Below are 90,472 nucleotides of genomic sequence, written 5' to 3'. Positions count from 1 at the left end.
TGACCGGTCATTTCACTGATCATCATGCGTTCCTGCTGGGCAAGATGATCAAGCGGGTGGAGGCGATCGAGGCTGACATCCGCGAGGTCGATGCCCGGATCGAGGCGCAACTGGCCCCTTTCGCCCCGGCGGTGGTCCGGCTGCTTGAGATCCCCGGGATCGGCTCGGCCGCCGCAGCGACTATCGTCGCCGAGATCGGCGTGGACATGACCCGTTTCCCGACTGCGGCCCACTTGGCCGGTTGGGCGAAGTTCGCGCCCGGGGTCAAGGAATCCGCCGGCCGACGCAAAGGCAACGGATCGAGCGGTCACGGCAACCGTTACCTCGCCCGGGTCTTGGGCCAGATCGCGGTGTCTGCCGCCCGCACCGACACGTTCCTGGGCGAACGCTACCGGCGCATCGCGCGAAGACGCGGCGCTAAACGCGCGATCGTCGCGGTTGGCCGCTCGATCCTGACGATCATCTGGCACCTGTTGTCCGACCCCGGAGCCGGCTTCCACGATCTCGGCGCCGATTTCTACCTTAGCCGCACCGACACCGAACGCCGCAAACGCAACCACATCCGCCAGCTCGAAGCCCTCGGCTACCACGTCACCCTCGACCTCGCCGCATAACCACCGCTTCAACCAAGACCCATCCCACGCCGCTGCGCGACGCGGGATGCTGCCGCGCGTCTGGTCACCGTCGATTTTCGAGTTAGCAGACGTGTCCGGGCGGCCGCCGCGGCGTTGATCATGTGTGAGCCTGGTGGGAACGGATGACGTGACGGCGCCGGCGGTGTCCCCCTGTCCGGCTGCCGCGGTGGCCTCGGTGGCCGCGCTCGCGGCCGGACAGGTGGTCGGCCAGGGGTGGGTCATGGTCCGCGACTGGCCCGGCGCCGAGATCACCGGCGGGGTCGGCCGGTACAGCGTGGCCATGGTGATCATCTCGGTCGCCGTTGTGGTTCTCGCCGGGACGGCCGCGGCGGCAGCGGCCGAGGTCTGGCCGGAACCGGTCGGCGGGTGGCGCGCGGCGCTGCCGGCGCGGCCCGGATACGTCGCGCTCGGGGTGGCCGTGGCGCTGGGGGTGCCGATGGCGTGGGGCGTGGAGGACGGCCAGGGCATCTTCCCCGCCGGGCCGGCCGTCTGGTTGTACGCGCTTTCGTGGGGAGCCGGCCTCGCCGCGGTCGGGTGGCTGCGGGGCCGCGCCGCGGTCGTCGCGGGCGTGACCGTGGTGCTCTCCGCCGTCGTGTGTGCGGTGTTCGTCGTGAGCATCCACGTGGTGGCCTACTACGCGACTCCCCCCGTCGCCGACTGAATCAGGCCGCGGTGACCCCGGCGGCCGGGTGGCAGGTGGCCAGGGTCGCGCCGAGCGGCGCCGGCTCGATCGGCAGGGTCGCCGCGCCCGCGCCCACGATCGGCCGCGGCCGGCGGGGCTGCACGCGGCCGGAGCTGCCGCCGCGACCCGGATAGACCAGCAGGCCGTTGACCGGGTCGGGCACCGCGTCCAGGGCCGCGTGCACGGCCGGCAGCTCCCGGAACACCGTCCACGACTCGTCGCCGCGGAAGGCGATCTCGAACAGCACGCCCCACGAGTGGTGCTGCCAGCGCCATTCGTAGGCGCCGTGGGTGATGGCCGCCTCGGTCAGGGCGGTGCCGTGCGCGTCCTGCCAACGCGCCGCCGACAGCGTCGCGCCGTCCAGTACCTCGATCGACCACCAGCGCAGGTCCATGGTGCGATCGATGCTACGCCGCCGACGCCCGGCCGGCGCCCGCATCGGCGAGGTCGGCACATCGGTCAGCGGCGGCCCGCGGCCGTGCGCGGCGAGCAGGTCGGCGGCGGCCGCGAACGGCTTGAGCGCGCTGATCTCCCGGAACATCCAGGGGTACATCATCTCGCCGGTGAACAGCAGCGGGTCGGCGTCGGGCGCGAACGCCGGGTGGTCGGCGAGCGCGCGTTCGGCGGCCCAGCCCGGCGCCACCGGGCCCTGCGCGAAGGTGAACTCCTGGAGCGCGAAGATCGGCGCGTCGATGAAGCCGGTCGCGCGCATCACCTCGTACCGGATCCGTCGCTCAGATCTCCGCCCTGCCAGGCCTCGTCGAGCAGCCAGTGCAGGGCGGCGAAGCCGTCGCTCATCCCGAAGGTGTTGCCCAGGAAGCGCAGCCGCCGCGCGGTGAGCCGGTCGCCGTCCGGCAGCAGCGCTTCCCCGGCGCGCTCCGGGGCGACCACCTCCCTGGCGAACAGGTTTGATGGTCGCCCCGCACGGGTCGGCATGATCCAGCGGTACGGCGAGCACGTGGTCACGGAAGCGCAGTCCCGGGGCCGGCAGCATCCGGCCACCGTGACCACTACTTCAGGTACGGCCCCGCCACGCCGATCCTGCCCGGGGCCGGGTTGCCGGGCAGGTCCAGCACGTAGACCCGCAGGTTGCCCTTGCCGCTCACCGAGGCGCTCAGCGTCCCGTTCCCGACGACCTTGGTGTCGCCGGTGACCGCGTCCACGTACGTGCCGTTCGGGATGCCGGTGAAGGTGGCCGGGCCGCCCGCCGCGACCAGCACGAAGCTGTCCACCCCGCCCGCGGTGTAGCGCCGCTTGAAGGCCATCGAGCCGGCGACGCCCTCGGTGGAGTACTGCCCCTTCTGCAGCGCCGGGATCGCCCGGCGGATCCGGTTGAGCCGCTGCACGTGCTTGACCAGCGGCTGCTCCAGCGTGCTCGCGACCGCCCCGGACGCGCCGCTCACCACCCCGAAGCCGGACGCGGTGACCGAGCCGGCGATCTTGTCACCGAAGTACGCGCGCCCGGTGGTCGCCAGCGGGCAAGTGGGCCCGCAGTCGATCGGCTTGCCCGCCTGGAACTCGATCTCCGAGCCGTAGTACAGCGTGGGGATGCCGCGGAAGGTCCACATCAGGCTCATGTTCTCGGCCCAGGCGTCGGTGCCGCCGGCGTACCGGGTCGACGACTTGTTCGGGCCGTAGTCGTGGCTGTCGACGTAGACGGTGTTGTAGGTGGCGTCGTTGTAGCTGTCGTCGGAGTCCTTGCCGTTGCCGAAGGCGTTGGACGCCTCGCCGAAGTTCATGTGCATGCGCATGTCGATGACGTTCATGCCGGACGCCTTGCTGTGGTCCGGCTCGTGGTAGGAGTTGCCGTTCAGGAAGGCGTTGGTGCTGGTCGGCTGGTTGCCCGGGCCCATCAGGTTCTCGTATTCGAACTGCTCGGCGGCGGCCCGGATGTCGTCGGGGCTGTACTCCTTGCGTTCCTTCCAGGTGAAGAACTGCGCGGAGTGGTTGACCGAGCCGCGGTTCCACTTGTCGTGCACGAACGCGGCGACCTCGCCGAAGACGTAGAAGTCCTTGCCCTTGTCGCCGTGGGTGGCGACCGCGTGCTGCTGGATGGCCGGCAGGAAGCGCCGGTTCCAGGTGGACCGCGGGATGTGCACGGCGGTGTCGACCCGGAAGCCGTCCACCCCCATGTCGATGTACCTGTTGTAGGCGTTGATCAGGTAGTTCTGGACCGGCGCGCTCTCGGTGTTGAAGTCGGCCAGGTCCTCGTGGATCCAGCAGCTGCGGGCGTCCTCGCCCTCCCAGTTGCCGATCCAGCACCGGTGGTAGAACTCGGCCGGGAACATGCCGGAGGTGGGGCTGGGCCACTGGCAGGTGTAGAGCGTGTAGCCCTCGGCGCTGCGGCCGCCGGTGGGCTTGCCCCAGTTGAGGCAGGTGTTGCCGACGGGCTCGGTGGTCGACCACAGATCACCGTTGTACGGGGTCCGGCCGTCGTACTCCTGGCCGTTGACCTTCTCGTTGTAGTACCAGCTCCACTGGCTGTCGCGGACGCCGTACACGGTGGGGGTGAACAGGCCCTTGGCGCCCCAGCGGGAGCTGTGGTTGTAGACCACGTCCTGATAGATCTTGATGCCCTTGCCGTGCGCCTTGTCGATCAGGTCCTGGTAGGTGCCGCCGGCCGTCTCGAGCCGGCTGTCGATCCGGTAGAAGTCCCAGCCGTGGTAGCCGTGGTAGTCGTAGTCGGAGCGGTTGAGCACCACCGGGGTGATCCAGATGGCGGAGAAGCCGAGCCCCTTGATGTAGTCCAGCTTGTCGATCAGCCCCGCGAAGTCGCCGCGGAACATCGGGTCGTCGTTCGCCGCGTTGCCGGACTTCACGTGCTGGGTGCCGCCGCGGTTGTTGGTGCTGTCGCCGTCGTTGAAGCGGGCGGTCATGACGAAGTAGATCGAGTCCTCGCGCGGGTCGCCGCCGAGCGGGCTGCCGGTGGGTGTGCCCGGCGTGGCCGTGGGAGTGGGAGTGGGTGCGACGGTCGGCGGGGGTGTCGCCGGCGCGCAGGGGTTCCCGGTGCCGGCGCGGCCGGCGGCGACCGTGACGTCGCCGCTGCCCAGGTGGTAGTTGGCGCCGTTGTTGTTGTCCCACACGCCGCTGCCGTTGTTGAACACGACCTGCAGGCCGGACGCGGCGCCGAGGTCGACGGTGCGGGACAGCCAGCCGGTGCAGGCGGATTGCATGGCCACGCCCGGCACGCTCGTCCAGGCGCCGCCGTCCGGGGCGTAGTGGATGTTGACCGTGGTCCAGCCGGACGGCCGCTGGTAGTAGACGGTCACGCTGCTCGCGGCGGACGCGGCCGCCACGAATCCGAACGTCGCGGCCGCCATGGCCAGCACGACGGCCATGCCGAGTCGTTTCCTGGATCTCACCTTCACCGGGGGGCTCCTCAGGGTGCGCCGAGCTCCCGCGGCACGGTGGCGCCGCGGGAGCTCGGGCGAGGTGGGCCTTGAAACGTCTTGCGACTGCCGGCGTGGTTCTGCAAGACCTTGCAAGTTGTTTCAGGAAGTTACCAAGGCATGACAAGAACGTAAAGGGGCAGTTGCATGTGTCGATGCCTGGTGCGTAGACTCAGGAGTCGACCGGCTTCAGCGCGGAGATCTGTGCCGGGTCCGCCAGCACGGTGTGCGCGACGTCGGTCAGCTTGTGGTTGGTGCGGCGGGCGTACCCGCGCAGCACGGCGAAGGCGGCGTCGACGGAGATGCCGTGCGCCTGGGCGATCGCGCCCTTGGCCTGCTCGATCACGATCCGGCTGTTCAGCGCACCCTGCAACTGCTCGGTGAGCAGCTCACCGCGGCGCACCGCGCGTTCCTGCAGCAGCGCGATCGCGGCCACGTCGGTGAGGGCCTGCACGATCTGCACGTCCGCGGCGTCGAAGTTGCCGCCGAGGGTGCTGCCGAAGACGTTGAGCGCGCCGATGACCTCCTTGCGCACCCGCAGCGGGAAGGCGTGCACGGACCGGAATCCGACGGCGAGCGCCTGCTCGGTGAACTGCGGCCAGCGGGTGACCGACTCTCGCAGGTCCGCGTTCAGCACCGGCGCGGCCGTGCGGAACGCGTCGAAGCAGGGCCCCTCGCTGGCCTGCACCTGGAGCAGCTCGAGGAGCTTGGCCCGCTCGTCCGAGGCCGCCATGAAGCGCAGGTGCCCCCGCTGGTCGGCGAGCAGCAGACCGACGGCTGAGGCGCCGACCAGGTCCGCCGTCCGCACGGTGAGCATGTGCAGGAAGTCGAGCAGGTCGAAGTCGTCCACCAGGGTGTCAGCCACCTCGACGAAAATCTTCGACAGACGCTCGGCCGAAACGGTCGTCATGGCTTCCTCCGGTACCTGGACTTCTCTGTCAAGTGTCTACTCATCGCGGGAGAAAAACAGCTCCCGCGCCACTATCGCGCGCGCGACATCAGCCAGCCGGAGGTCCTGCGCGAACGCGTACGCGCGGATCCGGGCCATCGCCTCCGCGAGCGTGCCGCCGATCTGGATCATCACCATGCCCTGGGCCTGGAAGAGCTCCGTCGTCCCGCCCAGCGCCTCGTCCTGGGCCGACACGTCGCCGTCGAGCTGCCGGCGTTCCTGGCCGTCCAGCAGCACCAGGACCGCGTCGTCGGCCAACGCGAAGGCCCGGCTGAGCTCGGCGCCGGTGAGCGGGCCGGGGTGGGACCGGAACAGGTCCAGCACGCCGAGCTGGGCCGCGCCGACCTGCAGCGGGAAGGCGAAGACGGCCTGCACGCCGGCCGCCAGCACGGCCGCGGCGTAGGCCGGCCACCGGGCGGGGCCGTCGGTGGCCAGATCCGGCACCAGCACCGGACGGCGGGCGGCGGCGGCGTCCACGCACGGACCCTCGCCCAGGACGAACTGCAGCTCCTCGAGGCGTTCGCTCTCCGGGTCGGCGGCGGCCAGCAGGCTGAACTGCTGGTCCTGGGCGACCACGGAGAGCCCGGCGCCCGAGGCCGGCAGCGTCCGCACCGCGAGCAGGCAGAGCCGGCGCAGCTGATCGACGAACCCGTCAGCCGGTCCCATGACCACTCCCGTTCTCCGCCGTTGCCGACACGGAAACCAGGGTGATGCGGGACATGGCTGCACCTTTCACCGGAGGCGCTGCCGGGGACCGGGGCAGCCGAGGATCGACTGGGGCCGACCCCTTCATCGTACTCGGGTCCGGCCGATCGGCGCGCGGCGCGGCCGGTGCGTCGCTACTGCAGTTCCTGTCCCCGGACGACGGCGGCGGCCAGATCGGACAGCCGCAGGTTGCGGCTGCGGGCGGCGTTGCGGAGCATCTCGAACGACGCGTCGATGTCCAGCCCGTGCCGGCCCGCAATCAACCCCTTGGCCTGCTCGATCATGATCCGGCTCCGCAGCGCGGTCTGCAGCTGGTCGGCCACCGTCTGCCCGTGCCGGATCGCGCGCTGCTGGAGCAGCCCGATCGAGGCGACATCCGCGAACGCCTGCGCGGTGGCGGCCGTGTCGGCGGCGAGCACCCCGCTGTGGCCGGCGAAGAGGTCGAGGGCGCCGAGACCGTCGGCACGCAGGCGCATCGGGAAGGTGTGCACGGCGGCGAAACCGGCCCGGCGGGCGGCGGCGGTGAACGCCGGCCAGCGACCCGCGATCCCGTTGACCAGGTCCGGGGCCGAGACCGGCAGGCCCAGCCGATGACAGTCGAGGCACGGGCCCTGACCCGACTCCATCTGCAGGGTCTCCACCGCCTGGGTGACGGCCGAGGACGCGGCGACCACCTGCGGCACCCCCCGATGGTCGGCCAGCAGCAGGCCGGCGGCGGCCACCGGCAGCAGCGTCACGCAGCGGTCGACGAGCACCTGGAGGAACTCGGCCTCGTCGAACGTCTCGTGCAGGGTGTCCGCCAGCTCGACGAAGGCAGTGGACATCGCCTGGTGCCGGCTCGGTGCTGAGGACATGAGGTTCCATCAAGGCTGGGAGCGAGGCGCGCTGGCGCCGGGGCCCGGCGACACGGGAATCACCGTACGCCTGGCGGGTGTCATCGGCGGCATCTCAGGGTGCCCCGGCGGCCCGGACGACGTACGTTGGGACGTCGGCAGTTGTCGTCCACCGCCCGAGACCCCGGCGGGCAGCACTCGTTCGCTCCGGGAGTCCCGCCATGACATTCGCCGCCCCGGCCCCTCCTCCCGCCGGGCCGGAAGCCGCGTCGGTGTCTGAGGAGTTCACCATCCTGCACCTGACCTGGCGGCTGCCCCGGATCGCCAACACCGTGTCCACGCCACGCCGGGCCCTGCAGAGCGCCCTGACGGCCCTGGGCGTGACCGCGGACTGCGTCGCCGACCTGGTGCTGGCCCTGACCGAGGCCTGCGCCAACGCCGTCGAGCACGCCCACCTCGCCGCCGAGTACCACGTCACGATCACCGCGGACCGGCACCGGTGCGCGGTGGAGATCGTCGACTGCGGGGTCGGCATCGCCGACCCGGCCCGGGTGCGGCCGAGCAGCGTCGCGCCCGCGGCGCACCGGGGCCGGGGCATCATGATCATGCAGGCCTGCACCGACTCGCTGGACCTGGCCCCGGTCGACCCGCACGGGCTGGCGGTGCGTTTCACCAAGCGGCTGGCCTGGGAGCCGGGCTCCCCGGACCGGCTGCTGGCCCCCGCGGGCTGAAACCCGTCGCGGTACGTGACGAAGCCGTCAGCCGGCACCCGGCCGCCGGCGCGTAGGCTGACAGCGCCCGCCCCCGACGACCTCCACCCTTTCGGTGGCCTCAGCACGGCTCGTCAGCGGGCTTTCACGACCGGCTCCAGCGGCGTCGACGACGCCCGGCCGGAGCGTCGTTCGCCGCGCAGTTCAGCGCCATCGTTCCCGACACACGGCCCCGGACCCCGGCCTGCCCGCCGACGTCGCCGGGCGCGTCTCGACGCATTCCCCCGAACCGGAAGGCAGGGCCCAGTGGCCACCACATACGGCTTTCTCAGCACCCACCCGCCGACCCACTGCGGCCTGGCGACCTTCAACGCGGCGCTGGTCGCGGCCCTCACCGCCGGCGGCGGGAGCGGCGGCGTCGTCAGGGTGACCACGGGCGGTGACGAGGGGCCGCCGGGCCCCGGCGTGGCACACACCTGGCCGGCCCACGACCCCAGCGGCTGGCGCGACGCCGCCGACGCCCTGAACGGCTACGACATCGCGGTCATCCAGCACGAGTACGGCATCTACCCGGGCGCCGACGGCGCGGACGTGCTGCGGCTGATGCGCCGCCTGCGGGTGCCCAGCATCGTGGTGCTGCACACGGTGCTGAGCCGGCCGACACCCCGGCAGAAGTCGGTGCTGGAGCAGGTCGTCGGCGCCGCGGGGGCGGTTGTCACGATGACCGGCACCGCGCACGACCGGCTCGTCGTCGGCTACGACGTGAACCCCGCCAAGATCTCCGCGATCCCGCACGGCGCGGCGGACCACACCGGCACGCCGGTCACCCGCGGGTCCCGGCCGCACCTGCTCACCTGGGGACTGCTCGGTCCCGGCAAGGGCATCGAGTGGGCGATCCGCGCGCTGCCGCACCTGAGCCGCCTCGACCCCGTCTACACGGTCGCCGGGCGTACCCACCCCAAGGTGCTCCAGCGGCACGGCGAGTCGTACCGGGCCGGGCTGCACCAGCTCGGCGCCGAGCTGGGGGTGGCGCACGCCGTCGACTACCGCTCGCACTATCTCGACGACGCGGCGCTGGGCGCGCTGATCCGCTCCGCCGACGTGGTGGTGCTGCCGTACGACTCGGTCGAGCAGGTCACCTCCGGGGTGCTGATCGAGGCCGTGGCCGCCGGCGTGCCGGTGGTGGCCACCGCGTTCCCGCACGCCGTGGAGCTGCTCACCGACGGACCGGGCCTGCTCGTGCCGCACCGCAACCCGCGGGCGCTGGCCACCGCCGTCCGCAAGGTGCTCACCCGCCCGGCGCTCTACCGCAACGACGAGGCCGCGGCGACCCTGCGCTGGCCGGCGGTGGCCGCGCGGTACGAGGCGCTGGCCGAGGGCCTGCTCACGGGCGCGGCACGCCCCGCCCCGGCACCGGCGTGACCGCGGCGCTGGACGTACCGGTACGGCACCCGCCGGCGCCGCCACCCAGCTTCACCCACCTCGCCCGGCTGACCGACGACACCGGGCTGCTGGAACACGCCCGGCACGCCGTGCCCCGGCGTGAGCACGGCTACTGCACCGACGACGTCGCCCGCGGGCTGGTCGTGGTCTGCCGCGAGCCCGACCCGGCGCCGGCGGTGCTGCGGCTGGCCGAGGTCTACCTGAGCTTCCTCACCCACGCCCAGGACGCCGGCGGCGCCTTCCACAACCGGCTCTCCTACGACCGGCGCTGGACCGACGAGCCCGCGCTGGGCGACTGGTGGGGGCGCGCCCTGTGGGGGCTGGGCACCGCGGTGGGGCGCAGCTCCGCGCCGTGGATCGAGCAGGACGCGCTGGTGGCGTTCGAGCTGGGCGCCGCGCGCCGCTCACCGGCGCCGCACGCCATGGCCTTCGCCGGGCTCGGCGCAGCCGAGGTGCTGCGCCGCTACCCGGACCACGCCGGCGCCTCGGACCTGCTCGCCGCGGCCGCGGCGGCGGTGGGCTGGCCCGACTCCGATCCCCGGTGGTCCTGGCCCCGGCCGCACCTCGCCTACGCCAGCGCTGCGCAGGCCGAGGTGGTCATCCTGGCCGGCGAGGCGCACCGCGACGTCGCCCTGCGGGCCGCCGGGCTGCGGATGCTGAGCTGGCTGCGCGACCTGCAGCTGGTCGGCGACCGGCTGTCCGTGCTGCCGGCGGCCGGCTGGCACCGCGGCACGGCCCGCCCGCAGTACGACCAGCAGCCGATCGAGGTGGCGGCCCTGGCCGACGCGTGTGCCACCGCCGCCGCGGTGACCGGCGACAACGGCTGGCAGCAGGGCGTACGGCAGTCGATCGGCTGGTTCCTGGGCGACAACGACACCGGCTCGGTCATGTGGGACCGGGCCACCGGCGGCGGTTACGACGGGCTGACACCGACCGGGCCGAACCTCAACCAGGGCGCGGAGTCCACCCTCGCGCTGATCTCCACCCTGCAGCACGGGCGGGCCGGCGCCGGCCTCAGGACGCGGTGACCGGGCCTTCCTGGATGTCCTCGCCCGGCAGCCACGGCACGACCCGCACCGCGAGCGTGGCGCCGCCGGCACAGCTCGCGGTCAGCAGGCCGGTGGACTGGCCGCAGAAGTAGCCGACGGAGACCGAGCGGCCGGCCACCTCGACGTGATGCGGGCGCCGCGCCCAGCCGGCCGCGCTGAGCCGCACCCGGACGATCGGGCCGCCCAGGTCGTCCAGCGCCAGCACCAGGCCGGGCAGCTCGGCCTCGGGGTCGGTGGACCGGGGCCACCAGCAGCCGTGCACCACCGGGTGGGGCGTGTCGGGGGACTCGAGCCACAGCCGGGGTGCCGCTACGGTCGAGGTCGGATCGGTGGTGCGTGCCATCGGACATCCTGTCGTGATGAGCGTCGTCGGGCACGGGTCCTGAGCAGAGCGCAAGTGCGGCAGGGACGAGGTCCACCGAGGCCGGTGAGGGTTACACCGAGAACAGTACGCCGGTGCCGACCCGGACGAGCCTCCCCGATCACCCGAAAGCGTCAGACGGCGCTCAGGCGGCGGGCCGCTCGGCGGCGACGATGGCCGCGACGCACTCGTAACCGGGCCGGCGCCCGGACCCGCCCGGCTCCACGCAGGCCAGCGAGGCGGCCCGCAGCTCGTCGAAGGCCGGCATCGGCACGTCGGCGACCTCGTCGGCCGGTTCGAGCGGCACCGGCGGGATGACCACCTTCACCCGCCGTCCGGTGCGGCGCCGCCGGGCCCGCACCCGGGCGGCACGGGCCGTCCCGGTCTCGCCGCCGGCCTGGCAGTCGTCGCCGGGCAGGGCCAGCTGGGTCTCGTCGCTGTCCGACGGCAGCGGCCAGCAGTGGCTGCGGACGATCGGCCGGTGCGCGCCGTGCTCCTGGTAGGAAAGTTCCGCTTCGTCGTGAGTCCTGTCGGCGTTCATCACGTCTCCCCTCGGGACTGCGGTCCGCGCGGCGTTGCTGCCGCGTGCTGGACGTGGTCACCATCGCGTCCGTCGGCGAGCGGGGACTCCGGCGGTCCGCGATCCGAGGCGGTGGTCGAAGAGCCATCGCCGCGCCGGGGCATCCGCCAGGTTACGGAGCTCACATCGCCGAGGTCCGGAGCGACACTTCAACCGTACGCCGGATCAGGCCGGGCGAACCCGCCGAGATATGCCGATTTCCGTCAGGCCGTCCAGTCGCCGGGGTCGCCGAGCTCCCAGTCCGCCAGCACCTCGCGGGTGTGCGCGCCGGGCAGCGCGGGGGCGCCCACCGGCCCGGCCGGGGTCACCGAGAACCGGGGCGCCGCGGCCGGCTGGAGCACGCCGTCGCGCCGGGCGAAGGTGCCGCGGTCGGCCAGGTGCGGGTGGTCCGCGGCCTCGGCCAGCGAGAGCACCGGCGCGACGCAGGCCTCGGTGCCCTCGAACACCAGCGCCCACTCGCGCTGGGTGCGGGTGGCGAAGGCGGCGGCGATCCGGGCACGCAGCTGCGGCCAGCTGTCCCGGTCGTACTGGGCCGGCAGGTCGTCGCCGGGCGCCAGCAGGCGGATGAACTCGGCGTAGAACTGCGGCTCCAGGGCGCCGACCGCCAGGTAGCGGCCGTCGGAGGCCGGGTAGACGTCGTAGAACGGCGCGCCGGTGTCGAGCAGGTTCACGCCGCGTTCGTCGCGCCACAGGCCGGCCGCGCTGAGGCCGTACAGCAGGGTGGTGAGGTGGGCCGCGCCGTCGGTGACGGCCGCGTCGACCACCTGGCCGCGGCCGGTCCGCTCGGCCTCGCGCAGCGCGGCCAGCAGGCCGACCACCAGGTAGAGCGACCCGCCGCCGAAGTCGCCGAGCAGGTTGGCGGGCACCTGGGGCGGGCCGCCGGCCCGGCCGATGGCGTGCAGCGCCCCGGTCACCGCCAGGTAGGTGATGTCGTGCCCGGCGCTGCCGGCCAGCGGGCCGTCCTGGCCCCAGCCGGTCATCCGCCCGTAGACCAGCGCCGGGTTACGGGCCAGCGCCGCCTCCGGGCCGACGCCCAGCCGCTCGGCGACCCCGGGGCGGTAACCCTCGATGACCAGGGCGGCCCGGCCGAGAAGCGCCAGCACCAGCTCCCGGCCACGGTCCTGCTTGAGGTCCACCGCGATCGACCGCTTGCCGCGGTTGAGCAGGTCGAAGCGGGGGTCCACGGCCAGCGGCGAGCCGGGGCCGACCCGGTCCACCCGCACCACGTCGGCGCCGAGGTCGGCCAGCAGCATCGCGGCGAACGGGCCCGGCCCGATCCCGGCCAGCTCGACCACCTTGAGACCGTGCAACGGTCCGTCATCGGGCATGCGTACCTCCGGGTGCCGAACTCCCATAGGATGAGCCTCGTCGATCCCGTCGACCGGGAGGCAAGGTTTCATGTATCCACCGCAGCCGTGGGATCTGCGCGGCCAGCTGTATCTCTCGGTGTTCGCGGTGCCCCGCTCCGCGCTGCCCGCCCTGCCCGGACCGCTCGCGGCGGCGGTGCGGCCGGTGCCGTTCGGGCGCCGCGCGCTGGTCGGCGCGGCCTGGGTCCGTTACGAGCCCGGCGGCGTCCTGCACTACCGGGAGCTGCTGGCGGCCGTGCTGGTGCACGAACGGCTGCGGCCGCGGGTCAGCATCACCGACATCTGGGTGGACAGCGTGGAGTCGCGCGACGGCGGCCGGGAGCTGTGGGGCATCCCCAAGGACCTGGCCGACCTGAGCCTGCGCACCGCGCCCGGCGGTGACCTGGTCGCGGCGGCGAGCATCGGGCCGGAGCCGGGCGCGCGGCAGGCGCCGATCGGCTCGGCGTCGTTCCGCGCCGGGCCGCGGCTGCCCGGGCGCTGGCCGACCCCGATGTCGGTGGCCCAGGCGCTCGGCGGCGCCGTCGTGCGCACCCCCGTGCGCGGGCGGGCCGGGCTGCGGCTCGGCAGCGGCACCTGGCGGGTCGAGGCGGGCGGGCCGCTGGGCTACCTGGCCGGTCGGCGGCCGCTGCTGACGGTCGCGCTCACCGACTTCCGGCTCCGCTTCGGCGCGACGGCCCCGGCCGCGGCCACCTGGCCCTGACGCCCGCGGGCCCGTCACCGCCGGCCGGCCGGTGCCGGCTGCTGGAAGTCGGCGAGCCGCAGGCGGGCGGTGCGGCGGCGGTACTCCCCCGCCATCCCGGGCCAGTTGGTGACCACCCGGCCGCTGGGCGTGCGGTACCAGTTGCGGCACGCCGTCCAGACGCTGCCGGCCAGCCGGGACTGCAGCTCGGCGTCGTATCCGGCGGCCACGTCCGGGCGTACGTCCAGCGGGCCGGAACCGGCCGCGAGCGCCCGCACCACCTGCACGATGTAACGGGCCTGGGCCTCGTGGAAGTAGACCACCGAGGTGTTGCCGGTGTTCGTGTTCGGCCCGTAGACCAGGAACATGTTCGGGAAGCCCGGCACGGCCATGCCCAGGTACGCGTGCGCGCCGTCCCGCCACACCTGTTCGAGCTTCTCGCCGTCACGCCCGGTCACCCGGATCGGGGTGAGGAAGTCGGTGGCAGCGAAGCCGGTGCCGTAGACCAGCACGTCGCAGGGGTGCTCGACGCCGTCGGTGGTCCGGACGCCGGCCGCGGTGACGGCCGCGATCGGCGTGGTCACCAGCTCGACGTCGGGCCGGGCCAGGGTGGGCAGCCAGGCGCTGGTGAACAGCACCCGCTTGCAGCCCATCGGGTCGTCCGGGGTGACCCGGGCCCGCAGCCCGGGATCGCGGACCTGCCAGCGCCGCTGGGCCCGCGAGGCGGTGCGCAGGAAGGCGCCGGCGGCACGGTTGCCGAGCAGCGCCGCGCCGGTGAAGACGGTCATCGCCCAGGTGCCGGCCCGCGGCGGGCGCATCAGCGCGGGCATCCTGCGGTACGCGGCCCGGCGCAACCGGCCGTAACGGCGATCCGGCTTGGGCAGCGTCCAGGGCGCGGTGCGCTGGTAGACGTCGATGTGCGCGGCGGTGCCGGCGAGGGCCGGGACGAGCTGGATGGCGCTGGCGCCGGTGCCGACGACCGCGACCCGCTTGCCCTCGATCCGCAGCTCGGGGTCCCAGCGGGCGGTGTGCAGGGCCGGCCCGCGGAACAGCTCCGCGCCGGGCAGCCGGGGCACGACCGGCCGGGACAGCTGCCCGACCGCCGGCACCAGGACGTCGGCCACCAGTTCCTCACCGTCCGCGAGCGTCAGCCGCCAGCAGGATCCCGCCTCGTCCCAGTCCGCGCCGGTGACCTCGGCGCCCAGCCGCAGGTGCGGGGTCAGGCCCAGCTCGGCGACGCACCGGTCCAGGTAGGACAGGATCTCGGTGTGCGGCGGGAAGCGCCGGGACCAGTCCGGGTTCGGGGCGAAGGAGAACGAGTACAGCGGCGCGGGGACGTCACAGGCGCAGCCCGGGTACAGGTTGTCCCGCCACACGCCGCCGATCCGGTCGGCCTTCTCCAGCAGCACGAAGTCGTGGAAGCCGGCCTTGCGGAGCGCCGCGGCCACCGCCACCCCGCCGAAGCCGGCACCGATGATCGCGATCCGGGGCCCCTTGGGCGTCATGGTGCGGAACGTTAGCAAGCTATTGACAGGTTGCCAATAGACCTGTCACGACGGTGTCACGACCGCGGGAAACACCTGCTCCACGATGGCCAGCAGGGTGGTCGCCAGCAGCAGGTGCACCTGCGCGCGGGTCAGGGCGTCCCGGTTGAGCCACTCCTTGGCGGTGGCGGTGGCCAGCCCCACGTACGCCCGGATCATCCCGCGCAGCTCCTCACGGTGCTCGGTGACCTCGGACAGCCCGACCGCGATCAGCACGTAGTCCGCCGCGGTGTCCTCCGCCTCGGTCAGCACCCGCTCCACGTCGACGTCACGGCCCGTGCCGGCGGCGGTCGCGGCCGCCAGCCATGACGTGCTGTGCCGGGAGACCACGTCGAGGAACCAGGACACGCTGGCGTCGACCCGGGTGCGCAGGTCGCCGGCCGGCAGGCTCTGCACGGCCACCTCGGGGATGGTCAGCATCACCCGGATGACCTCCAGGTAGAGGTCCTTCTTGGTGCCGAAGTAGTGGTTGATCAGCCCGCGGGCGACCCCGGCCGCCCGGGCGATGTCGGTGGTCGACACCTCGGCGTACGGCCGCTCGCCGAAGAGCCGGACCGCACAGGCGAGAATCTGCCCACGCCGGACGTCCGGCTCCAGCCGTCTGCGCCCCTGCGCCGCGTCGACAGTCACCGCCCGACCCTATCCGCCACGATCACCCCGGCCACGGGGCCGCCGGGCCCCGGCCTTTCCGCCGCGCATCGCCAGGCCTGACCTTCCCGCCGGCTGATCACTGCGGACGCAGGGCTGCCGGGGCCGAGGACGGCACGACCGGGTGTCGCGGGGCCACCGCGGCCACCCGCGTGTAGGGCGCCCCCGGCGCCGGGCGGGGGTCCGGCTCCCCGGCGTTGGGCCACAGCGCGACCGCCCGCTCGGCGAGCGCGGTGATGGTCAGCGACGGGTTCACGCCCAGGTTCGCGGCGACCACCGAGCCGTCGATGACGTGCAGGCCGGGGTGGCCGTACAGCCGTTGGTAGGCGTCCACCACGCCGGTCTCCGGGCCGGTGCCGACCGCGCAGCCGCCGATGAAGTGACCGGTCACCGGGCGGCCGACCAGCTCGGTGACGGCGCCGAGCGGCACCCCGTCGATCTTGGCGGCGACCCGGCGGGCCACGTCGTGCGCGGCCGGCACCCAGACCGGGTTCGGCGCGCCGATGCCCGCCCGCGAGGTCAGCCGGCGGCGGCCGAACAGCGTCCGGGTGGTGTGCAAGGTGATCGAGTTGTCCAGCGGCTGCATCGCCAGCAGCACCACGGTCTGCTGCGACCAGTGCCGCGGCACGGCCAGCAGCCGCAGGTCACGCCAGCCGCGGGCGAGCTCGCGCAGCCCGGCCACCCAGCGCCGGCGGCCACCGGTGTCGTCCACCAGCACGGTGGAGATCAACGCGAGCAGGTTGCTGCCGGGGCCGTACCGGACCGGCTCGACGTGGGTGACCGGATCGGGGTGGATGGACGAGGTGATCGCGACGCCCCGGCTGACGTCGAGGTCGCGGCGCCGGGTCCGGGCGCCCAGGATGGACTCGGAGTTGGTCCGGCTGAGCTCACCGAGCCGCGGCGACACCTCCGGCAGCACGCCGCGGTCGCGCATCCGGTGCAGCAGCCGCTGGGTGCCCAGCGCGCCCGCGGCGAGCACGACCTGCCCCGCGGTGAAGCGGCGTCGGCGCAGGCCACCGGTGGCGCGGGTGTCGACGTCGTACCCGCCGCCCGGCCGCGGCCGGACCGCGAGCACCGTGGTCAGCGGATGCACCGCCGCGCCGGCCGCCTCGGCGAGGTAGAGATAGTTCTTGACCAGGGTGTTCTTCGCGCCGACCCGGCAGCCGGTCAGGCACGCGCCGCAGGCGGTGCAGCCCCGGCGGGCCGGCCCGGCGCCGCCGAAGAAGGGGTCCGGCACGGCGGCGCCGGCCCGCTCGCCGAAGAAGACCCCGACCGGGGTACGCCGGTACGTGTGCCCCACCCCGAGATCCTCGGCGACCGCGCGCAGGGTCACGTCGGCGAACGTCTCGACCGGGTTGGTGACCACGCCGAGCATCCGTTTCGCCTGGTCGTAGTAGGGCGCGAGCTCGGCCGCCCAGTCGGTGATGCCGGCCCACTGCGGGTCGGCGAAGAACGCGGCGGGCGGCTCGTAGAGCGTGTTGGCGTACCCGAGGGACCCGCCACCGACCCCGGCGCCGGACATGATCAGGGCGTCGCGCAGCAGGGTGAGCCGCAGAATGCCGTAGCAGCCGAGGGCGGGGGCGTAGAGGTAGTCGCGCAACCGCCAGGAGGTCTTGGCGAACTGCTCGTCGGCGAACCGCCGGCCGGCCTCGAGCACACCGACCCGGTAACCCTTCTCGGTCAGTCGCAGCGCGGTGACGCTCCCGCCGAAGCCGGAGCCGATGACCAGGACGTCGTAGTCGTACGTCATGAGTTACCGTGACACCGTTATTGTCGGACTGTCAATAAAGGGGTGCGGCGATGCTGGCCCACGAGCGCCGCGGCAGCGGCCCCCCATTGGTCCTGATCCACGGCCTCGGCAGCCGTCGCCAGGTCTGGGACCCGATCGTGGCAGAGCTGGCCCGGCACCGCGAGGTGATCACGCTGGACCTGCCGGGCTTCGGCGAATCCCCCCTCTGGCCGGCTCCGGGCTCCCCCACCCCGGGCGATCGGGTGACGGACCACGGCGCGGGCAACAGGTCAGACCCCGGCCCTCGCCTGCCGGGCGACCCGGCACCCCCTGGCAGCCCCCGCCCACCAAGCGACCCGACAGCCATCGGCGACCGTCGCCTGCCGGGCGACCCGGCAGCCCTGGGCGGCTCCCTCCCGCCGAGCGGGCCCCGGGGCGCCTCCATCCCGGATGAGCGGGCGGCCCCCGGCGAGGCCGTCGTGCCCGGCTCCGTCGGTCATCTCGCCGATCAGGTCGCCGCGTTCCTCGACCAGCTCGGCCTGGACCGGCCCGAGCTGGCCGGCAGCTCCCTCGGCGGCGGCATCGCGCTGGAACTCGGCCGCCGCGGGCGTGCCCGCGCCGTCACCGCGTTCGCCCCGGTCGGGTTCTGGGGGCCGGTGAGCCGCCGCTGGTGCCAGGCGGTCGTCGGCGGCGCCCGCCTGCTGAGCACCGCGCTCGGCCCCGCGCTCCCCCGGCTGCTCGCCACCCGGGCCGGGCGCGTCGCCCTCTGCGCGATCTTCTACGGCCACCCCGGCCGGTTGTCCCCCGAGGACTGCCTGGCCTCGGCCCGGGCGCTGTCCCGCGCTCCCGGCTTCGCCGCGGCCCGGCGGGCCTTCGGCGTCTGGCGGTTGCCCATCGGCGCCGATCCCGGTGCGCTCGGCGGCATCCCGGTCACGATCGTCTGGGGTACGCGTGACGTCGTCCTGCCGTACCGGCGTCAGGCCGCGCGGGCCGGCGAGGAGCTTCCCGGTGCCCGGCACGTCCTGCTGCAGGAGGCCGGGCATCTGCCGTTCGCCGACGACCCGGTCCGCTGCGCCGAACTATTGACAGTCCGCCAATAACTGGCCAGGGTGGATGGCATGCCGACACCGGGAGCCTCACCGTGGCGCGAGCCGGAGCACGACGAGCTCGCCGACCTGGTCCGTGCCTTCTTCGCCAAGGAGGTCCTGCCGCACGCCGCCCGGGTGCAAGCCCAGGGCCATCCCGACCGCGACCACTACCGCCGGGCCGGTGAGCTGGGCCTGCTCGGCCTGTCCGTGCCGGCCGAGTACGGCGGCGGGGGCGGCGGCTTCACCCACGAGGCCGTCCTGCTCGACGAGCAGACCCGCTCCGGCGACAACAGCCTCGGCATCGCCGTGCACAGTGGCATCGTCACCGGCTACCTGGTCGCCTACGGCACCGAGGAGCAGAAACAGCGCTGGCTGCCCGGGCTCTGCGACGGTTCGCTGATCGGCGCGATCGCGATGACCGAGCCCGACGGCGGCTCGGACCTGCAGGCCATGCGCACCCGTGCGCTGCGCGACGGCGACGACTACCTGGTCAGCGGCGCGAAGACGTTCATCAGCAACGGCGGCCTGGCCGACCTGGTCATCGTGGCCGTCAAGACCGACCCGGCGCAGCGCGCCGCCGGCGTCTCGCTGCTGGTCTGCGAGGTGGGACCGGCCGCCGCAAGCGGGACCACCCCGGCAACCGGCGCCGAGGACACCGGCGAGCCGGGTGGCGCTCCCGGTGGCGACCGGCCGGGCTTCCGCCGCGGCCGGCTGCTCTCCAAGATCGGCCTCAAGGGCAACGACACCGCCGAGCTGTTCTTCGACGACTTCCGGGTGCCCGCGGCCAACCTGCTCGGCGGCGCCGAGGGCCTGGGCTTCGCCCAGCTGATGGGGCAGCTGCCGCAGGAGCGCCTGGTGATCGGCATCGGCGCGGTGGCGGCGATGGAACGCGCGGTCGAGCTGACCGTGGCGTACGTCAAGGAGCGCACCGCCTTCGGCAAGCCGCTGATCGGCCACCAGAACACCCGGATGGTGCTGGCCGAGTGCGCCACCCGCGCCCGGGTCAGCCGGGTCTTCCTGGACGACTGCATCGCCAAGCATGTCCGCGGCGAGCTGGACGTGGCCACCGCCGCGATGGCCAAGTCCTGGCTCACCGAAGGACAGTGCGAAGTGGTCGACCGCTGCCTGCAGCTCTTCGGCGGCTACGGCTACACCACGGAATACCCGATCGCCCAGATGTACGCCGACGCCCGCGCCCAGAAGATCTACGGCGGCACCAACGAGATCATGAAGGAGCTGATCGCCCGTGCGCTCTGACGGTCAGGCGTACGTCTACGACGCCGTGCGCACCCCGCGCGGCCGGGGCCGGGACACCGGCTCGCTGCACGGCGTCAAGCCGATCTCCCTGGTCGTCGGCCTGATCGACGCGCTGCGCGAGCGGCTGCCCGGGCTCGACACCGACCGGCTGGACGACCTGGTGATGGGCATCGTCACGCCGGTCGGCGAGCAGGGCGGCGACCTGCCCCGGGCGGCGGCGCTGCTGGCCGGGCTGCCCGACCACGTCGGCGGCGTGCAGCTCAACCGGTTCTGCGCCTCCGGGCTGGAGGCGGTCAACATCGCCGCGGCCAAGGTCCGGTCCGGCTGGGACCACCTGCTGCTGGCCGGCGGCGTCGAGGCGATGTCACGGGTGCCGATGGGCTCCGACGGCGGCGCCTGGGCGATGGACCCGGAGACCGCGCTCGCCACATCGTTCGTGCCGCAGGGCATCAGCGCGGACCTGATCGCGACGCTGGAGGGCTTCGACCGCGACGACGTCGACGGGTACGCGGTCCGCTCCCAGGAACGAGCCGCCAAGGCACAGGCCGGCGGCCACTTCGCCCGCTCGATCGTGCCGGTGCGCGACCGGACCGGCGGGGTGATCCTGGCCGCCGACGAGCACCTGCGGCCGGACACCACCCGGGCCGGCTTGGGCAAGCTCAGCCCGTCCTTCGCCGGCATCGGCGAGCTGGGCGGCTTCGACGCGGTGGCGCTGCAGAAGTTCCACCGGCTCGAGGAGATCGACCACGTGCACCACGCCGGCAACTCCTCGGGCATCGTGGACGGCGCGGCCCTGGTGCTGATCGGCTCCGGCAGCGTGGGCGAGGACCTGGGGCTGACCCCGCGCGGGCGGATCGTCGCGGCGGCGGTCAGCGGGGCCGACCCGACCCTGATGCTCACCGGGCCGATTCCGGCCACCCGCAAGGCCCTGGCCACCGCGGGGCTCGGCGTCGAGGACATCGACCTCTTCGAGATCAACGAGGCCTTCGCGGCCGTGGTGCTCAAGTACACCCGCGACCTCGGCCTCGACCCGGACCGGGTGAACGTCAACGGCGGCGCGATCGCGCTGGGCCATCCCCTCGGCGCCACCGGCGCGATGCTGCTCGGCACCGCCCTGGACGAACTCGAACGCCGCGACCAGCACCGCGCGCTGGTCACGTTGTGCATCGGCGGCGGCATGGGCGTCGCCACGATCATTGAGAGGCTCGCATGACCGCCTGCACCGAGCGGCGCCCGGCCGCACCGCGCCGCAACCGCACCGGCGAGGGCCAGAAGGGCATGCGAAAGGTGGACACAGCATGACCGCCTGCACCGAGCGGCACCCGGCCGCACCACGCCGCAACCGCACCGGCGAGGGCCAGAAGGGCATGCGAAAGGTGGACACAGCATGACCGCCTGCACCGAGCCACACCCAGCCGCACCACGCCGCGACCGCACCGGCGAGGGCCAGAAGGGCATGCGAAAGGTGGACACAGCATGACCGCCTGCACCGAGCCACACCCAGCCGCACCACGCCGCGACCGCACCGGCGAGGGCCAGAAGGGCATGCGAAAGGTGGGCACAGCATGACCGGCACCATCCGCTACGAGCGGGATTCCGAGGGCGTCGTCACGCTCGTCCTGGACGATCCCGGCCAGTCGGCGAACACGATGAACCGGGCGTACGCGGCGTCGATGACCGCGGCCGTCGACCGGCTCGTCGCCGAGCGCGACACCATCACCGGGGTGATCGTCACCAGCGCCAAGCAGACCTTCTTCGCCGGCGGCGACCTGCCCGAGATGATCAAGGCGACGCCGGCCGACGCGCCCGCGCTGACCGCGCTGCTCACCACGATCAAGGCCGACCTGCGCCGGCTGGAGACGCTGGGCCGGCCGGTGGTGGCGGCCGTCAACGGCTCCGCGCTGGGCGGCGGGCTGGAGATCGCGCTCGCCTGTCATCACCGGATCGCCCTGGACGCGCCCGGTGCGCGCATCGGCTTCCCGGAGGTCACGCTCGGGCTGCTGCCGGGCGCCGGCGGTGTGACCCGGACCGTGCGGATGCTCGGCCTCGCCGACGCGCTGACCAAGATCCTGTTGACCGGGCGGCAGCTGCGCCCGGCCGCCGCTCGGAACGCCGGCCTGGTCGACGAGGTGGCCGGCGACGCGGCGGAGATGCTGGCCGGCGCGCGGGCGTGGATCGCCGCGCACCCGGACGCGGCCCAGCCCTGGGACCGGCCCGGATACCGGATCCCCGGTAGTGGCCGGGCGCTGACCGCGCAGCTGCCCGCGTTCCCGGCGAATCTGCGCAAGCAGCTGAAGGGGAACCGCCTGCCGGCGCCCGAGGCGATCCTGGCCGCGGCGGTCGAGGGCACGCTGGTGGATCTGGACACCGCGCTGACGGTCGAGACGCGCTATCTGGTGTCGCTGCTGACCTCGCAGATCGCCAAGAACATGATCGGCGCGTTCTTCTTCGACCTGAAGGCGGTCAACGGCGGCGCGAGCCGGCCCGCCGTCGAGGTCGCCCCGGTGACCCGGGTGGCGGTGCTGGGCGCCGGGATGATGGGCGCCGGGATCGCGTACGCGTGCGCCCGCGCCGGACTTGACGTCGTTCTCAAGGACGTCACCGCGGAGGCCGCCGCCCGCGGTCGCGCGCACGCCGAGAAGCTGCTCGGCCGCGAGGTCGGCAAGGGCCGGCTGGACGCGGAGCGGGCCGCCGCCGTGCTGGCCCGGATCACCGCCACCGCCGACGTGGCCGCGGTGACCGGCTGCGACGCGGTCATCGAGGCCGTCTTCGAGGACCCCGGCCTCAAGCACGCCGTCTTCGCCGAGGTGGAGCCGGTGCTGGCGGCGGACGCGCTGCTGGCCTCGAACACCTCGACGCTGCCGATCACCGGCCTGGCCACCGGGGTGAGCCGCCCGGCGGACTTCATCGGCATGCACTTCTTCTCCCCCGTCGACCGGATGCCGCTGCTGGAGATCGTGGTCGGCGAGCGGACCGGCGACGCCGCGCTGGCCCGGGCGTTCGACCTGGCCCGGCGGATCGGCAAGACCCCGATCGTGGTCAACGACGGCCGCGGCTTCTTCACCAGCCGGGTCATCGGGCGCTTCCTGGAGGAGGCGATCAGCATGCTGGCCGAGGGCGTGCCGGCGCCGTCGATCGAGCAGGCGGCGCTGCAGGCGGGTTATCCGACCGGCCCGCTGGCGCTGGCCGACGAGGTGTCGCTGAGCCTGATCCAGCGCATCCGGCGGCAGTTCGAGGCGGCCGCGGGCGGCGACTTCCCGGTGCTGCCGGTGCACGCGCTCGTGGACCGGATGCTGGACGAGCACGACCGGCCGGGCCGCGCCGCCGGCCGCGGCTTCTACGACTACGACAACGGCAGCCGGGGCAAGCTGTGGGCCGGCCTGGCCGCGCTGGCGACGCCCGCGGGCGCCGAGATCCCGCTGATCGACCTGCAGGAACGGATGATGTTCGCGGAGTCGCTGGACGCGCTGCGCTGCCGCGACGAGGGCGTGCTGCGCTCGGCGGCGGACGGCGACATCGGCTCGCTGCTCGGCATCGGCTTCCCGGCCTGGACCGGCGGGGTGCTGCGGTACGTCCGGCAGTACGAGGGCGGCCCGGCGGGTTTCGCGGCCCGCGCGGCGGAACTGGCCAAGACCTACGGGGACCGCTTCACCCCGCCGGCGACGCTGGAGGAGACCGCGAACCGCCCCTGACAACAGGCCGGTGTCGTCGCCCAGGATCGCCCAGCTCAGCCGCTCCGGCACCGCGCCCATCGTCAGGCCGCGCGGACGTCGAGGCCGAGGGCCAGTGCGAGGGTCACCGCCTGGTCCGCCGTGATGACCGCGTGGCGCAGCTGGGTCGTCGCCGGGTCCACCGCCGACAGGTCGCTGCCGCGCAGGTCGCTGCGGGTGAAGTCGGCGTGCTGCAGGGCGGCACCGGACAGGTCGACGTCGCGGAAGGTCGCGCCCTGGCACTTGGCGCCGGTCAGGTCGGCCTCGCGCATCCGCGCGCCGGTGAAGGTCGCCGTGCCCAGCGCCGCGCCGCGCAGCCCGGTGAAGGACCAGTCGCCGCCCTCGACGGTCATGATGTCGAAGGCGCACCGCTCGAACACGCTGCCGACCAGCTTGCACCGGGTGAACGTGGCGTCGAAGAACGAGCAGCTCACGAACGTGCAGTTGACGAACGCCACGTCGGTCTGGACCGAGCAGTTGAACCGGGCGTTGCGGAACGTGCAGTCGGTGAACTCGACCGCCTCCAGCGTCTCCTCGCAGAGGTCGAGGTCGGTGAACTCGGCGCGCACGGCGCCCGCTGCCCAGTGCTCGGTGCGTTCAGCCATGCCGGTGACCCTAGAACGAGCCTCCGACACTTTTGCCGTGCCGCAGCGAGCCGATCAGCAGCCGACGATCACCAGGTGAACTCCCGGCCCTCCGCCCGGCCGCCCGGCAGCAGCGACCGTCCGGTGTAGACCCAGGACTCCTCCAGCACGTACCGGTGGCCGCGCGGCGCCGTCAGGTTCACCGGGCCGCAGGTGTGCTTCAGCGCGAAGTCGGTGAACATCACCCCCTCGCAGGTGTACGGCCCGGCCGCCACCTCGCCCGTGCGGGTGTCGCGGACGGCCAGGGAGATGTCCGCCTGGACGCCCGGGCCGGCCTCCATGTGGCCGACGACCCGGATCGCGTCGCCGACGGCGTGACAGGGCTTGGCCAGCACCGGGTGGCCGACGTCCCAGTTCAGCTCGTCGCCGCACTGCCACGGCCCGAACGCCGCCTCGGCGCGGGCGCCCCCGGGCCCGGCGGACGCGCCGACGCGTACCGGGCCACCGGACCGGGCGCCCGTGGGCGCCGAGGCCGCACCGGTGGGCCGTGCTGTCCCGCCGGGTGGCGCACCACCGGCGGCCGCGGGCGCGGCCGACCCGTTCTCGATCGTGGGCGGGACCACCGCGGCGCTGGGGCCGGCGCCCAGGCCCTGGACCGGCGCGGCGCCGGTGCTGGTCCGGGCGGCCCCGGTGTCGCGCCACTTCCAGACGGTGTAGCCGCCGATGCCGGACGCGCTCAGCGCCCCCACGACCAGCGCCACGATCGCCGCCGAGCGGCCCCAGACCCAGCTGCGCGGCCGGTTCGGCGGGCGACGGCGGGCGACGTCAGGCCGGTGGGGTGGGGTGGCCGGCCCGGCCGGGGTCAGCACCGGGGGCGCGGCGGCCGGCAGCGGGGCGGGCAGCGCGGGCTCGTCGGCGGTGGCCCGGGCCAGGTCGCGCAGCAGCGGGGCCAGCTCGTCGCCGGGCGGGCGCCGCTGCGGGTCCTTGTCCAGGCAGGACTCGATCACCGCCCAGGCGGGTTCGGACAGGCCCGGCGGGCGGCCCACCAGGTCGTCGAGGTGGTGCCGGAGCACCGCGAGCGGTTCGCCGGAGTACGGCGGGTGCCCGGTGAGCAGCTCGTAGAGGACCACGCCCACCGCGTACACGTCGGCGGCCGGTCCCGCCTCGCCGCCGGCGATGACCTCCGGGGCCATGTAGTGCGGCGTGCCGATGATGGCGTGCGGGGTGGTCAGGCCGGCCGCGTCGACCACCCGGGCGATGCCGAAGTCGGTGAGCCGCGCGTCGGCGCCGCCGGCCACGGTCTGCAGCAGGATGTTGTCGGGTTTGACGTCGCGGTGCACCACGCCGAGCGCGTGCGCCTCGGCCAGGGCGGAGGCCACCTGGGCAAGCAGCCGGGCCGCCTCGGCGGGCGCGAGCGTGCCGGCCGAACGCAGCCCCTCGCGCAGGCTGCCGCCGGCCACGAAGTCCATCACCAGGCCGAGCGACTCGCCGGCGCTGAACAGGTCCCGCACCCCGACGATGTGCTCGTGGCGCACCATCATCAGGATGGTCCGCTCCTGGACGAACCGGGTGACCAGCTTCGGCTGGCGCAGCAGGCCCTCGTGCAGCAGCTTGACGGCGACCTGCTCGCCGGAGGTCCGTTCGATGCCCCGCCAGACCGTGCCGGTGGCGCCCTGCCCGACCGGGCAGATCAGGATGTACGAGTTACCGACGCACCGGCCACTGAGGTCGACGGTGGCGGGCTCGTCCAGGCCGGCTCCGGGCACGAGGGACTCTGGCTGCACGGGTGGGGGTGTCCTTTTCCTCGGCGGCATCGCTGGCGACGACGATCGTGGTGGTCGATGCCCCGACCGGCAATGGCACAGTGCCCGAGTTGTCAGGAAGAGTCACCTCATCAGGGCTGCCGTCACCGTTGGCCCGGAAGGTCGTTGGAGTCCTCCGAGTCGGCGCCGGCAGCCCCGATGCATTTCTCAGCCGCGCGGTTCGATCCAGATGTTGCGGTACTGGACCTTGTTGCCGTGGTCCTGCAGGCGGATCGCGCCGGTGGACGGGCCCTCGGCGATGTTGCCGCCGGTGCCGCCATCGATCTCGAAGTCCTTGTGCGCCTGCTTGCCGTTCCAGACGACGCTGATCCGGGCGTTCTCCGTCTTCTTCCCCGCGGCGTCGTAGCGCGCCGCACGGAAGTCGATGTCGTACGTCTGCCACTGCTCCGGCGGCTTGGCGGCGTTCACGTCCGCCGCCTTCTTGGTGTAGATCGCGCCGGCCTCGTTGTTGGCCGGCGTGGTGTCACCGTACGAGTCGAGGATCTGCAGCTCGTAGCGTTCCTGCTGGTAGACCCCGCTGTTGCCGCGGTTCTGGCCGGTCACGTCGGCCGGCAGCAGCGGCACCTTGAACTCGACGTGCAGCTTGTAGTCGCCGAACGCCTGCTTGGTGCGCAGGTCGCCGCCCTTCACCTCCATCGCGTTGCCGGCCACCCGCGGCCAGCTCGGGAAGCGGCCGTCGGTGTGCTGCCACTCGGTCAGGTCCGAGCCGTCGAACAGCACGATGCGCTCGCCCGGCTTGCGCACCGTGATGAGGTCGAGGTTGACGTGGCCGCTGTCCGGCGCGTCGACCCGGTACTCGATGGTGTTGTCGCCGCCGGTCAGGCGCAGCTTCTCGGTCTTGGTCGCCCAGTCGTTCCAGGTGACCGTCGTGGGCAGCACGGTCTGGCGTACCTTGCGGCCGTTGACGTGGATGCTGACGGTCTTGTCGCCGGAGAACGGGTCCGGGCCGTTGGAGTAGCGCAGGCCGACCTCGTACTCGCCGGACCGGCTCACCTCGACGTGCGTCGTGGTGCTGGCGTTGAGCTTGCCGAAGCCGGCGACAAAGCCGACGCCCGAGAAGCCGGGGTGGTCGGTGGCAAGGCTGGCGCCACCCTGGCGGCGGCCCTCCTCGGCCTCGTAGAACACCTCGTCGGGCTGGGCGCCCGGGATGGCGTTCAGGGTGTACCAGGCCTCGGTGCTCCACAGCTGCTCGCCGCCGGCGGCCGCGAACGGGCGGGGCGAGCGGAGGTGGACCACCCGGTCCCGCTTCAGGCCGTCGACGGCCAGCGTCACCGTACGGCGGTCACCGGAGACCTTCGCGGCGGTGACGGCCAGCTTCTCCTCGTCCACCTTGGGGCCGCCGTAGGCCGGGGTCGCCGCGTACCGCCACTGCTCCACTTTGTAGGCCGTGGCGATGTTCTTGACGGTCTCGTCGGACAGCGGCTTGGTGTACTCGATGGAGAAGCCGGTGCTGGTGGCCCGCATCTCCTTCATGTCGAACGCGGTGGTGCCGTTCGGCGTGAGCTTCTGCAGGCCGTACCGGAGTTTGCCCTCCTGGCCCCAGTTGCCGTCCGCGCCCAGGCCGCCGATGTAGAGGGACCCGTCCGGGCCGATCGTGGTGCGGTTGACGCCGGATTCGAGGCCCTGGGTGTGCCGGAACACCGCGCCCTGGTATTCGCCGTGCACCTTCTCCAGGTACGCCCGCTGCAGCCCGCCGTAGGTGACGTCACCGATCAGCATCTGCCCCTTGAACGGACCCTGCTTGAGCAGCACCGGGGTGCTGGGCGAGTTGGCGATCTCGTTCTGCGGCAGCCACAGCACCGGCTTGCTGACCTTGTTGCCGTCGTACGGCCCGGCCGGGCTGGTGTAGTGGTTGAAGAACCGCTCCGGCTTGATGTGCAGCAGCTTGGACGAGGGCAGCCAGCCGCCCTGGTTGTCGGCGACGAAGAGGTCACCCTCGGGACCCCAGCCCAGCCCGTTGGGGGTGCGCAGGCCGCCCGCGACGTAGCTGACCTTGCCGGTCCTGCGGTTCACCTTGATGCTGGTGCCCCGGTTCGCGACCGGCTGCGGGTCCGTGGTGGCCCCGCCCAGGTTGATCGACACGGACAGGTTCAGGTAGAAGTCGCCGCCCCGGTAGAGCAGCCCGAACGCGAACTCGTGGAAGTTGCCGCCGTACGGCCACGTGGCGACGGTCCGCATCGCATCGGTGACCTCGTCGCCGTCGGTGTCCCGCAGCTCGGTCAGCTCGTGCTTCTGCGAGACGTAGATCTTGTCGTCGACGACCGCGACCCCCATCGGCTCCCGGAGGCCCTGGGCGATCTTCTTGTACTTCACCTTGCCCGGACCGGTCCGGCCGGTCACGTTGCTGACGATGTACGCCTCGCCCTTGACCTGGTCGCTGCCGCCCCAGGTGGTGACGACCAGACGTCCGTCAGCCAGCCAGTCCATCGCGGACACCTGCGGCTGGAAGCCCTCCGGCCGCAGGTCGGTCAGCGTGTAGCCGGGGTTGACCGCGTCCAGCGGCAGCCCGTCGCCGGGCGCGTCGTTGACGCCCTCGCACTGCTTCTGACCCGGCGCGGTCACCCGGACCACCCCGGCGTCGGTGCTCAGCACGGAGGTGGGCACCACGGTGAAGCCGTCGGCGCCGGGCGGCTGCCACGCCAGCGTGAGCTCCTGGCCGCCACCGCCCTCGAAGTACTCGACGCGCAGCGCGTGCGGCCCGGCGGTCAGGTCGACAGCGCCGTCCTTGGACTCGACGCCGTGCAGCCCGTCGTTGTCGACCACCACGGCGTCGTTGATGGACAGCCGGGAGCCGTCGTCGCTGGAGAGCCGGAACGTGTACCGGCCGGCGGCGGGCACGGTGAGGTTGGCCAGCGCGTGCGAGACGAAGTTGTCCTCGAGGCCGAAGTCGGCGCCGCGGAAGTCGACGGCCGGCATGAGCTTGTCGATGTTGGGGGTCTGCCCGGGCTTGAGCGTGCAGATCTCGGTCAGTGGGACGCGGGTATCGAAGGTGCGCAGGGTGACGCCAGGCTCCTGCGGCGGGAGCTCGGCGGCCGAGGCGGAAGAAGGGCTGACCGCGACGGTCGCGGCGGCGATGACCAGACTGAGGACGACGGTACGGACCATGGTGCTCCTTAACGCGAGCGTTACCGGCGCGGTCCACTATCGACATCTTCCGGCGAACTTTCAATGGATCAAGGGAAACTTTTGCCGCCTGAGACGAAAGTTCGCGCTCATCAGACCGAAACCCTTGACGACCCGGCCCGGCACCAGTAAACAATCCTCATCATTACATCGGGGATCATCGATGGGGGCACCATGCAGACAATCGCCGCGATTCTCGTCGCCCTGCTCGCCGCGCCCGTGCCCCCCGGCTACTCGACCGCGGAGGCGGGCAACCCCTTCGTCGACGGCCGGTACGCGGACCCCGACGTGGCTGTCTACAACGACCGGTACTGGGTCTTCCCCACCAGCTCGCGCAGCTACGCCGAGCAGACCTACCTGGACGCGTTCTCCTCCGCCGATCTGGTCACCTGGACCAAGCACCCGAACGTGCTGACCACCGCGAACGTCTCCTGGGCGAAGTACGCGGTCTGGGCGCCCGCCCCGATCCAGCGCAACGGCCGGTACTACCTCTACTTCGCGGCCAACGACATCCAGAGCAACGCGGCGCTCGGCGGGATCGGCGTCGCGGTCGCGGACCGCCCCGAGGGCCCGTACGTGGACGCCATCGGCCGGCCGCTGATCGACCGGTTCGTCAACGGCGCGCAGCCGATCGACCAGGACGTGTTCATCGACGACGACGGGCAGGCCTACATCTACTACGGCGGCTGGGGGCACGCCAACGTCGCCAAGCTCAACAGCGACATGACCAGCCTGGGCAGCTTCGCCGACGGCAGCGTCTACCGGGAGATCACCCCGGCCGGCTACGTCGAGGGCCCGCAGATGCTCAAGCGCGACGGCAAGTACTACCTGATGTGGTCCGAGGGCGGCTGGACCGGGCCGGACTACTCCGTCGCCTACGCCATGGCCGACTCGCCCACCGGGCCGTTCCGCCGCCTCGACAAGATCCTCGCGCAGGACGCCGCGGTGGCTCGCGGCGCCGGCCACAACTCGGTGCTGACCATCCCGGGCACCGACACCTCGTACATCTTCTACCACCGCCGGCCGCTGAGCGAGACCGACGGCAACGCCCGCTACCTGGCCTACGACCGGATGACCTTCCGCCCGGACGGCACGATCCCGCCGGTGACGATGCTCGTCAAGGACAACTTCGACGACACCAACACGATCGGCTGGAAGACCTACGGCGGCACCTGGACCGCAACCGGCGGGCAGTACCGGGCCGGGCACTCGTACGGCGGCAAGTCCCTGCTGGACGACAACCACAGCAACGCGGTCTACGACGCCGACGTCACCGTCACCTCGGGGGCGGGCGACGCCGGTCTGGTCTTCCGGGCCACCGCGCCGGCCGTCGGCACCGACAGCTACCGCGGCTACTACGCCGGCATCACCCCGGCAGGCCGGGTCGTCCTCGGCCGCGCGAACAACAACTGGACCCAGCTGGCTGCCGTGCCGATGACCGTCACCCCGGGAACCCGGCACCACCTCCGGGTCGAGGCGGTCGGCGCCTCCCTCAAGGTCTTCGTGGACGACCTGACCACCCCCAAGATCAACACCACCGACGGTACGTTCACCGCCGGCGCCTCGGGTGTCCGCGTCTACAACGCCGCGGCGGCCTTCGACAACCTGGCCGTCACGAGCCGCTGATCCGTCATCCGCCCGCGGCCACCACGCGACGGTCGTCCGGCAGGTGCCGGGTCACCCCGGTGCTGTCCAGCAGCTCCAGCAGCGGCACCGCGACCCGGCGGCTGGTGTCCAGGGCCTGCCGGGCCTCGCTGACGGTGAACGGGTGCGGCAGCCCGGCCAGCACCTGCGCGGCCTGCTGCGGCGCTCCGGCGCGCAGGATGACGCCGTCGGCCAGCCGGACCACCAGGCCGGCACGCACGGCGGCGCCCAGCTGACGGGGGCCGAGGCCGAGCTCGCTCAGCCGGTGCGCGTCCGGCGCCGCGAACGGCCGGTCGCCGAGCCCGTCGAAGGCCTTGCCGACCGCGGCCACCAGCTCGTCCGGCACGTCGGTGGCGCCGGCCGAGATCCGGCCTCGGAGGGTGACCAGCGGCGGCCGCACCAGCGCCTCGACCAGGGACCGGTCCGGCAGCCCGAGCCGGTGCCGCAGGGCCTCGACCGGGGCGCCCGGCTCCAGCGGGTGCTCGCGGGCGTGCCGGGCCACCTCCCGCGCCAGCCGGTCCCGCAGCTCCGCCCAGTGCGCCGGGTCCGCCAGCCAGTCGCCGGCCACCGGTTCGCCCGGTTCGCCGACGCCCATCCGGAGCAGGTCGGCACGGCGTACCAGGAGGCGGCGGCGCAGCTCATCGGCCAGGTCGGGCTTTCCCGCCAGGCCGGCCAGCGTGCCGGCCCGGGCCGCGGCCGCGCCGCGCCGCTGCAGACCCGGCGGTACGACGTCGAGCACCGTCACACCCCCGGCCACGTGGTGCCGGCCGGGATCACGCAGCAGCGCCCGGTCGCCGATCCGCAGCGGCAGCGGGGTGTGCAGCCGCAGCCGGGCGGTGTCGGCGCCGAGCGGACGCACCCGCGCGGACACGGCGGCGGAGCCGGTGTGCAGGGTGACCGTGGCCGGCAGGCCGGCGACGGGATCACCGTGCACCCGGACGTCGATCAGGTCGGTGAGCCGGAACCGGCCGGGGGTCAGCAGCGCCCGGCCCCGCCCGGCCGCTTCCTTGTCGACCCCGCGCAGGTTGACCGCGACCCGGGCCACCGCGCCGACCTCGGCGGCGGCGACGCCGAGACTCTGCAGCCCGCGGACCCGCACGGGCCGGTCGGCGCCGGTCAGCTCCAGCTCGTCGCCGACGCGCAGCCGGCCCGCGCCGAGCGTGCCGGTGACCACGGTGCCGGCGCCCTTGACGGTGAACGACCGGTCGATCCAGAGCCGCACCGCGGCGGCCGGGTCGGGCGCGGGCAGCCGCGCGACCAGCCGGTCCAGCGCGGCCCGCAGCTCGTCGAGCCCGGCGCCGGTGACCCCGCTGACCGCGACCGCCTCGACGCCGCCGAGCGAGCTCGCGGCGATCTCGGCGCGGGCCTGCGCGACGGCCGGCCCCGGGTCGGCCAGGTCGCTGCGGGTGACCACGAGCAGCCCGTGCCGCACGGCCAGGGCGTCCAGCGCGGCCAGGTGCTCGGCGGACTGGGCGCGCCAGCCCTCGTCGGCGGCGACCACGATCACCGCCGCGGGCACCGGGCCGACGCCGGCCAGCATGGTCGCGACGAACCGCTCGTGGCCGGGCACGTCGACAAACGCGACGGTGGCGCCGGAGGGCAGCGCGGTCCAGGCGAACCCCAGGTCGATGGTCATGCCGCGGCGGCGTTCCTCGGCCCACCGGTCGGGTTCCGTCCCGGTCAGCGCGCGCACCAGCGTGGACTTGCCGTGATCCACGTGCCCGGCGGTGGCCAGCACGTGCATCAGCGGCCCCCGGCGCGGTGCACGGCGGCGATCAGATCGGCGTCGCGGTCCTCCGGCACGCAGCGCAGGTCCAGCAGCAGCCGGCCGCGCTCGACCCGCCCGACGACCGGGACGACGCTGCTGGTGCGCAGCGGCTCCGCGTACCGGTCGGGCAGCGAGAGCGCCCACGACGGGAGCTCGAGCTCGGGCGCGCCACCGCCACCGACGACCGCGACCGACTCGACCAGCTCGGCCTCGCCGTCCCGCACCTGCTCCCGGACGCGCTCGGTGCGGGCCCGCAGGGCGTCCGGGTCGCAGCGCAGCGCCTGCCAGGTCGGCGTCGCCGGCCCGGTCAGGGTCGCTTGCAGGGCCGCGAGGGTGAGCTTGTCCACCCGCAGCGCCCGGGCGAGCGGATGCCGGCGCAGCCGCTCGATCAGCGCGGCGTCGCCGAGCAGCAGCCCGGCCTGCGGGCCGCCGAGCAGCTTGTCCCCGCTGGCGATGACCAGGTCGGCGCCGGCCCGCAGGGTGGTCGCGGCGTCGGGCTCGTCGGGCAGCAGCGGGTCGGGGGCGAGCAGGCCGGACCCGATGTCGGCGACCACCGGCGGGCCCAGCCCGGTCAGCTCGGCGACGTCGACCGACCGGGTGAAGCCCCGCACGACGAAGTTCGACGGGTGCACCTTGAGGATGAAGCCGGTCTCCGGGCCGGCCGCGGCGGCGTAGTCGGCGAGCGCGGTGCGGTTGGTGGTGCCCACCTCGCGCAGCCGGGCGCCGGTGGATTCCAGCAGGTCGGGCAGGCGGAAGCCGTCGCCGATCTCGACCAGCTCGCCGCGGCTGACGATGATCTCCCGGCCGGCGGCGAGCGCGGTGGCGGCGAGCACCAGCGCGGCCGCGCCGTTGTTGACCACGTGCACGGCGCCGGCCGCGGGGACCGCGGCGGCGAGCGCGGCCAGGGCGGTGCGCCCGCGCCGGGCCCGGCGGCCGGTGCCGAGGTCCAGCTCGACGTCGGTGTGCCCGCCGGCCGCGGCGACCGCGGCGAGCGCGGCCGGGGAGAGCGCGGCCCGGCCCAGGTTGGTGTGCAGCACGACGCCGGTGGCGTTCAGCACGGTCCGCAGCCCGCCGGCGGTGCCGGGCAGGGCCGCGACGGCCGCGTCGGCCACGCCGGCGGGCTCGAGCTCACCGGCGCGGGCGCGCTGCTGGGCGGCGGCGACCGCGGCCTTGACCGGCCCGCGCCCGAGCCGGGCGGCGGCATCCACCAGCCGCGGATCGGCCAGCACCGCATCGGTACGCGGAACGAGCCGGCGCCGGTCCACCACGGCCTCAGCCACCCGTGCCCCCTCCGTCGACTCCCACCATCCTATGGCGGTCCCGATCCCCGCCGCCGGGTGAGCAGCCGGGCGAAGACGACCAGCGGGCTACCGGTTTGTGATCATATGGCGGCATGACGATCGACCGCAGGACGCTGCTCCGCGCCACCGCCGCCGGGGTGCTCGTGGGCTGGCCGGGGATCGCCACGCCGGCCCGCGCGGCGCAGGCCCGGCCGCGGATCCACGTGGTCGGCGACTCCACCGCCGCGTCGTACGCCGTCACGGAGATCCCCCGGGCCGGCTGGGGACAGGCGCTGCCGTTGTTCCTGGCGCCCGGCACGGAGGTGGTGAACGCGGCGGTCTCCGCCTCCAGCACCAAGAGCTTCGCCGACCTGGGCCGGCTCGACGGCACGCTGGCCGCGCTCCGCCCCGGCGACGTGCTGCTCATCTCGTTCGGCCACGCCGACGAGTCGGAGCTGCCCAGCCGGCACACCGAGCCGTGGACGACCTTCCAGGAGTACCTGTTCCGCTACGTCGAGAGCGCCTGCGCCGCACAGGCCCTGCCGGTCCTGGTCACCCCGGTGGAACGGCGCCGCTTCACCCCCGACGGCAGGGCGTTCCCGTCGCACGGCGACTATCCGGCCGCGATGCGCGAGGTGGCCCGGGTCAGCCGTACGCCGCTGATCGACCTGACCGCGTTGTCGTTCGCGCTGTTCGAGGCCCTGGGGCCCGAGGCCACCAAGGACCTGTTCCTGTGGCTGAACCCCGGCGACTCCGCGAAGTTCCCCGACGGCGTGGCCGACGACACCCACCTGCAGGCCCGCGGCGCGATCGAGGTGGCCCGGCTGGTGGTGACGGCGGGCTGGATGCTGCCGGGCCGCGACCGCTGGGCGCTGATGGAGCCGGACCTCCCGGCGGACCAGCTCGTCTGGCTCCCCACCAGGCCCGGCCCCGACCCGCTCTGACGGGCGCCGTCGTTTTTGTCCAAGACGACCGCGGTGCGAGCTCCCTAGTCTGGCCGCATGCGTAACCTGATCTACACCGGTTTCCTGTCGCTCGACGGCGTGGTTGACTCCCCGGGCGGCGGACCGAGCGAGGACCACCGCAGCGGCGGCTGGGTGGTCAAGGACATCGAGTTCCGGCCCGAGGCGTTCGCCCTCAAGGGCGAGGAGCTCGAGGAGACCACCGCGCTGATGTTCGGCCGCCGCAGCTACGAGGCGTTCGCGACGACCTGGCCCGGGTCGGAGGACCACGCGGCCTACCGGGAACTGCCCAAGTACGTGGTGTCGAGCACGCTGCCCGAGGACGCCCTGGTCGCGGGCTGGGGCCCGACCCGGATCCTGCGCTCGACCGACGACATCGTCGAGCTCAAGAAGAGCGAGGGCGGCGCGATCTTCATCCACGGCAGCGCGGAACTCGCCCGCCGGCTGTCCGACGCCGGCCTGATCGACCGCTACCACCTGCTGGTCTTCCCGGTGCTGCTCGGCGCCGGGAAGAGCCTGTTCAGCAGGGCCGACCGGGACAAGCAGACGCTGCGGCTCCGGTCGTCGGCCGCCTACCCGAACGGCGTCGTGAAGCTCATCTACGACGTGGCCGGCTGAGCGAGGTCCAGCCCGATCGCGCCGCCGGTGCCCGCGCGCAGGTGCCGGGCCGACCGTCCGACGTACCGGCGCAGCGCCCGGGCCAGGTGCGGCTCGTCGTAGTAGCCGAGCCCGGCCACGACGTCGGCCACCTCGGTGCCGCCGGCCAGGAGGGTGGCGGCGCGGCGGACGCGCTCGATCTGCCGTACGGCGCCCCGGGTGAGCCCGGTCGCCGCGCGGAAGCGGCGCTCGACGGTGCGTCCGGAGACGGCCGGGCGGTGTCCCCGGCACAGCTCGGTGACAAACGGATCCCGGACCAGCGCACCGGCGCGGACAAGCCGGCTCACCAGGGCCTCGGCGTCGTCGGCGCCGGGCGTCTGAAAGCGCAGGCCGTCCAGCCGGAAGGTCCGGCGGGTCACGTCCGGCAGCGCGAGGCCGCCGTCGACCAGGGTGGGGGTGGGCGCGACCCGCAGCGAGGTGCCCAGGGCGAACTCGACGCCGACGAAGGACGCACCCTCGGGAACCGGCGCGACGCCGGTTCTGGTCTCGGGGCCGGTAACGGCGGCGTACGCCTGGCCGTTTTGCTGCCAGAAGACCAGGCCCCAGGAAGCCGTGGCCACGGAGGTCATCCGGGTGACGTGCTCGCTCGTACAGGTCCAGACCGTGTCGACCCACGGCGAGTCAGACGCGCGCGTCCCGAACCGCATTGCCACGAGGAAAGGATGCCACGCCGCGTCCGGAAGAGCATGGACGCGCGGAGGGCCGTGTGCTCGGATTGTCGAATGCGCTTCGACGTCGTCACGCAGGCCTCGCCCGAGCAGGTGCGCCGCGCCCTCACCGACTTCACCGACCGCAGGCCGCAGATCTGGAGCCGCACCCTCGACGCGAAGAAGTACGTCCGCGCGGATTGTGGCGGACGACAGCGGCGGCAGCCGGCTGCACGTCGAATGGACCAACACCGGAGCCCGCGTCTCGCAACGGCCGCTGCTGTTCCTGCTGCATCGTGGCCCGGCGGGCCGGCTGATCTCGCGAATGTGGGCCGCCGCGCTGGACAGCTACGCCCACCACGAGCCGAGCTGACCACCGTGCTGGTTGGCGGAGGCGGACGGGAATCGAACCCGCCCGGCCCGGATACCGGGCCACACCGGTTTTGAAGACCGGGAGGGGCACCAGCCACCTGAACGCCTCCGTCGATCACCCTAAGCCGCCCCCGCGCGGCCCGTGCGGCGGGATGCCGGTGATCGTGCGAGAGTGCCCGGGTGACCACGACACACCGGCGCCGCCTGACCGAGTACGCGCACGGCGGCGGTTGCGCCTGCAAGATTCCGCCCGGTGAGCTGGAGACCGTGGTCGCCGGGCTGCTCGGTGAGTCCGCGCCGCGCGGGCCCGGTGAGCTGCTCGTCGGGCTGGACGACGGCGACGACGCGGCCGTGGTGCGGATCGCCGCCGGGGTCGCCATCGTCGCCACCGCTGATTTTTTCACCCCGGTGGTCGACGACGCCTACGACTGGGGGCGGATCGCCGTCGCCAACGCGCTCTCCGACGTGTACGCCATGGGCGGCGCCCCCGTCGTCGGGGTCAACCTGCTGGCCTGGCCGCGGGATCTGCTGCCGATGGAGCTGGCCGCCGAGGTGTTGCGCGGTGGCCTGGCGGTCGCGCGGGACGCCGGTTGTCACGTCGCCGGCGGGCACAGCGTCGACGACCCGGAGCCCAAGTACGGCATGGCCGTCACCGGCATCGCCGACCCGGACCGGCTGATGCGCAACGACGCCGGCGTGGCCGGTGTGCCGCTCACCCTCACCAAGCCGCTCGGCATCGGCGTGCTCAACAGCCGGCACAAGCAGACCGGTGCCGCCTTCCCGCAGGCGGTCGCCGCGATGACCGAGCTCAACCGGGCCGCTTCTGAGGCCGCGCTGGCCGTCGGCGCGGTCTGCGCGACCGACGTCACCGGGTTCGGCCTGCTCGGGCATCTGCACAAGCTGGCCCGGGCGAGCGGCGTGACCGCGCGGGTGGACCCGGCCGCGGTGCCCTACCTGGACGGTGCCCGGGACGCGCTGGCCGCCGGGTACGTCAGCGGCGGCACCCGGCGCAACCTCGACTGGGTGCGCCCGCACCTGGCCGCGGCCGGCGTCGGCGAGGACGAGTTGCTGCTGCTGGCCGACGCGCAGACCTCCGGCGGGCTGCTGGTGGCCGGCGAGGTCCCCGGCTACCCGGTCATCGGCGAGCTGCTGCCCGCCCGCGGCGACGGCACGACGCTGCTCGTCGGCTAGCTGGGTGTCTCGTCCTGGGCCGCCCGCTGCGCCAGGCGCTCCCGTTGCGGCAGCACCGTGTACTTCGGATCGCGGGCCGACGCCAGCCCGCCCTCGAAGATGCCGAACCGGGTGATCAGCGACGCCGTCAGCAGCGACGCCCCGGACAGCACGGAGGCCACCCGGCTGCGCCGGCCCAGCACCGCCCCGGCGACGCCCAGCGCGGTCAGCGCCCGCCCGGCGCGCAGCAGCTTGCCGGCCCGGCCGTCCCGGTACGGCTCGCTCAGGATGCCCTTGGTCGTCTCCACCCGGTGCGCGCCGTAGAGCTCCAGCGCCGCGCCGCAGATCGCCATCCGCCGGGCCGGGCCGGCCTGCCCCGGCGGGGCCCCGATCAGGCCCACGCCGGCCCCGCTGGCCAGCGCGCTGCCGGCGAAGACAAACGGCAGTTCCGGGTACGCCGCGTGCCAGCTCGGTGTCGCGGTGTCGGCCAGCAGCACCGCCGTGTACGTGGCCAGCGCGGGCGCGAGCACCGCGGCGCCGTACTGTCCCGCGGTGCCGGCCGCCGGCAGCAGCTTGCGGGCCACCCCCGGCAGTCCCCGGTCGGGCAGCAGCGGGGCGGCCTCGGCGACCGCCGCGGTGCCGGCCGCCGCACTGAAGGCGCTGAAGATCCAGGTGCCCATCGACATCGGCGACGTCGGCTTGGCCACCCGCAGCATGTGCAGGAAACGGGCCGGCCGGCCCAGGTCGTTGACCAGGAAGTAGGTGCTGGCCGCGACCGCGCCCAGCGCGGTGACCCGGCCGGCGCGACGCAGCGCGGGCCGGCCGGTGGCGTCGCCGCCGGCGGCGAGCAGCGCGGAGCCCGCGGCGAGGCCGCCGGTGAACAGGTACGCGGCGATGTCGTGCCGCCAGACCGCGGCCTTGACGATCGGCCGCCCGTAGTAGGACCGGAACTCGGCCGGCGGCACCATCGGCCGGTCACCACCGCGCCCGCCACCGCGCCCGCCGCCGCGCCCGACGCCGCGCCCGACGCCCTTCCGGCCGCCGGCGGCCCCGCCCCGGCCACCCCGACCGCCGAACCCGCCCGGCGAGCGGCCGCCGCCGGGCCCGCCCGGCGCGTCACCCGACGAGCTACCGCCGCCGGGGGTCATCCGCGCCGTCCCAGGAACGAGGCGACCACGGTGGCGGCCATCGCCAGCGCCGCCCAGCCGGCCCGCTTGTACATGTCCGGCAGGTCGCGGGTGGTCACGATCGGGTCCGGTGGCAGGCCGTACACCTCGGGCTCGTCGAGGAGCAGGAAGAACGCGCCGTCGCCGCCCACGCCGTCGTTCGGGTCCTCGCCGTACAGGCGGGCCGAGTCGACGCCCTGCTCGTGCAGCTTCGCCACCCGGTGCTGGGCGCGGGCGCGCAGCTCGTCCAGCTCGCCGTACTGGATGGACTCGGTCGGGCAGGCCTTGGCGCACGCCGGGGTCAGGCCGTCGCCGATCCGGTCGTAGCACATCGTGCACTTCCAGGCCCGGCCGTCGTCCTTGCGCTGGTCGATCACGCCGTACGGACAGGCCGGGATGCAGTAGCCGCAGCCGTTGCAGATGTCCTCCTGCACCACCACCGTGCCGAACTCGGTGCGGAACAGCGACCCGGTCGGGCACACGTCCAGGCAGGCGGCGTGGGTGCAGTGCTTGCACACGTTGGACATCATCAGCCAGCGGAAGTCGCTGCGCGGCGCGTCCATGGTCCGGCCCGGCAGGTCGCTCCTCGGCATGCCGAGGAACTGCGGGGTGGCCGCGGCGGCCGGCGCGTCCACGGCCGGCGGCAGGCCCGGGTCGGTGCCGGTGTCCGCGCCGGTCCCGGCCGCCGCCACCGCGCTCGGCGCGCTCGCCGACGGGCCGGTCGGCAGGCCCGCGAGGGCGCCGCGGTGCGCCGCCGGCTGCTCGATGAACGCCACGTGCCGCCAGGAGTTCGCGGTCAGCCCGCCGGTGTTGTCGTACGACTGGCCGAGCAGGTCGAACCCGCCGTCCGGGATCAGGTTCCACTCCTTGCACGCCACCTCGCAGGCCTTGCAGCCGATGCAGACGCTGGTGTCGGTGAAGAAGCCCATCCGCGGCGGCGCGTCGACGTATCCCGCGTCGGCCGCGGGGTCGATCGGGCCGTAGAAGCTGTTCGGTCCGGCCATCGTCAATCGTCCCCGGTCAGCATCGGAGGGTGGCGGTCCGGCACCAGCCCGGCACGGACTCGGTAGTCGTGCACGTACGCCAGCAGCTCCGGGCCGGTCGGCCGGCGGCCGGGCCGGATGTCGCAGGTGCCGACCTTACTTTCCTGGATGAGCACGTTCGGGTCCAGCGTGATGCCGATCAGGTCGTTGGCCGAGTCGCCGGTGACCAGCCCCGCGCCGCCCCAGTGGTAGGGCAGCCAGAGCTGGTGCACGATCCGGCCGTCGACGCGCAGCGGGGCGAGCCGGTCGGTCACCATCACCCGGGCCTCGATCGCCGCCCGGGCAGTCACGATGTGCGCCCAGCCCAGGTGTGCCAGGCCGCGTTCCGCGGCCAGCTCCGGCGAGACCTCGACGAACATCTCCGGCTGCAGCTCCGACAGGTACGCGAGCTGCCGGCTCATCCCGCCGGCGGTGTGGTGCTCGGTGAGCCGGCTGGTGCTGAAGACGTACGGGAACACCGCCGAGTGCACGTCGGGCGCGCTCGGGTTGGTCAGGTTGTCGGGGCGCTCGTAGACCTTGCGGGTCGGGTTGGCCTGCTGGGTGTAGAGCGGGTTGCGCACCGTCGACTCGACCGGCTCGTAGTGGGTGGGCAGCGGGCCGTCGATGAGCCCGCTGGGCGCGTAGAGCCAGCCCTTCCCGTCGCCCTGCATGATGAACGGGTCGTCGCCGGAGATCGCCTCGACGCCGCTCGCGCCCTCGGGCGGCCGGTAGCCCGGTGGCTTGGTCTTCTCGAAGTCGGGCACGTCGTAGCCGGTCCACTCGCCGGCCTCGGCGTCCCACCAGACGTATTTCTTCCGCTCGGACCACGGGTTGCCGTCGGGGTCGGCGGAGGCGCGGTTGTAGAGCGTGCGCCGGTCGGCCGGCCACGCCCAGCCCCACTCGCGGGCCACCCAGTCCTGTTCGGACCCGGGCTTGCGGCGCGCCGCCTGGTTGACGCCGTCCTTGTAGACGCCGGAGTAGATCCAGCAGCCGCAGGCGGTGGAGCCGTCGGCCTTGAGCGCGGTGAAGCCGGGCAGCGGCGCGCCGGTGGCGAGGTCATAGCCGTTGATCTCCCGGAGCACGTCCTCGCCGCTGGGCTCGTCGCCGCGCTCGCCGGTCAGCTCGTAGTCCCAGGTCAGGTTGCGGATGCCCTGGTCGCGGGTCAGGGTCGAGCCGGCCAGCCGGTCCCGCACGATGCGGCCGAGGTGGTAGAAGAACCACAGCTCGGAGCGGCAGTCGCCCGGCGGGTCGAGGGCCTTCTCGCGCCACTGGAGCATCCGCTGGGTCTGGGTGAAGGTGCCTTCCTTCTCCGCGTGCGACGCCGCCGGCAGGAAGAAGACCTCGGTGCGGCACTCCGCCGGCACGATCTCGCCGGTGGCCACCTCCGGGCTGTCCTTCCAGAACGTGGCGCTCTCGATCATGAACAGGTCGCGGACCACCAGCCAGTCCAGGTTGGCCATGCCCAGCCGCTGGGCCTTGCCGTGCGCCGAGCCGACCGCCGGGTTCTGCCCGAGCAGGAAGTACCCCTTGATCTTGCCGTCGATCATGTCGAGGACCTGCTGGTACGTGCCGTGGTCGCCGGTGAGCCGGGGCAGCCAGCCGTAGCCCCAGTCGTTGTCGGCGGTGGCCGCGTCGCCCCAGTAGGCCTTGAGCAGGCTGACCGCGTACGACTCCGCGTTGGCCCAGAAGCCCTGCTGGTCCGGGTGCCGGATCTCGTCGACCCACTGCCGGAACGTCTCGTGCTGGGACACGTGCGGCATCGGCAGGTAGCCGGGCAGCAGGTTGAACAGGGTGGGGATGTCGGTGGAGCCCTGGATGCTGGCGTGCCCGCGCAGCGCCAGCACGCCGCCGCCGGGCCGGCCCATGTTGCCCAGCAGCAGCTGGATGATCGCGCCGGTGCGGATGTACTGCACGCCGACGCTGTGCTGGGTCCAGCCCACCGAGTAGACCAGCGCGGTGGTGCGCTCGCGGCCCGAGTTCGCCGTCCAGGCCTCGCAGACCTCCAGGAACTTGTCCTGCGGCACGCCGCAGACGCGTTCGACGAGTTCGGGGGTGTAGCGGGCGTAGTGCCGCTTGAGCACCTGGTAGACGCAGCGCGGGTGCTGCAGCGTCGGGTCGCGGGGCACGTCGGCGGGCACCGGCGGGCCGTGCGACTCCTGCTCCAGGCCCGCGGCGGTCTCCCGGTCGACGTGCGACTCGCCCTCGTCCTGGGTGGCGGCCTCGTCCTCCTGCTGACCTTCGTACGCCCAGCTCTTCTGGTCGTAGGTGTGGTGCTCGGTGTCGTAGCCGGAGAACAGCCCGTCCAGGTCCTCGGTGTCCTGGAACTCCGCACTGACGATCATGGACGCGTTGGTGTACGCGACCACGTACTCCCGGAAGTCCTTGTTGTTGCTGAGGATGTAGTTGACGATCCCGCCCAGGAACGCGATGTCGGCGCCGGCCCGCACCGGCACGTAGGTGTGCGCCAGCGCGCTGGTCCGGGTGAACCGGGGATCGACGTGAATGATCTTCGCGCCGCGCTTCTTCGCGTCCAGCACGTACTGGAAGCCCACCGGGTGGGCCTCCGCCATGTTGGAACCCTGGATGACGATGCAGTCGGCGTTAGCCAGATCCTGGAGGAATCCGGTGGCCCCGCCACGGCCGAAGCTGGTTCCCAGACCGGGAACGGTGGCGGAGTGTCAAATCCGCGCCTGGTTCTCGATCTGCAAGGCGCCCATGGCGGTGAAGAGCTTCTTGATCAGGTAGTTCTCTTCGTTGTCCAGCGTGGCGCCGCCGAGGCTCGCGAAACCCATCGTGCGATTCAGCGGGCGGCCGTCGGGGTCCCTGTCCTGCCAGGTCTGCTCCCGGGCGGCGAGCACCCGGTCCGCGATCATCTCCATCGCGGTGTCCAGGTCCAGCTCTTCCCAGTCGGTGCCGTACGGCCGGCGGTAGAGCACCTTCTGCTGGCGCCGGTCGCTGGTGACCAGGCTCTTGCTGGCCGAACCCTTGGGGCAGAGCCGGCCCTTGGAGATCGGGCTGTCCGGGTCGCCCTCGATCTGGACGACCTGGTTGTCCTTGACGAAGATCCGCTGCCCGCAGCCGACCGCGCAGTACGGGCACACCGAACGGGCCACGGAGTCGGCGGTCTCGGTGCGGGCGGTCAGCGACCGGGACCGGTCCGACTGCGCGGCGGCGCCCCGGCCCAGCGGGTCGGTGCCGGTCAGCTGCCGGTAGACCGGCCAGTCGCGGATCCAGGTGCGGACGCCCATGATGATCGACCCTAGCCGACCGCCCGGCGCACCGCACGGCTCACGGCGCCGAGCCGCCCGCGACCCGGTCCACCAGGGCCGCCGCGACGTCGCGGACCTTGCGGTTGGAATCCTGGGAGATCCTGGTCAGGATCGCGAAGGCCGCGTCGGCGGAGCACCGGCGCTCGCCCATGATGATGCCCTTGGCCTGCTCGATCACGGCCCGGCTCGCCATCGCCGCCTGCATGTGCTGGGCCAGGTCGGCGGTGCTGGCGTGCAGATGGGCGTTGGCCAGGGCCACCGTCGCGTAGCCGGCGAACCGCTGGGCGAGCCGGATCGCGTCGTCGTCGAAGGCCCGGGCCGGGCGGCCGTAGCTGTTCACCGCGCCGCTGACGCTCTCGACGATCGGCAGCCCGACGGAGAGCACGCTGCCCACTCCGGCCGCCGCGGCCTGCGCCGCCCAGCCGTCCCAGCGGGTGTCGGAGGCGGTGTCCGGGACCGACACGGTGGTCTTCTCCGCGGCTGCCTGCAGGCACGGGCCCGCGTTGCCCGCGTACTGCTGTTCGTCGAGGTGCAGGGCGATCTCGCCGGTGGACGCGGCGGTCCACGGCCGGCCGTCGCGCACCAGGGTGATGGAGACCTCGTCGGCGCCGGGCAGCGTGCCCCGGGCGAGCTCGGCGACGCGGGTGAGCACGCCGTCGACGCCGGTCTCGCCGAGCTTGATCCGCCCGAACTCGGCGAACGCGGAGGAGGGATCGATGGGGTGGTGAGCCATGGACGGCCGCCCACGCCCGGGGGCGCCGGTGGCTCGCAGCGATGATAGCCGAGCCCGCCCCGGCGGCCCGGCCCGGCGTTCGGCCGGACGCGCCGGCCTGCCGCGGAGCGGGGCCCCGGCTACCCTGGATGTCCGTGGCAGGCTCGTCGAACTCTCCGGGACGCGCAGCTCATGACCGACACACCACCGCTGGATCCGACCGACGCCTTCGCCGAGCTCGGCCGGATCAAGCTCAGCGAGACCGACATCGACGGCGTGCTCACCACGATCGCCGGGCTGGCGCGGCGCACCGTTCCCGGCGCCGACGAGGTCTCGGTGACGCTGATCCGGGGCACCGGGGCGTACACCGCCGCGTTCACCGGCGACCTGGCCCTCACCCTGGACGACTGCCAGTACGAGCAGGGTGAGGGCCCCTGCCTGGAGGCGTCGGTGTCCGGTGCGAGCCTCTCCCTGCCGGACATGACCAGCGAGACCCGCTGGCCCCGGTGGACCACGTGCGCGGTGGACGCCGGGGTGCACAGCTCCCTGTCGATCGGGCTGCCGATCCACGAGACGGTCAGCGGGGCGATGAACATCTACGCCACCAAGCCCGGCTCGTTCGACCAGGACGCGATCATCCTCGCCCAGACCTTCGCCGGGTATGCGGCCGTGGCCCTGGCCAACGCCCACCTCTACGACGTCACCGCCACCCTGGCCCAGCACCTGCAGGCCGCGATGGCGAGCCGGGCCGTGATCGAGCAGGCCAAGGGCATCGTCATGGGCGAGCGCCGGTGCACCGCCGAGGAGGCGTTCCGGATCCTCAGCCGGCTCTCCCAGGACACCAACCGCAAGCTCCGCGACGTCGCGGAGCTCCTGGTGGACCGCGCCCAGCAGACGCCGCGTTCCTGACCCCGCTTGGGGACGGCCGGTGCGCGGTGCTCAGCAGGCGTCGGGGCCGAGCCGGGTACGCAGCTTGACCAGCGCCGCCGACAACAGCCGGGACACGTGCATCTGGGACACCCCGATCTGCGCCGCGATCTGGGTCTGCGTCTGGTTGCCGAAGAACCGCAGCGTCACGATCGTCCGCTCGCGCTCGGTGAGGCACTCCAGCGCCGGTCCGAGGCTCAGGTGCAGCTCGGTGCGGGCGTAGTCGTCGTCCTCCGCGCCCAGCGTGTCGCCGAGTTCCAGCGCGCCGCCCTCGGCACCCACCGGCGTGGACAGCGAGGTCGCGCTGTACGCCCGGGCCCCCTCCAGCCCTTCGAGCACGTCCTCCTCGCTGACCTTCAGGTAGCCGGCGAGGTCCGCGACCGTGGGCGCCCGGCCCAGCCGGTGGGCGAGCACCGTACCGGCGTCGCTGATCGCCATCCGCATCTCCTGGAGCCGCCGCGGCACCCGGATGGCCCAGGCCCGGTCGCGGAAGTGCCGCTTGATCTCGCCGAGCACGGTGGGGATCGCGAAGCCGGTGAAGTCGACGCCGACCTCGGCGTCGAACCGGTCGACCGCCTTGATCAGGCCGACGGTCGCGGCCTGGATCAGGTCGTCGAGCGGTTCGCCGCGGCCGGCGTAGCGCCGGGCGAGCCGGCGGGTCAGCGGCAGCCATGCCTCGATGGTCTCGTCCCGCAGCCGCGGCCGGGCCGGGTCGTCCGGCGCGAGCCGGGACAGCCGGGCGATGAGGTCGGCGCCGCGCTCGTCCGCCAGCGGCGGCTCGGCGGGGCGCGGGACGCGGATCGGCCTCGTGACAGATGCTTGCATGCTGATTCCTCTCGAACACTGCGTCGTGGGTATCCGTTTCCGGACCACCCGCGCGGCGACCGCGGTGCAGGAGGAACGCATCAGGGCAGCAGGAGGCGTCGAGTCCGCACCGCGATGGCGACATCGCAGGGTGGTGCTCTCGGCGCCTTCTTGACCGATGGAGTGACCCTAGCCGAAAATATGATCGCTGACTAGCCGAAAGTATGAGCCCTTTCTCGGTAGTTCGTGGGAGAACGCCGGAACCGGGTCAGACGGTCACCGACACGGCCGGGCGGTGCGCCGCCGCCAGGACCTCCGCCGCCTCGGCTGCCCCGGCCGGCCGGCCGAAGTGGTAGCCCTGCACCTTGTCGCAGCCGAGCTCGCGCAGCACCGCGACCTGGGCCGGGGTCTCGACGCCCTCGGCCACCGCGGCCAGCCCCAGGTTGTGCGCCAGGTCGACGATGGTGCGGACGAACGACACCTGCCGGGGCGCCGAGCCGGGATCGCCGTCGGGCAGGAACGACCGGTCGATCTTGAGAATGTCGATCGGCAGGTCCCGCAGGTAGGCCAGCGACGAGTAGCCGGTGCCGAAGTCGTCGACGGCGACCCGGACCCCCTCCCGGCGCAGCGCGCCCAGGTGCGCGATGGTGCGGTCGTCCTCGTTCGCCGCGCCCACCAGGACACCCTCGGTGATCTCCAGGATCAGCGCCGCCGGTGGCAGCCCGGAGTCACGCAGCGCCCGCCGCACCGTCTCGGCGTAGTCGGGCTCCATGAGCTGGCGGGGTGACACGTTGACGGTCACCGCCGTGCCGTACCGCCGGTGCCAGACCGCCGCGTCCCGGCACGCCTGCCGCAGCACCCACTCGCCGAGGGCGACGATGAGGCCGCTGTCCTCCGCGGCCGGGATGAACCGGTCCGGGCCGATGAACTCCCCGGGCGCCGGGGACCAGCGCACCAGCGCCTCGAACGCGTCGAAGCCGCCGGTGCCGAGCGTGACGATCGGCTGGTAGTGCACCAGGAACTGCTCGGCGGCCAGGGCGTCGCGCAGGCGTTCGATCAGCTCGGTGCGTTCCAGCTGCCGCTCGCGCAGGCCGGCGTCGTAGGTCACCGCCCGGTCCCGGCCCGTCGCCTTGGCCTCGTACAGGGCCAGGTCGGCGTCGCTGAGCACGTCGGCGCTCTCGGCCGGGCCGGCCAGCCGGCGTACCCCGATGCTGATGGTCACGTGCAGCCGGTGGCCCTGGACATCGGCCGGGCGGCGCACCGCGGCGAGGATGTCCGCGCACCGGTCCGCCACCGCGGCGGTGTCCCCGTACGGCAGCAGCACCCCGAACTCGTCCCCACCCAGCCGGGCGAGCACCGCGCCGGGCCCCACGCTGCCGCGCAGCCGTTCGGCGATCTCCACCAGCAGCGCGTCACCGACCGGGTGGCCCAGGCTCTCGTTGATGTGCTTGAAGCCGTCGACGTCCAGCAGCAACAGGCAGCCCGGGTCCGGCCGGCCCGGGGCGGCCCGCAGCTCCCGGTCCAGGTACCGGCGGTTGGGCAGCTCGGTCAGCGGGTCGTGCAGGACCAGGTGACCCATCTGCAGCTGGAGCGTGGCCTGGTGGTCCAGGGCCCGCTGCAGGTCGGCGGCGCGCCGCTGGGCCAGGCCGCCGGCCCGGATCAGGCGGGTGACCAGCAGCGCCGCGGTGATCGAGGTGGCGCTCAGCGGCAGCACCACGTCGAGCGCGTCGAGGTCGCCCTCGCGGATGTCCTTGAGCAGCGCGTAGCAGGTGGCCGCCGGGCCGATCAGCACCACGGCCAGCATGGCGGCGGCGGTCCACCGGCCGGTGCCCGCGGGGCCGCGGCCCGCTCCCGCGCCGGGCTCGTGCGCCATCGACGGGTGCAGCGCGGCCGCGCCGAGCAGCAGCGGGAACAGCAGCCAGCCGACGGCGCTGAAGGTCGAGCCGGCCCACTGCCCGCCGGTCATCGCGGTGATGAAGTACGCCAGGTCGGCGACCACGAGCACGCCGACGGCCGCCAGCAGGAACTGCTGGGACCGGCTGAGCACCCGGGCGGTGAGGAGCAGCCGGACCGCCATGGTGAGGACGAGCAGGTCCAGGACCGGGTACGCGAGCACCCCGACGCCGGCCGCGCCGCTGGTGTCGTACATGAAGGGGTCGAGCAGGAAGACCCAGAGCAGCACGGCGGCCGTGCACGCCACGACGCCCGCCTCGGTCATCCCGGCCAGCGCGGCGCCGGGCAGCCGGGACGCGGCCAGCACCGCCACGGCCGCGGCGACCAGCAGGTACATCGTGAAGTAGACGAAGTCGGCCCAGGACAGCCCGGGGCTCCGGTCGCTCGCCCACAGGTCGACGGCCCACCGGCTGTGGGCGACGGCGCCGCAGCCCGCCCCGGCGGCCAGCAGCCACCACCCGACGGGCTTGGCCGGCCGGTGCATCCCGACGCCGGCGATCACGGCGCCGATCACCCCCAGGCACAGCAGGGCGTAACCGACCTCCCGGCCGGCCGGGCCCACGCCCACCGCACCGGCGGCCACGGCGACGCCACCCAGCAGGAAACCCGGCCAGGCCCGCAGCCGGCGAACGGGCGCGGCGCTCCGCCTGCGGTGGCTGCCCGCCGCGCCCCGCGCAGCTCCCATGTCGGCCGCCTCATCTCGCCAGTGGTCTCCGGAAGGCCATCCTCCGCTGTCCGGGGTGCAGCCGGGTTGCGATCGCCAGGTTCGCCCGGGTGCGCCGGCGCCGAGGCCCGCAGCGGCGCCGCACGATGATCCGCGACAATGGGTACCGGCCCAGCGGTCGTCCGAGCAGAAGGCAGAGCTGACATGGCATTCGAGTGCACCGTGGAACGGCAGGGCGACACCGTCGTCGTCACCCCCGAGGGCGACATCGACCTCGAAACGGCGACCTACGTGCGTGAGGTGCTGCGGCGGGTGGTGACGGACAAGACCGGCGGGCGCATCGAGGTGGACATGCACGCCGTGACCTTCCTCGACTCGTCCGGCATCGGCATGCTGGTCGCCGCCCGGCGGGCCGCCGAGGCCAAGGGCATCACGCTGCGCCTGCGCGAGCCCGGGCCGATGGTCCGCATGGTGCTCGAGGTGGCGAACCTGGACGGGCTGCTCATCGGTGCCTGAGCGGCCCGCCACCGCCCCGGACCTGCTGTTCGTGGGCGGTCCGATCTTCACCGGCGCCCCCGGCACGGGCCGGCCGGCCGCGCTGGCGGTGCGGGACGGCCGGATCCTGGCCGTGGGCGGCGCGCCGGTCGCCGAGCTCGCCGGGCCCGGCACCGAGATCGTCGACCTGCGCGGACGGCTGCTGCTGCCGGGCTTCCAGGACGCCCACGTGCACGCGGTCATGGGCGGCGTGGAGCTGGGCCAGTGCGACCTGACCGGCACCACCGACCTCGCGGAGTACCTGGCCCGGATCGACGCGTACGCGCGGGCCCGGCCGGGATCCGGCTGGATCGTCGGCGGCGGCTGGTCGATGGAGAGCTTCCCCGGCGGCGTGCCCGGCCGGGAGCTGCTCGACGCGGTGGTCGGCGACCGGCCGGTCTACCTGGTCAACCGGGACCACCACGGCGCCTGGGTGAACAGCGCGGCGCTCGCCCGCGCCGGGATCACCGCCGGCACCCCGGACCCGGCGGACGGCCGGATCGACCGGGAGCCCGGCGGCGCGCCCAGCGGCGGGCTCCAGGAGGGGGCGATGGCGCTGGTCGAGGCGCTGATCCCGGAGGTGACCCCGGCGGACCGGCTGGCCGGGCTGCTGCGTGCCCAGCGGCTGCTGCACCGGCTGGGCGTGACCGCCTGGCAGGACGCGATGATCTGCGCGAGCAACGGCTACCCGGACATCTCCGACGCGTACCTCACCGCTTCCGCCGACGGCTCGCTGGTCTCCACGGTCGTCGGCGCGCTGTGGTGGGACCGCGACCGCGACGCCGAGCAGCTCCCCGAGCTGGTGGAGAACCGCCGGGTGCTCAGCGCCGGGCGGCTGCGCTGCGACTCGGTGAAGTTCATGCTCGACGGGGTCGCCGAGAACTTCACCGCCGCGATGACCGCGCCCTACCGGGACGGCCACGGCTGCGCGACGGCGAACAGCGGCCTGTCGTTCATCGACCCGGTCGCGCTGCGCGAGTACGTCACCGCGGTGGACGCGCTCGGTTTCCAGGCGCACTTCCACGCGCTCGGCGACCGGGCGGTGCGCGAGGCGCTGGACGCCGTCGCGGCCGCCCGCGCCGCCAACGGCCCGCGCGACACCCGGCCGCACCTGGCGCACCTGCAGGTCGTGCACCCGGACGACGTGCCCCGCTTCGCCCGGCTGGGGGCGACCGCGACGATCCAGGCGCTGTGGGCCACCCACGAGCCGCAGATGGACGTGCTCACGCTGCCGTTCCTGGACCCGGTGCTGGCCGGGCGGCAATACCCGTTCGGTGACCTGGAGCGCGCCGGGGCCACCCTCGCCGCCGGCAGCGACTGGCCGGTGAGCAGCCCGGATCCGCTGCAGGGCATCCACGTCGCGGTCAACCGGGCGCTGCCGGGCAGCGGGGCCGGGCCGCTGCTGCCCGCGCAGCGCCTCAGCCTGGTCAGCGCGCTGACCGCGTACACGTCGGGCTCGGCCTTCGTGAACCACCTCGACGACACCGGCACGCTGCGGGCCGGCCACCGGGCCGACCTGGTCGTGCTGGACCGCGACCTGTTCGCCGGCGAGGCCTCGGCGATCGCCGAGGCCTCGGTGGCGCTCACCTACATCGGGGGCGAGCGGGTGTACGCCGCCCCGGACGCGTGACTCCTAACGCCCGGCCGGCGCCGGCTCGTCCTGGGTCTCGTCCTCCTCGGCCGCCTCGCGCGGGCCCTCGACACCGTCCTCCAGCGGCTGGCGCTGCGCCGGGACGACAGCCTCCGCGTCGGTGGAGCCGTGCCGGCCGGCCGAGTCGTCGACGGCCGGCAGCTCACCGACGACCTGCGGCTGGTCCACCCAGAGCGCGCGCAGCTGACCCTGCATGAAGGTCATGAGCCGGCCGCGGTACTCACGGTCGAACTGCTCCAGCGCCTCGATCTGCTCCTGCAGCGCCTCGCGCTTGATCCCGAGGCTGCCGACCACGTCGTCGTAGCGCTGCTTGGCCTGCAGGTTGAGCTGCTCGGCGTTGGCCTTGGCCTCGGCCGCGATCGCGTCGGCGCGGGCCTGGGCGTCCAGCACGATCTTCTCGGCGGTGCGCCGGGCGTCCTCGGCGGCGGCCTGGGCCTCCTGGCCGATCTGCTCGGCGCCGGCGCGGGCGTCGTAGAGCACCTTGTCCGCCTCGCGGCGCACGTTGTGCGCGTGGATCTGCGCGTCCCGGGCGATGTTCTCGGCCGCGGCCAGCGCGTCCGTACGGATCTTGTCGGCCTGCTGGTGCGCGGCGCCGACGTGCTCCTCGGCGGTGCGCTGGGCCATGCTCAGCACCTGGAGCGCCTGGGTCGGCAGGCCGGGCACGGGCGTGGGCGAGACCAGCGCGTGCTCCGAGGTCGCGCCGTCGGGCGAGGTACCGAGCATCACCTTCACACGATCCTTCATCCGGTTGTCAGTCACAGGAGACCTCCGTACGTGCGGCTTCACCCGCGGCGGCCCCGGCGTGCCGGCCGGAACGCTGGCCATGATCCGCGGCATGTTACCAAGCCGCGGAGCCCGAAAGCGAGCAGACTTTCAGCCGGGCGGATCGGCCGTTCGGGCCTTCCGCAGCGGCAAAACACCTGGTCTAGGGCTTGCGGGCGACGGCGCCGTACTCGTCGACCGGGCGCCGGTCGGCCGCGCTCGCCGCCGGGTCGGGCCGCCAGCCGGCGCACGGGACCAGGCCCGGCTCGACCACCTCCAGGCCGTCCAGGAACGTGCCGAGCTCCGCGGGGCTGCGCAGCCGGTACGCCAGCGGCGCGTTGGCGTTCCACACCGCGATCGCCTTGGAGAAGGCCGGCCCGTCGAGCACGTTGGTGCCGTCGGCGGTGACCAGGTAGCTGCCGGACGGCAGCGCGGCCAGCAGCCGGCGCACGATCGTCGCGGCCTCGCCGAGGTCGGGGACGTGACCGAGGATGTTCATCAGGATCAGCCCCACCGGCTCGGCCAGGTCCAGCGTGCGCCGGCCGGCCAGCTCGACGATGGCGCCGGGGTCGTGCAGGTCGGCGTCCAGGTATTCGGTCGCGCCCTCGGCGGTGCCGGTCAGCAGGGCCCGGGCCTGGGCCAGCACCAGCGGGTCGTTGTCCACGTACACGACCCGGGCGTCCGGGGCCGCGGCCTGGGCCACCTGGTGGGTGCCGGCGGCCGTCGGCAGCCCGGTGCCGATGTCGAGGAACTGCCGGATGCCCCGCTCGGCGGCGAGGAACGTGACGGCCCGGGTGAGGAAGCCGCGCGAGCTGCGCGCCACCGCGGTGATGTCCGGGTACAGGGCGGCGAACTGGTCGCCCACCGCCCGGTCCGCCGGGAAGTTGTCGGTGCCGCCGAGCCAGTAGTTCCAGACCCGGGCGGAGTGCGGCACGTCAGGCTGGATGTCCACGGCGGCGGCTCCCTCGATGCGCGGGCGGCGCCGCACCGGACGCCCCCGGACGGACAACGGACAACTCACGACTCCGGGGCGATCGGGTGACCGCCCGCGGCGGGGCTCACCACGTCACCGGCAGCGCGCGCAGGCCCCGCACCAGCAGGCCGGACTTCCACTCCAGCCGCTTCTCGTCGACCGCGAGCCGGAGCTCCGGCAGGCGGTGCAGCAGGGTGCCGAGCGCGACCTGCAGCTCCATCCGGGCGAGCTGGGCGCCCAGGCAGTGGTGCACGCCGTGCCCGAAGCCGAGGTGCGGGCCCGCCCCGCGGGTGATGTCCAGCCGGTCCGGTTCGTCGAAGACGGTGGCGTCCCGGTTGGCCGCGGACATCGCGGCGATCACCGGCTCCCCGGCGCGGATCCGGACGCCGCTCAGCTCCAGGTCCTCGGTGGCGTAGCGGGCGAACAGGCCCGCCGCGCCCAGCGGCACGTACCGCAGCAGCTCTTCGACGGCGCCCGGCACGAGCTCCGGGCGGGCCCGCAGGATCGCGAGCTGCTCGGGGTGGGTCAGCAGCACGTAGACGAAGTTGGAGATCTGGGTGACCGTGGTCTCGTGGCCGGCGGCGAGCAGCCCGGCGGCCAGCTCGACCATCTCCTGCTCGGTGAGCCGGTCGTTGTCCTCGTCGCGGGCCTGCACCAGGGCGCCGATGAGGTCGTCGGTCGGCGTCTCGCGCCGCTCGGCGATCAGCCCGGCCATGTACGCCTGCAGGCTCCCCAGGTACTCGATGATCGTTTCCGGTGGCAGCGAGGTGGTCGAGACGATCGCCTCCGACCAGGTCCGGAACAGGTGCTGGTCGGACGGGGGCACGCCGAGCAGCCGGCAGATCACCCGGACCGGCAGCGGGGTGGAGAAGCTCTCGACGAGGTCGGCCGGCGGCCCGGCGGCGACCATCGCGTCGATCAGCTCGGCGGCGATCGCGGCGGTGCCCGGGCGCAGCTGCTCGACCCGGCGCGCGGTGAACGCCTTGGCGACCAGCCGGCGCAGCCGGCTGTGGTCGGGCGGGTCCATCGACATGATGCCGCCGGAGATCGGCTGGGGGGAGATCCGCGGCTCGTCGCGGCCGACCGCGGCGGCCCGGCTGAACCGCGGGTCGCCGAGCACCACCTTGACGTCCTGGTAGCGGGTGGCGAGCCAGGCCTCCTCACCGAACGGCAGCCGGACCCGGGTCACCGGCTCCCGGCGGCGCAGCTCGGCGTAGAGCGGATCGAGGGTCAGCCGGTCCGGCTCGCTGAACGGGTACGGCCGGGCCGCACCGACCTGCCGGGTGTCTGTCATCGCACGCTCCCGCCGTGGAGTTCCATCGGAATCAGCACACTTTGAGCAACTCGCCAGACACGGATAGTAGTGCGCGACCCCTCCGCACAACACCCCATTCATTCATGTTCATCGAAGGAATGTGCGGGGCCACCGCGCCGGCCCGGGGTCACCCTTGGGCGATTCAGCAGCTAATACGCTGTTAGAACCATTAATCCTGTTTAACATGGTCCGATCTGCTGGTAAGCGTGAGGATGCCATGAGAAGTCGCCGCTCGTTGACTGTCGCCCTGACCGCCGGAACCGTCCTGATCGCTACGGCGGCGACGGCCGGCGCCGCCGCGGACCGGCCGGTCGCCGTGTGGGAGATGGACGAACACGCCGGCGCGCGGACCATGATGGACAGCAGCGGCCGTGGCCTGCACGGCCGGATCGGCAGCGAGGTCCGCACCGACACCCACGTCCGGGGCGCGATCGGCTACCGCTTCGACCGGCTCCGGCCCGACTCGCCGCCGCCCCGCCCGGGCCACCTGGTGACCGTGCGCGACGCCGACGCGCTCGACCCGGGCACCCGCGACTACGCGGTGACGGTCCGGCTGCGCACCACCCACAAGTTCGGCAACATCATCCAGAAGGGCCAGGCGACCGTCTCCGGCGGCAACTTCAAGCTGCAGATCCCCAGCGGGATCGTGGAGTGCCTGTTCCGCGGCTCGTCCGGCCAGCTCCTGGTGTCCTCGCCGCGGCGGCTCAACGACGGGCGCTGGCACACCGTGCGCTGCGCCCGGACGGACAACGGGGTCACGCTGACCGTGGACGGCGCGACGGTGGCCCGCCGCTACGGCTGGACCGGCCGGATCGCGAACTCCTGGCCGATCAGCATCGGCGGCAAGACCGGCTGCGACCAGATCCACGTGGGCTGCGACTACTACGCCGGCGACCTGGACTATGTGGAGATCGACGCCCGCTGAGCTCCGATCAGCACACTGAACGGGACCGCCGGGCTGTCGTGCCGCAGCCAGCCGGCCGGCCGGGCCCGGATCGGGAATCCCGTCGTGTGGGCCGGGTGCGTCGACACGACGACCCGGCCGGTGCGGTTCACCACGGTCGCCGGGCGTCCGCAGGCGCGCAGCACCGGCAGCAGCATCCGCTCCATGCGGGCCACGTACACGTCCGAGCCCACGACGCCCGCCACCGAGGCATCCGGGCCGCGCACCGGGACGGTGAAGGTCAGGGTGTAGGCGTCGGTGCAGAGGTAGTCCACGTAGGGCCCGGTGATGTGCGGGCGGCCGGTGCGGTGCGGGACCGTCCACCACTCCAGCACCGTGTAGTCGCGGAAGCCGTCCCGGGCCGGGTCGGACACCACCCGCAACGGCGTGATCCCGTCGCGTCCGCGGGTCCACCAGGCCAGATGCCAGGGCGCGTCCACGATGAGCGCCGGGTCCGCGATCAGCCCGGAACCGGCCACCAGGTCGTCCGCGCGGCGCAGCTGCGCCAGGGCCGGCGGCCGGACCGCGTCCAGCTCCGCCAGCCGGGGCCGGCGCCCGGACGGCAGCGCGGCGGCGACCGTCTCCGCCATCGCCAGCAGCGGGTCGAGCACCGTCGCGCAGAGCCGTTCCAGCTCGGCGGTGATGCCGGCGGCCGCCGGGGCGGCGCCCGGCGGGGTGACGACCTCAGTCATCAACCACCTCCAGGCGTGCGCGGACCACCGCGTCGATCGCACGCCCGACGTGCCCGGCTGTCAAGGCCCGGGCCCGGGCCCGGTCACCCCGGCCGATCGCCGCGACGATCGCCCGGTGATCCGATTCGGACCGGGCCCGGCCCTGCGGCGAGCCCATCGACAGCCACAGCAGCGGGCCGAACTCCGCCTGCAGCCGCATTTCCTCCTGGGTCAGCCGGGCCGACTGGGTGGCCGCCGCGACCTCCAGGTGGAACTGCGCCTCGGCGCGCCGCGAGCCGCCGGGATCCGTCGCGCGCCGGACCCCGACCTCGCGGAGCCGGTCCAGGTCCTCGCCGGCCGCGCGCTCGGCGGCCAGCGCCGCCGCGGCGCCCGCGATCGCGGTGTAGAAGTCGCCGAAGTCGCGGATGTCGACCAGGGACAGCTCCGCCAGCCGGGTCCGGACCAGCACCACGTCCGGGTGCTCCGGCGCGCACACGAAGCTGCCCCCGCCGCGGCCCCGCCGGGTGGTGACCAGGCCCAGCTCGCGCAGCGTCTGCAGGGACTCCCGGGCGGTGACCGGGGCGACGCCGAGCGCCTCGGCGAGCTCCACCTCGGACGGCAGCTGCTCGCCGTCGCCGAGCACGCCGAGCACGATGGCGTCGCGCAGCCGCCGGGTGACGGCCGCGGCCCGGCCGCCCTGGGTCAGCGGCGCGAAGACCGCCCGGCGGGTGCGCTGCTCCGGCATCGTTCCCCCAGCTGTCCGAGGCTTGTGCTTTGAACTATGACGCCATAGGTTTTCGGCACGACAGCCAGTCTCCTCCCCGACGGAGGCCTGCGTGCCCACTGCCCCGGCGATCACCCTGACCGGCCTGCGCAAGGCGTTCGGCAGCACCGTGGCCGTCGACGGCGTCGACCTGGAGATCGCCGACGGCGAGTTCTTCGCCATGCTCGGCCCGTCCGGGTCGGGCAAGACCACGGTGCTGCGGATGATCGCCGGGTTCGAGCAGCCCACCGCGGGCCACGTCGCGCTCGGCGGCACCGAGGTCACCGGCGCCGCGCCGTTCCAGCGCGACGTCAGCACGGTGTTCCAGGACTACGCCCTGTTCCCCCACCTGTCCGTCCGCCAGAACGTCGAGTACGGCCTGGCCGTCCGCCGGGTCGGCCGGGCCGAGCGCCGCGAACGGGCCGAGCAGGCGCTGGCCGGCGTGCGGATGGCCGGCTTCGGCGACCGCAAACCGGGCCAGCTCTCCGGCGGGCAGCGCCAGCGGGTCGCGCTGGCCCGCGCGCTGGTGGTGCGCCCCAAGGTGCTGCTGCTGGACGAGCCGCTGGGCGCGCTCGACCTCAAGCTGCGCCAGCAGATGCAGGTCGAGCTCAAGCAGCTGCAGCGCGAGGCCGGCATCACCTTCGTCTTCGTCACCCACGACCAGGAGGAGGCGCTGACCATGAGCGACCGGATCGCTGTGTTCGAGCACGGCCGGGTCGCCCAGGTCGGCACCGCCGCCGAGATCTACGAGCATCCGCACACCGCGTTCGTGGCCGGCTTCGTCGGCACCTCGACCGTGCTGACCGGTCCGGTGGCCGTCGAGCTGCTCGGCAAGGCCGGCACGTTCGCGGTGCGCCCGGAACGGGTCCGGCTGGCCCGTACCGGATCGGGGGTGCCCGGCACCATCGCCGAGGTGGTCTACCTCGGCGCGACCACCCGCTACCTGGTCGACCTCGAGGCCGGCCCGCGGATCACCGCGAGCGAGGCCAACACCGAGGCCGGCGCCGCGACCGCTGCCCAGCGCCGCGGCGAGCGTGTCCTCGTCAGCATCCGGCCCGGCGACGTCGTCGCCCTGGAGCGCCCCTGAAGGGTCAGGCCATGGCATTCACCAGATCTCTTTTCCGGGGTACGGCACTGGGCGCCGTCCTCCTGCTCGCCGCCGCCTGCGGCACCTCCTCCGGCGACGACTCCCCCGCCCCGGGCGCGTCCGGCTTCACCCCGCCCAAGATCGATCAGCTGGCCCAGCTCGGCGCCGGCGAGGGCGCGGTGTCCGTGCTGGCCTGGCCCGGGTACGCCGAGAACGGCAGCAACGACCCGGCGGTGGACTGGGTGACCCCGTTCGAGAAGCAGACCGGCTGCAAGACCACGGTCAAGACGTTCGGCACCTCCGACGAGGCGGTGTCGCTGATGAAGACCGGCGGGTACGACGTGGTGTCCGCCTCCGGCGACGCCTCGCTGCGGCTGATCGCCGGCGGTGGCGTGGCCCCGGTCAACACCGCCCTGATCCCGAACTACGCCGACGTCACGGACTTCCTCAAGGGCAAGGCCTGGAACTCGGTCGGCGGTCAGATGTACGGCGTACCGCACGGCTGGGGCGCCAACCTGCTCATGTACCGCACCGACCAGGTGAAGCCGGCGCCGACCTCCTGGTCCGCGGTGTTCACCGACGCCGCCAAGTACACCGGCAAGGTCACCGCCTACGACTCGCCCATCTACCTCGCCGACGCCGCGCTGTTCCTCATGAACACCAAGCCGGAGCTGGGCATCAAGAACCCGTACGCGCTGGACTCCGCGCAGTTGGCCGCGGCCGTCGACCTGCTGAAGGCGCAGAAGGTGCACGTCAGCGAGTACTGGTCGGACTACCTCAAGGAGGTGCAGTCGTTCAAGAGCGGCAACTCGGTCATCGGCACCACCTGGCAGGTCATCGTCAACACGGCGGTCGCCGAGAAGGCCCCGGTCCAGGCGGTGCTGCCGGCCGAGGGCTCGACCGGCTGGTCGGACACCTGGATGGTCGCCGCCAAGAGCGCGCACCCCAACTGCGCGTACCAGTGGCTCAACTGGATCGTCGGGCCGACGGCCAACGCCCAGGTGGCCGAGTACTTCGGCGAGGCGCCGGCCAACCAGAAGGCGTGCGCGCTGACCACCGACAAGAACTTCTGCACGGCCTACCACGCCGGCGACGCCGCGTACGCGGAGAAGATCTGGTACTGGAGCACGCCGATCCCGCAGTGCCTGGACGGCCGCACCGACGTCACCTGCACCGACTACGCGGCCTGGACCCGGGCCTGGACCGAGATCAAGGGTTAGCCGCCGGTGACGCTCCAGGACACCCGCCGGCGCCGGCTGTCGGCCCGGCTCACCCGCTCGCCGCGCACCCGGCTGGCCCTGCTGCTGGCGGCGCCGCTGCTCTGGCTCGGGCTGGCCTACCTCGGCGCGCTGGCGGCGCTGCTGGTCACCGCCCTGTGGAGCACCGACACGTACACCGGGGCGATCGAACGGGTGTGGACGCTGGACAACATCCGGACCGTGCTGACCGACTCGGTCTACCGCTCGGTGACGATCCGCACGATCGGGGTGGCGGCCCTGGTCACGGTCGTCGACGCGGTGCTGGCGCTGCCGGTCGCGTTCTTCATGGCCAAGGTCGCCCGGCGCCGCTGGCAGCCCCTGCTGGTCGCCGGCATCCTGCTGCCGCTGTGGGCCTCGTACCTGGTCAAGGCGTACGCCTGGCGCAGCATGTTCGGCGGGGGCGGGCTGCTGGACTGGGCCGGCGCGCCGTTCGGGATCGGCTCACCCGGGTACGGCCTGACCGCCACCGTGTGCACGCTGGCGTACCTGTGGTTCCCGTACATGGTGCTGCCGATCTTCGCGGGCCTGGAACGCCTGCCGGACTCCCTGCTGGAGGCGGCCGGCGACCTGGGCGCCCGGCCCGCACGCACCGTCACGACGGTGGTGCTACCGCTGGTGTTCCCGGCGATCGTGGCCGGGTCGATCTTCACCTTCTCGCTGTCGCTCGGCGACTACGTGGCGGTGGAGATCGTCGGCGGGACCAAGCAGTTCCTCGGCAACCTGGTCTACGACAACATCGGCGCGGCCAACAACCAGCCGCTGGCGGCCGCGGTCGCCCTCGTCCCGGTGGCCGTCATGATCGTCTATTTGTTCCTGTCCCGGCGCGCCGGAGCCCTGGAGAACCTCTGATGTACCTGACCCGGGGCATGCGTGTCACGCTGCGGATCATCACCGCCGTGGTGCTCACGGTGGTCTACGTGCCGCTGCTGGTCGTGGTGATCAACTCGTTCAACAGCGACCGCACGTTCGGCTGGCCACCGGCCGGCTTCACCCTCGAGTGGTGGTCCCGCGCCGTGCACAACGCGGGCGCGCTGGAGGCGCTGCGCACCTCGGTGGTGGTGGGCCTGCTCTCCACCGCGGTGGCGCTGGTGCTCGGCACGCTGGCGGCGATGTCCCTGCAGCGCTACCGGTTCTTCGGCCGCGAGGCGGTGTCGCTGCTGGTGATCCTGCCGATCGCGCTGCCGGGCATCGTGACCGGCATCGCGCTCAACAACGGCTTCCGGACCGTCCTGGGCCTGCCGCTGTCGCTGCTCACGCTGGTGGTGGCGCACGCGACGTTCTGCGTGGTGGTGGTCTTCAACAACGTGATCGCCCGGTTGCGCCGGCTGGGCGGCAACCTCGAGGAGGCCTCGATGGACCTGGGCGCGGACAGCTTCACCACCTTCCGGCGGGTCACCTTCCCGCTGCTGCGCACGGCGCTGCTGGCCGGTGGGCTGCTGGCGTTCGCGCTGAGCTTCGACGAGATCATCGTGACCCGCTTCACCGCGAGCCAGACGACCACCACTTTGCCGCTCTGGATCCTGGACAATCTGTTCCGGCCCAACCAGGCCCCGATCGTCAACGTGGTCGCCACGGTGCTGGTGATCGCCTCGGTCATCCCGATCGCTATCGCCCAGCGACTGTCCGGCGACCCCTCGGGTGGCCGGGTCTAGTCCGCGGCACGGTGCCGCCCGCCGCTGCCTGGCTTGGCAGCGGCCGTACCGCGTTCTCCATGGGCCAGCGGGCTGCGCTCAACCGCTTGGTCGGTGGGCTGCCCGCCGACAGCATCCTTGTTGATCCATCCATGGGGGGCAGCGGACACCTCGGTGCGCAGATCCGACAGCCAGTGTTCCAGATCGTCGCTGGTCCGGCCCGGACCACCAGGCTCACTGCTTGAGTCAGGGTCCTCGATGGCGCTCATCGCGGCACAGGCTCCGATCAGTCGGGTGTGGTCAGAGCGAGAGTAGCTGGCTTGCGCGAGGCGCTGATGTCCCTCGACCTCAGCCCGCCAGGCCGTGCGGGTCGCCGGATCGCGCGCGACGGTCCACCGGGTGCGACCAGAGCTCCCATCAGCACGACTCGAGCGGAGACTTCGTCATCCGCCGTTCGCCCGCGTCACGGCGACCGTCCACCGGCCGTGCAGCCCTTTCGGCAGCTGGTCGTACACCGCGTCGAGCGAGGGGTCGATGATCAAGACCTCATAGGAGTCGTGCACGGTCGTCATGCCGTGCCCGGCAGCGAGCCGGCACGCCCGCGCCGGATCGCGCGCTACCTGACGGACCTGCTGTGGGGTGGCGGTGGGGACGCCGGGCCGGCTGAGTGCGATGTCACCCCGCGCGGATCGGTACGGCAGTGCAGTGCGCGTCGGCCCGGTCGACCAGCAGGTCCTCGGGTGTCGGGTACCGGCGGTGCAGCGCGGCAACGGCATGCTGGTGAGCCAGGCGGTCGTACGGCGTCTCCTGCATCCTGGCGACCGACTCCCGCACCACCGACAGGAAGCCGACCGGCCACCGAACCCGGTGCACCGCCAGGACCACCCTGCTGTCCCGGTCGACCAGCGCGATCCGCACCCCTTGCGTACCGTCGACGCCGGCCGGTCCCTCCTCGGCCGGAACCAGATGGGGGTGGAAGGTCACCTGCGCCCAGGGCAGCACCGGGCCGAGGCGGTACAACAGGACCCCCGCGGCGCCGACGTCGATCCACGCGAACCGGGTCGGGGCCGCGGTGACCGCCTGCACCTCCAGCTCGTGCGGGCGGCTCAGCGCCAACAGCAGCTCCACCGGCGCCCCGGTCACCATTGTCAGGCCGGCATGCTCCGGGAGCGTGACGTCCGGATCCAACCGGCTGCCCTTGCTGAGGACGGTATGCACATCCCCAGCGTATTGCCACGGGAGCGAGCCCGTGGGCGCTTGGCCGGACACGGATCACGATCGGGCGGCCGGGGACCGTGGTGGTCCCCGGCCGGGGCGGGCGGTGGGTCAGGCGGTGAACCGCACCCGGCGGCGGCGGACCAGCAGCAGGCCGGCCGCGCCGGCGAGCAGCAGCGCCGCGCCGCCCGCGCCGAGCAGGCCGGCGTCGGCGCCGGTCACCGGCAGGCCGCCGCCCTCGCCGCCGCTGAGGGCGACCGTGATCGCCGCCGCGTCGTTGCTGCCGTCCCGGTCGAGCGGGGTGTCCTCGACGAAGAACTCGTCGTTGATGACCACCTTGCCGGCCGCGGCGGCGGGGTTCTCGCGCACCTGGACGGTGAAGTCGAACAGGCTGGACGCCTTAGCCTTGGTCACGCCCTGCTCCAGCATGCACAGGTACTCCGACGCCCCGGTCACGTCCTCGGTGATGTCGTCGGGGTCGACGGCCTCCCACAGCAGCGGGAAGCAGCGCTCGTCCACGGTCACGGCCCGCACGCCGGCCGGCACCACGACGCGCGTACCGGGGTCGGTGTTCTCGAAGGTCCAGTGGTAGAGCGTGCCCGGCCCGTTGTTGACGAAGCCGACGCGCAGGTCCACCTTGTCGCCCGGGTCGCCGGTGACCGTGGCGCCGACGGCGGCCATGTCCGGCCGGCGGCTGCCGCCGACCACGAACTCGCTGATCATGACGTTGTTCGCCGGGTCGGTGTCGACCTGGCCGGCCGCGGCGCGCAGCGCGGCCGCCTTCGCCGGCACCGGCTGGAGCCGGACCGGTCCCCCGGTGCCCTTCGGCCCGAAGAACTCCTCGTCCAGCTCGGGCGCGGTGTCGAGCAGTTCCTTGAAGTCGCCCGGGGTGTACCAGCCGCCGAGCGCGCTCGCCCGGCTGCCGGCGGCGGCGTCGGCCGGGATCTTCAGCCGCAGCGGCGTCGCCAGCTCGTACGTCGTGTCCGCGGCGAGCAGGTCGTCGAAGGTGCAGACGGTGAGGAAGCCGTACCGGCAGTTGCTGAAGCCGCCGCCCGCGAACAGGCTCGGGTCCCAGCCGGCCACGACCAGCACGGCGCTCCTGACCGCGGTGCTGCCGGCGTTGGCGACCCGCAGGCCGGTGTCGATGCTCGCGCCCGGCGCCACCGTGCGCGGGGTGCTGATGACCCCGGCCAGGTCGACGCCCTCACCGATGGTGACGGTCGCCTCGGTGGTGACCGCCGGCGCGTCGCCGAACCGCGCGCTGAACGCCAGCTCGCCGTGCGCGTCCTGGGCGGCGCCGGCCTTGCCGGTCACCTCCAGCACCAGCAACGGCACCAGGCTGGTCCCGGCCTCGAACTCGAACGGGCCGGCCAGCGTGCAGGTGATCACGGTGCCGGTCCGGGCGCAGTCCTGGTCGTCGCCGAGCTCGAACTCGTCGTACGTCGTCACGGTCGCGACGCCGGCCACGTCCGCGGTGTCCACGCTCACCGTCACCTCGGCGACCGGGGCGGGCACCGCACCCGGGCTGTCCGGCACGTCGACCCAGGCGAAGAGCGGGACGACCTTGGGCAGCCCGCCGGCCACCGTGGTGTCCGGGAAGTGCAGGGTGACCGAGGGGCCCGCGGCCAGCGCGGGACTACCGGGCAGGGCCACCGCGGCGGCCGCCAGGAGGGCTGCCGCCGTTCCGGCGAGCAGGCGGTGCAGGGCGCGGTGCATGGTGTGGTGGTTCCTCCCCGTGAACGACAAAGCCGCGTGAGCATAAGCGGCGATGATCATCCAGCGAGCCCACCGTTCGGTCAGGTCCGGCGGCACCGCCGACCGACGGCGGCGGGGCGTGGTGATGGGTGGTCACCACGCCCCGCTCTCGGGGCCGTTCCGCCGGGCCGGGCGGCAGCGTCATGCCACCCGGACCGTCGTGCCGCGCGGCAGCGTCAGGCCGCTCGGCAGGAAAGGGACGGCCAGGTCCAGTTCCCCCCGTGCTGCACGGTGAAGCCGAACGTGTTGCCGGCGCCGTTCGGCCGCGCCGTCATCACCAGGCCGCTGCTGTCCCAGCTGACCGTGGCGTTCCAGGTGGCGATGATCTTCTGCGGGGACCGCACGGTCACGGTGACGATCCAGTTGTTCGTGCCGCTGACGGTGACCTGGCCGTTGAACCGGTCGTTCCACTTCTGGCCCTCGGCGTAGGTCGCCGTGCAGCTGCCACCGGCCGGCGGGGTCGTCGGGCCGGTCGTCGGCGGCGTGGTCGGGGTGCCGGTGCCGTCGGGCGCCACCGCCCGGCCGGTGCTCGGGGAGATCATCCCGGCGCACAGGCCCCGGCTGCTCAGGTTGGCCGCGATCTGCGGGATCGCGGCGACCGTGGTCGCGTACTGGTCGTGCATGAGGATGGTCTGCCCGTTGGTCAGGGTGCTCGCCGCCTGCACGATCTGGGCGGTGCTCGCGCCGTTCCAGTCCTGCGAGTCCACGTCCCAGGTGATGGTGCGCAGGCCGAGCGCCGAGGCGGCGGACTGCAGGGTGGAGTTGGTCTCGCCGTACGGCGGCCGGAACAGCTTCGGCGTGCCGCCACCGGCGTTCTGGATGGCGCTCTGGGTCCGGGACAGCTCCGAGGACATCTCGGACGCGCTGAGGTTGAGCATGTGCGGGTGGGTGTAGCTGTGGTTGCCGACCCACATGCCGGCGTTCACCTGGGCGGCCACCAGCGAGCCGTTGGCCGCGGCGTTCTGGCCGATGTTGAACATCGTGGCCCGCAGCCCGGCGTTGCGCAGCGCGGTGAGCAGCGTGTTGGTGTTGCTCGCGTTCGGGCCGTCGTCGTAGCTCAGCCCGACGTAGCCGTTCGCACAGTTGGCGCTCTGCGTCGGCGGGGTCGTCGGGGTCGTCGGCCCGGCGGCGTTCAGCGCGTCGAGCACGGCGGTGTACGCGGCCTTCTTGTTGCCGGAGCCGTCGAACAGCAGCGGGGTGTCGCTGGCCCGCCACGAGTCACTGTCGCGGACGCCCCACACCGTGATGCCGGTGCACCGGGCGACGCCGAGGCAGGCGTTGACCACCGAGCGGAACTTGTTCGCCTGGTCCGTGCCGGAGCCCTGGATGTCCAGCTCGGTGATCTGCACGTCGACGCCGAGCGCCGCGAAGCCGGACACCGTGCTGGAGAAGTTGCCCGGCACCGGGTTGCCGCTGTTGAAGTGGGCCTGCAGGCCCACGCAGTCGATCGGCACCCCGCGGGACTTGAAGTCGCGGACCATGCTCACCACGGCCTGGGTCTTGGCGTGGCTCCAGTCGTCGATGTTGTAGTCGTTGTAACAGAGCTTGGCGCCGGAGTCGGCGCTGCGGGCGGCCCGGAAGGCGGCCTCGATCCAGTCGTTGCCGGTGCGCTGCAGGTTGGAGTCGCGCCGCGCGCCGCTGCTGCCGTCGGCGAAGGCCTCGTTCACCACGTCCCAGGCGTAGACCTTGCCGCGGTAGTGGGTGGCGACCTGGGTGACGTGGTTGAGCATGGCGGAGCGCAGCGCGCTGCCGCTCATGTTCTGCATCCAGCCGGGCTGTTGCGAGTGCCAGGCCAGCGTGTGCCCGCGCAGCCGCTTGCCGTTGCTGGTCGCCCAGTTCGCCACCCGGTCACCCGAGGTGTAGTTGAACTGGCCCTGGTTCGGCTCGGTGGCGTCGAGCTTCATCTCGTTCTCGGCGCTCACCATGTCGAACTCGCGCGCGGCCACCGTGGTGTACGTCGAGTCGCCGAGCTTGCCGGCGCTGATCGCGGTGCCGAAGTAGCGACCGGACTGGGCCGCCGAGGCGCCGAGGGTGGTCGCCGCCTCGGCGGTGGCGGCCAGGAACGTGGTCGAGGCCGCGGCCAGGACACCGGCGGTCGCGAGGACGACGACGCCGCGGAACCGGGATCTTGATCTCGTCCCGGGAACTTTGCTGATCATGAGGAGGCTCACCTCTCGGAGCTGGCGGGGAGCGTGCGTGCAGCGATCGACGGCCGTCGTTCGCCCATTGTTCGGTCCTGTTTCGGCGCACGTCAATAACTCATTTCCGGAAGTTTGCTGCGATGTTTCGGGGCAGGTCGGGCAGCCAACGACTGGTGGAAGCGGTGTTTTCTCAGGCCAACGGCACCTTCGCGGTTAAGTAGCCGATCTTCTGAGGACACTGAGAGCCGGAAGTTGCGCTCATGTTCCGGGAGTGAATCCTCTGGCCGGGCGGCCGCGCAGGCGACACGATGACCCGATGACCGTTACCCGCCCGCGCGCGCCCTGGCTGATCCGCCCGGTCAAGCTGCCGGCCACCGTCCCGCCGGCACTCACCGGCGCCTGGGCCCCCACCGACACCCGGCTCGACGACGCCGAACTGCTGGCGGTGCCCACCGGTCACGGCCCGGAGGACGTCGCGGTCGGCGCGGAGGGCCACGTCTATTCCGGTACGGAGGAAGGCGACATCTGGCGCTGGCCGCCCGACGCCCACGCCGGCGCCCAGCCTGACCTGGTCGTCAGCACCGGCGGCCGGCCGCTGGGCATCGAGATCGATCCGCGCGACGGCAGCCTGGTGGTCTGCGACGCGTACCGGGGGCTGCTGCGGGTGACCGACGACGGCGCCGTCACCGAGCTGACCCACCGGGCCGGGGGCCGGCGCATCCTGCTGTGCAACAACGCGGCGGTGACCCGCGACGGCGTCGTCTACTTCACCGACAGCTCGGACCGCTTCCCGGTCTCGCACTGGCGCCGGGACCTGCTGGAACACCGCCCCAACGGCCGGCTGCTGTCCTTCGATCCGGCCTCGGGACGCACGGACGTGGTGGCCGAGGGCTTCCACTTCCCCAACGGTGTCGCGCTGACCCCCGAGCAGGACGCACTGCTGCTGTGCGAGACCGTGGCGCACCGGCTGGTGCGGGTGTCGCTCCCGGACGGCGCCGTCCGGGTGCTGGGCGACCTGCCCGCGTACCCGGACAACATGGCGCCGGTCGGCGACGGCACCTACTGGATCGCGCTGGCCAGCCCGCGGGTCGCGCTCGCGGAGAAGCTGCTGCCGCACCCGCAGCTGCGCCGGATCGCGGCGGTCCTGCCCACCCGCTTCCAGCCGCAGCCGGTGCCGTACCCGATGGCCGCCCTGGTCGACGGCGAGGGGACGGTGCTGCGGGTGCTGCACGGCCCGGCCGGCCGGTACGTGATGGCGACCGGCGTCCGCCAGCACGGCGACACCCTCTGGCTCGGCAGCCTGACCGAGCGCGCGATAGCCCGCGTGCCGCTCTCGTAGGGATCTGGGTAATATTCACATTATGTGCCGTTATCCTGGACGCTCGCGCATGCGACCCAGGGCGGCGAGATGACCCACGCACAACCGGACATCGTGGTTCCCGAAGAACTGCAATGGGCCCTGGCCGAGGCCGGCAAGGAGGTCGTCGCGGTGGCGCCCGGCTGGTTCCGGGCCTGGCCCAAGGGCGACGAGAAGTGGTCCGCGGTGAACGTCCGGTGCGCCACTCAGGTGATCGTGAATCACAGCCGCGAGGACGAACGCCATCCGAACAGCTGGACGGTGCGCGCATTGTTCGGCGACAAAGCGGTGGAGCTGCGGGTCGGGCCGTACGACAACAAGGCGCAGGCGATCTGGGTGGCGCACGCGATTCTCAGCCTCGCTTTCCGCGAGGAGGGCTGATGTCCGGCCGGCCCGGGCGCCGCCGGCCCGCCGACGGGGTACGGTCGGCTGATCCGGCGGCCCGCGGAGGTGGCGACGTGACCGACAACGACGAGTCCCGCGCGTTCGCCCGCATCGTGTCCCAGCTGCGCCGCGACGATCCCCGCTTCGCCGCCGACGAGCCCGCCGCAGGCCGCCGGGGCCGGATCCTGCTCGGCACCGGGCTCGCGCTGTGCGTCGCGGCGATCCTGCTGATCGCCCTCGGCGGCCCCAAGGGCGCGGTCATCGCGGTGCTGCCCTGGCTCGCCGGGATGGTCGCGGTGATCCGCAGCCGAGCCGGAAACTGAGCCGAATCTGATTTCTCTGCGTTATCACACGCCTACCCAAAGTCATTTTCCGCACGTTCCCGAAATTCCCGAGGCCTAGACTCCGAGTACTACGCACGTGCGCACTTGAATCGCCCTCGCGTCGGGCAACAATCAACGCATGACGTACGGCAAGAAGGATCTTCCCTTCCCCTATTGTCAGGACTTTTCCGGCATCGTGACCCGCGTCAAGGGTGTCCGGGAGTCGACTCGTGCCGCCCTGGTGAACTCCCCCAAGGTCGCCTCCTACCTCAAGGCGGGTGCGAACCTGGTCGAGAAGAACCTCGGCGTCAAGGACACGACGGTCCCCGAGGGGGAGAGCGGCCGGAAGCCGTACTGGTCGGGGCTGCGCTTCCTCACCGAGCGCGCGCTGTCCCGCGAGATGGAGAGTCTCGAGCCGCCGTTCCTGCGCCAGAAGGGTGACGGCCCCTACCGCGCCACCTGGGCCAGCCACGACGACTACCTGAACGACCTGCTCACGTTCCTGTTCCACGCGATGAACTACGACCCGCAGTACGGCGCCGACCTGGAGACCCGCGGTGACTGGCTGATCAGCACCGAGGCCAGCTTCGCCAACGCCCTGGACCGGGCCATCTTCCACGAGGTGCTGGCGATCTGCCGGATGCCGCTGTTCCGCCTCCAGCTGATCATGGTGGCCACCGCCGACCGCAACGACGGCATCCACGACGCGATCGCCAACAACTACGCCGGCGCCCTCGAGCCGTGGAAGAAGATCTACGAGGCGACCATCGCCGCCCGCGGCTACCAGCTGCGCAAGGGCATCACGATCGAGCAGTTCGCCAACATCCTGGCCGCCATCACCGAGGGGTTCGCCGTGCACCACCTCGGCGACCCGCACGCCGGCGTCATCGGCGACGACCCCACCGACGACAACCCGGCCGGCATGGCCGTTCTCGCGATCATGCACAGCTACCTCGAACCCGCCGGCGAGTCCAGCGGGTTGACCCTGCGCGAAGAGTTCGAACGTCGCGCGCCCGCACCGCGTCCTGCCGAGCGCACCTCCGACGACGGAGAAACGACGTGACGACGACCACGACCGAACCGGCCCGCCCCCATCCCGCGCACGAACCGACGTTCTGGGACCGCCAGGGTGACCTGATCATGCGGCGGCCGTTCAACGAGTGGACGTTCACCCACATGAACTGGCTCATGCCGACCGAGTACGTGCCGCGCGGCGGCCCGCACCTGCCGCTGCCGCTGAGCCCGTGCCCGCTCGACCTGACCTACCGCTTCGACGACCGCGACCACACCCTGCAGGACCTGCACCGGCGCACCTTCACCACGGCGTTCGTGGTGCTGCACCACGGCGCGATCGTGCACGAGACATACCCGGGCGCCTTCACCGGCCCGCGCAGCCGGATGCAGCTGTTCTCGATCTCCAAGTCGGTGACCTCGATGCTGATCGGCATCGCGCTGGCCGACGGCGAGATCGGCAGCGTCAAGGACCGGGTGACCGACTACCGCCCCGACTTCCGCGGCACCGCGTACGAGGAGTCCACCCTGGCCGACCTGCTCGACATGACCAGCGGGGTCGGCGACGCCGAGGTCTGGGACGTGCCGGACAGCGGCATCAAGCGCTTCGAGCAGGCCGTCATGGGCGGCGGCGACGTCGCCGAGGTGGTCCGCTCGGCCCCGCGCCGGGCGCCGGCCGGCGAGGGCTTCAACTACTCCACGTTCGACGCGCAGATCCTCGGCTGGGTGCTCGAGGCCGCCACCGGCCGCAGCCTGGCCCGCTACGCCGCCGAGCGGCTCTGGTGCCACCTCGGCGCCGACCGCGACGCCTACTACTGGCTCACCCGGGCCCGCCCCCGCACCGCCATCGGCGGCGGCTCGTTCAACGCCACCGCCCGCGACGTCGCCCGGCTCGGCCTGCTGATGGCCAACGACGGCGTGGTGGCCGGCCACCAGGTCGTGCCGCGCGACTGGGTGCGCCGCAGCCGCGGCAGCGACCGGCCCGAGCTCGCGGTCGGCGCGCTCGGCCCGAGCGGCTACGACCACTACGGGTACGCCAACCAGTGGTGGACGCTCGGCGAGAGCTCCTTCAACGCCTTCACCGGCCTCGGCGTGCACGGCCAGTACCTCTTCGTCGACCCCACCGCGGACGTCGTGATCGTCAAGTGCAGCGCCTGGCCCACCCAGGACGACGAGCGGCGCGACCGCGAGACCATCACCGCCCTGCGCCGGATCGCCGACCACTTCGCCTGATCCCCGCCGCGCTTTCCCCGGCGCGCGTTTCCCCCGCCCGTTCCGCCATTCCGCAATTCCGTCCGGGTTCCCGCATGCCCGGAATCAACCGTCCTGAAAGGCCTTCGTAGATGAACTCTGCCCGTTTCCACGCCTGGGTCGCCGCGTTTCAGGTAGCGCTGCTGAGCACCGCCATCCTGCTCTTCGCGGGCACGCCGGCCAAGGCTGCCGTGGCACCCGGCACCGTCCTGCTCAGCGTCACCGCCACCCTGCCGGGCGAACTCGCGCCGCTCGCGACCGGAAAGCGCATCGCGTACGTCTCGACCTCGGTCACCGGCAGCACGATCACCGCCACCGGGCTGATCATCACCCCGAAGACCAACAAGAAGAACCGGACGGTGGCGTGGGGACACGGCACCACCGGGCTGGCCGACCAGTGCGCGCCGTCGGCGAGCCAGGCCGTGTTCTGGCCGGAGGCGCGGGCGGCCATCGCCGCGCTGCTCGCCAAGGGCTACACCGTGGCGGCCCCGGACTACCCCGGCCTGGGCATGCCGTCGGCGCACCCCTACCTGATCGGGCTGAGCGAGGCCCGCTCCATGATCGACAGTGTCAAGGCGGCCCGGAACCTGGACAGCAAGCTCACCACGGCGTACGCGGTCGACGGGCACTCCCAGGGCGGTCAGGCCGCCCTGTTCGCCGGCGAGCTGGCGCCCAGCTACGACGGCGCGCTGGTGCTCAAGGCCGTGTCCGCCATCGCCCCGGTCTCCAACGCCCAGATCTTCGCGCCGCTGATCCCCGGCATGCCGGGCCAGGGCTACCTGGTGATGGCCCTGTACGGCCTGAGCACGGTCGACCCCACCTTCAACCCGAACTCGGTGCTGGCGCCCCCGGCCCAGCAGAAGGCACCGGTCCTGCAGAGCGGCTGCCTGTACGAGATCCTCGACGCCTACGCCCCGCTGACCGCCAGCCAGCTGCTGACCGGCGGCACCCTGCCCGACCCGGTCGTCGCCAAGCTGGCCCAGTACGTCAACCCGGCGCAGTCGGCGCCGTCCGCTCCGGTGCTGCTGGTGCAGGGCACCGACGACGAGGCGGTGCCGTACTTCCTGACGGCGGACCTGCTGGTCGATCAGCTGCAGGCGTACGGGACGCAGCCCGTGACCTTCGTACCGGTCAGCGGCGCCAATCACGACGGCGCGGTCTTCGCGACGACCACCCAGGTCGCCGACTGGATCGCGGCCAGGCTCGTCTGAGGACGAGCCGGTACCGGTGACGGCGCCCCACGCGCCCACCCCCCACGTGGGGCGCCGTCCCACCCCCTTTCATCCCCCATCCAGTGAGGCACGAGCAATGAACTACTCCGTCAGACCGCCGGCCAGGTCCTTCGCGACCCGGGCCGGCGCGCTCAAGATGCGCCGCTACCTGCACGGCCGCACGCTGACCGGCCCGTCGTCGTCGGCGCGCACGGCCGAGCTGTGGGTGCACCACATGACCGTGGCCCAGCTCAAGGCGCTGGCCTGGGGCTGCACCCCGTACCGGGCCCGCGCGGTGTTCGAGCTCGCGCTGCGCGCCCGCAGCGAGGACGCGGCCGTGACGGCGCTCGGCGACCTGAGCCGGCTCCCCCCGTTGCAGGAGAACCGGCTCTTCCACCTCGTGACGCTGTCCTGGGCGGCCATCACCGCCCTGCTGGCGGCGGAGACCACGCGGTCGCGGCGGCTCGCGTACGCCCGGTTCGCCGACCTCGACGCCGACGACCGGCAGGCGCTGCTGCTGTACCTGAACGCGCCGACCATCGAGGAGGCCCACCCCCGCCTCTGAGCCGCGCCGCTGTGTCGGCGCTCACCGGCGCGGCTGGATGCGGCGGCGCCGGGGCATTGTTGGACCTGGGAGCGATCACCGAAGGGAGGTGAAATGACATGAAGGAGTCCGTTGACGACGTCACGCGCGCCGAAGCGCTCTTCGCCTCACACCTGCAGGCGGACGACGTCAAGGACACCGCGGTCGTCGACCGTGCCGTCACCGACCTGCTGAAGCAGGACGGGCCACGGGGCTGCTCGGCGCGGATGGCGTACGAGTTCGGCGAGCACCCCGACCTGGCCGCCCAGCGGATGCGCTGGGCCCGCCGCGTGGTCCGCCGGTAGGCGGGGCACCACCACCGATACCGCCGGGATCACTCTGGACCCCGCTGATCCCGGCGATGCACCGGTCCGTCCCCGGCATCACCGCAGGCCCAGGGCCTCCTTGCGGCCGTGCTGGACGTTGAACACCTCGTCCGGCACCCGGAGGCGCTCGTCGGCCAGCAGCCGGCGCACAGCCGCCAGATCCGGCCCGGCGGTCGCCGCGGCCAGCTCGTCGAAGAGCGCCACGTCGACGGTGTCCTCGGGCTCGGGCATCGCGCCCCACAGGTCCCAGGGCAGCAGCTCCAGGTTGTCCAGCGCCGCGGCGTCCCGCATCAGGTTGGCGGCGATCCACCAGGCGCCGGCCTCGTTGATCGAGGTCAGCCCGAACCGGTCCGGATCGGCCCGCCCGGCGCGGGTCAGCGCCCAGCCGTCCCCGGCGATCACGAACCGGTCCCGCGGCACGTCGGTCAGGTCGAAGCTCAGCCCGAGGTGCTCACGCTGCAGCTCGTCGATCTGCGCGTCGACCAGCTTCCACCGCCCGTCGTCGAAGTACTCGGCCACCCAGTGGTCCTCGAACCAGCCCGGCTTGAAGTACGCGCCGAACCCGCACCGCGCCCGGGCCGGCACGCCCCGCGCCCGGAACATCGCGACCGCCATGACGGAGAAGCCCCGGCAGTTGGTGGCGATCCGGCTGCCGGGCTCCCGCGCCTGGTCCAGCGGCCGGTCGTCGCGGCCGGCGACCGCCTCCAGCACCTGCTCCACCCGGCGCAGGTTGACCCGGTCCCGGTCGTCCTCGGCCAGGGTGACCCCGTACGCGCCGGCCCAGAACTCGTGGATCAGCAGCCCCTGCACCACCCGGGCGATGCCGGCGGCGTCCCCCGGTAGCCCGTCGAACAGGCTCGCGTACTTCCCGGCAGCCGTCATGACGCCCGGCTCCACCCACTCGGTGACCATCACCATCTCCTCCCGTGCAGCGACCGCACCAGCGAACAGCCCGCCCCTGGGGCGGAGTCAACACCCTTTCTGTCATACCCCCGTGGTCGGATCGGGGGCATGCGTTACGAACGCCACGACACCGTCCGGAGCAGCGAGTTCCGGATCCTCGACGTGCCCGGCGCGCTGGTGCCGGCGGTGCGCAAGCTCGCCTTCACCGATGTTGACGGCCACTGGAGCCGGTCGTTCCCGGCGGGCACCCCGCACCTGGAGCGCGCCTGGCTCACCTTCCAGCGCCTGATCGAGCCGTGCCTGCGACAGGCCGCCGGCCTCGACCCGGTCCCCTGGCAGCCGGCGCTGACCGAGGTCTGCCGGCGGCTGAACGGCGCCGGGGTGGACTGGTGGCTGGCGGGCAGCGCCGCGCTGGCCGTCCGCGGCATCCCGGTGACACCGGGCGACCTCGACCTCATCGTCGCCGACCGCGACGCCCATCGGGTCGGCGACCTGCTGCTGGACGGCCTGATCGAGCCCGTCGCACCGGCCGACTGGTTCTGCCGCTGGTGGGGCCGCGCCGTGCTCGGCGCCCGGGTGGAATGGGTCGGCGGCGTCGGCCCGGCCGCCGACCAGCCGGAGACCACCGACTTCGGCCCGGCGGCGGCCGCCCGCCTCGAGGCGGTCCGGTGGCAGGGCCACGAGATCCGGGTGCCCCCACTGGAGCTTCAGCGCACGGTCAGCGCCCGCCGCGGCCTGACCGCACGCGTGCAGCTCATCGACACACAACGGCGAAGGACAACGCCAGCAGGCAGGAGGCAGCCATCGAGGCCATGACAGCGACGCCGGCCCGCACCCAGCCCTCGAGCCGGGAGCGGCCGCGCCAGGTGACCGGCAGCGCCTGCTCCATGACGACCAGCACCACCCAGCCGAGCGCCAGCAGAGGAAAGAAGAAGTCCCAGGCGGGATCCGCGAAGGCACTGGCGCCGCCGCTGCCGCTGAAGCTGCCCCCATGGTTCGGGCAGTCCTCCACGCGAAGGACCGGATCCAGCACGATCAGCAGGAGGACGAGCAGCAGCCCACCGACCACACAGGACCAGAGCCCACTGAGCGGCGACGGCCGATCATGATCGTCTTCCATCGGCGCCACTGTAGGTGCCCGCCGCCAGCAGGTCGGCACCGACCCCGCGCGCGCCTCGGGCACGGCCCTGCACTCGCTGCCGGCCGCGACCGGAGCCGGCTGTGCGGGGCCGGGGAACCTTGCGCGCGCCGCAACCGTGCGAGGATGTCCGACATGCCCGAGCCGATTTCGCTGGACGAGATCAGAACAGCGATCGATGTCGTGGACGCCGACCTGGTGCGCCTGCTGGCCCGCCGCGAGCGCCTGGTGCGCCGCGCCGCCCCGCTCAAACGCGACCCGCAGGCCGTGCAGGCCCCGGCCCGCGTCGAGCAGGTCGTCACCCGGGCCCGGGCGCACGCCGCCACCGCGGGGGCCGACCCGGACGTGGTGGAACGCATCTACCGCGCGATGGTGCAGGCCTACATCGACATGGAACTGTCCGAGCACCGCCGGGCGACGTCCCCGCAGTGATCCACCTCAACGAAGGAGTGACCGCGTGACGAGCTCCGTGCCATCTGCGTCGTTCAGCGCGCGTGAACGGTGGGTGCTGCTGGTCGCGAGCGCCTGGCTGGTCAGCGGCCTGCAGCTCGACGCGTACGCGCATGCCACCACGCCCGAGCTGGAGACGTTCTGGACGCCCTGGCACGGCGTCCTCTACTCGGGCATCGCCGTCTCCGGCCTGACGCTGGTGTGGCTGATGCGCTCCCGACTGCCGGTGATCCCGACGTACCGGACGCTGCTCGCGCTGCCCAACGCGCTGCGGATCCCGCTGATCGGCATGGCGCTGCTGCTGGTCGGCGGTGGCGTGGACACTCTGTGGCACAACATCTTCGGCATCGAGCAGGGCCTGGAGATCTTCGTCAGCCCGAGCCACGAGTTCATCATCCTGGGCATGGTCCTGGTGGCGGCCGGCCCGGCGCTGATGCTGGCGGGCAAGCCAGGCCGCGGCCTGTCCGCGGCGGACGGCACCCTGGCGTGCATCTCGGCACTCCTGTCGGTGCTGCCGCTGCACATCTACTCGCTGCACGCGTCCATCTTCGGCACCACCTTCTTCGGTCGCGGTGACGCCGGCCCGGTCCGGATCTTCTCGACGGACGCCCAGGTGATGCACGGCTACCTGTTCAGCACCGTGCTGCTGCTCGTGCCGATCCTGATGATGGGCCGGCGCTGGCGCCTCCCGATCGGGGTCCCGACCGTGCTGGTGGCGGTGCCCGCGCTGCTGATGCACCTGATGTTCTCGTCCGACGACGGCTGGTGGCCGGCCCTCACCGTCGCGGGCGCGGCGGCCGGCGCCGAGCTGGTGCTGCGTGTGGCGGGCCGGGCGGTGCGCTGGTCGGCCGACGTGCGGTGGTTCGTGGTGGGCCTGGTCGCCCCGCTGATCGTGTGCGCCGCGCTGCTGATCGCGGCCGACCGGGTGGTGGGAGTCGGCTGGAACGTGCACATGGTCAGCGGTCTGCTCACGCTGGTCGCCATCACGGGCGGCCTGACCGCCCTGATCGCCCGCCGGGTGGAACCACCGTCGGATCGGACCGGCACGGCCCCGGCCACCCCAGCAGGCACCGACCGTGACCCGGCCGCAGCGACGGCCCCGGCACCCGCAACCGAGCCGGTGCCGGCCGCGGCAACCGCAGACGAGCAGGCCGCGGCAACCGCAGACGAGCAGGCTGCGGCAACCGCCGCAAAGCCAGTCGTGCCTGCTGCAACCGCTGGACAACCGCTGACAGCCCCGGACGAGCACGCCACGGCCCCCGCGACCGCCGGTAAGCCGGCCGTGCCCGCTGCAACCGCTGGACAGCCGGCCGCGCCGGTGGCGGCTGGTGACGAGTCTCGGACCGGTGTGCCCGCGTCGTGAGGGCGCTGCGCTGGTCCGCTCTTCTTGTGCTGGTCGCCGGTGGGCTGCTGCTCACCGGGGCGTCCCCGGCCGCGGCCCACGCCGGCGGGCTGACGGCCACCGATGCCCGCAGCGTCGTGGTGGCGGTGACGCCCGCCGTGCCGGGCCTGGCGGTGCAAGCCATCGAGGACGGCGCCCGGCTGCGCCTGCGCAACGGCACGTCCTCCCCGGTCACGGTACCGACCGGGGACGGCGTCGTGGTCGCGCCCGGCGGCGAGCTGACCTGGGTCGACAGCAGGAGCAGCCCGGAGGGTCGCACGGTCGCGGCCGGTGACCGGCAGGCCTGGTCGCTGGTCCTGAACCTCGGGGGTACGCCGGTGACGGTCACCGGTGAACTCGTCGGCGAGCGACCGCCGGCGCCGCTGCCGTGGTGGGCGGCTGCGCTGATGACCGCGGTGGGCGTACCCCTGGTGTCGCGTCGCTTGCGCCGCCCCGAGCTGGCGCTGACCGCGGCCGGTCTCATCGTGATGGCCGCGTCGGCCGGGCACGTGCTCGGCTCGACGCTGGCCGTCGAATCGGCGCCGGTGGTGAGCACCTTCCTGAGCGCCTGTGGCATCAACCTGCTCAACTGGCCGCTGATCGTCGGCGGCGCGGTGGCGGTGCTGCGCGGCCGGCCCGCCGGGGTGCTGGCGATCTGCGCGGGCGCGGCCCTGACCGCGGTGTTCGTGCTGCCCGACGTGACGTCGCTGCATCGGGCGGTGCTGCCGTTCGCGGGCCCGCCGGCGCTCGAACGGGTCCTGGTGGTGCTGACGCTGGGCGCCGGAGTCGGCGTGGCGGTGGCGGGCGCGTCGGCACTGCGTACCCTCGCGCAGCAGTCCGGGGCCGGCACGACCGCGACCGGGATCGCCCAGCCGGACCCTGCCGCCGGCGACGCCGAAGGGCTCGAGGATCGCCGGGCGTGAACCGGTGACCGTGCTGGCGCACGGGGTGGGACAGTCGCCGGACCTGCCCCTGCCCCTTGACCTGGTGCTGCAGGCGGGCGCGGCCACGGTGGTCGTCTCGTTCCTGGTGGTGGCGGTGTGGTGGAAACAGCCACGACTCACCACGCCCGTCCCCGAGCGGCCGGCGCCGGGACGCAGCCTTCGCTTCGTCGTGCTCGCCGCGGCGCTCTACTTCACCGGCAACGCGTTCCTCGGGCCGCCAGGTCCGGCGAACCCGGCCGCGCACGCGTTGTTCGTCTGGCTGTGGGTGGGGCTGGTGCCGGTCAGCATCGTGTTCGGACCGGTCTGGCGGGCGGTGAACCCGCTGCGGACCGTGTTCCGGCTGCTTCGACTGCCGGCGGGCGGGCTCTGGCCCGTACCGGTGTCGGCCGGGCGCTGGCCCGCCGCGATCGCGCTGCTGGCGTTCGTCTGGTTCGAGCTGGTGGCGCCGCACCGCGGCGATCCGGCAGCGGTGGGCAGCTTCCTGCTCGGCTACGCGGCAGTGCAGCTCGCGCTGGCCACCATGTACGGCGAGGAGTGGTTCGCGGGCGGTGACTGCTTCGAGGTCACCTCGACGCTCGCGGGACGGCTGCACCGCAACCCGCTGGCCGGGATCGCGCAGACCGCCGACGGGCCCGGCCTGGCGGCCTTCCTCGCGGTGTGGTGGGGATCAACCATCTTCGACAGCGCGTCCGGCTTGGTGCCGACGATCCGGTACGGCACGGCAGTCCTGCTGGCGCTGTGCGGGCTGGTGCTGGTCAGCGTACGGGTGCTGGCCCGGCGCCTGGACGTGACGGCGTCGCTGATCCCGATCGCGGTCGGGTACACGCTGGCCCACTACGCGTCGCTGCTGCTGGTCGAGGCGCCGCGCGGGGTGCTGCTGACGGTGCAGCAGTGGGGCCTGGCGGACGACGCGCAGTGGGACTTCGTGCCGGCGGCGGGGGTGCTCGCGATGGTGCAGGTGACGCTGATCCTCGCGGGGCACGTGCTGGGCGTGGTGGTGGCTCATGACAAGGCGCTGACCGACGGCCCGCAACGGCCGGCGCTGGCGACGCTGGCGGACGAGCTGCCGGTGGTGCTGCTGATGATCGGCTACACCTGGGCGGGCTTGTTCCTGCTGCTCGCCCACTGAGCGGTTTCCGTATTTGCGTCATCACTTACAGTGAAGTCAGTGCGATCGATTCCTCTCGTCGCCGGCGCAAGGATGGGACGCGTCATGGCACCCACAGGACGGCGCCACTCGCCTGTCGTGATCATTCTGGCCATAGCCCTCACTGCGGGTGCCGGAATCGTGATCTGGTCGCCACTGCTGATGTATCGGCTGCTGGGCGAGTCGCTGCCCTGGCCGAGGCTGGCAGACGTCGGCCAGGCATATGGCGGGGCGTCCGCCCTGCTGTCGGCGGCGGCGCTGTCGGCGATCGGCGGGTCACTGCTCCTGCAGTCCCGGCAGGTGCGCCAGGACCTGCTGAACCTGCACAAGCAACAGCACTTCGAACTGGTCAAGCTCGGCCTCGAGAACCCGGACTTCTTCGAGGTCCTGGACGGCAGCCCGCTCGCAGCCGAAGACCGGCGGAAGGTCTATGCGAACCTCGTGCTGACCTACTGGATGACGATGTGGGAGCTGGGCGAGATAGCGGACGCCGAATTGAGGAATCTGACGTCAACCATGTTCAGAAGTCGCGTCGCAAGGGACTGGTGGCGCCAGGTCAACGAACACTGGACAACCGTCAGAGGACGCCGCCGGAGGCAATTCTTGCGCGTCGTCCACGAGGAATGGGCGTCAGCCGACACCCGCGAAGGTGCCGCACCCACGCGCCGGGCGGTCCATGGCGAACTGCCGGAATCCGACCTACCGCGGAGCAGAGCAGGCAACCCCCCGGCTCGGATCTCCTGCCTGGCGGCAACCGTCGTCGCCGTTGGCTTCGTGGCCAACCGCCTGATCAGACGGCGAGTCAGGCGCGGGCGCCAGGATGGTCCAGCGCACCGCCCTTGACCTGGGCGACGAAGACCGCACAACTCGGCCGGCCGAGGCCGGGATTCCCCGAGGCAGCTGTCGCGTTCGTGGCCAGCCAGGCGATCATCCGCCACCCTTCGCTGCCGTCGGGTCTCAGCGGCCGTGGATCTCGCGGTGCAGCAGTTCCATCCGCTTGTCCAGCCGGGCCGCGTCCTCCGCCGTTGCCGCCAGTTCCTCGCGGAGGCGGTCCGGGATGTCCGGGTCGTACTTGTAGTAGATCTTGTGTTCGAGGCTGGCCCAGAAGTCCATCGCCACGGTTCGCAGCTGGACCTCCACCGGCACCGTCACCACCCGGTCGGACAGGAAGACCGGGATCTCCACGATCAGGTGCAGGCTGCGGTAGCCGTTCGGCTTCGGCTCGGCGATGTAGTCCTTGGTCTGCACCAGGTTGAGGTCCGGCTGGCGGGTCAGCATGTCGGCGACCAGGTAGACGTCGGAGACGAAGCCGCAGACGACCCGGATCCCGGCGATGTCGCGGATGCGGGCGCGCAGGTCGTCGAAGGCCAGCGGGCAGTTGATCCGCCGTGCCTTGGCGATGATGCTGGACGGGGTCTTGAGCCGGGGGCTGACGTGCTCGATCGGGTTGCCCCGGCCGCGGTGGGTCAGCTCCTCCGTCAGGATATTGATCTTGGTGCCGATCTCGGCGAGCCCGAACTTGTAGATCAGCATGAACTGGGTCAGCTCGCCGGTCAGGCCCCGGAACGCGTCCAGCTCGTCCGGCGCCGACCGGGGCGTCAGGTCGGGCCCGGCGTAGCCCTGGTCGGCGGTTCGCCAGCGGGCCATCTGCTGCCCGCCGGCGCCCGGCTCGGCGGGCTCGGGCTCCTCGATCGTCACGATGTCGTCTCCGGTGTCGTTCGCGATGCGCCAGGCGCCGCGACAACGGTAAGCCCGGCGCGCCAGTATCGGTCGGACAACCGGCTCGACGCGTCGCGGGCGGCTGAATGATCACTCGCGGACCCCGGCGACGCCGAGCCGCGAATCAGAAGCGGGAACCGGCGCAGCCGGAGCGCGAGACCCCGCGCGGACAGAAGCGGAAACCGGCGCAGCCGGAACGCGAGACCCCGCGCGGACAGAAGCGGAAACCGGCGCAGCCGGAAAGCGAGCACCCGCACAGCCATATGCGGGAGCCGTGCCGCGGGAGCAGGAGGCCCGGTGCGGACGGGACGTCGGAGCCGGCGCAGCCGGACCTGGGACCCGGTGCCGACGGTCATGATCCGCGGACCGCCCCCTATCGCCGGGGCTCGATGGTAGGCAGCCACTGGCGGGCGAGCGCGTCGATGTCGTCGCGGGTCAGCGGCCGGCCGAGGTCTCCCGCCGTGGGCGCGCACCGCAGCCCGTCGATGAGCAGCTGCAGATACCGCCGGTAGAGGTCGGGCCGGACCGGGTGGCTGTGGTGGGCCAGGTCGCTGATCATCATCAGCAGCGGCGGCAGGTCCTCGGCGGTGATGTCGGGGCGCAGCGTCCCTTCGGCGCGGGCGCGCTCGATGAGCTGGTCGACCAGCGGTTCCATCCGCTCGGCGATCCTCTCGTGCTGGCGGTGGCCGACGCCGGCGCCCAGGGCGACGTCGCGCAGGCCACGGTCGGCGGCGTGCATCTCGGCGACGGTGCGCAGGAACGCGGTCAGCCCCTCCCAACCGGTCGGTGCGCGCAGGGCGGCCTCCGCGGCGCCCGCGAACTCCGCCAGCCGGTCCTCGAGGGCGGCATCGACCAGCTCCTCCTTGGTCGGGAAGCGGCGGTAGACCGTACCGATGCCGACGCCGGCGTGATGGGCCACGTCGTCGAGGGTGGCAGCCAGGCCGCGCACCGCGAAGATCTCCCGGGCTGCCTCGATGATGCGCTGCCGGTTGAGCTGCGCGTCCCGGCGCAGCGGGCGGCAGAAGCCCGCGCGGGGCTGCTCATCCGCGTTTGTCATACCTACAGGCTAACAAGTGGAGGACGCCCCTCAACTTTTTGTGAGCTGCCGAACAAAACGGAGCCAGGTCCTCAACTTAGCGGCTAGCTTTCCGATGCGGAGATCGAACCTCAACGTAGACCGCTGATAAGGACGCCGATGACCACAACTGCGGAACGCCTCACCTCACCGGCCGGACGCCCGGGCACCTCGGCGGCCGACCGGCACGCCGGTCGGTGGTGGGCACTGGTCGTGCTGGCGCTGGCCCAGCTGATGGTCGTCCTGGACGCCACCATCGTGAACATCGCGCTGCCCACCGCGCAGGCCGACATCGGCTTCTCCGATTCCGGCCGGCAGTGGGTCGTCACCGGGTACGCGCTGGCGTTCGGCAGCCTGCTGCTGCTCGGCGGCCGGCTCTCCGACTTCTTCGGCCGCAAGCGGATGTTCATCATCGGCCTGGTCGGCTTCGCGCTGGCCTCCGCGCTGGGCGGCATGGCGCAGAACCTGGAGCTGCTCATCACCGCGCGGGCGCTGCAGGGCGTCTTCGGCGCCGCGCTGGCCCCGGCCGCGCTGTCGCTGCTGACCATCACGTTCACCGACCCCACCGAACGCGGCAAGGCCTTCGGCATCTTCGGCGCGATCTCCGGCGCGGGCGGTGGCATCGGCCTGCTGCTCGGCGGCGTGCTCACCGAGTACGCGTCCTGGCGCTGGTGCCTCTACGTCAACCTGGCCATCGCCGCCCTCGCGGTCGTCGGCGCGACGTTCAAGCTGCGCGACGAGCCCAGCACGGCGCACGGCAAGCTGGACCTGCTCGGCACCGTGACCGCGGTCTTCGGCCTGGTCGCGCTGGTCTACGGGCTGGGCAACGCCGAGTCGCACGGCTGGAGCGACGCCTGGACGCTGGGCCCGATCATCGCCGGCGTCCTCGTGCTGACCCTGTTCGTGCTGGTCGAGCTCCGGGTGCCCAACCCGCTGCTGCCGCTGCGCGTGGTGCTGGACCGCAACCGCGGCGGCTCGTACGCCTCCATCGCGATCGCCGGCGCCGGCATGTTCGGCATCTTCCTCTTCCTCACCTACTACCTGACCACCATCCTGGCGTTCACGCCGATCGAGACCGGCCTGGCCTTCCTGCCGATGCTCGGCGGCGTCATGCTGACCGCCACCACGGCCGGCTCGCTGCTCACCCCGAAGATCGGCCCACGCCCGCTGGTCCCGCTCGGCGCGCTGATCGCGGCCGGCGGCATGCTCCTGCTCACCCAGCTGGAGCTGGACTCCACGTACGTGACCGGCGTGCTCCCCGGCCTGATCATCGTCGGCCTCGGCCTCGGCCTGGTCTTCGCACCCACCCAGAACGCCGCCGTCTCCGGCGTCGAACACCGCGACGCCGGCGTCGCCTCGGCAATGATCAACACGGTCCAGCAGATCGGTGGCTCCATCGGTACGGCGCTGCTGAGCTCGTTCGCGGCCACCGCGGCAAGCAACCACCTGGCGGGCAAGACCCCGACGCCGCAGCTGGCGGCCCAGGCGGCGATGGAGAGCTACCACACCGTGTTCTGGTGGTCGGCGGGCTTCTTCGTGATCGCGGCGCTGGCGGCGGCGGTCCTCTTCCGGAACGGGCCGCTCGCGGTCGACCCGGACGCGGCACCGGTCATCGCCCACTGATCTGGACCCGGCGCACTCGCCGGTGGGGTTCACGAGTGTTACGGCCGGGCCGGCGGGCAGTCACCGCCGGCCCGGCCCGTGGCGGCGATGAGGTTGGGGCTGACACCGACCGGTTGGGTCGGGGCCGGCACGGGCACCCCGAGGATTTCGGCGACCTGCTGCGCGGCGAGCGCAGCGTCCACGCCCTCGTCGACCCGGCCGGTGTGACACGACACGAGCCGGACCGGACCGCCCGCCGATCTGAGTGGCGGCACTGCCGTGGCCATCAAGGGGTTCGTCACAGGGCGACGCCCTACCCGGGCGCCCGGGGCCGGCGGATGTCGGCGTGGGCCGTGCGCAGCGTGTCGATCTCGCGGTCGGCGCCCGGTGGCCGCAGCCTGTCGAGCTCCCGCCAGGCTTCCTCCAGCGCCTGCTCCAGGCCCTCGTGCTGGCGCCGGAGCTCGGCGCGGAGCTTGTCGATGCGTCTGATCCACCCGGCCGCCGCCGGGTTCGGCCGCTCCGGGTTCGGCCGCTCCGGCTGCGTCGCGCCGATCGGCACGATCGCCGCCAGGGGGCGGCCGTCCTCGGTGACCACGGTGGTCTGCTGCGTCAGGCCGGCGAGCCGGGCGAGCTGCACGAAGCGCGTGCGAGCCTCCACCAGCGACAACTCCAGGCGCGGATGGGACAACGGGGTGGCGGATTCAGCCATACCCCGATGATGCCGCCACCCTCTGACATTTTCCCGAACGCCGGCCGAGACAGCCTGCTCAGACCCGGGACAGGGCCCGATCGCTCACCACGCACTGCATCCCGAACTGCCGAGCCCGTCGCATGGCAAAATCCGTCAGCCCCGGCGTGTCCGCATAGTCCAGGGCGTACAGATCCAGCTCCAGCTGCAACAGCTGCTCCGCGATCTGGGCATGGAACTCCAGCACATCAGCCGGCCACGGCGCATACCCCTCATCCGTCCACCGCGCCGAGAACGATTCGAAGACCACCCCGTCGACCAGTTCGGCCAGCCGGGGCAGCATGCCGAAGCCGCGGTTCGCCAGCAGGTACGCCGGTTCCGCCTCGGTGCGGATCGCCGCCACCAGCGTCAGCAGGTGCGGCACGTCCTCCGGGAACGTCAGCTCCACGTTCAGCGTGTCCAGGAACAGGCCCGCGAAACCGGCCGCCATCGCCTGCTGGGCCTGGCCGATCACGTGTTCCACCCACAGCGGATGGCCCACCTGCACGAACGCGCCGCCCCAGTCCGGGTTGCGCTCCTGGCGCTGCCACGGCGCCGGCGGGCCCTGGTCCTCCGACAGCGACAGGTAGCCCAGCGTCTGCACCCCCTGGTCCGCCAGCGACCGCAGTTCCCGGGCGCTGTAGAAGTCCGGCTGCAGCACGACGCGGGGGTACGTCGCCAGCTCGTCGAGGTGTCCGTCGCCGTAGTAGAAGCAGATCGGTGTCATCACGGCCATCCGTTCTCGCGGTACCAGGTGTAGGTGGTGCGGACGCCTTCCTCCAGCGGCACGGCCGGCTCGTAGCCGGTCAGGTCGCGCAGCCGGGTCAGGTCGGGGCAGCGGCGCGGCACCGAGCCCGCCGGCGCCGCCCGGGGTTCGATCACCGGGCTCGCCCCGGCCAGCCGCAGCACCAGCTTGGCCAGGTCGCCGATGTTGGTCTCGTCGCGGTCGTTGCCGATGTGCACGATCTGCCCGGCCGCCTCCGGGGCCGCCATCAGCCGCAGCATCGCCTCGACCGCGTCGTCGACGTGGCAGAACGCGCGGAACTGATCCGCGCCCGGCACCCGGAACGGGTCGTCGCCGCGCAGCGCCCGCAGGGACATCTCCGGGATCACGTGGTCGGCGCCCATCCGGGGGCCGTACACGTTGTGGAAGCGGCCGACCACGGCGTCGAAGCCCTTCGCGCGGGCGGTGTGCAGGAACGCCGCTTCGCCGAGGAGCTTGCTGACCGCGTACGCGAAGCGGGGTGCGGTGATGTCGGAGATCATCACCGGGATGTCCTCCGGGGTCGGCACCGCGACGACGCCCGCCTCGACGCCGCCGGCGTAGACCTCGCTGGTGGAGGCGAAGAAGACCCGCTCGCCGGGCGCGATCCAGTCCAGCAGGTGCAGCGCCGCCAGCGTGTTGACCCGGACCACCCGGGCCGGGTCGGCCTCCACGTTGCGGACCCCGACCACGGCCGCGAGCAGATAGATCTGGTCCCAGCCGCGCGGCAGTCCCGCACAGGTGGTGGGCTCGGTCAGATCCCCCGAGATCACCCGTACGGCGGGAGCACCGCGCAACGCGTTCAGGTCCCGGTCCTCCCGCCCCCGGGAGAAGTCGTCCACAATGGTCACCTCGTGGCCCTCGGCCACCAGCCGGCGCGCCAGGTGCAGCCCGATGAACCCGGCGCCGCCCAGCAGCAGCGCCCTCACGCGTGCACCCCCGCGTTGAAACGCGGCAGGTAGCCCAGCCCCGCGTAGCGGATCCCGGCCGCGGCGACCGCGTCGGCGTCCAGCACCCGCCACGAGTCGTAGATGAAGGCCGGCCGGGCCGCGCCGAGCACGTCCGGGATCCGGATCGCCCGGTAGTCCGGGTGGTCGTTGATGATCAGCACCGCGTCGGCGTCGGTGAACGCCTTGTCGAGGCTGACCGGCTCGCCGCCGTACTGGCGGATGACGTCGGCGGAGACCATCGGGTCGTGGCCGGTGACGGTGATGCCGGCGGCCGAGAAGGCCGGCATCATGCCCGCGATCGGGGTGCCGCGCATGTCGTCGGTGGGCGGCCAGCCCTTGTACGCCCACCCGAGCACCGCCAGCCGGGTGCCCCGGGTCTCGCCGCGGGTCTCCTGGAGCATCCGGACGACCGTCTCGGCAACGTGCACCGGCAGGAACTCGTTGAGCTCGCGGGCCCGGCCGACCAGCAACGGCTCCCGCCCCCGGGCACTGTCGATCATGATGTACGGGTCCTTGGACAGGCACCCGCCGCCGACGTAGCCGGGCTTGGACAGGTCGGGCCGGGGGTAGTCCGCGTTGGCCGCCCGGATCACCTCCAGCGGGTCCAGCCCGTGCCGCTCGGCGATCAGCGCGATCTCGTTGCCGAACGCGTAGATCAGGTCGGTGTGGCAGTTGTTGGAGAGCTTGACCAGCTCGGCGGTCTCCAATCCGGACACCGGCACGACGGTGCGGGCCAGGCCGGCGAAGAACTCCACGCCGGCCCGCAGGCTGGGCTCGTCGAGGCCGCCGATCACCTGGGGCAGCTCGACGAGCTCGCGCAGCGCCTGGCCCTGGATGGTCCGCTCCGGCGCCATCACCAGCTTGACGTCGTCGCCCCAGGCCGCGCGCAGCTCCGGCAGCACGACCTGGCGGCTGGTGCCGACCGGCACGGTGCTGCGGACCACCACCAGGGTGCCCGGCCGGCAGCGGGCCGCGACGCCGCGGGCGGCGGCGGCGAGGTTGGCCAGGTTGGGCCGGCGGGTGCTCTCGTCGACCGGCGTCGACACGCTGATCACGGCGACCTCGACGGTGTCCGGCGGCAGTTCGGTGCCGACGTGGATGCGGATGTTGATCTGCTCGGCGAACACCTCCCCGACGCCCGGCTCGAAGATGTGCGACCGGCCGCGCGCCAGCGTGTCCAGGACGCCGGGTGACACGTCGCAGCCGTGCACGACGAAGCCCTTGTCCGCCAGCGCGGCGGTGAGCGTGAGCCCGACGTAGCCGAGCCCGACGACACCGATTGTCTTCGGCATGTGCGATCGTCCTTCCGGTTCAGGTGCAGGGCGGGGTGAGGCGGTCGAGGGCCAGCACGGTGACCGTGCCGGCGAAGCGTTCGGTGCGGTAGTGGCGGCAGGCCGAGCGGATGTCGGCGGGCCGGGTGGCGTAGTCGACGCTGAGCACGAACTTGCCGGCGTCGCGCAGCGCCCGGGTGTCAGCCAGGTTCTCCGCGCACCAGTCCTGTGTGCACGGTCCGTCGGTGGCGAGGAAGAACAGCTCCTCCATCGCGATGCCGTCGATCGCCGCGGTGTAGCCGGCGAAGCGGCGCAGCTCCGGCGAGTTCTGCGGGACGACGAGGAACCCCGGGCGGCGGGCTTTCGCGTACGCGCTGATCCGCGCGATGAGCGCGGCCATCGCGGCGCCCAGCGCGGTGCGGTCACGGCCCTCGGCGTAGCCGGGGTCGAGCTGCTCGTAGGCCAGCGGGGTGTCGAGGTAGGCGCCGTCGAAGCCGGCGGCCAGGGCCTGGTCGAGCCGTGCCCGCAGCACCCGGTCCCACCAGCGCTCGTCCCAGTAGCGCACGAAGTACTCCCCCGGCCAGTCGCGCCACTCGTTGGCGATCAGGTCGCCGGCGTCGCGGCGCAACGCCGGATACTCGGGCCGGAAGTCCTCGATGCTGCCGATCTCGAAGTAGGCCAGCACCCGCTTGCCGGTGCGCTGCACCGCGCGGATCTCCTCGGCACGGAAGTAGTCGGCGTGCGCATCCCGGGCCAGGTCGATCACGGCGAGCTGGTAGGGGCCGGCGGCGACCTGGTCGAGCCGGCCCCCGGCGTAGCCCTGGAGCTGGTAGGCCCAGCTGGAGATCCGGCCCGGCGGCACGGTCCCGGCCGCGGCCGGTCCGCGGTCCCTCCCGGTACGGGCGAGCAGCACGGCACCGGCCACCAGCGCCACGACCGCGGCCAGGGCCACCAGCAATATCCCGCGCCGCCGGGCTGTCATCCGGCCGCACCCGCCCAGATGTCCTTGATGGACGTTGCCAGGTCGTGGCCGGGCACCCAGCCCAGCTCCTCGCGGGCGCGCCGCACGTCCGCCTGGATCCAGTCCACCGTCGCCGAGCGCCGCGGCCCGGCGCCCCGCTCGCGGATCTCGCCGCGGTAGCCGGCCGCCTCGGCGAGCAGCCGCACCGCCTCCCGCGCGCGGACCGCCCGGCCGCTGCCGACGTTGAAGACCCGGTGCCGCAACCGGTCCGCCCGCAGCACGGCCGGGACCACCGCGGCGAGGTCGCGCACGTCGACGAAGTCCCGGTACGCCGCCAGCGGCCCCAGGGTGATCTCCCCGGCCCCGGTGGCCAGCGCCGTCCGGATCTTCCCGGCGGCGCTGCCCAGCATCGTCTCGGCCGACATCCCGGGCCCGATCGGGTTGAACACCCGCAGCGAGACCGCGTCGACGATGCCGCTCTCCCCGGCAAGCTGGAACAGCCGGGTGCCGGCCAGGTGGCTGACGCCGTACGCGGCCACCGGGTGCGGCGGCGCGTCCTCGGTGACGGCGTGCCCGTGCGGGACGGCGCCGTACTCCCCGGCGGAGCCCAGCCGGACCAGCCGCACGCCGGGCCGGACGGCCGTGGCCGCCTCCAGCAGCTTGGTCGCCACCAGGGTGTTGCCCCGGATCAGCTCCGCGTCGGTGCCGCCCAGCCGGCCCACGCAGCTGACGATCGCGGTGGGCGTGCTGTCCCGGATGACCTGGACCAGCCCGCGGTGGTCGCCGTCGATCAGGTCGTGGTCCCGCCGGCCGGGGCAGATCACCGCCCCGATCCGGGGGTCGGCCTCCAGCGCGGCGCGCACATGCCCGCCGATGAACCCGGACGCCCCGAACAGCAGCACCCGAGAGCTCATACCGTGCCTCCCTCTGGCATGCCCTTCTGGCCCTCGCCTGCGAGGCCGTCTCCCGGTGCGGCCAGGTGCCGCTCGGTGCAGGCGGTCATACCGGCTCCTTCGAGCGTTGCGGTAGCAGCAGCGGCAGCAGGCTGTCGCAGGTGCGGTTGGCCTCGTCGTAGTCCTCGGGCCGGCCGATGTCGAGCCAGAAGCCGTCGAACGGGTAGGTGGCCGGGTGGTCGCCGCGGCCCAGCAGGTCCAGCACCAGCTGGTCGAAGCCGAACGGCAGGCCCGGCGGGTAAGGCGCGAGCGCCCGCCGGGACATGCCGTAGACGCCCATGCTGACCGGGTAGCTGAGCACCGGCTTCTCGCGGAAGCCGACGATCCGGCCGCCCTCGACGTCGAGCACCCCGAAGTCGATCTTGTGGGTCTGCGCGGCGGTGGCGACGGTGAGCGGGCTGCCGCCGAGGGTGTGCGCGGCGAGCAGCTCGGCGTAGTCGAGGTCGGTCAGGATGTCGCCGTTCATCACCAGGAATTCCTCGGGCAGCGTGTTCTTGATCGCGAACAGCGGGCCCACAGTGGACAGCGGCACGTTCTCCTCGACGTAGTCGATGCACAGCCCCCAGCGGGCGCCGTCGCCGACGAACGCCCGGATCAGCGGGCCCAGGTGGTTGATCGCCAGCGTCACCGACGTGAAGCCGCACGACGCGAGCTGGTCCAGCACGATCTGCAGGATCGAATGGTGGTCACCGATCGGCATCAGCGGCTTGGGCAACGCCGTCGTGTACGGCCGCAGCCGGACGCCTTTGCCGCCGGCAAGGATCACTGCGTGCATCGCTGACTTGCCTCCCCACGTGTCGGAGCTAGCGGTAGTGCCGGGCCTGGCCGAGGATCGGGACCAGGCCGAGCAGGAAGAACGCCTGGAGCAGCAGCACGCTGCCCAGGTAGAGCGAGGTGTCCAGCAGCGCGGACCCGGGACGGCCGAGCAGCGGCGCGGCGCCGGCGAACCAGCCGAGTCCTAGATGGACCGTCATGGCGGCGAGCATGGATCCGCACAGCCAGCCGAACCGGTCGCGCCCGGCGAGCAGGAAGGCGATCAGGTACGCGCCGCCCAGCGCGACGTGCGCGGCGGTCATCACGATCCCGGCGGCCGACAGCAGCCCCAGCTGGGCCAGCCCGGCCAGCAGGGCGACCGCCGGCACCGCGGGAGCGAGCACGCAGATGGCCGTCTCGCGGGCCAGCAGCCGCCGGACGCCGCGGACGAACTGCGCCGGGCGCTCGACCCGGCGGACCAGCGCGACCGCCTGCGGCCGGAACCGTTCCGCCCGCCACTCGACCACTCCCATGCTGAGGATCAGCGGCGCGGCGGCGATCGCGATGTCGAGCCGGCCCAGCAGGTACGGCGCCTCGGCGTGCAGCAGCAGCACCGCCGAGCACAACCCGTACGCGCTGACCCCGAGCAGGGCCGGCACCTCCGGTCGCAGCGCGACCCGCAACGGGGGTTCCGGCAGCACCGCGGCCCGGCCGCGCCGCACGCCCAGCAGCACCGCACTCAGGAACGCGGCGAGCACGCCCCCGGCCGCCGCCCCGACCGACCAGGGCCGCAGGCCCGGGCCGAGGACCAGATAGGCCGACCCGGCCAGGAACGCCGGGGTCAGGGCGAGCGCCAGCCACCGCTCCCGGCGGTAGCAGACCAGCACGGTGCTGGTCAGCTGGTAGGCCACCAGGCAGGCGATCAGCGCGACCAGCGCGGGCCCGCCGCCGGCGAGGCCGAGCAGCGCGGCGCCGGCCGCGAGCCCGGCCAGCGGGGCGGTCAGGGCCGCGGCGGTGAGGACCCGGGCGGCGGCGCGTGGCCGGCCGAAACCCAGCATCCGGTACGCGGCATGCGCGGTGGCGCCGGCGTAGACCCAGCCGAGCACGCTCGCGACGACCAGCCCGAGCACCAGCGAGCGCCGCCCGACGATCGCCAGCACCGCGGGGAAGGCGGTGCTGGGCAACACGTACAGCGGGCCGTGGGCGATCAGGCGCAGGCTCTCCCGCCAGGCCTTCGGGTCGCGGCCCGCCTGGTCCCGGGTCACCGGCAGCCGCGGGCCGAGGCGGCGGAACACCTCGGTCGCCAGGGCGAAGACGTCGTGGTAGCCGTACTCGACGCGGGCGCCGCGGTCGGTGAGTCCGTCGGCTTCCAGGGCGGCCGCCACGTGCAGCGAGTCGACCGCTCGACCCAGCTGCGGGCGTACCCGTTCCACCAGGTCGTCCAGCGGATCGGTGGAGATCCGCGGCAGCAGCACGGTGTGCTCTCCCGGGCCGGTGGCCCGGGTGGCCGCCGCGGCGGCCATGATGGAGCCGAGCCGCTGGCGGTTCGGGTCGAGGTCGCTGTCGAGGCTCATCGCGCCTCACCGCCGAGCTGGAGCCGTCCGGCCGGCGCCCGCGGTGCGGGCGCGCCGGCGGGGCCGAGGTCCTGGCCGCGCAGGTGCCGCGGCGGCGGGGAGGCCCTGAGCGGGGTGGCGAGGCTCTCGTAGACGTTGCGGTACATCTCCAGCGAGCGGCGCAACGTGAAGTGCTCCAGGACCCGGGCGCGGGCCCGGACCCCGAGCCGGCGGCGCAGCTCGTCGTCGCGCAGCAGCTTGAGGCAGGACTCGGCCACCGCGGCGTAGTCGCGCGGCGGCACGACGAAGCCGGTGTCGCCGACCGCCTCGGACACCCCGCCGACGTTGGTGCACACGGTCGGCCGCCCGCACGCCATCGCCTCCACGACCGTGTACGGGAAGCCCTCGGAGATGCTGGTCAGCGCGACGATGCTGCCGGCGTGGTAGGCGTCGACGGCGTTGCCGACCCGGCCTTCCAGCACGGCGGCGCCGGTCAGGCCGAGCTCTTCGATGAGCCGCTCGCAGCTCTCGTGGTAGATCCGGTTGACCGCCGGGGTGCCGCCGAAGATGCGCAGCCGGGCCTCCGGCAGCTCGGCCCGGACCAGCGCGAACGCCCGGATCAGCGTGTGCAGGTCCTTGAGCGGGTCGACCCGGCCCATGTACGAGATGGTGGGCAGCTCGGGTTCGGTGGTGGCGGCCGGGAACTCCTCGGGCTCGACCCCGTTGTACATCGTCCACATGCGATCCGGGTCGGCGCCGTTGTGCAGCTGCCAGCGCCGGTTGTACATCGAGTGCGGCGCGAGCACGTCGGTGATCAGGTACGCCGCCCCGGCCAGCTGGCGGAAGAAGCTCAGCGCCAGCACGCGTACCGGATGCGAAGCGTCGTCGTGCAGGTGGGCGATGTACCGCTCACGCAGGTAGATGCCGTGCTCGGACATCACCAGCGGGGTGCCGTGCTGCCACTTGGCGGTCATCCCGACGAGCGTGGCCAGCCCGTTCATCGAGGAGTGCACGATGTCGGCCCGGACCGGTGCGGCGCTCAGCGGGCGCAGCATGTGCTCGATGAGCCAGGCGGCCTCGACCGCGTCGGCGACCGTCGGCGCCGGGCCCACCTCGTCGACCCGCAGGTCC

86 protein-coding genes and 1 tRNA gene (1 of these 87 cut by a window edge) are annotated in these 90,472 nt (G+C 73.1%); 38 read left to right on the top strand and 49 right to left on the bottom strand.

The window, feature by feature from the left end; translation table 11 throughout:
* Positions 1 to 614, top strand: a 614-nt coding sequence (locus ACIBQZ_RS20590) for a transposase (protein WP_396090330.1), incomplete at its 5' end; no start/stop codon positions are given.
* Positions 615 to 747: 133 nt separating this feature from the next.
* Positions 748 to 1,296, top strand: coding sequence for a hypothetical protein (locus tag ACIBQZ_RS20585; RefSeq protein ID WP_396090329.1), 549 nt, complete (start codon positions 748 to 750; stop codon positions 1,294 to 1,296).
* A 1-nt stretch (position 1,297) separates the two neighbouring features.
* On the opposite strand, the gene ACIBQZ_RS20580 is transcribed toward ACIBQZ_RS20585, so the two are convergent.
* The 6 genes from ACIBQZ_RS20580 to ACIBQZ_RS20555 form a co-directional block, all read right to left on the bottom strand.
* Positions 1,298 to 2,029: a hypothetical protein gene (locus ACIBQZ_RS20580; protein ID WP_396090328.1), complete on the bottom strand. Its 732-nt coding sequence runs from the start codon at positions 2,027 to 2,029 to the stop codon at positions 1,298 to 1,300.
* Positions 2,029 to 2,253 (bottom strand): hypothetical protein, encoded by a 225-nt coding sequence (locus tag ACIBQZ_RS20575; RefSeq protein ID WP_396090327.1) that lies wholly within the window; start codon positions 2,251 to 2,253, stop codon positions 2,029 to 2,031. The genes ACIBQZ_RS20580 and ACIBQZ_RS20575 overlap by 1 nt, the downstream gene beginning before the upstream one ends.
* 74 nt (positions 2,254 to 2,327) lie before the next feature.
* Complete coding sequence (locus tag ACIBQZ_RS20570; RefSeq protein ID WP_396090326.1) at positions 2,328 to 4,685, bottom strand: alpha-amylase family glycosyl hydrolase; 2,358 nt, start codon at positions 4,683 to 4,685, stop codon at positions 2,328 to 2,330.
* A gap of 193 nt (positions 4,686 to 4,878) precedes the next feature.
* The gene (locus ACIBQZ_RS20565) at positions 4,879 to 5,616 is read right to left on the bottom strand and encodes an ANTAR domain-containing protein (protein ID WP_396090325.1); all 738 of its coding nucleotides are present in this window, start codon (positions 5,614 to 5,616) and stop codon (positions 4,879 to 4,881) included.
* Between the two features lie 36 nt (positions 5,617 to 5,652).
* Positions 5,653 to 6,321, bottom strand: coding sequence for a GAF and ANTAR domain-containing protein (locus tag ACIBQZ_RS20560; RefSeq protein WP_396090324.1), 669 nt, complete (start codon positions 6,319 to 6,321; stop codon positions 5,653 to 5,655).
* Between the two features lie 173 nt (positions 6,322 to 6,494).
* Positions 6,495 to 7,214 carry an ANTAR domain-containing protein gene (locus ACIBQZ_RS20555; protein WP_396090323.1) on the bottom strand — a complete coding sequence of 240 codons (720 nt, stop codon included), beginning with the start codon at positions 7,212 to 7,214 and terminating at the stop codon, positions 6,495 to 6,497.
* A 251-nt stretch (positions 7,215 to 7,465) separates the two neighbouring features.
* On the opposite strand from ACIBQZ_RS20555, the gene ACIBQZ_RS20550 reads away from it, so the two are divergent.
* The 3 genes from ACIBQZ_RS20550 to ACIBQZ_RS20540 all read left to right on the top strand — a co-directional run bounded on the left by ACIBQZ_RS20550 (position 7,466) and on the right by ACIBQZ_RS20540 (position 10,374).
* Entirely contained in the window at positions 7,466 to 7,924 is a 459-nt protein-coding gene (locus ACIBQZ_RS20550; RefSeq protein ID WP_396090322.1) for an ATP-binding protein, read from the top strand.
* Between the two features lie 285 nt (positions 7,925 to 8,209).
* A complete protein-coding gene (locus tag ACIBQZ_RS20545) occupies positions 8,210 to 9,325 on the top strand; it encodes a glycosyltransferase (RefSeq protein ID WP_396090321.1) in 1,116 nt (371 codons plus the stop codon).
* The gene (locus ACIBQZ_RS20540; RefSeq protein WP_396090320.1) at positions 9,322 to 10,374 is read left to right on the top strand and encodes a glycosyltransferase; all 1,053 of its coding nucleotides are present in this window, start codon (positions 9,322 to 9,324) and stop codon (positions 10,372 to 10,374) included. The genes ACIBQZ_RS20545 and ACIBQZ_RS20540 overlap by 4 nt, the downstream gene beginning before the upstream one ends.
* Here ACIBQZ_RS20540 and ACIBQZ_RS20535 read toward each other — a convergent pair.
* From ACIBQZ_RS20535 to ACIBQZ_RS20525, 3 genes are all read right to left on the bottom strand, one after another.
* Entirely contained in the window at positions 10,361 to 10,738 is a 378-nt protein-coding gene (locus ACIBQZ_RS20535; protein ID WP_396090319.1) for a DUF5994 family protein, read from the bottom strand. The two genes, ACIBQZ_RS20540 and ACIBQZ_RS20535, sit on opposite strands and share 14 nt — an antisense overlap.
* A 163-nt stretch (positions 10,739 to 10,901) precedes the next feature.
* Positions 10,902 to 11,297 (bottom strand): hypothetical protein, encoded by a 396-nt coding sequence (locus ACIBQZ_RS20530; protein WP_396090318.1) that lies wholly within the window; start codon positions 11,295 to 11,297, stop codon positions 10,902 to 10,904.
* Between the two features lie 242 nt (positions 11,298 to 11,539).
* On the bottom strand, positions 11,540 to 12,664 hold the full coding sequence (locus ACIBQZ_RS20525) for a CaiB/BaiF CoA transferase family protein (RefSeq protein ID WP_396090317.1): 1,125 nt from the start codon (positions 12,662 to 12,664) through the stop codon (positions 11,540 to 11,542).
* Positions 12,665 to 12,734: 70 nt separating this feature from the next.
* Here ACIBQZ_RS20525 and ACIBQZ_RS20520 point away from each other — a divergent pair, with 70 nt between their 5' ends.
* Positions 12,735 to 13,403: an acetoacetate decarboxylase family protein gene (locus ACIBQZ_RS20520; protein WP_396090316.1), complete on the top strand. Its 669-nt coding sequence runs from the start codon at positions 12,735 to 12,737 to the stop codon at positions 13,401 to 13,403.
* A 14-nt stretch (positions 13,404 to 13,417) separates the two neighbouring features.
* Here the strand turns inward: ACIBQZ_RS20520 and ACIBQZ_RS20515 are convergent, their stop codons facing one another.
* From ACIBQZ_RS20515 to ACIBQZ_RS20505, 3 genes are all read right to left on the bottom strand, one after another.
* Entirely contained in the window at positions 13,418 to 14,887 is a 1,470-nt protein-coding gene (locus ACIBQZ_RS20515; RefSeq protein WP_396090315.1) for a flavin-containing monooxygenase, read from the bottom strand.
* Positions 14,888 to 14,932: 45 nt separating this feature from the next.
* The gene (locus tag ACIBQZ_RS20510) at positions 14,933 to 15,556 is read right to left on the bottom strand and encodes a TetR/AcrR family transcriptional regulator (RefSeq protein WP_396090314.1); all 624 of its coding nucleotides are present in this window, start codon (positions 15,554 to 15,556) and stop codon (positions 14,933 to 14,935) included.
* 97 nt (positions 15,557 to 15,653) lie between these two features.
* A complete protein-coding gene (locus tag ACIBQZ_RS20505; RefSeq protein ID WP_396090313.1) occupies positions 15,654 to 17,324 on the bottom strand; it encodes an FAD-dependent oxidoreductase in 1,671 nt (556 codons plus the stop codon).
* A gap of 50 nt (positions 17,325 to 17,374) precedes the next feature.
* Here ACIBQZ_RS20505 and ACIBQZ_RS20500 point away from each other — a divergent pair, with 50 nt between their 5' ends.
* The 4 genes from ACIBQZ_RS20500 to ACIBQZ_RS20485 all read left to right on the top strand — a co-directional run bounded on the left by ACIBQZ_RS20500 (position 17,375) and on the right by ACIBQZ_RS20485 (position 23,340).
* On the top strand, positions 17,375 to 18,403 hold the full coding sequence (locus tag ACIBQZ_RS20500) for an alpha/beta fold hydrolase (RefSeq protein ID WP_396090312.1): 1,029 nt from the start codon (positions 17,375 to 17,377) through the stop codon (positions 18,401 to 18,403).
* A gap of 18 nt (positions 18,404 to 18,421) precedes the next feature.
* Complete coding sequence (locus tag ACIBQZ_RS20495; protein WP_396090311.1) at positions 18,422 to 19,648, top strand: acyl-CoA dehydrogenase family protein; 1,227 nt, start codon at positions 18,422 to 18,424, stop codon at positions 19,646 to 19,648.
* A complete protein-coding gene (locus ACIBQZ_RS20490) occupies positions 19,638 to 20,861 on the top strand; it encodes an acetyl-CoA C-acetyltransferase (protein WP_396090310.1) in 1,224 nt (407 codons plus the stop codon). The genes ACIBQZ_RS20495 and ACIBQZ_RS20490 overlap by 11 nt, the downstream gene beginning before the upstream one ends.
* Positions 20,862 to 21,213: 352 nt before the next feature.
* Complete coding sequence (locus tag ACIBQZ_RS20485; protein ID WP_396090309.1) at positions 21,214 to 23,340, top strand: 3-hydroxyacyl-CoA dehydrogenase NAD-binding domain-containing protein; 2,127 nt, start codon at positions 21,214 to 21,216, stop codon at positions 23,338 to 23,340.
* 62 nt (positions 23,341 to 23,402) lie between these two features.
* Here ACIBQZ_RS20485 and ACIBQZ_RS20480 read toward each other — a convergent pair whose 3' ends face one another.
* From ACIBQZ_RS20480 to ACIBQZ_RS20470, 3 genes are all read right to left on the bottom strand, one after another.
* Positions 23,403 to 23,963, bottom strand: coding sequence for a pentapeptide repeat-containing protein (locus ACIBQZ_RS20480; RefSeq protein ID WP_396090308.1), 561 nt, complete (start codon positions 23,961 to 23,963; stop codon positions 23,403 to 23,405).
* Positions 23,964 to 24,031: 68 nt separating this feature from the next.
* Positions 24,032 to 25,726, bottom strand: a complete 1,695-nt coding sequence (locus tag ACIBQZ_RS20475; protein WP_396090307.1) for a protein kinase — start codon at positions 25,724 to 25,726, stop codon at positions 24,032 to 24,034.
* Positions 25,727 to 25,912: 186 nt separating this feature from the next.
* Entirely contained in the window at positions 25,913 to 28,870 is a 2,958-nt protein-coding gene (locus tag ACIBQZ_RS20470; protein WP_396090306.1) for a family 16 glycoside hydrolase, read from the bottom strand.
* A 192-nt stretch (positions 28,871 to 29,062) separates the two neighbouring features.
* Between ACIBQZ_RS20470 and ACIBQZ_RS20465 the strand changes: the two genes are divergently transcribed.
* Positions 29,063 to 30,514, top strand: a complete 1,452-nt coding sequence (locus ACIBQZ_RS20465; RefSeq protein WP_396090305.1) for a family 43 glycosylhydrolase — start codon at positions 29,063 to 29,065, stop codon at positions 30,512 to 30,514.
* Between the two features lie 4 nt (positions 30,515 to 30,518).
* Here ACIBQZ_RS20465 and selB read toward each other — a convergent pair whose 3' ends face one another.
* Positions 30,519 to 32,276, bottom strand: a complete 1,758-nt coding sequence (gene selB, locus ACIBQZ_RS20460; protein ID WP_396090304.1) for a selenocysteine-specific translation elongation factor — start codon at positions 32,274 to 32,276, stop codon at positions 30,519 to 30,521.
* Positions 32,276 to 33,580 carry an L-seryl-tRNA(Sec) selenium transferase gene (selA, locus tag ACIBQZ_RS20455; protein ID WP_396090303.1) on the bottom strand — a complete coding sequence of 435 codons (1,305 nt, stop codon included), beginning with the start codon at positions 33,578 to 33,580 and terminating at the stop codon, positions 32,276 to 32,278. Before selA ends, selB begins: the two co-directional genes overlap by 1 nt.
* A gap of 113 nt (positions 33,581 to 33,693) precedes the next feature.
* Between selA and ACIBQZ_RS20450 the strand changes: the two genes are divergently transcribed.
* Both ACIBQZ_RS20450 and ACIBQZ_RS20445 read left to right on the top strand, forming a co-directional pair.
* Positions 33,694 to 34,524: a rhamnogalacturonan acetylesterase gene (locus ACIBQZ_RS20450; protein ID WP_396090302.1), complete on the top strand. Its 831-nt coding sequence runs from the start codon at positions 33,694 to 33,696 to the stop codon at positions 34,522 to 34,524.
* Positions 34,525 to 34,581: 57 nt separating this feature from the next.
* Positions 34,582 to 35,160 (top strand): dihydrofolate reductase family protein, encoded by a 579-nt coding sequence (locus ACIBQZ_RS20445; protein ID WP_396090301.1) that lies wholly within the window; start codon positions 34,582 to 34,584, stop codon positions 35,158 to 35,160.
* On the opposite strand, the gene ACIBQZ_RS20440 is transcribed toward ACIBQZ_RS20445, so the two are convergent.
* Positions 35,142 to 35,852 carry a helix-turn-helix domain-containing protein gene (locus ACIBQZ_RS20440; protein ID WP_396090300.1) on the bottom strand — a complete coding sequence of 237 codons (711 nt, stop codon included), beginning with the start codon at positions 35,850 to 35,852 and terminating at the stop codon, positions 35,142 to 35,144. The genes ACIBQZ_RS20445 and ACIBQZ_RS20440 overlap by 19 nt on opposite strands.
* A 196-nt stretch (positions 35,853 to 36,048) precedes the next feature.
* Between ACIBQZ_RS20440 and ACIBQZ_RS20435 the strand changes: the two genes are divergently transcribed.
* Complete coding sequence (locus tag ACIBQZ_RS20435; protein ID WP_396090299.1) at positions 36,049 to 36,219, top strand: hypothetical protein; 171 nt, start codon at positions 36,049 to 36,051, stop codon at positions 36,217 to 36,219.
* A 13-nt stretch (positions 36,220 to 36,232) separates the two neighbouring features.
* Here the strand turns inward: ACIBQZ_RS20435 and ACIBQZ_RS20430 are convergent.
* Positions 36,233 to 36,328, bottom strand: a tRNA-Sec gene (locus tag ACIBQZ_RS20430).
* Positions 36,329 to 36,398: 70 nt separating this feature from the next.
* On the opposite strand from ACIBQZ_RS20430, the gene selD reads away from it, so the two are divergent.
* Positions 36,399 to 37,409 carry a selenide, water dikinase SelD gene (gene selD, locus ACIBQZ_RS20425; RefSeq protein ID WP_396090298.1) on the top strand — a complete coding sequence of 337 codons (1,011 nt, stop codon included), beginning with the start codon at positions 36,399 to 36,401 and terminating at the stop codon, positions 37,407 to 37,409.
* Here the strand turns inward: selD and nrfD are convergent.
* From nrfD to ACIBQZ_RS20405, 4 genes are all read right to left on the bottom strand, one after another.
* Entirely contained in the window at positions 37,406 to 38,356 is a 951-nt protein-coding gene (gene nrfD, locus ACIBQZ_RS20420; RefSeq protein ID WP_396090297.1) for an NrfD/PsrC family molybdoenzyme membrane anchor subunit, read from the bottom strand. The two genes, selD and nrfD, sit on opposite strands and share 4 nt — an antisense overlap.
* A 176-nt stretch (positions 38,357 to 38,532) precedes the next feature.
* Complete coding sequence (locus ACIBQZ_RS20415; protein ID WP_396090296.1) at positions 38,533 to 39,558, bottom strand: 4Fe-4S dicluster domain-containing protein; 1,026 nt, start codon at positions 39,556 to 39,558, stop codon at positions 38,533 to 38,535.
* Positions 39,559 to 39,560: 2 nt separating this feature from the next.
* Positions 39,561 to 42,824, bottom strand: coding sequence for a formate dehydrogenase (gene fdh, locus ACIBQZ_RS20410; RefSeq protein WP_396090295.1), 3,264 nt, complete (start codon positions 42,822 to 42,824; stop codon positions 39,561 to 39,563).
* 40 nt (positions 42,825 to 42,864) lie between these two features.
* Positions 42,865 to 43,578: a GAF and ANTAR domain-containing protein gene (locus ACIBQZ_RS20405; protein WP_396090294.1), complete on the bottom strand. Its 714-nt coding sequence runs from the start codon at positions 43,576 to 43,578 to the stop codon at positions 42,865 to 42,867.
* Positions 43,579 to 43,749: 171 nt separating this feature from the next.
* Here ACIBQZ_RS20405 and ACIBQZ_RS20400 point away from each other — a divergent pair, with 171 nt between their 5' ends.
* Positions 43,750 to 44,466 (top strand): ANTAR domain-containing protein, encoded by a 717-nt coding sequence (locus ACIBQZ_RS20400; protein WP_396090293.1) that lies wholly within the window; start codon positions 43,750 to 43,752, stop codon positions 44,464 to 44,466.
* Positions 44,467 to 44,496: 30 nt separating this feature from the next.
* On the opposite strand, the gene ACIBQZ_RS20395 is transcribed toward ACIBQZ_RS20400, so the two are convergent.
* Together ACIBQZ_RS20395 and ACIBQZ_RS20390 are read right to left on the bottom strand one after the other, a co-directional pair.
* Positions 44,497 to 45,309: a SigB/SigF/SigG family RNA polymerase sigma factor gene (locus ACIBQZ_RS20395; RefSeq protein ID WP_396090292.1), complete on the bottom strand. Its 813-nt coding sequence runs from the start codon at positions 45,307 to 45,309 to the stop codon at positions 44,497 to 44,499.
* 247 nt (positions 45,310 to 45,556) lie between these two features.
* Positions 45,557 to 47,926, bottom strand: a complete 2,370-nt coding sequence (locus tag ACIBQZ_RS20390) for a putative bifunctional diguanylate cyclase/phosphodiesterase (RefSeq protein ID WP_396090291.1) — start codon at positions 47,924 to 47,926, stop codon at positions 45,557 to 45,559.
* 183 nt (positions 47,927 to 48,109) lie between these two features.
* On the opposite strand from ACIBQZ_RS20390, the gene ACIBQZ_RS20385 reads away from it, so the two are divergent.
* Together ACIBQZ_RS20385 and ACIBQZ_RS20380 are read left to right on the top strand one after the other, a co-directional pair.
* A complete protein-coding gene (locus ACIBQZ_RS20385; protein WP_396090290.1) occupies positions 48,110 to 48,421 on the top strand; it encodes an STAS domain-containing protein in 312 nt (103 codons plus the stop codon).
* Positions 48,414 to 50,069: an amidohydrolase gene (locus ACIBQZ_RS20380; RefSeq protein WP_396090289.1), complete on the top strand. Its 1,656-nt coding sequence runs from the start codon at positions 48,414 to 48,416 to the stop codon at positions 50,067 to 50,069. The genes ACIBQZ_RS20385 and ACIBQZ_RS20380 overlap by 8 nt, the downstream gene beginning before the upstream one ends.
* Before the next feature lie 3 nt (positions 50,070 to 50,072).
* Here ACIBQZ_RS20380 and ACIBQZ_RS20375 read toward each other — a convergent pair whose 3' ends face one another.
* The 3 genes from ACIBQZ_RS20375 to ACIBQZ_RS20365 all read right to left on the bottom strand — a co-directional run bounded on the left by ACIBQZ_RS20375 (position 50,073) and on the right by ACIBQZ_RS20365 (position 53,119).
* Positions 50,073 to 50,813: a hypothetical protein gene (locus ACIBQZ_RS20375; RefSeq protein WP_396090334.1), complete on the bottom strand. Its 741-nt coding sequence runs from the start codon at positions 50,811 to 50,813 to the stop codon at positions 50,073 to 50,075.
* 202 nt (positions 50,814 to 51,015) lie between these two features.
* Positions 51,016 to 51,840 carry an SAM-dependent methyltransferase gene (locus tag ACIBQZ_RS20370; protein ID WP_396090288.1) on the bottom strand — a complete coding sequence of 275 codons (825 nt, stop codon included), beginning with the start codon at positions 51,838 to 51,840 and terminating at the stop codon, positions 51,016 to 51,018.
* Positions 51,841 to 51,910: 70 nt separating this feature from the next.
* Entirely contained in the window at positions 51,911 to 53,119 is a 1,209-nt protein-coding gene (locus ACIBQZ_RS20365; RefSeq protein WP_396090287.1) for a cytochrome P450, read from the bottom strand.
* Positions 53,120 to 53,357: 238 nt separating this feature from the next.
* Between ACIBQZ_RS20365 and ACIBQZ_RS20360 the strand changes: the two genes are divergently transcribed.
* Positions 53,358 to 54,065: a laminin G domain-containing protein gene (locus ACIBQZ_RS20360; protein WP_396090286.1), complete on the top strand. Its 708-nt coding sequence runs from the start codon at positions 53,358 to 53,360 to the stop codon at positions 54,063 to 54,065.
* Here ACIBQZ_RS20360 and ACIBQZ_RS20355 read toward each other — a convergent pair.
* Complete coding sequence (locus ACIBQZ_RS20355; protein ID WP_396090285.1) at positions 54,041 to 54,775, bottom strand: cache domain-containing protein; 735 nt, start codon at positions 54,773 to 54,775, stop codon at positions 54,041 to 54,043. The genes ACIBQZ_RS20360 and ACIBQZ_RS20355 overlap by 25 nt on opposite strands.
* A complete protein-coding gene (locus ACIBQZ_RS20350; RefSeq protein WP_396090284.1) occupies positions 54,768 to 55,499 on the bottom strand; it encodes a FadR/GntR family transcriptional regulator in 732 nt (243 codons plus the stop codon). Before ACIBQZ_RS20350 ends, ACIBQZ_RS20355 begins: the two co-directional genes overlap by 8 nt.
* Before the next feature lie 91 nt (positions 55,500 to 55,590).
* On the opposite strand from ACIBQZ_RS20350, the gene ACIBQZ_RS20345 reads away from it, so the two are divergent.
* Genes ACIBQZ_RS20345 through ACIBQZ_RS20330 form a run of 4 tightly spaced genes read left to right on the top strand, consistent with a single transcriptional unit; the run spans position 55,591 to position 59,515 of the window.
* Complete coding sequence (locus ACIBQZ_RS20345) at positions 55,591 to 56,604, top strand: ABC transporter ATP-binding protein (RefSeq protein ID WP_396090283.1); 1,014 nt, start codon at positions 55,591 to 55,593, stop codon at positions 56,602 to 56,604.
* Between the two features lie 11 nt (positions 56,605 to 56,615).
* Entirely contained in the window at positions 56,616 to 57,824 is a 1,209-nt protein-coding gene (locus ACIBQZ_RS20340; RefSeq protein WP_396090282.1) for an ABC transporter substrate-binding protein, read from the top strand.
* A 6-nt stretch (positions 57,825 to 57,830) separates the two neighbouring features.
* Positions 57,831 to 58,712: an ABC transporter permease gene (locus ACIBQZ_RS20335; RefSeq protein ID WP_396090281.1), complete on the top strand. Its 882-nt coding sequence runs from the start codon at positions 57,831 to 57,833 to the stop codon at positions 58,710 to 58,712.
* Positions 58,712 to 59,515, top strand: a complete 804-nt coding sequence (locus tag ACIBQZ_RS20330; protein ID WP_396090280.1) for an ABC transporter permease — start codon at positions 58,712 to 58,714, stop codon at positions 59,513 to 59,515. Before ACIBQZ_RS20335 ends, ACIBQZ_RS20330 begins: the two co-directional genes overlap by 1 nt.
* On the opposite strand, the gene ACIBQZ_RS20325 is transcribed toward ACIBQZ_RS20330, so the two are convergent.
* The 5 genes from ACIBQZ_RS20325 to ACIBQZ_RS20305 form a co-directional block, all read right to left on the bottom strand.
* The gene (locus ACIBQZ_RS20325) at positions 59,512 to 59,763 is read right to left on the bottom strand and encodes a hypothetical protein (protein ID WP_396090279.1); all 252 of its coding nucleotides are present in this window, start codon (positions 59,761 to 59,763) and stop codon (positions 59,512 to 59,514) included. The genes ACIBQZ_RS20330 and ACIBQZ_RS20325 overlap by 4 nt on opposite strands.
* Before the next feature lie 174 nt (positions 59,764 to 59,937).
* Positions 59,938 to 60,066, bottom strand: coding sequence for a hypothetical protein (locus tag ACIBQZ_RS20320; RefSeq protein ID WP_396090278.1), 129 nt, complete (start codon positions 60,064 to 60,066; stop codon positions 59,938 to 59,940).
* 103 nt (positions 60,067 to 60,169) lie between these two features.
* The gene (locus ACIBQZ_RS20315; protein ID WP_396090277.1) at positions 60,170 to 60,712 is read right to left on the bottom strand and encodes a hypothetical protein; all 543 of its coding nucleotides are present in this window, start codon (positions 60,710 to 60,712) and stop codon (positions 60,170 to 60,172) included.
* Positions 60,713 to 60,820: 108 nt separating this feature from the next.
* The gene (locus ACIBQZ_RS20310; protein WP_396090276.1) at positions 60,821 to 62,425 is read right to left on the bottom strand and encodes an LPXTG cell wall anchor domain-containing protein; all 1,605 of its coding nucleotides are present in this window, start codon (positions 62,423 to 62,425) and stop codon (positions 60,821 to 60,823) included.
* Positions 62,426 to 62,640: 215 nt separating this feature from the next.
* Entirely contained in the window at positions 62,641 to 64,623 is a 1,983-nt protein-coding gene (locus tag ACIBQZ_RS20305; protein WP_396090275.1) for an endo-1,4-beta-xylanase, read from the bottom strand.
* Positions 64,624 to 64,921: 298 nt separating this feature from the next.
* On the opposite strand from ACIBQZ_RS20305, the gene ACIBQZ_RS20300 reads away from it, so the two are divergent.
* The 8 genes from ACIBQZ_RS20300 to ACIBQZ_RS20265 all read left to right on the top strand — a co-directional run bounded on the left by ACIBQZ_RS20300 (position 64,922) and on the right by ACIBQZ_RS20265 (position 71,030).
* Positions 64,922 to 65,944 (top strand): SMP-30/gluconolactonase/LRE family protein, encoded by a 1,023-nt coding sequence (locus ACIBQZ_RS20300; protein ID WP_396090274.1) that lies wholly within the window; start codon positions 64,922 to 64,924, stop codon positions 65,942 to 65,944.
* A 69-nt stretch (positions 65,945 to 66,013) separates the two neighbouring features.
* Complete coding sequence (locus tag ACIBQZ_RS20295) at positions 66,014 to 66,343, top strand: hypothetical protein (protein ID WP_396090273.1); 330 nt, start codon at positions 66,014 to 66,016, stop codon at positions 66,341 to 66,343.
* Entirely contained in the window at positions 66,343 to 66,669 is a 327-nt protein-coding gene (locus ACIBQZ_RS20290) for a DUF3040 domain-containing protein (RefSeq protein ID WP_396090272.1), read from the top strand. The genes ACIBQZ_RS20295 and ACIBQZ_RS20290 overlap by 1 nt, the downstream gene beginning before the upstream one ends.
* 139 nt (positions 66,670 to 66,808) lie before the next feature.
* Positions 66,809 to 67,732 (top strand): hypothetical protein, encoded by a 924-nt coding sequence (locus tag ACIBQZ_RS20285; RefSeq protein ID WP_396090271.1) that lies wholly within the window; start codon positions 66,809 to 66,811, stop codon positions 67,730 to 67,732.
* Positions 67,729 to 68,913 (top strand): serine hydrolase domain-containing protein, encoded by a 1,185-nt coding sequence (locus ACIBQZ_RS20280; RefSeq protein WP_396090270.1) that lies wholly within the window; start codon positions 67,729 to 67,731, stop codon positions 68,911 to 68,913. Before ACIBQZ_RS20285 ends, ACIBQZ_RS20280 begins: the two co-directional genes overlap by 4 nt.
* 110 nt (positions 68,914 to 69,023) lie before the next feature.
* Positions 69,024 to 70,142, top strand: coding sequence for an alpha/beta fold hydrolase (locus tag ACIBQZ_RS20275; RefSeq protein ID WP_396090269.1), 1,119 nt, complete (start codon positions 69,024 to 69,026; stop codon positions 70,140 to 70,142).
* 97 nt (positions 70,143 to 70,239) lie between these two features.
* Complete coding sequence (locus ACIBQZ_RS20270; RefSeq protein WP_396090268.1) at positions 70,240 to 70,707, top strand: hypothetical protein; 468 nt, start codon at positions 70,240 to 70,242, stop codon at positions 70,705 to 70,707.
* Positions 70,708 to 70,805: 98 nt separating this feature from the next.
* Positions 70,806 to 71,030 (top strand): hypothetical protein, encoded by a 225-nt coding sequence (locus ACIBQZ_RS20265; RefSeq protein WP_396090267.1) that lies wholly within the window; start codon positions 70,806 to 70,808, stop codon positions 71,028 to 71,030.
* A gap of 78 nt (positions 71,031 to 71,108) precedes the next feature.
* Here ACIBQZ_RS20265 and ACIBQZ_RS20260 read toward each other — a convergent pair whose 3' ends face one another.
* On the bottom strand, positions 71,109 to 71,963 hold the full coding sequence (locus ACIBQZ_RS20260) for a transglutaminase-like domain-containing protein (protein ID WP_396090266.1): 855 nt from the start codon (positions 71,961 to 71,963) through the stop codon (positions 71,109 to 71,111).
* Between the two features lie 99 nt (positions 71,964 to 72,062).
* Between ACIBQZ_RS20260 and ACIBQZ_RS20255 the strand changes: the two genes are divergently transcribed.
* The gene (locus ACIBQZ_RS20255) at positions 72,063 to 72,770 is read left to right on the top strand and encodes a hypothetical protein (protein ID WP_396090265.1); all 708 of its coding nucleotides are present in this window, start codon (positions 72,063 to 72,065) and stop codon (positions 72,768 to 72,770) included.
* On the opposite strand, the gene ACIBQZ_RS20250 is transcribed toward ACIBQZ_RS20255, so the two are convergent.
* Positions 72,709 to 73,074, bottom strand: coding sequence for a hypothetical protein (locus ACIBQZ_RS20250; protein WP_396090264.1), 366 nt, complete (start codon positions 73,072 to 73,074; stop codon positions 72,709 to 72,711). The two genes, ACIBQZ_RS20255 and ACIBQZ_RS20250, sit on opposite strands and share 62 nt — an antisense overlap.
* A gap of 153 nt (positions 73,075 to 73,227) precedes the next feature.
* On the opposite strand from ACIBQZ_RS20250, the gene ACIBQZ_RS20245 reads away from it, so the two are divergent.
* From ACIBQZ_RS20245 to ACIBQZ_RS20225, 5 genes are all read left to right on the top strand, one after another.
* Entirely contained in the window at positions 73,228 to 73,524 is a 297-nt protein-coding gene (locus ACIBQZ_RS20245) for a chorismate mutase (protein WP_396090263.1), read from the top strand.
* A gap of 25 nt (positions 73,525 to 73,549) precedes the next feature.
* Positions 73,550 to 74,905: a hypothetical protein gene (locus ACIBQZ_RS20240; RefSeq protein ID WP_396090262.1), complete on the top strand. Its 1,356-nt coding sequence runs from the start codon at positions 73,550 to 73,552 to the stop codon at positions 74,903 to 74,905.
* Complete coding sequence (locus ACIBQZ_RS20235) at positions 74,902 to 75,846, top strand: hypothetical protein (RefSeq protein WP_396090261.1); 945 nt, start codon at positions 74,902 to 74,904, stop codon at positions 75,844 to 75,846. Before ACIBQZ_RS20240 ends, ACIBQZ_RS20235 begins: the two co-directional genes overlap by 4 nt.
* Positions 75,847 to 75,850: 4 nt before the next feature.
* Positions 75,851 to 76,996, top strand: coding sequence for a hypothetical protein (locus ACIBQZ_RS20230; RefSeq protein WP_396090260.1), 1,146 nt, complete (start codon positions 75,851 to 75,853; stop codon positions 76,994 to 76,996).
* 117 nt (positions 76,997 to 77,113) lie between these two features.
* On the top strand, positions 77,114 to 77,857 hold the full coding sequence (locus tag ACIBQZ_RS20225; protein ID WP_396090259.1) for a DUF6082 family protein: 744 nt from the start codon (positions 77,114 to 77,116) through the stop codon (positions 77,855 to 77,857).
* 114 nt (positions 77,858 to 77,971) lie between these two features.
* On the opposite strand, the gene ACIBQZ_RS20220 is transcribed toward ACIBQZ_RS20225, so the two are convergent.
* Entirely contained in the window at positions 77,972 to 78,712 is a 741-nt protein-coding gene (locus tag ACIBQZ_RS20220; protein WP_396090258.1) for a GTP pyrophosphokinase family protein, read from the bottom strand.
* A gap of 394 nt (positions 78,713 to 79,106) precedes the next feature.
* Positions 79,107 to 79,790, bottom strand: coding sequence for a TetR/AcrR family transcriptional regulator (locus ACIBQZ_RS20215; RefSeq protein WP_396090257.1), 684 nt, complete (start codon positions 79,788 to 79,790; stop codon positions 79,107 to 79,109).
* A 138-nt stretch (positions 79,791 to 79,928) separates the two neighbouring features.
* On the opposite strand from ACIBQZ_RS20215, the gene ACIBQZ_RS20210 reads away from it, so the two are divergent.
* A complete protein-coding gene (locus ACIBQZ_RS20210) occupies positions 79,929 to 81,431 on the top strand; it encodes a DHA2 family efflux MFS transporter permease subunit (protein ID WP_396090256.1) in 1,503 nt (500 codons plus the stop codon).
* Positions 81,432 to 81,469: 38 nt separating this feature from the next.
* Here ACIBQZ_RS20210 and ACIBQZ_RS20205 read toward each other — a convergent pair whose 3' ends face one another.
* From ACIBQZ_RS20205 to pelF, 10 genes are all read right to left on the bottom strand, one after another.
* Entirely contained in the window at positions 81,470 to 81,646 is a 177-nt protein-coding gene (locus ACIBQZ_RS20205) for a hypothetical protein (RefSeq protein WP_396090255.1), read from the bottom strand.
* Between the two features lie 77 nt (positions 81,647 to 81,723).
* Complete coding sequence (locus ACIBQZ_RS20200) at positions 81,724 to 82,119, bottom strand: hypothetical protein (RefSeq protein ID WP_396090254.1); 396 nt, start codon at positions 82,117 to 82,119, stop codon at positions 81,724 to 81,726.
* Between the two features lie 58 nt (positions 82,120 to 82,177).
* Positions 82,178 to 82,864 (bottom strand): hypothetical protein, encoded by a 687-nt coding sequence (locus ACIBQZ_RS20195; protein WP_396090253.1) that lies wholly within the window; start codon positions 82,862 to 82,864, stop codon positions 82,178 to 82,180.
* A complete protein-coding gene (locus ACIBQZ_RS20190) occupies positions 82,864 to 83,829 on the bottom strand; it encodes an NAD-dependent epimerase/dehydratase family protein (RefSeq protein WP_396090252.1) in 966 nt (321 codons plus the stop codon). Before ACIBQZ_RS20190 ends, ACIBQZ_RS20195 begins: the two co-directional genes overlap by 1 nt.
* Entirely contained in the window at positions 83,826 to 85,142 is a 1,317-nt protein-coding gene (locus ACIBQZ_RS20185; RefSeq protein ID WP_396090251.1) for a nucleotide sugar dehydrogenase, read from the bottom strand. Before ACIBQZ_RS20185 ends, ACIBQZ_RS20190 begins: the two co-directional genes overlap by 4 nt.
* Positions 85,143 to 85,161: 19 nt before the next feature.
* A complete protein-coding gene (locus ACIBQZ_RS20180) occupies positions 85,162 to 86,103 on the bottom strand; it encodes an endo alpha-1,4 polygalactosaminidase (protein WP_396090250.1) in 942 nt (313 codons plus the stop codon).
* Entirely contained in the window at positions 86,100 to 86,996 is an 897-nt protein-coding gene (locus ACIBQZ_RS20175) for an NAD-dependent epimerase/dehydratase family protein (protein WP_396090249.1), read from the bottom strand. Before ACIBQZ_RS20175 ends, ACIBQZ_RS20180 begins: the two co-directional genes overlap by 4 nt.
* Before the next feature lie 85 nt (positions 86,997 to 87,081).
* The gene (locus tag ACIBQZ_RS20170) at positions 87,082 to 87,810 is read right to left on the bottom strand and encodes a sugar phosphate nucleotidyltransferase (protein WP_396090248.1); all 729 of its coding nucleotides are present in this window, start codon (positions 87,808 to 87,810) and stop codon (positions 87,082 to 87,084) included.
* A gap of 28 nt (positions 87,811 to 87,838) precedes the next feature.
* Positions 87,839 to 89,362 (bottom strand): hypothetical protein, encoded by a 1,524-nt coding sequence (locus tag ACIBQZ_RS20165; protein ID WP_396090247.1) that lies wholly within the window; start codon positions 89,360 to 89,362, stop codon positions 87,839 to 87,841.
* Positions 89,359 to 90,472 carry the 3' portion of a GT4 family glycosyltransferase PelF gene (gene pelF / locus ACIBQZ_RS20160; protein WP_396090246.1) on the bottom strand. The gene runs 449 nt beyond the window's last position, so the window shows 1,114 of its 1,563 coding nt (coding positions 450-1,563); its start codon lies beyond the right edge, outside the window; its stop codon occupies positions 89,359 to 89,361. The genes ACIBQZ_RS20165 and pelF overlap by 4 nt, the downstream gene beginning before the upstream one ends.

Origin of the sequence: Actinoplanes sp. NPDC049599, assembly GCF_044465625.1 — a bacterium.
GTDB lineage: Bacteria > Actinomycetota > Actinomycetes > Mycobacteriales > Micromonosporaceae > Actinoplanes.
The sequence above is the reverse complement of the archived record's forward strand: the minus strand, read 5'-3'. Positions and strand labels throughout refer to the sequence as shown.

Bases quoted from the DNA above. Each gene is read 5' to 3' on its own strand.
- ACIBQZ_RS20375 (WP_396090334.1), bottom strand. From the start codon at position 50,813: ATGCTCGGTACCTCGCCCGACGGCGCGACCTCGGAGCACGCGCTGGTC.
- ACIBQZ_RS20325 (WP_396090279.1), bottom strand. From the start codon at position 59,763: ATGAGCGCCATCGAGGACCCTGACTCAAGCAGTGAGCCTGGTGGTCCG.
- ACIBQZ_RS20310 (WP_396090276.1), bottom strand. From the start codon at position 62,425: ATGCACCGCGCCCTGCACCGCCTGCTCGCCGGAACGGCGGCAGCCCTC.
- ACIBQZ_RS20180 (WP_396090250.1), bottom strand. From the start codon at position 86,103: ATGACAGCCCGGCGGCGCGGGATATTGCTGGTGGCCCTGGCCGCGGTC.
- ACIBQZ_RS20255 (WP_396090265.1), top strand. From the start codon at position 72,063: ATGCGTTACGAACGCCACGACACCGTCCGGAGCAGCGAGTTCCGGATC.
- ACIBQZ_RS20415 (WP_396090296.1), bottom strand. From the start codon at position 39,558: ATGGCCGGACCGAACAGCTTCTACGGCCCGATCGACCCCGCGGCCGAC.
- ACIBQZ_RS20245 (WP_396090263.1), top strand. From the start codon at position 73,228: ATGCCCGAGCCGATTTCGCTGGACGAGATCAGAACAGCGATCGATGTC.
- ACIBQZ_RS20275 (WP_396090269.1), top strand. From the start codon at position 69,024: ATGAACTCTGCCCGTTTCCACGCCTGGGTCGCCGCGTTTCAGGTAGCG.
- ACIBQZ_RS20270 (WP_396090268.1), top strand. From the start codon at position 70,240: ATGAACTACTCCGTCAGACCGCCGGCCAGGTCCTTCGCGACCCGGGCC.
- ACIBQZ_RS20385 (WP_396090290.1), top strand. From the start codon at position 48,110: ATGGCATTCGAGTGCACCGTGGAACGGCAGGGCGACACCGTCGTCGTC.
- ACIBQZ_RS20400 (WP_396090293.1), top strand. From the start codon at position 43,750: ATGACCGACACACCACCGCTGGATCCGACCGACGCCTTCGCCGAGCTC.
- ACIBQZ_RS20465 (WP_396090305.1), top strand. From the start codon at position 29,063: ATGCAGACAATCGCCGCGATTCTCGTCGCCCTGCTCGCCGCGCCCGTG.
- ACIBQZ_RS20175 (WP_396090249.1), bottom strand. From the start codon at position 86,996: ATGAGCTCTCGGGTGCTGCTGTTCGGGGCGTCCGGGTTCATCGGCGGG.
- ACIBQZ_RS20525 (WP_396090317.1), bottom strand. From the start codon at position 12,664: ATGCCCGATGACGGACCGTTGCACGGTCTCAAGGTGGTCGAGCTGGCC.
- ACIBQZ_RS20165 (WP_396090247.1), bottom strand. From the start codon at position 89,362: ATGAGCCTCGACAGCGACCTCGACCCGAACCGCCAGCGGCTCGGCTCC.
- ACIBQZ_RS20580 (WP_396090328.1), bottom strand. From the start codon at position 2,029: ATGCGCGCGACCGGCTTCATCGACGCGCCGATCTTCGCGCTCCAGGAG.
- ACIBQZ_RS20405 (WP_396090294.1), bottom strand. From the start codon at position 43,578: ATGGCTCACCACCCCATCGATCCCTCCTCCGCGTTCGCCGAGTTCGGG.
- ACIBQZ_RS20555 (WP_396090323.1), bottom strand. From the start codon at position 7,214: ATGTCCTCAGCACCGAGCCGGCACCAGGCGATGTCCACTGCCTTCGTC.
- ACIBQZ_RS20295 (WP_396090273.1), top strand. From the start codon at position 66,014: ATGACCCACGCACAACCGGACATCGTGGTTCCCGAAGAACTGCAATGG.
- ACIBQZ_RS20170 (WP_396090248.1), bottom strand. From the start codon at position 87,810: ATGCACGCAGTGATCCTTGCCGGCGGCAAAGGCGTCCGGCTGCGGCCG.
- ACIBQZ_RS20515 (WP_396090315.1), bottom strand. From the start codon at position 14,887: ATGACGCCCAAGGGGCCCCGGATCGCGATCATCGGTGCCGGCTTCGGC.
- ACIBQZ_RS20355 (WP_396090285.1), bottom strand. From the start codon at position 54,775: ATGACTGAGGTCGTCACCCCGCCGGGCGCCGCCCCGGCGGCCGCCGGC.
- ACIBQZ_RS20330 (WP_396090280.1), top strand. From the start codon at position 58,712: ATGTACCTGACCCGGGGCATGCGTGTCACGCTGCGGATCATCACCGCC.
- ACIBQZ_RS20265 (WP_396090267.1), top strand. From the start codon at position 70,806: ATGAAGGAGTCCGTTGACGACGTCACGCGCGCCGAAGCGCTCTTCGCC.
- ACIBQZ_RS20305 (WP_396090275.1), bottom strand. From the start codon at position 64,623: ATGATCAGCAAAGTTCCCGGGACGAGATCAAGATCCCGGTTCCGCGGC.
- ACIBQZ_RS20185 (WP_396090251.1), bottom strand. From the start codon at position 85,142: ATGCCGAAGACAATCGGTGTCGTCGGGCTCGGCTACGTCGGGCTCACG.
- ACIBQZ_RS20395 (WP_396090292.1), bottom strand. From the start codon at position 45,309: ATGCAAGCATCTGTCACGAGGCCGATCCGCGTCCCGCGCCCCGCCGAG.
- ACIBQZ_RS20360 (WP_396090286.1), top strand. From the start codon at position 53,358: ATGAGAAGTCGCCGCTCGTTGACTGTCGCCCTGACCGCCGGAACCGTC.
- ACIBQZ_RS20250 (WP_396090264.1), bottom strand. From the start codon at position 73,074: ATGGAAGACGATCATGATCGGCCGTCGCCGCTCAGTGGGCTCTGGTCC.
- ACIBQZ_RS20195 (WP_396090253.1), bottom strand. From the start codon at position 82,864: ATGACACCGATCTGCTTCTACTACGGCGACGGACACCTCGACGAGCTG.
- selB (WP_396090304.1), bottom strand. From the start codon at position 32,276: ATGCACGTGCTGGCCACCGCCGGGCACGTGGATCACGGCAAGTCCACG.
- ACIBQZ_RS20560 (WP_396090324.1), bottom strand. From the start codon at position 6,321: ATGGGACCGGCTGACGGGTTCGTCGATCAGCTGCGCCGGCTCTGCCTG.
- ACIBQZ_RS20565 (WP_396090325.1), bottom strand. From the start codon at position 5,616: ATGACGACCGTTTCGGCCGAGCGTCTGTCGAAGATTTTCGTCGAGGTG.
- ACIBQZ_RS20200 (WP_396090254.1), bottom strand. From the start codon at position 82,119: ATGGCTGAATCCGCCACCCCGTTGTCCCATCCGCGCCTGGAGTTGTCG.
- ACIBQZ_RS20210 (WP_396090256.1), top strand. From the start codon at position 79,929: ATGACCACAACTGCGGAACGCCTCACCTCACCGGCCGGACGCCCGGGC.
- ACIBQZ_RS20215 (WP_396090257.1), bottom strand. From the start codon at position 79,790: ATGACAAACGCGGATGAGCAGCCCCGCGCGGGCTTCTGCCGCCCGCTG.
- ACIBQZ_RS20480 (WP_396090308.1), bottom strand. From the start codon at position 23,963: ATGGCTGAACGCACCGAGCACTGGGCAGCGGGCGCCGTGCGCGCCGAG.
- ACIBQZ_RS20260 (WP_396090266.1), bottom strand. From the start codon at position 71,963: ATGGTCACCGAGTGGGTGGAGCCGGGCGTCATGACGGCTGCCGGGAAG.
- ACIBQZ_RS20285 (WP_396090271.1), top strand. From the start codon at position 66,809: ATGACGTACGGCAAGAAGGATCTTCCCTTCCCCTATTGTCAGGACTTT.
- ACIBQZ_RS20530 (WP_396090318.1), bottom strand. From the start codon at position 11,297: ATGAACGCCGACAGGACTCACGACGAAGCGGAACTTTCCTACCAGGAG.
- ACIBQZ_RS20450 (WP_396090302.1), top strand. From the start codon at position 33,694: ATGACGATCGACCGCAGGACGCTGCTCCGCGCCACCGCCGCCGGGGTG.
- ACIBQZ_RS20445 (WP_396090301.1), top strand. From the start codon at position 34,582: ATGCGTAACCTGATCTACACCGGTTTCCTGTCGCTCGACGGCGTGGTT.
- ACIBQZ_RS20290 (WP_396090272.1), top strand. From the start codon at position 66,343: ATGTCCGGCCGGCCCGGGCGCCGCCGGCCCGCCGACGGGGTACGGTCG.
- ACIBQZ_RS20350 (WP_396090284.1), bottom strand. From the start codon at position 55,499: ATGCCGGAGCAGCGCACCCGCCGGGCGGTCTTCGCGCCGCTGACCCAG.
- ACIBQZ_RS20340 (WP_396090282.1), top strand. From the start codon at position 56,616: ATGGCATTCACCAGATCTCTTTTCCGGGGTACGGCACTGGGCGCCGTC.
- nrfD (WP_396090297.1), bottom strand. From the start codon at position 38,356: ATGGTGCCGCCGGCCGAGTTCCGGTCCTACTACGGGCGGCCGATCGTC.
- ACIBQZ_RS20535 (WP_396090319.1), bottom strand. From the start codon at position 10,738: ATGGCACGCACCACCGATCCGACCTCGACCGTAGCGGCACCCCGGCTG.
- ACIBQZ_RS20495 (WP_396090311.1), top strand. From the start codon at position 18,422: ATGCCGACACCGGGAGCCTCACCGTGGCGCGAGCCGGAGCACGACGAG.
- ACIBQZ_RS20300 (WP_396090274.1), top strand. From the start codon at position 64,922: ATGACCGTTACCCGCCCGCGCGCGCCCTGGCTGATCCGCCCGGTCAAG.
- ACIBQZ_RS20470 (WP_396090306.1), bottom strand. From the start codon at position 28,870: ATGGTCCGTACCGTCGTCCTCAGTCTGGTCATCGCCGCCGCGACCGTC.
- ACIBQZ_RS20365 (WP_396090287.1), bottom strand. From the start codon at position 53,119: ATGACAGACACCCGGCAGGTCGGTGCGGCCCGGCCGTACCCGTTCAGC.
- ACIBQZ_RS20320 (WP_396090278.1), bottom strand. From the start codon at position 60,066: ATGACGACCGTGCACGACTCCTATGAGGTCTTGATCATCGACCCCTCG.
- ACIBQZ_RS20505 (WP_396090313.1), bottom strand. From the start codon at position 17,324: ATGACGTACGACTACGACGTCCTGGTCATCGGCTCCGGCTTCGGCGGG.
- ACIBQZ_RS20485 (WP_396090309.1), top strand. From the start codon at position 21,214: ATGACCGGCACCATCCGCTACGAGCGGGATTCCGAGGGCGTCGTCACG.
- ACIBQZ_RS20575 (WP_396090327.1), bottom strand. From the start codon at position 2,253: ATGCCGACCCGTGCGGGGCGACCATCAAACCTGTTCGCCAGGGAGGTG.
- ACIBQZ_RS20500 (WP_396090312.1), top strand. From the start codon at position 17,375: ATGCTGGCCCACGAGCGCCGCGGCAGCGGCCCCCCATTGGTCCTGATC.
- ACIBQZ_RS20390 (WP_396090291.1), bottom strand. From the start codon at position 47,926: ATGGGAGCTGCGCGGGGCGCGGCGGGCAGCCACCGCAGGCGGAGCGCC.
- ACIBQZ_RS20520 (WP_396090316.1), top strand. From the start codon at position 12,735: ATGTATCCACCGCAGCCGTGGGATCTGCGCGGCCAGCTGTATCTCTCG.